This is a genomic window from Saezia sanguinis, assembly GCF_963921665.1.
Classification (GTDB): Bacteria; Pseudomonadota; Gammaproteobacteria; order Burkholderiales; family Burkholderiaceae_C; genus Saezia; species Saezia sanguinis.
Genome location: NZ_CAWUGC010000006.1, coordinates 1 through 115,343, shown reverse-complemented (window position 1 = coordinate 115,343; position 115,343 = coordinate 1). Strand labels below are relative to the sequence as shown.

Below are 115,343 nucleotides of genomic sequence, written 5' to 3'. Positions count from 1 at the left end.
TGGCCGGTTTGTCCAATGCGCGATCAACAGCGGAACCAAAGCCATTGTGATCGAAGCATTTGGCCGGGGCAATGTGCCGCCTGCGGTATTTTCGGTGATCAAAGCGGCCGTCAAGGACAATATCCTGGTTGTTATCACAACCCGGTGCGAACAAGGTGGCGTCAGGCCGATCTATGGAGATGGTGGAGGCAAAGACCTGGAGCGCATCGGCGTGGTGTTTGCCGGGGATATGCCGGCAATCAAGGTGCGTATTCTGTTGTCCGTCATCCTGATGATCACACAAAACAAGGATGAAATTTCCAAAGCCATTCATGAAGCACTGGACTCAGAATCATTGATGTCCACCCTTCACATGGAATGAATACACTGCCCCCTCTATGCCCTCTTACACCCCCTGGCCAGGCTGAGTATCACGCTCTTCCCTGGCCAACGGGTGTGTGTCTTCTATAATAACGGCACTTTAACCTTTCGCAGTGCTTTGCCGTATAACCCATATGGCATGTGCACTGCCCATGCATAAAGGCACTCTTTTATGCATGACTCTGACAAAGACAACATATGAGCCAATCTCTGATCGCTGCCCTGCAAAATCCTGCACTGTACCCCCATCCTGTTGAATCATTTCAGGTTCTTGAAACCCATATCTCCTGGGTCATTCTGACAGGGCCTTTTGCCTACAAGATCAAAAAACCGGTCAATTTTGGCTTTGTCAACTTCACCGAACTCGAAGGCCGCAAACATTTCTGCGAGCTTGAACTGCAACTCAATCAGCGGCTGACGCACGATCTTTACCTGCAAGTGCTGCCCATTACAGGCACATCGGATGCCCCGCAGCTCAACGGGACAGGCCCTGCCATTGAATATGCACTGCAAATGAACCAGTTCTCACAGGAACAGTTGCTGGTGAATCTGCTGGAACAAGGCGAGTTGAAGCCCGAATATATTGATTCGACGGCACGGCAGATTGCAGACTTTCACCTGCAAACCCCGGCAGTTCCGGTAACCCTGCCCTATGGCACACCGGAACACGTGATGGCACCGGTACAGCAGAATTTTGATCAGATCCGGCCCATGCTGAGTGACGACAAAGACCTGCAACAACTGGCCGCATTGGAGCGCTGGGCACAAGACAGCTACCAGCAGCTTGAACCTGTGCTTTCAGCCCGTAAAGCCAACGGCTTTATCCGGGAATGCCATGGCGATATTCACCTGGCCAATATGGCGCTTTTCCATGATCAGGTTGTCATTTTTGACTGCATTGAATTCAATGAAGACTTCCGCCTGACAGATGTTGCCGCCGATGTCGCATTTCTCGCCATGGATTTGCAAGCGCGCGGCCTGCATGCCTTATGCAACCGTTTTATCAACCTGTATCTGGAACGCACAGGAGACTACCAGATACTGGCTGTGTTGCCTTTTTATATGGCATACCGGGCCATGGTTCGCGCCAAAGTCAGCCTGTTTGGCATGACACCGCAAACAACGCCGGAACAGCGCGCCGCCATATTTCAACAATACCGCAATTACGCAACGCTGGCCCAGCAGCACAGCGTCACCCCAAAACGTTTTCTGAGCATTATGCATGGCATCTCCGGCAGCGGAAAAAGCCATACAGCCATGCAACTGGCAGAAGCAACAGGAGCCATCAGGTTGCGCTCAGACATCGAACGCAAACGCCTGTATGCCCGAAGTGATGATACGGTAGCCGCTTTCAATCACGGTATTTATGATCCGCGGACCAATGCAGCCACGTACGAGCGCTTGCACCAACTGGCCGCAGACATACTGCAAACGGGTTTCCCCGTCATCATTGATGCCACCTACCTGAAGCAGACCCAACGGCAAGCGGCGCAGCAAACAGCACTGGCGGCTGATGTGCCATTTCACATCATTGACTGCCAGGCGCCTGACGATGTATTGCAGGCCCGTTTGCAGCAACGGCAGGAGACATCCGCCGAACCGTCTGATGCCAACTGGGAAATTGCCCAGGCGCAACAGGCAAACCAGGAGCCTTTGAGTGCTGAAGAACTGAAGCAGGCCATACCTGTCCAAGCCAACGGCTATGAGGAAAATATCCGGCGCCTGCTAAAAGCGTTTGCCTGACTGCACCTCTTTAAAGCCCCTTAAAAATCATACACTGTTCCGGCCTTCCGAAATTCTGCTCAGCAGACATTCGGAAGGCTTTTTGATACCCGACTTTTCTTCATGACTAATACAGTCAACAACACTTATGTCTTATATAAGACTGTAAACTATCTCCACAATAACTGAACACCCACCGGGTAAGGCTTGTTCAGGATGGTTTAAGAGAAAAGAACGCCAGAACGACTGCTGAAGGAGACAACCGCACGCCCCATGAATTCGCCATGTGGATCAACTGCACAGCGGTGAATTTCATGGGGGACAGGCGGCCTGCAATAACAAGCCTGTTCCTGCTGTGTGCAACGGTTAATATCCCACGTCTTTTCTTGAAGGAACATTTGCCATGTTGCAAGCCTATCGCCAACACGCCGCCGAACGCGCCGCTTTGGGAATTCCGCCGCTACCGTTATCTGCCAAGCAAACCGCTGATCTGATCGAATTGCTGAAAAATCCCCCTGCCGGAGAAGAAAATTTTCTGCTTGACCTGATCACCAACCGCGTTCCTGCCGGCGTGGACGATGCCGCCAAAGTCAAAGCATCGTATCTGGCCGCAGTGGCTTTGGGCAAAGAAAAATCTCCTCTGATCAACCGCGCCAAAGCCACGGAACTGCTGGGAACCATGCTGGGCGGCTACAACATTTCGCCATTGATCGAGTTGCTGGACGACGCAGAAGTCGGCACCATTGCCGCAGATGGTCTGAAAAAGACCTTATTGATGTTTGACGCCTTCCACGATGTGCAGGAAAAAACCGAAAAAGGCAATGCCAACGCCAAAGCCGTGCTGCAAAGCTGGGCCGATGCCGAATGGTTCACCAGCCGGCCGGAAGTCCCCCAGAGCCTGACCATCACCGTATTCAAGGTTGCAGGCGAAACCAATACCGACGATCTGTCACCGGCACCGGATGCCACAACCCGTCCGGATATTCCGATGCACGCACTGGCAATGCTGAAAAATGCCCGACCCGGCGCACCATTCCAGCCCGAAGAAGACGGCAAACGCGGCCCGATCCAGTTCATTGCCGACCTGAAGAAACAGAACCACCTTGTGGCCTATGTGGGCGATGTGGTGGGCACAGGCTCCAGCCGTAAATCAGCCACCAACTCGGTACTGTGGTGGACCGGTGAAGACATTCCATTCATTCCCAACAAGCGCTTTGGTGGCGTTTGCCTGGGTGGCAAAATTGCGCCCATTTTCTATAACACCATGGAAGATGCCGGGGCACTGCCTATTGAGCTGGATGTTTCCCAGATGAACATGGGGGACGCGATTGAATTGCGCCCCTATGAAGGCAAAGCGCTCAAAGACGGCAAGGTCATCGCTGAATTCAAAGTCAAATCCGATGTGCTGTTTGACGAAGTACGCGCCGGTGGTCGTATTCCGCTGATCATCGGCCGCGGCCTGACCGCCAAAGCGCGTGAAGCGCTGAAACTGCCGCCCTCCACCCTGTTCCGCCTGCCTGAGCAGCCTCAGGACAGCGGCAAGGGGTATTCGCTGGCACAAAAAATGGTCGGACGTGCCTGCGGCCTGCCTGAAGGCAAAGGCATTCGCCCCGGAACCTACTGCGAACCGCGCATGACCAGCGTAGGCTCACAGGACACCACCGGCCCGATGACGCGCGACGAGCTCAAAGACCTGGCTTGCCTGGGCTTTTCTGCCGATCTGGTCATGCAATCGTTCTGCCACACAGCGGCCTATCCCAAACCGGTCGATGTGAAAATGCACCACGAGCTGCCCGATTTCATCAGCACCCGCGGCGGCGTTGCATTGCGCCCGGGCGATGGTGTGATTCACTCCTGGCTTAACCGCATGCTGCTGCCCGATACCGTCGGTACCGGCGGCGACTCGCATACCCGCTTCCCGATTGGCATCTCATTCCCGGCCGGCTCCGGTCTGGTCGCATTTGCTGCTGCCACCGGTGTCATGCCGCTGGACATGCCCGAGTCGGTGCTGGTGCGTTTCAAAGGCAAAATGCAGCCTGGCATCACGCTGCGTGACCTGGTCAACGCCATTCCGCTGCAAGCGATTAAAAATGGCCAGTTGACGGTTGCCAAACAAGGCAAGAAAAACATCTTCTCTGGCCGCATTCTGGAAATTGAAGGCCTGCCGGATCTGAAGGTGGAGCAGGCATTCGAACTCTCTGATGCGTCGGCCGAACGCTCTGCAGCAGGCTGCACGGTGCACCTGAGCAAAGAACCCATCATCGAATATCTGCAAAGCAACATCACGCTGCTGAAATGGATGATTGCCAACGGCTACCAGGATGCACGCACCCTGCAACGCCGCATCAAGAAAATGGAACAGTGGCTGGATAACCCACAGTTGTTGCAGCCTGATGCAGATGCTGAATACGCCGCCGTGATTGAAATTGACCTCGACAAAATCAGCGAACCGATTGTGGCCTGCCCGAATGACCCGGATGATGTGAAAACCCTGTCCGACGTTGCCGGCACCAAGATAGATGAAGTGTTCATCGGCTCCTGCATGACCAACATTGGCCACTTCCGTGCCGCATCCAAACTGCTCGAAGGTAAGCGCGATATTCCGGTGAAACTGTGGGTTGCTCCCCCAACCAAAATGGATGCCAAGCAACTGACCGAAGAAGGCCATTACGGCGTATTCGGCACTGCAGGTGCACGCACCGAAATGCCGGGCTGCTCGTTGTGCATGGGCAATCAGGCACAGGTGCGCGAAGGCGCTACCGTCATGTCTACCAGCACCCGCAACTTCCCGAACCGGCTGGGCAAAAATACCAATGTATACCTTGGCTCGGCAGAACTGGCAGCCATCTGCTCACGGCTGGGCAAAATCCCCAGCAAGGAAGAGTACATGGCCGACATGGGCGTGCTGACCGCCAACAGTGACAAGATTTACCGTTACATGAATTTTGACACCATGGCCGAGTACGAAAAAGCAGCGGAAACAGTCACTGCCTGAACCTGCTTTTCTCACCTGCAGCCATAAGCTGCACATCAGCTCTCAAACGCCCTCTGAACACGAGGGCGTTTTCACATCTTTCCTGACCTATGACAATACAGATTGCATGAACTGATCGTCACAACCTATCTTTATTTTAGAATGAGGCACTGATCGTTATATAATCAAAACATTATGTCTTGAGGAAGGTTTTCCCATGAAACGTCTCGATTTGCTGGACGAAACCGACCGTCAACTTATTTCGCTGTTGCAGGTCAATGCACGTGAATCCATTGCTGAGCTGGCGCGTAAACTCGGCGTCGCCCGCACCACCATCATTGCCCGCATTGAACGCCTGGAAAAAAACGAAACCATCACCGGCTACACCGTCAAACTCGGGCAGAATGTGCTGTCCTCGGAGCTGAATGCCTATGTCGGCATCACCGTGCAGCCCAAATCCAACCAGGCCGTCGTTGTGGAGCTGGAACGCATTCCGGAAATTCAACTGCTGTGCGCTGTCAGCGGCGAGTTTGATTACGTTGCATGGGTCAAAGCCATCAATCCGGAACAGCTTGACCATCTGCTCAACCAGATCGGCAATATTGATGGCGTCATGAAAACCACCACTTCAATTGTGCTGGCACGCAAAATCGACCGCAGCGCAAGCTGATTCACAATCAGGCGTGCTTCACCCGCGCTAAAAACGTTTGCGTGGCTTCCTGCTGCGGATTGTCAATTACCTGTGAAGGTGTGCCAGTCTCTACCACCACGCCATCACGCATGAAAACCACCTGGTCCGCCACCGCTTTGGCAAAAGCGATTTCATGCGTCACCAAAATCATGGTCATGCCATCTCTGGCCAGCCCTTCAATCACGGAGAGCACTTCGCCCACCAGTTCAGGGTCCAGTGCAGAAGTGGCTTCGTCAAACAACATCACATCAGGGCGCATGGCCAGCGCCCGGGCAATCGCCACGCGCTGTTTCTGCCCGCCGGAGAGCTCATCCGGGTGTGCATGTGCTTTATCCGCCAGCCCGACACGCTCCAGCAGTTGCATTGCCAGTTCCTGCGCATCGGCTTTAGCCCGCCTGAGCACTGTCACCGGCCCTTCCATTACATTTTTTAATGCCGTCATATGCGGAAACAGATTGAAATGCTGGAAAACCATCCCTGTCTGAGCCCGGAACTGCGCCAAAGCCTTATCCCCCAGCCGATGCCCTTGCAACTGGTCAAAATCGAAACGCTGCGCTCCGACCTGGATCACACCGCCATCCGGTTCGGTCAGCAGATTAATGCAACGCAGCATCGTTGATTTGCCGGAGCCGGAAGGACCAATCAGTGCCACAACTTCGCCTTTGGAGATATCCATATTGATATCGCGCAGAACCTCCAGCGGCCCAAAACTTTTACGCAAATTGCGAATAGAGATCATGCAGTTACCGTTTTTCATGATTTTTGACCGCGCATTTCCAAACGTTCGGCCCAACAGGTCACAGGAAACAGAATCAGAAAATAAATGATGGCAATTACCGTGTAAACTTCCAGCGGCCGGTACATTTCATGCAGAATCACCTCGCCCCGGTACAACAGATCGGGAACCGCCAGCACAGAAAACAGCGATGTATTTTTTAGCTGCATGATCGACTGGTTCACCAGCGGCGGCACCATGCGCTTAATCGCCTGCGGCAGCACAATGCGCCACATGACCTGCCATTTGCGCATGCCCAGTGCCTGCCCGGCCTCTTTCTGCCCTGCATCAATGGAGATGATCCCGCCACGCACAATCTCGGCATAAAATGCACCGCCATAAAGCGTCAGTGTGATAAAAGCCGCCAGCCCGGCCGAGGGCGTAATATTAAAAATAATCGGTACGGCGTAATAAATCCAGATCAGCTGCACCAGCACGGGCGTGCAACGAAATGGTTCAATGACACAACGGCATAAAATAGAAATCAGCTTATGAGGCGAAGCACGGCCCAGTCCGAAAATAACCCCGAAGATAAACCCCGAGATTGTGACTAAAACAGTATAAAGAATGGTAACACCGGCACCGCTGAGCAGCAGATTGCGATATTCCCAGATCGATTGAAAATTCCATTCATACATATGGATACCTGAACGACATCAATTTCTCATGATGCGGGACGAGATACAAACAACAACGGTTGCACACTTCTGACATGTCCTCAAACCACAGGAGAATTCCTGCATAGCCCGTTATTCAACGCCAAAATCGTGTAACGTGCAAAGCATAGCACTGTACATATAGAATGGTTTGCCAGTTGGGAATATGGCACCAATATGAACAACACATCATACAAAGTGCAGTATAAAATCAAGCTACACTTCAGCATATGCGATGTGTCACAGAAAAAAGCTGACTTGATCATCAAGCGCTGAACCGGTCTGAACACCATCATCGCATCCAAATTGATTGATTGCTTTGTATTTGCAACTGTTTTCAGGAGATTTTCATGGCTCATCGTCGTCAATTTTTAGCCACTCTGACTGCAGGTGGCTTAACCGCAGCACTGCCGTCTTTTGTATTCGCTCAGGGCGGAACTGAAAGCGCGTGGGACCGGATTCAGCGCACCAAAACCCTGCGCATTGGCGCCATTCCAGGCGCAGCGCCCTACTATCACAAAGACCTGAATTCAGGAGAGTGGCAAGGTTTCATGATTGACTTTGCCAAAAACCTTGCAGACAAACTCAAAGTCAGCCTGGACGTCAACGAAACCACCTGGGGTAATTTTGTGATGGAACTGCAATCCAACAGAATTGATATCTTCATGGGCGTCAACCCCTCGCCAGAGCGCGCCAAAGCCATCGATATCACCAATCCGCTGTTTAACAACGCATTTGTGCTGGTTGCCCGTAAAGGGTTCGAGCCTAAAACGTGGGAAGAAATCAACCAGCCCGAATGCAAGATCGCGGTGGATATTGGCTCCTCACACGACCAGTTCATCAGCAAAATGTGTCCCAATGCAACGCTGATTCGTCTCAAGAGTGCCACTGAAGCAACCATGGCAGTCCAGTCAGGCCGGGCCGATGCGCAGGTACTTGCCATTGTGCTGGCACTACGCATTTACAGCAAGAACCCCAACATCGGCAAAATCATTTTGCCGCAGCCTATTCAGACAACCACAACCAACATTGGCTTGCGCAAAGAAGAAGACAAACGCATGCTGGAATATGTTAACAACTGGATTGAAGAAATACGTGCCAGCGGCTTTGTACAAAAAACCGTACTGGCCAATCTGGAAAAATTCTCCGGTGTAACACCTGACCAACTACCGGCAGAAATCAGTTTCTAACAATTTCACAAAAAAACGATAGTGACCAAACACTATCGTTTTTTTATCTGTGCCAGACTGTTTTACCTCAAAACGCAGCACTTCAAAAAATAATTTATCAAAGGCAATGCCCACTTTCAAGTTGGAACCGTGAGCCATTTTTCTGCCTATCTTTAACAATTGCTCCATGTACCAATAATCCGACGATATTTATTCCAAATTGTCGGCGCCGGACAAATGTACAGGATGATGCTCTGACTCGGGATGAATCTGTTTTTTTGCAGGAACACATCCCCAATGTTTTGGAGTAATTCTCAAGTATAATCAAGCGCATAGCTGACACAGTCAAATACCCGTTTTGTTTTTCAGAAGCAAAACGGTTTTATATTACCCTGAGATCTGAAGCACCATCCAGGTTACTTAAAATTTATGAAGGTATTGTTTATGATAAAAACGCCTTTGGTGCGAATTGCATCTCTTGTGATTTTGGGATATGGAGGAATATCTTTCCAGGCGCATGCGCAAACAACACACCCTCCTTTTCTCGTATATTCAGGAACAAACTATCTGACAGGCGGGGACACGATTCCTTATGTGAATAGCGGTGTCTTTGGGTACGCCATTTATGCCAGCGGGTCTGGCACCAGCATCATTGTCACGGGCGGAGGCGGTATTCGCGCGGAAAGCACCAATTTAACCCAAACAGGTGTTGTTTATGCCGATCAGCAAGCCCGTATCGACCTGGGCACTGGCAGTTATATTCAAGGAGAAGGCTATAACGCCGCCGCGGGCTGGACCGGGGCCACCGGCATCTCAGCAAATAATGGCTATATAACGGCCCGCGATCTGACAATCAATGTTAAATCAGATAATCCTTACGGCGCATACGCCAATAACAATGGCGTGGTTGAATTGACCGGGCAGACCGATCTGACCGTCTACAATGCCAACAGTGCCAGTTTGAATGGTTATGGGCTTGTAAGCTCCATTGGTACTCTGACAGCAGAGAACGTCAGCCTGGTCATGGATGGAACAGGCGGCCTGTACAATGCAACGGCTTTAGGTATTTCCGCTTATGGAAACAGCGCCAGCGCCACGCAGACCAAAACCACCGTCAGCGGCCATCTGGATGTTGATATCACAGGCGGAAACATCGCCTATGTAGCATATGCCACCGGCACGAACAGTTCAGGCCAAGCGGCTCTGGTCACGATCAACTCTTTAACCGGCAGCCTGCAAGCAGCGTCAGGAGCATATGCACTTTATGCCAACAACTCCGGAAAAGTGCAGACCACGGGCGATATTGACCTGACCGTTACCGGCAATGGCTGGACGCTTGGGGTAGCTGCCATTTCCGCAGGGCAAGTGACGCTGTCCAACCCTGGGGTATCCAAATGGAACATTACCAGTAACGCCGCAATAGCCGGGGGAATTTACGCTTCGGGTGCCGGGTCGTCTGTCACCATGGGTGGGCAATCCGAATGGGATATCAGCGCCTTGAGCAGCAGCAGTGCGGTTTACGGTATCTATTCAGGCGCGGCAACCACGGTGAACCTCACAGGGCAATCCACATGGCAGCTCTCCAGTCCCAATAGCACCACAATAGCCCTGTATGCCAGCGGCGGGGGCTCCATCACCCAGACCGATAGTATAACGATCAATGCGACAGGCAATGAGGTTTACGGCATCGCATCTTTGGGTACTGGCTCCAGTATCCAAGCAGAGAATCTTCAGTTGACCGTAACAGGAACAACGCCTACTTCTAGTGCAGTTTATGCGTCAGGCAATACTGCCGCAGCACCGGGTCAGATCACGCTGACAGACAGCGTCATTCAAAGCAACACGCGCAGCATTGCCGTTGAAGACGGGCACCTGAACCTGAACCTGACACGAACACAGTTCAACGTCAATAACGGCACCGCTTTCGATGTTTCTGCCACTTCTGCAGGGGCAACTGCTTTGGTACTGAATGCCGATGCTTCCCAATTCACAGGCGCAGCGATCACAGATTCACTAAGCCAGTTTGATTTATCATTAAACAACAACAGCTATTGGGATATAACCGCATCCTCCAATCTCACCACGCTGTTAAATGATCACAGTACCGTCGCTTTCTCTTCACCTGCTGTGGGTGGTTATAAGACACTTGAGGTTTCAGGCAACTACACCGGCAACGCTGCCAACATGGTGTTCAATACCCAACTGGGGGGCGATACCTCCCCGACTGACCTGCTGCACATTGGCGCCAATGCAACCGGAACGACCTATCTGTCAATCAATAACGCCGGCGGGCTGGGGGCACAGACAAGCAAAGGTATTTTGCTTGTTCAGGTGGATGGAACCAGTGATGCAAATGCATTTACGCTTGCTTCGCCGGTACTGGCCGGCGCTTATGAATACATCCTGAACCGCGGCAGCGGCGCAGACGCACAGAACTGGTACCTGCAAAGCTTTGTATACACACTTCCGCCAGATCCGGACTCAGGCGGTTCAGACTCTGGCAATACAGACTCCGGCAAAATCTGGCTGATTAATCCCAATATGGGTGCGTACCATGCAAACCAGTATATAGCTGCAACCATGTTCAACCAGAATATTCTGGACAGGCGCAACACGGTACGCTCATCAGATCAAACCATGTGGATACGCGCCAACCACAGCGATGCCAGTACAGACCTGCTTAATGCAAGACAAAGTGCAGACATCAGCACCAGTCTGGTACAGATTGGCGCAGACCTTATCGACAAGGACAGCATTGTTGCCGGCATCTATACCGGCTATGGCAGCAGCAACGCAGACATTAAGTCCAACCAGACAGGCACCACGGCTACCGGTAAAGTCCAGGGCTACCAGGTGGGTGCTTATCTGAGCTGGTTGCCCGAAGAAAACAAAGGCCCCTACGCTGACGTATGGGCATACTACGGGTGGTATCACAATAAACTTGGCGGCGCTGCGCAACTGAGCGAAACCAAATACAACAGCACAGGCTATTCCTTGTCTGCCGAGTTTGGTTATGGCATTGAACTCAAAACCGATCACGACAAGAGCTGGATACTTGAGCCGCACGCACAAGTCATCTACAGCCATGTAGACACCGATAGTTTTTATGACAGCCACAGCACCCGGTATAGCAGCACTAACGTCAACGGCTGGCAAAGCAGACTCGGTGCACGCCTGTATGGGGTTTATACAGATGGCAAAAACCATGTTACGCCATTTGTTGAGCTGAACTGGCTGTATAACAGCATGCAGAACAAAGGGACGCTTAACTATGTCTCACTTTATTCAGACATTGCAAAAAACGTCGGGGAAATCAAATTGGGAGTTCAGGGTAAACTGACCGAATCATTGAGCCTATGGGGACATATGGGCTTGCAGAGAGGCGCTCAGGATTACCGCAGATATGATATACAGCTTGGTCTGGGATGGCAGTGGTAAATGCATATCTTATAAATAATGCCCATGCAACTGCATTTTTAATGCGGCTTTCATTTGGCGGGGAAGTCGGTGGGCAGAAAATGGTACCCTGAAAAGGATATGCAAAAGAGATAACTGGCGGAGCGGACGGGGCTCGAACCCGCGACCCTCGGCGTGACAGGCCGATACTCTAACCAACTGAGCTACCGCTCCAGTTACCCTGTATGCCATGCTGCATCAGCAGCCTTGCCACCATCATATGGTGGCGTCCCCACGGGGAGTCGAACCCCGGTTATCGCCGTGAAAGGGCGGTGTCCTAGGCCTCTAGACGATGGGGACATCGCAGAGAATTTGGAATTCTAATAAATTTTCAGTAAAAAAGCAAGTGCTGGGTTAAAGAGAATATGCTGTTTTCTTTAAAGTCAGCAGACATATTTCGCCAGGGAAAAGCCCCTGTTACCCCATGTGCAAACCGCCATTGATGGAAAAGTCTGCGCCGTTGGCGTATCCGGCCTCATCTGATGCCAGCCAGGCCACAATGGAGGCAATTTCCTGCGGCCGCCCCAACCTTTTGGCAGGTACCGCAGAAAGTATTTTATCCATGGAGTCATGGCGAATGGTCTGTACCAGTGCCGTGCCGATATAACCCGGGCTGACCGTGTTGACCGTCACGCCTTTATCAGCCACTTCCTGTGCCAGCGCCATGGTGAAGCCATGAATACCGGCTTTGGCAGTGGAATAATTGGTTTGGCCAATCTGGCCTTTCTGCCCATTGACAGAACTGATATTGATGATGCGGCCAAACCCCTGTTCGATCATACCATCGATCACCTGCTTTGTAACATGGAACAGGCTGTTCAGATTGGTGGAGAGTACGGCATACCAGTCTTCTTTGCTCATGTCGCGAAAAAAACCGTCACGGGTAATGCCTGCATTGTTGACGAGTATGCTGACCAGACCATGTTCGGCCTTGACCTTTTCAAAAGCCCGCACCGTGGAGTTCCAGTCAGCCACATCACCTACAGAAGCATGGAACTGATAGCCCAGCGTTTTTTGCTCATCCAGCCATTTCTGGTAGTCACGGCTGGGCCCGCAGCCTGCAACAACCTTGAAGTCAGCCTCGTACAGACGCTGACAGATTGCTGTCCCCAGGCTACCCATTCCAGCAGTGACATAAGCAACACGTTGATCCATATCTGTCCACATGCTCTTTTCTACGCAGCAATAGGAATTTAGACCTTTTCAAAGGCCATGCCAATTCCCATGCCACCACCAATACACAGTGCGGCCACACCTTTCTTGGCATTGCGGCGCATCATTTCGTGCAGCAGTGTCACCACAATACGGGTACCAGAAGCACCAATCGGGTGGCCCAGCGCAATTGCGCCGCCATTCACGTTGACGTTGTCATTTTTATCCAAACCCAGTTCTTTCAGCACTGCACACGATTGCGCGGCAAATGCTTCATTCACTTCATACAGGTCAACATCTTCCTGTTTCCAGCCTGCGCGTTTCAGTGTCTTTTGGATTGCGCCTACTGGCCCCATACCCATGATAGCCGGGTCCAGCCCCACGCTGCCATAGCTGACAATGCGTGCAATAGGCTTCACACCCAGTTCTTTGGCCTTCTCTGCCGACATCAGTACCACTGCGGCGGCACCGTCATTGATACCGGAAGCGTTACCGGCTGTCACCGTGCCGTTTTCTTTCACAAACGCCGGGCGCAGCTTGCCCAGTGCTTCCAGATTGGTTTTGCGGTTGATGAATTCATCCGCTTCAAACACAATCGGATCGCCTTTGCGCTGTGGAATCACAACAGGCACAATTTCATCTTTGAATTTGCCTGCATCCTGCGCGGCAATGGCTTTTTGCTGCGATGCAATGGAAAACTGATCCTGCGTTTCGCGTGTAATGTCATATTTCTGTGCCACTTTTTCTGCGGTCACACCCATGTGGTAATGCTCATAGGCATCGGTCAAGCCGTCTGTCAGCATGGTGTCCTGCAGTTTCCAGTCGCCCATGCGCTGGCCATCGCGGGAGCCGGGCAGAATGTGAGCAGAACGGCTCATGTTTTCCTGACCACCGGCAACCACCACATCCACATCACCATCACGAATCGCCTGTACAGCCAAGACAAGCGACTTCAGGCCGGAACCGCACACCTTGTTGATGGTGGTGGCTGGCACGGTATTGGGCAACCCTGCTTTCAGCGTTGCCTGGCGTGCCGGGTCCTGCCCCAGCCCGGCTGTCAGCACATGGCCCATAATGACTTCATCCACTTTATCGGCAGAGACATTCGCACGTGCCAGTGCCTCTTTGATGACCAGAGCGCCCAAATCCATGGCAGTCGTTGTGGCCAGGCTGCCTCCGAACTTGCCGATCGGAGTACGGACAGACGAAACAATAACGACTTCTTTCATAAAATTATCTCCTTGAGTAAATGAGTCAATGGCCTAAGCCGCAAGCCTCTTGCATTAAAAACAATTCCTGCTCCCGCTGAATGGATGCGGTAAGCTGTTGAAACTGCAGATCTAACTGTTTTTCTCTATGCCATTCTACCCTCTTTTTGCATTGCAAAAAAATATTTTGCACCCACATGCAAACCATTCGGGGTTCAGAGCGAAATACCCCTACGGGCACCCTGATTTTTAACGTTTCACCGGCATTCATGCATCCAGCCAGATGCATGCCGCCATGCGCCCGCTTCCACCCAGGCGCGATTGATCTCTACGGTAGGAGAAGAACAGATTTTCCTGCGTAACCGTACATCTGCCATCGGTATAAACCTGATTGACGCCTGCACGTTCCAATGCCAGCCGACCCAGCAACGGCAGATTGGCATACCACTTGCCTGATGCCTCCCCAGGCCGAAAGGCAGTTGCATTGTCGGGATGTCTCTGTATAAAAGCATCCCTGACATCATCTCCTACCTCAAACGCATCCGGCCCGATGCACGGCCCCAACCAGGCCACCACCTGATCCGGTTTTTGCTTGGTTGTTTGCAATAATTTTTGCAGTGCAACATCAATCACACCACTGGCCAGCCCGCGCCAACCGGCATGTGCTGCAGCAACGCCCCCAGGAACAGCCAGCAACACAGGCATGCAGTCGGCAGCACGTACCACGCAGGCCATGCCCGGCGTGGTGCAAAAGCTGGCATCTGCCTGCAACACCTGCCCTGCTTTTAACTGCTGGCGGATCGTTTCATCATCCAGATCAAGCGTATGTGTGCCATGCACCTGAAACATCCATGCGGATGCAACACTTTGCCCATATGCAGACAGCGTCTGCCGCAGACGGCCCAGATTTTCCTGCACGGCAAGCGGATCATCACCAGTGGCCATTCCCAGGTTCAAACTGGCGTAAGGCCCCTGGCTCACGCCGCCTGCACGGGTCGTCATCAGTGCACGAACCCCGGCAGGAGGCTGCCAGTCAGGAATAATCAACGCCTGCTCATCGATACGCATGTTCATGTGGTCTTCTCAAACAAGATGCTTCCATTCAAACGCAGGCAAATTCATTTGCCTGACGTTATAGCACTGTTACGACGCTCAGATAATCTTCACAGCCAATTCCGGCAGCCCGTCCACGTGCGCCACCAGCGCATCACCCTGCACAACGGCACCTACCCCGGCAGGTGTTCCAGTGAAAATCAGGTCGCCAGGCTGCAAAGTCCAGGCACGGGAAATCGCTGCAATGATCTCTGGTATATTCCAGATCAGTTGCTCGATAGAGCCCTGCTGGCGGCGCTGGCCGTTCACGTCCAGCCAGATGGCCGCCTGGTCAATGTCAAACACCTGGGCTGCAGGCAATATCTCACCAATGGGGGCAGACTCTTCAAACCCTTTACCAATGTCCCACGGACGCCCCTGTTTTTTCGCCTCGCCCTGAAGGTCGCGGCGCGTCATATCCAGCCCGACAGCATAGCCCCAGACATAAGCCATGGCATCCTCTACCGCAATATCTTTGCCCGCCATGCCAATGGCAATTACCAACTCCACTTCGTGGTGCAGGTTGGAGGTCAGCCCAGGATAATGCATATCCACTGTCTGGCCGCTTTTCGCTGGCAGCAACGTATCAGCAGGTTTTAAAAAGAAAAATGGCGCCTCACGCCCGCTGTGTCCCATTTCCTGGGCATGTTCTACATAATTACGGCCAACACAATAGATGCGGTGCACCGGAAACAAATGGGACTGTCCTGCAACAGGAACGGCTGCAACAGCCGGAGGATCAATGATAAAACTCACACCAAACTCCTTGCCAAGATAAAGATGATATCGTACCAATCATGCCATCTGAAGAGGGCATCGTGCATGCTGATACCCTGCTGGAATGTACATTTTCCCGGATATCGTTAAACTGTTGCTATGTCTATTGTTCCCACCATCAAATTTTGTCGCGAATGCGGCCATACCATTCATTTTGTGATACCGCCGGGCGACTCGCGCCTTCGTGCCGTGTGCCCGGCCTGTAGTGCCATTCAATACCAGAATCCGATCAATGTGGTGGGCACCATCCCCATTTGGAATGACCAGGTATTGCTGTGCCGCCGCAACATTGAGCCCCGCTATGGTTTGTGGACACTGCCCGCCGGTTTTCTCGAACTCGGCGAAACCACTTCTGAAGGGGCTGCGCGCGAAACGGTGGAAGAAGCCGGCGCCACCTTCAATATGGGCGCACTTTTTGCCGTCATGAATGTGGTTTTTGCCGGTCAGGTGCATCTTTTTTACCTGGCTCAACTGACTTCAGACCGCTTTGCACCAGGCCCCGAAAGTATCGAGGCCCGGTTGTTTTCTGAAAATGATATTCCCTGGGAGCATCTTGCATTCAGAACCATAGAAACCGCGCTCAGGCTTTACTTTCAGGACATGCAGCAACACACGCTGGGAAGCACGGTGCACACCGCCGATTTGATCAAATAGGCGGTGTATCACAGTTTCATTGTTCCTGAGCGGTTTTCACTTCGTCCTCAGCTTGCCAGATGCGGTATTTCACCTGCACCCCTTCAGGCACATACACCACAATCGGCAATTTGCTGTTATAGCGCTGCAGGCCCTGCGGCTGCATGGTGACAAAGGCTTCTCTCTTCTGCTGATCCAGACATGCCATCAACGTACCGGCGGGCCCTTTGAGCTCGTCCAGCACATAGTAGTCATAACCCCAGCCCTGCAAAGTCTCAGTGCGTAACTGCCCACCAAAAAAATACCGGTTGCAATCCACCTCAATCGTCTTGCCGATCAGCAGTTCAACCTTAGCGTCATTTTCATCGGGCAGTGCCGGCAGAAAAATAACCTGCCGTGTAAAGCCTTTTTCTGCCTCAGGATAAGGCGCAATCTCTTTGAGCGGCTGTGTTGCCATAGCGCCCTGCATCATCACAAAAGAACCCAGTGTCAATGCCAGTAAGTTTTTCATTTTATTCATCGAAACAGATCCCTTTCATTTCAGTCAATGGATATAAGAGTCCTGCCAACCGTAATGGTTCCCTCATGCAAGGTAGCCACCTTGATTTCAGCAGAAGGTACTGCTGCCGCAACCATATCGGAGTGCCGAACAGCAGACCCCGCATCACAGTGTACTATTGAAAATAACCCTGTTTGTTGCAAGTACACTGTTCTGACAGGAGATCCAATGGCCATGTGTTTCTCATGCTGATGCTGCCGCTAAACCACCGTGCATCTATGCATAGAACACCATAGAGCTTTTTCATAAACTGAACTGGTTGCCATCATATTTGTATGAAGTCCACGCAAAAAAAAGTTTCCGGTGCTGACCTGCCAACCCGCTGGCATGGCGTTGTCTTTGAATGCAAAGCCTGGGGTCTGCGTATGCAACGCGCTGTGCAGAATGTATATCACCGCATTCCGCGGCATGCCCCCGGACAGCACTTGCCAAACGGCAGGCTGTTGTCCGAATCAAGCTCCCCCTTATGGTCAGGGGAGGAAACTGCGCGCATGCTGGTTGCTGGCAAAATTCATAACCTGCGCCAGGCTGCACGGCATCTGGACGGCCTGGTCATACCGGCCGGGAAAATTTTCAGCTTCTGGAAACAGATCGGGCGGGCAACACACCAGCGCGGTTATGCTCAGGGGCGTGAACTGCGCGAAGGCTGCATCATTCCCACCGTTGGCGGCGGGCTGTGCCAGTTGTCCAACGGCATTTACGATGCCGCCCTGCAGGCTGGGCTTGAAGTTGTAGAGCGACATCGCCATTCGCAGGTCATTGCCGGATCGCTGGCTGAGCAGGACCGCGATGCCACCGTGTTCTGGAATTACCGCGACCTGCGCATACGCGCCAGCCACCCCTGGCTGCTCCAGGTCAAGATGGATGGGCGGCACCTGTCGGTGCGCATTCTGGCGGATAGGCATCAGGACAAACACATTCCTCTGGTGGCGGTGCAGCCTCAAAAACACCGTGCGCCCGATGCCATGGGCGACTGCACACAATGTGGCCGCACCGATTGCTACCTGCATGTAGGAGACATTCCGTTGCATACACATAAAACCTGGCTGGTCACCGAAGAGGAATGGCCTGAATTTACGCAATGGCGTCAGCAACAGGCTGGCAAGCAGGACAAACTGCTTTCCACTGTTGCCCAGGCAGATGCCGCCCCACCTCTGGGTACACGCATTGCCAATTTCAACTCGCGCCTGATGCGGCGCTTTCATATCTGGCGCGGCCACCCGTTGCCGGTAGCGCACAACAGCCGGTTCAGCCACATTGCGCGCAATCTGATGCGTCAACTGGATGCATCAGACACTCATCTGGTCATACCCCAATCCCTGCTGCCGTGGTTGTGGATGGCCGGAGAGCTGCGCGGGCGTGAATACGATGTGCTGATGACCGCGCTGCCCATCCCCGACATCCAGCGCAGGCTGGATGAAGCGGTACAGCTTTACCCGCAAACCACCACGTTAAGCGACTTTCGCGCTGATCAGCTCCTGATGCAGGCGGAGCAGGAAGCGCTTGCCGCTGCCAGCCACTGGGTCACACCCCATGCCGAAATACTGAAGCTGGCCGGTGCCAAAGGCATCGCCCTGCCCTGGCTGGTACCTGAATTAAAGCCCACGGCCTCTGAACAATCCGCCCCGCCCGACACCGGGCAAAAACCTAAAGTCATGCTGGCAGCCTCATCACTGGCGCGTAAAGGTGTTTACGAACTGCGCGAAGCACTGCGTACGCTGGACATGCCTGTGCAGTTGCTACTGCCGCCAGGTGCAGCAGAAACGCCAGATCTGTGGGATGGCTTCAATGTACAGCGCACAGCATCCATGCTCGAAGGCATCCGGCAGGCCGATGTGGTGGTACTGCCCGCCTGGGTGGAACATATGCCGCGCGGGCTGCTGCAGGCCATTGCATTGGGCAAGCCGGTGCTGGCCACATCGGCTTGCGGCCTGACCGCCGATCTGGCATGGACGCCTATTACGCCCGGCGATGTGGAAGGCTTAAATCAAGCGCTGACTAATGCACTCAAACCATAAGCTGGTCAAGTTGGTGGTAAAAACATTTCCTGCAAGTCACTTAGGAAATCAAATCCTTTGGCACTCGGCCTGATCTGCAGGCCATCGTTTTCCAGCAACCCCTGTTGTACAGCACGCTCCAACCGGTCAGCAACCGCCTGCACCGGCAATCCGGTGCGTTGCGTCAACAGCCGCAAGGCAACGCCTTCTTTCAAACGCAATGCATTGAGCATGAACTCAAAAGCCAGCTCGTCAGGTGCGACAACATGCTCCTGCGCCAGTGCCTGACCCTGCAATGCTTTTTGCATATACAGCATCGGATCGCGGTGTTTCACCTGCCGCACAATGCGGTCTGGAAAACTGATCTTGCCATGTGCCCCGGCACCTATGCCGATATAGTCCCCGAATTCCCAGTAGTTGCGGTTATGCGTGCATTGATGCCCGGTTTTGGCGTAGGCTGATATTTCATAACGCTGCATGCCAGCACGGCCGGTACGCTCGGTAATCAGATCCAGCATTTCGGCTGCCAGATCATCATCCGGAACCTGTGGCGGATACTTGGCAAAATAAGTGTTAGGCTCCATCGTCAGATGGTAAATGCTGATATGCGGCGGCTGATAACCCAGCGCTGTATCCAGGTCAGCGCTTAACTCATCCAGACTTTGTTCCGGTAATGCATACATCAGGTCCAGATTGAATGTGGCAAAGTGTTTCTGCACCTCTTCAATTGCAGCGCACGCCTGAGCCGCATTGTGAACACGCCCCAGCGCTTTCAGTTTTTGATCATTGAAACTCTGCACCCCCAGCGAAAGGCGCGTCACTCCCGCCTGGCTGAAGGCCTGAAAACGATCCGCTTCAAACGTACCCGGATTGGCTTCCAGCGTGATTTCACAGCCCGGAACCAGCGGCAATAAGGCCCGTAGCTGCGATAACAGCTCGTTCACACCATCAGGGGTCAGCAGGCTGGGAGTACCCCCGCCGATAAACACGCTCTGCACCGAGCGCCCCCAGACCAACGGCAGCACGGTCTGCAAATCACTTAACAAGGCATTGAGATACTTTGTTTGCGGTATACCATCGGCAGGCAATGCATGCGAATTGAAGTCACAATACGGGCACTTGCGAAGGCACCAGGGAAAATGCACATACAGTGAAAGCGGCGGCAGTTCGGTCAATGCAATGGACTGCCGTCCCTGAAAAAAAATCGGCGCTTCAGGCATGGGAGAGACTGTCTGCCCAGTAAGATTTCATCAGCGCCAGCATCTGCTGCATGGCCTGGGCCCGGTGGCTGTGCAGGTTTTTCTCGTGGGCATCCAGTTCAGCTACAGTTTTCCCCAGTGCGGGAATGAACATCAGCGGGTCATAACCAAAACCGCCATTGCCACGCAGTTCATGCAGGATTTCACCATTCCAGCGGCCGGTGGCAATCAGCGGCTCCGGGTCGTTGGCATGACGTACCGCCACCAGTGCACAGACAAACCGCGCCTGTCGGTCTGCCTGCCCCTGCATGCGTTGCAGCAGCAGTTCATTATTGGCCGCATCGCTTTTCGGTCCGCCAGGCTGTTGCGCATAACGCGCCGACTGTACACCGGGCGCACCGCCCAGCGCCTGCACGCAAATGCCGGAATCATCGGCAATGGCCGGTTTGCCGCCCAGTCTGGCGGCATGGCGTGCTTTTGTCAGTGCATTCTCCACGAAGGTGTCAAAAGGTTCCTCGGCCTCAGGTATTTTAAGATCGCCCTGCTTGAGCAAATGAAACCCCAAGGGGGATAACAATGCGTTCAGCTCCTTGAGTTTGTTCTGATTGTTGGATGCCAGGATCAGTTCCACCGTGAATGCCCCTATTCGAAATCACAAAATCAAATCGCCAGCGCCACGCGCTGCAGCTCTGTCAGCTCGTTAATGCCCTTGGTCGCCAACGCCAGCATGGTATCCAGTTGCGCACGGCTGAAAGGCTCACCTTCTGCTGTGCCCTGTATTTCCACCATGCCTCCCTTGCCGGTCATCACCACATTCATGTCGGTATCGCAGGCAGAATCCTCTGTATATTCAAGGTCCAGCAGTGCGGTGCCATGCACCATGCCCACTGAAATGGCCGCTACCGAATCCAAGATGGGAGAGTGCTGAATTTTCCCCTGCTCCAGCAACCAGTTGACTGCATCGTAAGCAGCAACCCAGGCCCCTGTGATGCTGGCAGTACGTGTGCCGCCATCGGCCTGCAATACATCGCAATCCAATGTAATGGTGCGCGGCCCCAGCGCTTTTAAATCAAATACGGCACGCAATGAACGACCGATCAGACGTTGAATTTCCTGCGTGCGCCCGCTCTGTTTGCCTTTGGTCGCCTCTCTTTGCCCGCGCGTATGCGTGGCACGTGGCAGCATGCCGTATTCGGCGGTCACCCAGCCTTCGCCACTGTCTTTTTTATGCGGAGGCACCCTTTCTTCCACCGATGCAGTGCACAGCACCTGGGTGTTGCCCATTTCGATCAAAACAGATCCTTCTGCATAACAAGTGAAATGGCGGTTGATGCGCACCTCACGAAGAGAATCCCACGGGCGCTCCTGAAAACGCTGAAAAGTCATTATTTTCCCCTGATTAAAAATGCTGCCACATTGGCGGTACCCGCACCTGATACGGGTCTAAAACACTTCAAACCGCCCGCATCAACTATTCGGAACGATTTGTCCGCTGCAATGCCTCATTGATTTCGTTGATCGACTGGTCTATCTCATCGTCAAACTGAAACTTATTGGCAAAAGGTGAAGAAGACGGTTCGTTTTCCACAGGCTCAGCAACCTGTTCCTGCGAAACCTCTGGTTGCATTTCGTGGGGCTGCCATTCCACACCAATCACCGTCACGTTGTCGCTGGATTTTCCGGCTTTATCCAAAGCCATGGCAACCAAAACGGAAACCGCCTTGGCGATATCGTATTTCATGCTCAGCACATCGCGGATATCTTCATCATCCACAGAGCCCCACAAACCATCTGAGCACTGCAAAATGCGGTCTCCCTGCACCAGATCAAATGGGCCGGAAACCTCAATCATGGGCAATGTGGCACTGCCCAGGCAGGCGTACAGCATGCTGCGGTTAACGGCAGCCAGCGTGCCATCCATCTTAAATGGCTGGCGCCCGCTTTTGATATAAGAATGGTCGGTTGTACAGATCAGAATTTTCCCCTGCCTGACCAGATACAAACGGGAGTCTCCGCAGTGGGCCCACCAAATCTTGTTTTTTTGCAGCACGCAGGCAACTGCCGTGGTGCGGGGTACATCCATCAACCCCTGCTCGGTACCATAACGAATGATTCGATGGTGCGCGGTACGCAGTGCGGTAGAAAGAAACAGCGCCGGATCATGAATAACAGGTTTCGCATCCCGGTGGAACAGTTCAATGGTTTCCCGCACGGCAATTTCAGCCGCCATTTCCCCATCCGGATGCCCGCCCATGCCGTCCGCCAGGATAAACAGGGCGCTTTCCTCGGTTTGCGTGTAGCCAGAGCGGTCTTCGTTTTTAGCACGTCCGCCACGCTGACTCAGTTCTGAAACAGAAAATCTCATGGTCATGCGATAAACCGCTTACTTTACTCCAGCATAATTAAGTTCCCGCTGGAAACTGAACACACTCTGTGGCCTGGAAAGCGGGTCCAGCAACATGGCCCAGTTCACCAGTTCCAGCAGATGATCCGAATAAATGCCCTTAAGTTTGGTCAGCATCATCGGAATCCGGTCTTTTTCAGTCCGTTTGGTTGCCTCATCCGGTGGGATACCCAGCATACAGGCAAAAATACAACTGCCAATGGCGTACAGGTCAGTCCAGGGGCCTAAATTGCCATCACGGCGATACATTTCAGGTGCAGCAAAACCAGGGGTATACATCGGGCGGATGAATTTTTCCTCATCGGCAATCACCTCTCTGGCAGCACCAAAGTCGATCAGAACCGCTTTATCCGTATCGGTAATGAAGATATTGGCCGGCTTGATGTCCAGGTGCAGCATCTTATGCTGGTGCACCACACGCAGCCCGTGCAATACCTCGTCAAACAGCGAAACAATGGTGGCCTCACCCAGCACACCCTGTTTTTTACGCATTTTTTTAGCAGTAATGATGAAATCCTGCAGGTTGGCCCCTTCCAGGTAGTTCATCACCATGTAAACAGTATCGTTTTCCAGGAAAAAATTCAGCACACTGACCACGCTGGGGTGTTCAATCTGTGCCAGTGTCCGCCCCTCTTCAAAAAAACTTTTCAGCCCCAGACGGTACAGCTTGGTTTTTTCCGGCAGAATCCGCGGCGAGCGTTCACCCTCCAGACGCTCAGCCAGTGAAGCAGGCATGTATTCTTTGATGGCTACAGGCGTGCCGTCCTTATCGATGGCGTGATAAACAATCCCAAAACCGCCACTGGCAATTCTGCGCAGTATCTGATAACCATGTAAGGCCGTACCGGGAGGTAATGCAGCAGGCTTATTCTTTGTCATAATGGCAATATTATTTTTTACATTCTAAAACAATCATGCCCATTTACAGCATGACAGGTTATGCAACATCCTGTTCAAAATCCAACCCCGCAGAAAATGCTGCGGCACCCAATGCGCCCGTTATTCATATAGAAATCCGCTCAGTTAACAGCCGTTTTCTCGATTTCAATTTTCGTTTGCCAGATGAGTTGCGAGCCTGTGAACCAACGTTGCGCACGTTGATTTCCAGCAAACTCAAGCGCGGTAAGGTCGAAACGCGTATTTCCTTGGAAAACACTTCCGACCAAATCACAGGGCAAATTCCTGTATCCACACTGCAAAACCTGGCACGGCTTAGCGATATTGTACGCAATTGGCTGCCAGATGTGAGATCCCTGAGTGTGACTGATGTTTTACGTCTGGCACAACATCCCGCTCCGTTGGAAAATATGCAGGAGCAAATCCTGCAACTGGCGCAGAAATCGCTTGATCAGTTGATGCATGCGCGTGAGCGCGAAGGCAAAAAACTCGGACAAAGCCTCAGTGAGCGTGTGGTCAAACTGCGCGCCCTGGCCGCACAAGCAGGGCCGCTGATTCCACAACTGGTGGAACAGCAGCGCCAGCGTTTTCTGGAACGCTGGCAGCAGATCATGCAGCAGGCCGACCCGCAGTCTAAAACACTCTCTGCCGACAGCGTGCAGGAGCGCGCCCTGACTGAGGCCACCGCATTCGCGTTGCGCATTGACGTGGCCGAAGAGTTGACCCGGCTGGCCAGCCATCTGGATGAAATTGACCGATTGCTGGCTAAAGGCGGAGAAATCGGCAAACGGCTGGATTTTCTCATCCAGGAGTTGCACCGCGAGGCCAACACCCTGGGTTCCAAATCAGCCACGATTGAACTGACGCAGATTTCGGTTGAAATGAAAGTGCTGATCGAGCAGATGCGCGAACAGGTGCAAAATATCGAATAAACCTGGTTTCATCCCATTTTGCCGATCTGCGGCATTTATACAACATTCAGTCTGCATAGCCGAGCCTTCACCCCGCTGTCACCATGCGTTTACAGACGGGGATCGACCGGCTCGCTCTCCAGCGCCAGTACACCGAATACGCATTCATGCACCCGGTAATGGGGCTCATTGGAAACAAAACGGTGCAATGCCTCGTAGCCCAATACAAACTCACGCAGTGCCAAGGCACGCTTGAGCCCCAGCCCGCGCTTACGCAAGCGTTCCAGATTTTCCGGCTCTGAATAAGTCGGGCCATAAATAATGCGCAGGTATTCTCGCCCGCGACATTTGATGGCAGGCTGCATCAGGCCTTTTTCACCTTTGACGATGCCCGCCACCGGCTTGATAACCATGCCTTCACCCCGGCCCTCCCCGGTGAGTGCTTCCCACCAGGAGGTTGCCTCCTGCTCGCTTGCAGGGTCTGAAAGGTCGACAAAACGCCGGCCGGTCGGTTTGAAAAGCTGCAAGTCCGCGGCACAAAGCTGATCGAGCATGTCCAGATGCCAGCGATGGTCGGCATCCATTCCCACCCTGCCCTCATAAGCCAGAATCTGAAACGGTGCCAGGCGCAGGTCATCCACACTGTTCACCTCCCAGCAGTAATTTCGATATTCATCGATATAACGCTGAATCATATCTTTGCGTTGCAAAACCTCCTGCGGCAAAGCGCCCATTTGCACGCCACGCCCGGCGGCCATTTCCATCCATTGAGATACTGCCCCCAGATTCGCCAATGCCGATGCCCCTGTAGGCGCATATTGCTGCCGCAGCAGCTCCCCCGACTTGGCCGACCAGGGCAGAATCTCCATATCCAGAACAATCCAGTCGGTTTGCAGACTCTGCCACAGCCCGCTGGCCTGCATGGCGTTATCCGCTTTCTCCAAAACTTGCCGAGTCAGATCAGCGTCATTGAAAAAAGCCCGGCCAGTGCGGGTATAAACAGCTCCACGGCCACCCGCCTCTATCCCAAACCGCCTGCGCACAGCCTCCTCGTCGCGGCACAAAACCATCACCGCACGCGAACCCATGTGTTTTTCCTCACACACCAGCTCCGTCACACCTGCATGGCGGTAGTAATCAAAAGCCTCGGTCGGGTATTCCAGATAATGCGCCAGCGCCGAGGTGGCCGGTGGCGACATGGTCGGCGGCAGATAAACCAGCCAGCGCGGGTCCATGGCAAAGCGGCTCATGACCTCCAGTGCCGCACGCGCCTGCGCTTCACGGATAGTGATGCTGTTACCCAGGCGCGGCTGAATATGCCGCTTGCCCAGTACATCATCAATATCCAGCACATAGCTCCCGCGCAGCGTATCGGCCTGCGTCTGGGGCTCTTCCAGCGGGCGCACCGGTTCATAATACACCTGCAACGCGGGCACGCTGACAATTTCACGCTCGGGATAGCGCAGCGCCGTCAAATGTCCGCCAAATACACAACCGGTATCGACACAAAGGGTACGGTTGATCCATTCGGCACGCGGAGAAGGCGTATGCCCGTAAACTACCATTGCATCGCCACGGTAGTCATTGGCCCAGTCATAACGCACCGGCAGCCCGTATTCGTCATCCTCGCCGGTGGTCTCGCCATACAAGGCAAAGGAGCGGACTTCGCCTGATGCACGGCCCTGCATTTCTGCCTTCATCCCGGCGTGCGCCACTACCAGCCGTCCATCATCCAGAACATAGTGGCTGACCAGGCTTTCCAGAAAATCGGCGACTTCCGTATGGAATTCTGCAGGGTATGCCGCCAGTTGCTGCATCGTTTCTTCCAGGCCATGTGTGAGCTTGACCTGTTTGCCCCACAGTTTGCGCATCAGCTTGACATCATGGTTGCCCGGCACACACAGCGCTGTGCCATTGCGCACCATGTGCATCACGAGCTTGAGCACGGCAGGCGAATCGGGGCCGCGATCCACCAGGTCCCCCACAAACACCGCTTTGCGCCCTGCGGGCGGCTGTACCTGCAAAAGGTCTGCATCACCTGTTACCTGATAACCCAGCTTTTCCAGCAGTGCAAGCAATTCAGCATAGCAGCCATGCACATCACCAATGATGTCAAACGGCCCATGTTCTTCACGCTTGTCATTCCACAGCTTTTGCCGCTCAATGACCGCCGCGTTGACTTCCTCCTCGGTTTTCAGATGGGCAATGTGCCGGAAACCCTCACGCACCAGCCCGCGCATCGAACGGTGCAGGCTTTTCATATGCTGGCGAATGACATGTGGCCCGAAAGCGCGATCCGGGCGGCTGGCGTTGCGCTCATGGCAAAGCTGCTCCGGCAGGTCAAATACAATGGCCGAAGGCCGTACATGATACTGCCGCGCCAGCGCAACCAGTTGCCTGCGATCCTCCGGGCGTACATTGGTCGCATCCACCACCACCAATTTGCCTGCGGCAAGCCGCTTAGCAGCAATATAGTACAGCACATCAAAAGCATCTTTACTGCAATGCTGGTTGTTTTCATCGTCACTGACCAGCCCCCGGCAATAATCAGAAGAAATCACTTCGGTGGGCAGAAAATGCTGGCGGGCAAAAGTGGATTTACCCGACCCCGACGGGCCGATCAGCGCCAGCAATGTCAATTCCGGTATCTGTATTGTTTTCATCGGCGGAAGACTCCCATCTGTGTGGGTGCCCCTACTTCAGGGTCAAACTGCCCGATCGGCACAAACTCCACACTATAACCATAACGTTCACACACGTCATTGGCCCAACGCTCAAACTCTGAGCGTGTCCATTCAAAACGGTGGTCCTTATGCCTTAACGCATCATCGGCAAGCCCCTCAAAACGCGCGTTGTACTCCACATTGGGCGTGGTCACAATCACCATCGGAGGCTGCGCATACTCAAACAAAGCCCGTTCAAACGCCGGTATGCGTTCTGCATCCATGTGCTCAATTACCTCAATCGCACATGCGGCATCAAAACCCTGCAACCGCGCATCACGGTAAGTCAGGCTGCCCTGCGCCAGTTCAATGCGTTTGCGCTTCATGGGCGGCAGGCGGTCGAGCTTGAGCCTGCTGAATGCACGCTCCAGTACTATGTTTGACACATCAATCCCCAGCAGTTTTTCAAACTGGCGTTTTCCCAGCAAATGGCGCAGCAGGCGCCCTTCGCCACAACCCAGGTCAACCACCGAATGCACATTGGCTGCCACCAGCGTATCCACCACGGTGTTCATGCGCTGTGCATTCAGGCTCAATGGTTTTTCCAGCGCCTGTTCTCCGTTCACTGTTGCAGCATCATTCTGCGGCACCGCCTCCTGCCCTCCAGTTTCCTGCCCCTCTGCTGTCACATCAACATCGTCTGCCTCTTCTTCAAGGGCCTGCTCATCGGCCAGCAAAACATCCGGCGAATCTTCCAGCAGTTTTTCCAGCGCCATATGCACCAGCGAACGCTGGCGCTTGAGATAGCGGTTCATGATCCATTCGCGTTGCGGATGGTCCAGCAGCCAGTCTCTGCCCTTTTCGATCAGCTTTTGCACCTCATCTTCGCCAATGTAATAGTGTTTGCTGCCATCAATTGCCGGCAGCAGCACATACAGGTGCATCAGCAGATCTGACAGCCTGATCGTTGCCGACAGTTTCAAATCAAAATAGCTGCTTTCGCCCCATTGCGGAAACTGTGCATCCAGCACAATCGGCGTTACATCAACCTGATACCCCAGCGGCTCAAAACACTCCCTGAGCTTTTCTTCACCCGCCTGGCAACGAATCACCGGCAGATGTGCCTGCAATGGTATCGCTGTCAATGCAAGCTCGGGCCGTTCACGACTGCGCCCCGACAGGGCACTGGAAAATACCCGGGCCATGGCAACCGACAGAAAAGACGATGCTGTATATGGCCGGTCATTGACATACTGTGCCAGCACGCCGTCACCTTCGCCACGTCCGCGCACCAGCCCGACCGGATCAATATCGGCATACAGGACAACCGAGCAGCATTCATCATCCGCCTGTGGATAAAACACATGTGCTTTTCCAAAGGGAATGGAAAAGGTTTGCAAACGCTCGGGATTCTTCCCAAGCAGATACCCCATGTCCGTTGCCGGCCTGTGTGTGGTTGTAATATTCAAAAGCATTTTTGCCTCTTCTTTACTTCTTTATTTTGCTATCTTTGATCACTACCGCTGATTTTGCATGACAATTGCGCAAATGAACCGGCTGCCAACACAGCGCAATCAGGTATACGCCTACTGCACGCTCATGATGCATGGCAATGCTTCAACACATACGGTTCAAGCAGAATAACGAAGTGATCGGTTTGGCCAACGGATGGCAAGGCATGCAAGGGGATATGCATCTAACCCGTGATGGTATAGAACCCCATGCCAAAATGTAACGCCCATACATAGACAGCATCACCGCTGTTTACAAGGTGACTGTATTGTATATGCATGCACACAGGCGGCACAAGAACAGTACATGCATGTGTGACAAAAAGGCACACAAATAAGACCACATGAAAAAATATGGCCTGCATCACGGCAGGCCATATCAGCAGATTTATAACTAAATATCAGTTATTGCGTGAAAGCTGTTCCAGAATGCCGGGGTTTTCCAGCGTGCTGGTATCCTGCGCCAGTGTTTCACCACGGGCAAGGCCACGCAGCAAACGGCGCATGATTTTGCCGCTGCGTGTCTTGGGCAGGTTTTCACCAAAGCGGATATCCTTGGGCTTGGCGATCGGCCCAATTTCCTTGCCTACCCAGTTGCGCAGTTCCTGCGCCAGTTTCTGCGCAGCATCGCCTGTGGGAATCTCTCCCTTGAGCACCACAAATGCCACAATGGCTTCACCGGTGACATCATCAGGACGGCCAACCACTGCGGCTTCGGCCACGATGTCAGAACGTGCAACCAGTGCCGATTCAATTTCCATGGTACCCAGACGGTGGCCACTCACATTGAGCACATCATCAATACGGCCGGTAATGCGGAAGTAGCCATTGTCCTTATTGCGCACCGCACCATCACCTGCCAGGTAGATCTTGCCACCCAGCTCTGACGGGAAGTAGGAACGCTTGAACCGTTCCGGGTCACCCCAGATGGTGCGGATCATGCTTGGCCATGGACGGCGAATCACCAGCAGCCCGCCTTCGCCATTGGGCATTTCGTCTCCGATTTCATCGACAATAACCGCGTCAATACCCGGCAGCGGCAAGGTGCACGAGCCTGGCACCAAAGGCGTCACACCCGGCAGCGGCGTAATCAGATGCCCGCCACTTTCGGTTTGCCAGAAAGTATCCATGATCGGACAACGTTTGCCGCCAACCTGCTCATAGAACCACATCCAGGCTTCCGGATTGATCGGCTCACCCACACTGCCTAAAATACGCAGCGAACTCATATCAAAGTTTTTCGGATGCAGTTTTTGATCGGCATCAGAAGATTTGATCAATGAACGGATCGCCGTTGGCGCTGTATAGAAAATAGAAACCTTGTGGCGCTCAATCATCTGCCAGAAACGGCTCGCGTCCGGATAGGTTGGAATGCCTTCAAACACCACCTGCGTCGCACCTGCGCAAAGCGGCCCATAGTTCACGTAGCTGTGCCCGGTAATCCAGCCGATATCGGCAGTACACCAGTAAACGTCTTCATCTTTAAGATCAAATGTCCACAGCATGGTGACCTTGGCCCACAGCAGATAACCCGCCGTAGAATGCTGCACGCCTTTAGGCTTGCCGGTAGACCCCGATGTATACAGCACAAACAACGGATGCTCGGCTTCTACAGGAACCGGTTTACTTTCTTTGGCGTGGCCTTTCAGGAAATCGTGCAACCAGACATCACGGCCTTCTTTCATCACCGTTTTGTCATCTGTTCGCTGATGCACAATCACCTGTTTGACACTGTCGCACCCGCCCATATCCAGCGCATCATCCACAATGGATTTCAGCGGCAATGATTTGCCGCCACGGCGCTGGAAGTTGGTAGTCATAACCGCCACCGCACCGGCATCCTGAATACGCTCATGCAGACTGCGTGCGGAAAAACCGCCAAACACGACCGAGTGCGTTGCCCCGATGCGGGCACAGGCCTGCATGGCCACAATGCCTTCCACCGTCATCGGCATGTAGATAATGACCCGGTCACCCTTTTGAATGCCGCTGGCCGACAGAGCATTGGCCAGTTGGCAAACTTTTTCGTACAGGTCTCGATAAGTCAGTTTGGTAACTTCGCCATCATCATTTTCAAAAATAATTGCAACTTTTTTTTCAGTTGGCGTACCCAGATGGCGGTCCAGGCAGTTGGCCGATGCATTCAGCATGCCATCATCGAACCATTTATAAAACGGGGCCTGACTTTCATCCAGAACCCTGGTGAAAGGTTTGTCCCAGTTCAAATGCTCTTTGGCCAGTTTAGCCCAGAATTCATCCGGATTCTCATTGGCTTGTTTACAAAGTTCCTGATAGGCAGGCATGCCGCTGATGCGCGCCTGAGCTACAACCTCTTTTGATGGATTAAAAATGCGATCTTCTACCAATGTAGACTCGATGCTGTTATTCATATCGTTCTGTCTCCTTATCAATGAGAAATATCCGGTGCCTTTTTTATTCAGAGGATAACATATCGATTGTATACTCTCCTACACACGGTTTCATCGCTGAAAACTGAGGATATTCCCTAATAAGTTGATTCCTGTCAAAACCTCTGCCCTGATCAATCACCCGGTCGTAAAAGCTTGCATCACCAGTACCCTGGCTGTTTTATGCACCACACAAACCGATAGAATTCAAAGCGGTATCGCGCATCAGGGCATCATCTTGAACGCGTTTCAAAATGCTTTTATCACAAAAGCTTATTAGGGTTTGCCTTATATGCCTCGATATCTGCATTCGATGATTAGGCCGCGTTTATTTTTGCCGCAGCTTCATGATCGATTGAATATGCTGCGAAGGCATGCATCTTCCGATAATGTTATGATTAAAAGGCAGGCATACATTGCTACGCCATAAAACCCTGTCTGCACAGACTTTTGTAAAACCGGTAATTTTCTGCCGGTATTCAAGCATTGCCACTGCACCAGCAATTAATCGGCAATACATCCGCCACGACTTTTTTGATAGGGATCACATCATCACCCATGCTTGATCAATTACGTACTTTATTCTCTACAGAAAACACACTGCCTGTCATCATCCTCAACGTCGGTGTTCTGTTTATCGTTGCACTGCTGGCCTATTATGTCTTTCGCCAGATACTGGGTTACGCTGCAAAACGCCTGACCCGCAGTACAACCGCCTTCATCAGTACGCTGGCAGATCCGGAAGTCATCAAAAAAATCGCAAAAATCCTGCCTTGGATCATCATCCAGGTCGGCATCACCCTGATCCCCAACCTGGCAGAATCGTTTGTTCAGATCGTACGTAACATTGCCACGGCCATGACGCTGTTATATGGCATGCTGACCATTTCCGTCTATCTGGAAGCTATTACGACTTACTTCACTCATAAAGAAGACATGCGCCTGCGCTCTATCAAGAGCTATGTGCAATTGGCCCAGTTGGCTATATTCATATTGGGTGCCATCTGCATCATTGCGGTACTGATCAACCGCTCGCCGGTGATCCTGCTCTCCGGTTTGGGTGCCATGTCCGCCATCACCATGCTGGTGTTCAAAGACACCATTCTTTCTTTTGTTGCCGGCGTACAGTTATCCTCCAACGACACATTGCGGGTAGGCGACTGGATTGAAATGCCGCAGGTAGGCGCAGATGGTGATGTAATCGACATTGCGCTGCAGGTCGTTAAGGTGCAGAACTGGGACAAAACCGTCACCTCCATTCCGACCTGGCGCTTTATGCAGGAAAGCTTCAAAAACTGGCGCGGTATGCAGGAGTCAGGCGGACGGCGTATCAAGCGCTCGTTATATATTGACATCAGCAGCGTCGGTTTTGTCGCGCCAACGCAGTTCGATCACCTGTGCCACCTGCGTGTTCTGAAAGGTTACCTGGCCGATAAACAGGTCGAAATTGATACCTATAACTCCAACCTGGGGGAAGATGCCCAGATGCAGGCAAACCGCCGCCGCCTGACCAACCTGGGCACCTTCCGTGCCTACGCGCTGGCCTATCTGAAATCACACCCACGCATCAATCAGACCATGACCTGCATGGTGCGGCAACTGGCGCCACAGGCCGAAGGTATTCCAATGGAGATCTATTGTTTTACCAATACCACTGCCTGGGCCGAATATGAAGGCATACAGGGGGATATTTTTGACCACCTGTTTTCCGTATTGTCCGAGTTTGGCCTGCGAGCCTACCAACAGCCATCGGGGCATGACCTGTCGCTGCTGGCTGGCACGATGTCGCCCGTAGCGCATGAAACAACAACCACTACAGGATAGCCATAAAACACACAGGCGGCTACCGTCCGCGGCCACTATGCAGGCCATACGGTGCAGCTGCTTTACACCCTGACCAAACCGCTATTGCCAACTTGCGCTATGATTTCCCCCATCATCATATGCTGCAGGCATAGAAGCAAGGAGTTTTAAGATGCGCCGCCATGTTTCCATTGTATTGGCCTTATCTGTGCTGTGGGCTAGCACTGCGTTGGCACAGACAACGCCCGCCACAGCAAGCACAGAACAGCCATCTGCACCCGAAAACTCTCTGCAACAACAGGCTGACGCGTTCATCAGGCTTTACAACCAATTGTGCGTCCAGCATATTGTGCAGCTTGATACACTGCGCCAGCAACTGCAAAACCAGCCGCCGCTGGAGCCTTACAAGGCCGAGTATTTTCTGCAGGGCATACCAGGAAAAGCGTGGCCGATATCGGGCATGGGCGGCACCTACGTCATTGCCATACCCGACGAGGTTGACATTTGCTCTGTTTATGCGCTGCGCGCAGACACCACGCGGATAGAAACCCAGTTTCAAGCCATTGCCACAGATGCACCTGCCGACATGCAGTCATCTGTATACAAGGATGACTACCGTATTGTAGAGAGCAATGTCATTCACCACCAAAGCTACACATGGACTTTGCCTGAGGCACCGCGCCAGATCCTGCTGATCCTGTCCACATCAAGCAATCCGCCAGAAGCGGTGCCGCAAAGCATGGCATCGATCACCATTACCGGCAAATAAGCCATGAGCATTCGCATTCTGGGCATTGACCCCGGCCTGCAACGCACAGGCTTTGGGGTGCTGGACGCACAGGGCAGCAAACTGAGTTATGTTGCCAGCGGCACCGTCAGCACCACCCATGTGGAGCTGGGCAACCTGCCCGGGCGCATCAAAGTTCTGTACGAGGGAATTCAGGAAATTGTGCAGCGCTATCAGCCGCAGGTCAGCGCCATTGAAATCGTATTTGTCAATGTCAACCCGCAATCCACCCTGATGCTCGGGCAGGCCCGGGGCGCGCTGCTTTCCGCGCTGGTTGCGTGCAACCTGCCCGTTGCAGAATACACCGCTTTGCAGTTAAAAAAAGCCGTCGTCGGGCATGGCAAGGCACGCAAGGAACAGGTGCAGGAAATGGTCATGCGTTTGCTGAATCTGCCTGGCCGCCCTTCCAAAGACGCGGCAGATGCCCTGGCACTTGCCATCTGCCATGCCCATGCCGGAGGCTCTATGAGCAAGCTGGCGCAAACCGCCAAACTTAACCGCCGCACCTTCGCCCAATATGCCAAAGGGCGTACCTATTAAAGATACGCCCTGTGATCCGATGCGTTATTTCAGAGAAAAGTCATGCGCCTGTTATGCGTGTATCAGGCTGGAAAACCTTTGGATATCAATATTGCCGCCGCTGATAATGACGCCAATGCGCAGGCCTTTGAGCTGATCTTTCATCTTGCGCACTGCTGCCAGCCCCAGACACCCTGTAGGCTCCACAATGAGTTTCATGCGCTCGGCAAAAAACCGCATGCAGTCCACCAGTTCATCGTCTGTTGCCGTGAAAATATCATTCACATCACGCTTGATGATGTTGTAGGTGTACTGGCCCAGATGCTGGGTCTGTGCGCCATCGGCAATGGTTTTGGGCGTGTCGATGTGCACAATGGAGCCGGATCTGAACGACTGCTGGCCATCATTGCCTGCCTCAGGCTCCACACCAAACACCTGGATATTCGGTGCCAATGCCCGCGCTGCCAGCGCTGTGCCGCTGAGCAGGCCACCACCGCCTAAAGGCGTGATGATCACATCCAGCGGGCCGACTTTTTCCAGCAGTTCCTTGGCTGCCGTACCCTGCCCGGCAATGACATCCGGGTGATCATAAGGCGGAATTACTACCGCCCCTTTTTCGTCTGCCAGTTTGCGGGTAATTTCTTCACGATCCTGTGTGTAACGGTCATACGTAATCACTGTGGCGCCATACCCGCGGGTGGCTTCCATCTTGGAGTGCGGCGCGTCTTCGGGCATCACAATGGTTGTCTCAATGCCAAGCAGCCGGCCAGCCAGTGCAACTGCCTGCGCATGATTGCCCGATGAAAATGCCACCACACCGGCGCGGCGCTGTTCATCGCTCAGGTTGGACAGTGCGTTGAACGCGCCACGAAATTTAAACGCCCCCATGCGCTGCAGGTTTTCACATTTGAAAAAAATCTGCGCATTGACATCACGATTAGCCGTACTGGAGCTCAGTACAGGGGTACGATGTGCATGCCCCCTTAAACGTTTGGCAGCAAGCACTACATCGTCATATGTTGGCAAATTCAGCATGTCGTCATTCCTTTTTTATACTGATCAATAATTCTGTCAAAACGGGCATAATGCTGTAGCATACCCCGTTTATAAAAAAGCGGTCAAGCCGCAGCCCAAGGTCCACAGCCGGTTATTGTAAAACAATATCATACTGCTCCTGCGTCAGAATGCTTTCTGCCTGCAGCGAAATACGTTTTCCGATGTATTCACACAGCCCGGCAAGATGCTGGCTTTCCTCATCCAGAAAAGTTTCAATGACCTTGGGTGAAGCAATTACACGGAATTCCTTGGGATTGAACTGGCGCGACTCACGCAGAATTTCACGCAGGATTTCATAACACACGGTCCGGGCGGTCTTGACCTCACCGCGCCGCTGGCAGGTTGGACAGGCCTCGCACAGCATATGCGATAAAGATTCGCGGGTGCGCTTGCGTGTCATCTCGACCAGCCCGAGCGCTGAAAAATCGCTCACAGTGGTTTTGACACGGTCATGCGCAAGCTGCTTGCGCAGTTCTTCAAGCACCTGCATCCGGTGCTCTTCGTTGATCATGTCAATGAAATCAATGATGATGATTCCACCCAGGTTGCGCAAACGCAACTGGCGGGCAATGGCCCCGGCAGCCTCCAGGTTGGTTTTAAAAATGGTTTCATCAAAGTTTCTGGCCCCGACATAGCCGCCGGTATTCACGTCAATGCTTGTCAGCGCCTCAGTCTGGTCAATGATCAGATAACCACCGGATTTCAGTTCAAAACGGCGTTGCATGGCTTTGAGCAATGCATCTTCAATTGAAAAATAATCAAAAATCGGGCGATCTCCCTGAAACAGCTCTAGTTTTCCGGTTGCGGCGGGCATGTAGCGCTCGCCAAATTCGCGCAGTTGCGCATACCGGGAGCGGGAATCAATGCGGATGGCACGGGTATTTTCCGTGACCAGATCACGCAGAACCCGCCGCAGCAGATTCAGGTCTTCATACAGTAACGAGCCTGCAGGCGAGGTTTTCGCCTTTTCCACAATAACCGCCCAAATACGCCGCAGATAGGTTACATCATCCAGCAACTCATCATCGGTTGCATCTTCGGCATTGGTACGCAGAATAAACCCGTTGCCTTCACCCGGATACGCCTGCACAATCTGCGTCAGTCGGTCACGCAACTGCTCGCGCAGATCAGCAGACTCAATACGGGTTGAAACCCCGATATGCTGGTCCTGCGGCAACAACACCAGCATTCGCCCGGCAATGCTGATCTGCGTTGAAAGCCGCGCACCCTTGGTACCAATCGGGTCTTTCACCACCTGTACCAGCAGCGATTGGCCCTGGAAAATCTGCTTTTCAATCGGCGTCAGCACTTCCTGCGATGCATCCGCCCCCACATGCGGGCGCCAGACATCGGCCACGTGCAAAAATGCGGCCTTTTCCAGCCCGATATCGACAAAAGCGGACTGCATGCCCGGAAGTACGCGGGACACTTTGCCCAGATAGATATTGCCCACCAGGCCGCGCTCGAGCTCGCGCTCAATATGCAGTTCCTGTGCTTCGCCATTTTCGACGACAGCGACACGGGTTTCCTGAGGGCTGGTGTTGATTAAAATTTCCTGCATCGTGATTGTTTTAGCTGTGTTTGACACCTGCTGCACCCAGCAGTTGTGCCGTTTCGTATAAAGGTAAGCCCATAATTCCGGAATAAGAGCCTTCAATATGGCTGACAAAAGCCGCCATGCGGCCCTGTATGGCGTATGCCCCGGCTTTACCCATGGATTCGCCGCTGCGGACATAACGCTCGATTTCTTGTGCAGACATGGCCGCCAGCCTCACATGGGACGTGCTTAAACGCTGCCACACTTTGTTTTCTTGTCCCGGAATAGCTACGGCGACAGCCGTCAGCACCTGATGCACGCCGTTTTGAAGCTCGGAAAGAATTCGGCAGGCATCCGCTTCATTTTCAGGCTTGCCATAAATGGTAGCGCCCAGCGCGACCGTGGTATCTGCACACAAAACCGGCGCTGCCGGTAATCCGTGCCGTTTGTGCCGCTGAACCGCTGCCTGTAATTTGGCCCGCGTGACCCGCTGCACATAAACTGCGGGGGCTTCCAGGGGCTCAATGGCTTCCAGGCTTTCAGCGTCTTCCTGGGCGTCCGGCAGCAGCATTTCATAGAGCACGCCAATCTGCCCCAGTAACTCACGGCGTCTGGGACTTTGAGAGGCCAGATAAATAAAATCAAATGTTGCCAAGGAGGTTGAAGTTGTCAAAGCAGATGTCATGATTGTGGATAATCAGCGGGCGCTTTATCATAGCGGATCATGCTGACCAGCGCACAAATCCCACCGCCAATGGTATACCTACTCGCGGTGATAAGGATGCCCGGCCAGAATAGACCATGCACGGTAAAGCTGTTCGGCCAGTAGCACCCTCACCATGGCGTGTGGCAAAGTCAGATCGGACAGGCGCCATAACGCCTGGGCCTGCTTCTTCAACCCGGCATCCAGCCCATCCGGACCGCCAATCAGCAGCACGGCTTCGTGCCCCTGCCGGTCAATGCTTTGCAGTGACTGTGCCAGTTGCACCGTCGTCTGGCGTACGCCGTGCTCATCCAGCGCAATCACATAAGGATGCCGGGCTCCTGTGCTGATAGCCGCCTCAATGCGCGCCCGTTCCGCAGCCATTAATACGGGCGCGGTTTTCCCCGATGTACGCGGCTCGGTCTTCACGGTTTTGATCTCAACTTTCCAGTCTGCCGGAAAGCGCTTGAAATAGTCATCTGATGCTGCCTGAGCCCAGTCAGGCATTTTCTGCCCCACGGCAACCACCAGAATTTTCATGTCAGCAACCCATGCGATGTTTGATCAACCTGACCGGTTAATCCGCTTTTTTCCGCACGGTTTTCTTCACTGCTGTTTTCTGAGCAGTAGTCCGAGAAGCACCCGTGCGGGCAGATGTTTTTGCCGCAGGCTTTTTCGCCGTAGTTTTGGCAACTTTCACCGTTTTCGCCGGAGCGGTTTTGGATGCCGATGTTTTTTTAACTGGTGCTTTTTTAGCTGGTGCTTTTTTGACCGCACCGCTCTTCACCGCCGTAGCACCTGTTTTTGCACCCGATGCCACTGTTTTGCGGGGAGCCGTCTTGGCTGGTGCGGCTTTTTTGTCCGAAACCAGCTTCACACGTACCGGCTTTTCACCCCAGATTTCTTCCAGCCGGTAGTAGGAACGGATGGTCGGCTGCATGATGTGCACCACGGCATCGCCGCAGTCCACAATGATCCATTCGCCATTTTCTTCGCCTTCGCTGCGCGGGACCGGATAGCCAGCCTCTTTGACCATTTCGCGAACACTGCTGGCAAGCGCTTTGGTTTGCCGGTTGGTATTGGCCGAGGCGATGATGACACGCTCAAACAAAGGGCTTAGATGCTCGGTATTGAATACCACAATATCCTGGGCTTTGATGTTTTCCAGTCCGTCAACAATAGCGCGTTGCAATTTGCGAATATCCATGCAGAATTTTTTCCCTCACTGATAAAGATGATGTTGCTCAATATAACCGATCACCGGTGCCGGTACCATGCCTGCAAGCCGCTCAGCCGCCTGCTGTGAGCCGCCTGCCGCCTGATGTGCCAGTTCTCTGATGACAGAGGATGATACATCCGACTCGGCAAATGGCACATGTACCCATTTTGCCTGGCCCATGACATCGGCATCAGCCTGTAATGGTATTCCGGCACGTCCAATCACTGCCAGTGTACAGCGGCTGGCAATCTCTTGCCAGCGCTTCCAGGTATGAAACAGGGCAAACTGGTCGGCCCCCATCACCACATACCATTGCGCATCAGAGCTGGCCTGTTGCAGTTGCTCCAGCGTATCTACCGTATAACTGGGGCCGGTACGGTCTATTTCGCTGGTGCTGATCACCCATTTCTGTACCAGGGCTTCAGGCTCATCCTGAAATGCCAGCCTGAGCATGGCCACACGATGCTGTGCCGTCGTCAGCACATGGTTTTTATGCCAGGCATCTCCGGTGGGCACCCAAAGCAACTGCTCCAGATGCAACGCTTGCGTTACGCAGCGGGCCAGTTTCAGGTGCGTCAGATGCACCGGGTCAAATGCACCACCGTACATGGCGACCCGCCGGTTGGCCGCAGGCTGGGTGCTGTTCATACCCAGTCGCGCACAGGTAAAAAGTCGGTATACAGCCGCGCTTCGGCCGTCCCTGCGGCAGGCTGATACTGGTAAGCCCAACTGGCAACGGGCGGCATCGACATCAGGATGGATTCCGTGCGCCCGCCTGATTGCAGGCCAAAGTGCGTTCCCCGGTCCCAGATCAGGTTGAACTCGACATAACGTCCACGGCGGTGCGCTTGAAATGCCCGCTCTGCCTCACCATAAGCCATGCTTCTGCGCCGCTCGACAATTGGCAGATAGGCTTGCAAAAATGCATCGCCCACCGCTTTGGTCATCAGCCAGCTCTGCTCAAAACCCAGTTCATTAAAGTCGTCAAAAAAAACACCGCCAATGCCACGCGCCTCGTTGCGGTGTTTGAGGAAAAAGTACTCATCACACCAGCGTTTAAAACGCGGGTATTTATCGTCGCCAAAAGGCTGCAACGCCTGCTGGTTAACGCGGTGAAAATGCACGGCATCTTCTTCAAAGCCGTAGTAAGGCGTCAAATCCATGCCGCCGCCAAACCATACCACCGGGTCGCGGTTCGCCGGCAAAGCACACATCATGCGCACATTCATATGCACCGTAGGTACATAAGGGTTACGCGGATGCAATACCATCGACACCCCCATGGCCTCGTACGCTGCGCCTGCCAGTTCCGGCCGCTGTGCCGTAGCAGAAGGCGGTAATGTCTGCCCTTGCACATGGCTGAAATTACAGCCACCACGTTCAAACAGGCCGCCATTTTCTATCAGCCGGGTAATGCCGCCACCCTGCAGCTTTTCGCCGGGCGCACGCTGCCATTCGTCAATCAGGAAAGGCTCGCCATCTGCCTGCTCCAGCGCATTGACAATGCGCAACTGCAAAGACAACAGCCACGCCTTGATCTCATGCGTTGGCACCGCTTGCATGCCCGGTTCAGCTGTCATGCCGCTTGACTCCCTTGTTGCCGATGTCATGCCGATACTGCATGCCGTCAAAACGGATATGGGCAACCGCTTCATAAGCGCGCTGCTGCGCCTGTTTCAATGATGTGCCCAGCGCTGTGACACACAGCACCCTGCCGCCATTGGTCAGTAACGCACCATCCTTCAACTGCGTGCCGGCGTGAAACACCACCACATCATCAGAAGCCTGCAGCGGCAGGCCGGTAATCACATCGCCTTTGCGCGGTGATTCAGGATAGCCTTGTGAGGCCAGTATCACAGTCAATGCAAAACGGTGATCCCACTCCAGTTCGGTTTCCTCTTTCAGCTTGCCCTGTGCGGCGTTGAACAACACAGGTACCAGGTCCGACTTCAGGCGCATCATGATCGGCTGCGTTTCCGGGTCCCCCATGCGGGAGTTAAACTCCACCACACGCGGCTGTCCGTTTTCATCAATCATCAGGCCCACATACAGAAAACCGCAGAACGGCCGCCCTTCTGCAGCCATGCCTTTTAATGTAGGGCGGACAATCTGCTGAATTACCTTGGCATGGATATCCGGCGTTACCAGCGGTGCCGGGGTATATGCCCCCATACCACCCGTGTTGGGGCCGGTATCACCATCGTTCAGGCGCTTATGGTCTTGGGCTGTGGCCAGCGTCAAAAACTCATAGCCGTCGCTGATGACAAAAAAACTGGCCTCTTCGCCTGCCATGAATTCTTCAATGACAATGCGCGAGCCGGAAGCACCAAACTTATTGTCCAGCAGCATGCTGTCAATGGCTGCATGCGCTTCATCCAGAGTCGCCGCAACCACCACGCCTTTGCCCGCAGCCAGTCCATCGGCCTTGATCACAATCGGTACGCCCTGCTGCTCAACATAAGCATGGGCTGCTGCCGCATCGGTAAAAGTTTCATAAGCCGCTGTTGGAATGCGGTGGCGCTTCATGAAAGCTTTGGAAAAGTCTTTCGACCACTCAAGCTGCGCGGCTTCTTTGGTGGGGCCAAAAACCAGCAGCCCACGGCTTTGAAACAAGTTCACCACCCCTTCGGCCAGCGCCGCATCAGGCCCAACGACTGTCAATTCAATCTGCTGCGCTACGCAGAAATCTGCCAGCTCGGCAAAATCGGTGATCGGTACATTTTCCAGTTCAGGTGAAGCCAGTGCGGTACCGCCATTGCCTGTAGCCACAAACACGCGTTGCACCAATGGCGACTGTGCCAGCTTCCAAGCCAATGCGTGCTCACGCCCGCCTGATCCAATCACTAATATTTTCATAGTTATCCATTATTGAGTTGATTCGCGCCTGATGAATTGGGGGAAAATTCAGGCAAAGTCCGCATTGTGATATACCTCTTGCACATCGTCCAGGTCTTCCAGCGCATCAATGAGTTTTTGCATTTTTGCCGCATCATCGCCACTGAGTTCCACACTGTTTTCAGGGCGCAATATCACTTCTGCCGCATCAGGCAAAACGCCGGCACCGGCCAAAGCGTCTCTGACCGCTTCAAAATCTGTCGGCGCACACAAAACCTCAATGGCCCCATCGTCTCCGGAGATGACATCTTCTGCACCGGCTTCCAGAGCGATTTCCATGATACGGTCTTCATCGGCACCCGGAGCAAACAAAAACTGTCCGCAATGCTTGAACTGGAATGCCACAGACCCGGTCGCCCCGAGGTTACCCCCTGATTTTGACAGCAAATGTCTCACTTCAGCAACAGTACGCACACGGTTATCGGTCATGCAGTCAATGATCAGCGCTGCGCCGCCAATGCCATAACCCTCATAACGGATTTCTTCATATTGCACGCCATCAAGGTTGCCGGTTGCTTTGTCGATATTGCGCTTGATCGTATCAATCGGCATATTCGCGTCTTTGGCCTTATCTACCGCCAGACGCAGACGCGGGTTGGCATTCATGTCCCCCCCGCCGGTGCGCGCAGCCACGATGATCTCGCGGATCAGTTTGCTCCAGATTTTGCCGCGCTTTTCATCCTGGCGACCCTTGCGATGTTGTATATTTGCCCACTTGCTGTGTCCAGCCATGGTATTCTCTCTTATGCTAATGCAGTAATAAAAATGACAGCCTCATATTTTAACCATCTGAACCACAATGACCCAAGCACTTCAAATTGCCCGTAATGCTACTCACGTTTGCGAACTGCTGCCCGCACTGGCGAATCGGCACGGCCTGATCAGTGGTGCCACCGGTACCGGTAAAACGGTGACCCTGCAAGCCATGGCAGAACAATTTTCGCGTATCGGCGTGCCTGTTTTTGCCACTGATATCAAAGGCGACCTGACCGGAATCTCACAGACAGGCCAGATCAGTAGCAAATTAGCAACAACATTGGCCGAACGCGGTATCACACCGGTAGAACCATTCAGCTGCCCGACAACCCTGTGGGATGTATTTGGCGAACAAGGGCACCCGGTACGCGCCACCGTCTCGGATATGGGGCCACTGCTGCTCTCCCGTATGCTGGACCTCAACGATACCCAATCCGGCGTACTGACACTGGTTTTCAAAATTGCCGACGATAACAACCTGCTGCTGCTTGATATGAAAGACCTGCGCACCATGGTTCAATACGTTGGAGATAACGCCAAACAGTTTACAACCCAGTATGGCAATATCAGCACAGCGAGTATCGGCACGATTCAGCGCGCATTGCTGCAACTGGAAGAGCAAGGGGGCGACCATTTTTTTGGTGAGCCCATGCTTAATATAGACGACCTGATGCAGACCATTGATGGCAAAGGCGTTATCAATATCCTCGCTGCAGACAAACTCATGAATTCACCCCGGGTTTATTCCGCATTTTTACTGTGGCTGCTCTCAAGCCTGTTTGAACACTTGCCCGAGGTTGGTGATCCGGAAAAACCCAAAATGGTGTTCTTTTTTGATGAGGCGCACCTTCTGTTCAAAGATGCCTCCAAAGTGCTGCTGGAGCGCATTGAACTGGTCGTGCGGCTGATCCGTTCCAAAGGCGTCGGTGTTTATTTTGCAACCCAGAACCCACTGGATATTCCGCAAACCGTGCTCGCGCAGCTCAGCAACCGTGTACAGCACGCACTACGCGCTTTCAGCGAGCGAGACCACAAGGCTGTCAAGGCTATTGCCCAGACCATGCCCACTAACCCTGATCTCAACATTGCCACTGCCATCACTGAACTGGCTACCGGTGAAGCGCTGATCAGCTTTCTGGGTGCCAAAGGCCAGCCGATTCCGACACAGCGTGCCTTTGTCATTCCGCCAGGCTCCCAGATCGGCCCGGTCACAGCAGAACAACGGCAGGCACTGATACAGCATTCAATTGTTGCTGGCGTTTATGAAAAAACATTAGACCGCGAATCGGCTTATGAGGTATTGCAGCAACGCACGAACAACGGTGATAATATAGGACAGACAAAGCCGTCCGAATCTAAACAAACGGCTGATCAAGGAAGCGGTAGTCTTTTGAAAGATCTGATTTTTGGGTCAACGGGCCCACGTGGCGGACATCGTGACGGTATGCTGCAAACCGCGGCCAAATCGGCTGCTCGCAGTATTGGCAGCAATACCGGACGCAAGATTTTACGAGGAATTTTAGGCGGACTGCTGGGTGGGAAAAAGTAATGAATTTATCCTATCCCCCCTGCGATTACTGGAAAATGTATAAAATATGTCGATATCAATGGATAATCGGCCTATAGGGGGGCTTCAACTTAGCTTTGAATTATATTCAGCGGCATCTCTGTTGAAGATAATGCCTGTTCATAATATACTGCATACACTGCAAGTCAAAATGGATCATACCTAGCCATGGGACAATTAATATTTGATAACGGACACCACCGAGTTCTGATGTTTTCCGATTTGGTCAGCGAAACTGACCATGATGCCGAAGCCGTTCAAGCTAACCAGTTTTTGATCATCAACGGCGACTCTGGCATCATTTTGGATCCGGGTGGCGTCATGACCTACAACGAGCTCTATCTGGAGATGAGCCATTACTTCGCTCCGAAAAAGCTCTCGGCTATTTTTGCCTCGCACCAGGACCCGGATATTGTGGCCTCGCTGTCGCGTTGGCTCAGTAACTCTGAAACCAAGCTGATCATTTCCCAGTTGTGGGCACGTTTTGTTCCGCACTTCTGCCCGGCCGGGAAAACCGCAGGACGTATTGTTCCGTTAGGTGATGAAGGTGCCTGGATCAACATTGATGGCGTTGAGTACGGATTTATTCCGGCGCACTTCCTGCACAGCGAAGGAAACTTCCAGCTTTATGACCCCATCAGCAAGATTCTGTTCAGCGGTGACTTGGGCGTTTCACTGGTAGCAACCAAAGACGCTGCCAAGCCTGTGACGAACTTCAAAGATCATGTCAAGTACATGGAAGGCTTCCATCGTCGCTACATGCTGTCCAACAAGGCCTGCCGCCTGTGGGCCAACATGGTCCGCAAGCTTGATATCAAGGCAATTGTGCCGCAGCACGGTTCTCCCATGCTGGACCCGGTGGTGGCGCAGGATTGTATTGACTGGGTTGAAAACCTGCAGTGCGGTATCGACCTGATTGACCAGAGCCTGTACACCATTCCGACGATTCATGATACGTTGGAACACATGAAAACAGTTTGATGGCTGAAATATATAAAATGGCTGCCGACTCGTAATACAGTAACAGTTGTTTTATAGAATAAAAGGGTAAGTTCTGATGTACTTACCCTTTTATTTTGTGAAGTTCAAAGGCACAGCATTGTTTTAAACACAGCCTATCGGAATGTATGTCCGATACACCCGCCTTGATCAGCACAGAACCATATCTTCTGTTTTATTATTTTCTCCCTTGGGGCTTGAATTCAGCCTGAATACCCCCATTTACGGTGAGTACTTTTATTTGAATAGGTAATGAAAATATGACTAAACACCCGCCAGAAGAAAAACAAAGCATGGATGAGGTCCAGAATTCCGAAGGTACCCAACCTCAGGATGAAGCATTATTACCAGACTCAACTCCGGAAGAACTGCTTGCACAGTTGCAGCAGCAATATTCTGATCTGGAGCATAAACATGCTGAAGTGGCTGACGCCTACCTGAGAGCCAAAGCCGAAACAGAAAATACCCGCAGAAGAGCGGTAGAAGACGAGTCCAAGGCACGCAAATTTGCCATTGAAAGCTTTGCGGAAAATCTGCTGCCGGTCAGAGACAGCCTGGAAGCGGCACTGAACACCCCGAACCAGACTTATGAAAGCCTGAAAGAAGGCGTTGAAACCACGCTCAAGCAGTTGACTGCCGCTTTTGAGCGCAACAAGATCATTGAAGTTGCTCCTGTTGTGGGAGATAAATTCGACCCAAATGTGCACCAGGCCATTTCCGTCGTACCCGCCGAGCAGGAGCCCAACACCATTGTCGAAACCCTGCAAAAAGGCTACACCATTGCAGAGCGCACACTGCGACCGGCCATGGTTATCGTTGCGGCGAAAAAATAAGTTCAGAAAACATGTTCAATGCAATTGCGTCCCTTGAAATATCGTAAAAAGCCCACAGTTGCATTGCAGTTAATTATTTAATATCAGGAGCAGAATAACATGGGAAAAATCATTGGTATTGACTTGGGGACCACCAACTCGTGCGTTGCCATCATGGAAGGCACTACCCCGAAAGTCATTGAAAACTCAGAAGGTGCACGTACAACGCCTTCCGTCATTGCCTATCAGGACGATGGCGAAATTCTGGTCGGGGCCTCTGCCAAGCGCCAAGCGGTGACCAACCCGAAAAACACGGTATATGCCGTCAAACGCCTGATTGGCCGTAAATTTACCGATGCAGAGGTACAAAAAGACCTGAACCTGATGCCCTACTCCATTGTTGCTGCCGACAATGGCGACGCCTGGGTTGAGATCAGCGGTAAAAAACTGGCACCGCAGCAAATCAGCGCTGAAATCCTGCGTAAAATGAAAAAAACGGCTGAGGATTACCTGGGTGAAACCGTTACCGAAGCGGTGATCACGGTTCCGGCTTACTTTAACGATGCCCAGCGCCAGGCCACTAAAGATGCCGGCCGTATTGCCGGGCTGGAAGTCAAACGCATTATCAACGAGCCTACGGCAGCAGCGCTGGCGTTCGGTATGGACAAACAGACCAAGGGCGACCGCAAGATTGCGGTATACGACCTGGGTGGTGGTACTTTTGATATTTCCATCATTGAAATTGCGGATGTGGACGGTGAAAAGCAGTTTGAAGTGCTCTCCACCAACGGTGATACATTCCTGGGTGGTGAAGACTTTGACCAGCGTATCATTGATTATCTGGTCAGCGAATTCAAGAAAGAACAGGCCATTGACCTGAGCCAGGATATTCTGGCATTGCAGCGGCTGAAAGAAGCGGCTGAAAAAGCCAAGATTGAGCTTTCTTCAACCCAACAGACTGAAATCAACCTGCCTTACATCACAGCCACGGCAACCGGCCCCAAGCACATGAACATCAAGCTCACCCGTGCCAAACTGGAAGCGCTGGTGGAAGACCTGATTGAGCGCAGCATTGTGCCCTGCCGTACCGCGATCAAAGATGCGGGCGTCAAGATTTCCGACATCAACGACGTCATCCTGGTCGGCGGTATGACCCGTATGCCTAAAGTGCAGGATAAAGTCAAAGAATATTTCGGCAAAGACCCGCGTAAAGACGTCAACCCGGATGAAGCGGTTGCCGTGGGCGCAGCTATTCAGGGCTCTGTGCTGGCGGGTGACCGCACCGATGTGCTGCTGCTGGACGTGACCCCGCTGTCTTTGGGTATTGAAACCCTGGGCGGTGTCATGACCAAAATGATCCAGAAAAATACCACCATCCCAACCAAACACTCGCAGACTTACAGCACGGCAGAAGACAATCAGCCTGCTGTGACCATCAAGGTGTATCAGGGTGAGCGGGAGATGGCCGCAGGTAACAAGCTGCTGGGTGAATTCAACCTGGAAGGCATTGCACCGGCTCCCCGTGGCCTGCCGCAGATTGAAGTGACTTTCGATATTGACGCCAATGGTATTTTGAACGTCAGCGCCAAAGACAAAGCCACCGGCAAAGAAAACAAGATCACCATCAGAGCCAACTCCGGCCTGTCCGAAGATGAAATTCAGAAAATGGTCAAAGACGCTGAACTGAATGCCGCTGAAGACAAGAAAAAACTGGAGCTGGTACAGGCCCGTAACCAGGGCGAAGCGACGATGCACCAGATTCGCAAGAGTCTGACCGAGTACGGTGACAAGCTGGACGCAGCCGAAAAAGAAAAAATTGAAGCTGCCATCAAGACACTGGAAGGTGTACTCGAAGGCGAAGATAAAGACGCTATCGAAGCCAGAACCCAGGAGTTGATGACTGCCAGCCAGAAGCTGGGCGAAAAGATGTATGCTGACGCTCAGGCTGCTGCCGGTGCGGCAGGCCAGGCCGGTGCTGCTGGCGATGGCGCCCAGCAACAGCAGGCCAAGGCGGATGACAACGTGGTGGATGCCGACTTTACCGAAGTCAAGGATGGCGACAAGAAGTAATTGCAGACATCATTTCATGCGAAATGACTGACTCTCCTCCCTCCCCCGTGAGTGCTGTTGCAAAGCTCACGGGGTCTTTACATGAATCTTTGTTAGTTTGACACCATGGCCAAGCGTGATTATTACGAAATATTGGGCGTATCCAAGACAGCTTCTGAAGAGGAAATTAAAAAATCCTATCGCAAGCTGGCGATGAAGTTTCACCCTGACCGCAATCCTGACAACAAAGAAGCGGAAGAGAAATTCAAGGAAGTCAACGAGGCCTATGCCGTCTTGTCTGACGCCCAAAAACGCTCTGCTTATGACCAGTTCGGACACGCAGGTGCCAATGGCCAGGGCGGTTTCGGTGGTGCAGACGGTTTTTCCGGCTTTGGCGGTTTTGCCGATGCATTCGGAGATATCTTTGGCGACATTTTCGGACAGCGTTCACGCGGTGGCGCCAGCAATGTTTACCGTGGAAACGACCTCTCTTATGCAGTCGACCTGACACTTGAAGAGGCCGCCCACGGCAAAGAAATGAAAATCCGGGTGCCATCCTGGCATACCTGCGACACCTGCCACGGCAGCGGCGCCAAAGCGGGCACCAGCCCGAAAGAATGCCCAACCTGCCACGGCCAGGGGGCTGTGCGCATGAGTCAGGGATTTTTCAGTGTGCAACAGACCTGCCCGCACTGTCACGGCACCGGGAAAGTCATTTCCGACCCCTGCCCTGACTGCCATGGGCAAGGCCGCAACAAAACCACCAAAACACTGGAAATCAAAATTCCGCAGGGGATTGATGACGGTATGCGTATCCGTTCCGCAGGCAACGGTGAACCTGGCCTCAATGGCGGTCCGGCAGGCGACCTGTACATTGAAGTCCGTGTGAAACGGCATGAAATTTTTGAACGTGATGGCGACGACCTGCACTGCAAAATTCCAGTGACAATGACCACTGCTGCGCTGGGTGGCGAAATTGAAGTGCCCACGCTCAATGGCTCGGCGCGCATTGATATTCCGGCCGGTACACAGACCAACAAAATTTTCAGGCTCAGAAGCAAAGGCATCAAAGGCGTGCATGCCAGTTACCCTGGCGATCTGTACTGCCACATTGAAGTGGAAGTTCCGGTGCGGCTCACCGAGAGCCAGCGCAAGCTGCTGCAACAGCTCGATGAAAGCCTGCAGGCTGGCGGAGACAAGCACTCGCCCCAGGCCAAGTCGTGGACGGACAAGGTCAAAGACTTTTTCCAGAAGCTCAAGGTGTAATAAAATAGCCACCACATGATTAAAGGAGCCTGTGTGCTCCTTTTTCACATGGACTGATCAACCTGCACGAAACACTTCTCCCCATTCACATGCCCATGACAACCTCTTCTGATGCCAGTATGGCAAATACAGCACACGACCCGGCAGATGCTTCGGAAAACCAGTCCCCCGCCGCCTCTGAAGCTGCGTATCCACGCCGTATCCGCTCTTTTGTGCTGCGTGCCGGCCGCACCACCGAGGGACAGGCACGTGCATTCCGTGAACTCAGCGATAAATACATCGTTCCTTACCAAGGTTCTGCCGTAAATTGGAGCGAACTCTTTGGCCGCAAAGCGCCTGAAGTGCTTGAAATCGGTTTTGGCATGGGTGAGGCCACTGCGCATATTGCGGCTGTTAAACCGGATGTGAATTTCATTGCCTGTGAAGTACATCCACCCGGCGTCGGCAAACTGATGCTCAGGCTGGAAGCGCAGCAAATTGCCAATGTACGCATCGTACAGCATGACGCGGTCGAAGTGCTGGAGCAGATGATTGCGCCGGCAAGCCTGGCAGGCGTGCACATTTTTTTCCCAGACCCCTGGCATAAAAAACGCCACAACAAACGCCGTCTGATCCAGGCGCCGTTAGTCAAATTGCTGGCTTCGCGCCTGCAGGCTGGCGGCTACATTCATTGCGCCACCGACTGGCAGCCTTATGCCGAGCAGATACTGGAAGTGCTCAGCAGCGAGCCCGACCTGCGCAACACCAGCGAAACAGGCTATGCGCCCAAGCCTGATTATCGGCCGCTGACCAAGTTTGAAAACCGCGGACTCAAACTCGGGCATGGTGTGTGGGATATCGTATTTGCCAAAGTGTGACCTCAAACACGGACCTCTTACGAAATAGCTGGCGCAGCAAAATGCCCCGCCATTCAAGCGCAACTGATGGTCTATTCATGCCACCGGCGTATATTCAATGCTGGCTTTTTGATTTGTCTGCTCAATTTTAAAAATCACCGGCCGTAAACCATCGTTGCAACTGCAAATGGCGACACCCGGCTTGCGTATCCAGTCGCCATAATAAAAAAGACTGCTGTCCTGCCCTACGCCATGCGCCAGTGCAAACACATACTGGTATATGGCCTTCCATGCCTCATTACAAAAACCTTCCGGGCAGGCATAGTCCGCATAAAATTCCTGCCCTTTCTTCAGCATCGGACAGGGCCCAATTCCTTCTGCCCCGTATTCGTTAGCCAGTTCTTCATCAAATGTTTTTTTTAATACGGTGATTTTGCATTTGTTCATCGTGGTTACCTTTTCAGATTTTCCATTATGATTCTGGCCGCAGCGCACGCCTGACCAGGGTTTCAAAAACATCCAGGTGTTTTTGAAAATCAAATTCGGTGTCATCGGCTGTTCGGGCAATCAGGCCATCTATCAATGCATAAAGCCATATCGAAACGGCATCAAAATCGAGCGTATTGTCGATTTCACCGGCCTGCCCCGCCTTTTCCAATAGCTCAACAAACACCTTGCGCATGGCTTTATCGCTGGCAACAAAAGCTTTGCGTATGGAATCATCACGCGCAACCACCGCGAGAATTTCCATCCACAACCGGTGATCGATCGGAAACCCGACATCCCGAATGCAGTCTGCCATCAGAGCAATGATGCTCGAGAGAAACGATGAAGATGATTGAGAAGCCTGCCTGGCTTTATCTGCACCTTGCCCATGTTCATCCTGAATCATGGTTTTGAACAGTTCTTCCTTGCTTTCAAAATGCACATACAGGTTTCCCTTGCTGACACCCGCATGGGCCGCAATATCGGAAACAGAGCAACCTGAATAGCCTTTTTCTGCAAAACAGGCAGCGGCCGCATTTAGCAGGCTGGCTCTTGTTTGCATCTTTTGTTGTTCACGTTTTGCCATACAAATAAAATAATGACTGACCGATTGGTCATTATTTTATAAAAATACTGAAAATTGTCAATCAACAAGTTCAACCGGCAAAAAGATTTAAAACATATTTTCTGCCCTGTCAGGGCAGAACAAGCGTATGACGCAGGTCATATACATTCGCTTTAAAGCGGAGCAATCACGCCGCAGGCCAGCAGCACAAATACCAGCGCCCCCAGTGCCAGCCGGTACCAGACAAACGGCATATAGCTGTAATGCGAAACCAGCCGGATAAAAGCGACAATCACACCATACCCAACTACAAACGCAACCACCGTTGCCAGCGCGGTCGCGCTGCCACTCACCGGCCCTGCCTCGCCCCAACTGGCATACAACTGGTAAAAACCGGAAGCCAGTACCGCTGGAATAGCCAGCAGGAATGAATAACGCGCTGCCGCCTCACGCGTAAACCCCATCAACAGCCCCGCCGTGATGGTGCCGCCTGAGCGCGATACCCCGGGCATCAGTGCCAGCGCCTGTGCCAAGCCGTACAGAATGCCCTGCGTCCAGCCCAGTTCCTTCAGCGGGCGTTTTTTACTGCCAATGCGGTCAGCAATACCCAGCAAAATGGCAAACACAATCAGCATGGTTGCCGTGATGTAAAGGTTACGCAGGTAGGTTTCAATGGCATGCCTGAACAGCAGGCCCAGTACGCAGATAGGAATAGAGCCGATGATGACCAGCCAAGACACGCGCACATCGGAATCCTGAAATGAACGCCTGCCCGCAAGCGACGCACACCAAGCCATCAACAAGCGCCAGATGTCATGGCGAAAATACACCAGAACCGCCAGCTCGGTGCCTATTTGCGTAATGGCGGTAAACGCGGCTCCCGGGTCTGTGGCAGAAGGCAGAAAAGTACCGAGAATTCGCAAATGCGCACTGGATGAGATCGGCAAAAATTCGGTCAGCCCCTGTACCAGTCCTAAAATAAGTGCTTCCCACCAACTGATCACTGCCACTCCCTGCTTGTGCTTTGCGGTTTGAGCGCCCATTCTGCCACGCACAATACCGTGCTGCAAAAGCACTGCCCAAGCAACCCTGCAAGCAGATCATGTGTCATTTTTCTGTCATTGGAATGTGCGTACCTTCCATCTGCACGACCAGATGCAACAAATCCTACACGAGACAAATTCCAGAACTAGACAGCCAGCGAATGCAGATGATCAGCGCCCTGTGCAGCATACCATTCCATGTATTGGGCCTGCCCGCCATAAGTTGCAACGCTGGCATGCAGCCCCGGACTCATTTGCACCGGGACAAATCCGTATTTTTGCCAGTAAGATGCTGAATTTTGAATTGCCACCAGGCAGGCATATGGCAAATGGGTTGTCGCCAGCGCCTTTTGAAAGGCGTTGAACAGGTGCTTGCCCACACCACTGCCCCGATATGCGGGAGATACTGCCAGATCATGCAGGTAAAGGCAGTCTGGCTGCGCTGGCAATTTGCAGGCCGGTGCATCGAGTTCAGGCGGCTGCTGGCGCTGCCAGGGAATGGAAAGCATATAGCCGGCAACGCCGCGCGCGGGGTCATCAGCCACGAAACAGGTTTGAGGGCTTGCCTCCAGCTTGGCCTGTATCGACACTTTGGACTCAGGCACTATCTCCTGATAGCATTGTGCCTGTATCGTCAGAATCCCCTCCAGGTCTGACGCTTGCATGTTCCTGATATGAATAGCTTCCATACCGGCATTTTATCAATCGGCCTTTCTTGATGAGGCACACCTCTTTTGAACCCCGCCCACCTGTGCCGGAAATAAGCAGCTTTCAGATCACAGCATAAAATATGCTTACTCAAACAGATCGGGCTGGAACACATCATGCCGGGAAGGTATTTGTGCGGTTTTCCGTACCCATACAGGGGGGTGGAAACGGGTGGTATCCAGCCCGGCACTGGTCAGGTTCATGCCATGTTGCCGCAATGCCTTGTAAAAACGCTGCCGGATCAGATCAGCCCAGATACCTTCAGCATGCATCCTCACGCCAAATCGGCTGTCGTTGGTTTTTCCACCCCGCAAATCGCGGATACGGGCCATGATGCGCTGCGCACGTTCAGGATAATGCTGCTGCAACCAGCTTTCAAATAAAGGTTTCAACTCCCACGACAGCCGCAGGATGGTGTAAAAAGCGCTGGTCGCCCCTGCCTGTGCAGCAGCCTGAATGACTTGTTCCATATCGTCGTTTAAAAATGGAATCTGCGGCGCAATGCTGACACTGACCGGCACCCTCGCCTGTGCCAGAGCAGCCACGGTTTGCAAACGTCTTTGCGGTGTCGGTGCACGTGGCTCCAGAATACGCGCCAGATGCCTGTCCAGTGTGGTGATGGTCACGCACACTTCTGCCAATTTGGCCTTTGCCATCGGTGCAATCAGATCCAGATCCCGCTCAACCGCACTGCCTCTGGTAATCAGAAAAAAGGGATGCTGCGTTTCGTGCAGAACCTCAATGATCTGCCTTGTGAGCTTGAGCTTTCTTTCTATCGGCTGGTAACAGTCCGTCATTGACCCAAGCGCGATCGGTTGGACATTCTCCGCATATTTGGGGCGTGCCAGCTCCTTGCGGAAAAGCTCGGCAATATTGCTCCTGGCAATGATCTGTGTCTCAAAATCAAGCCCCGGCGAAAGATCCAGATACGCATGGTATGGCCTGGCATAACAGTAAATGCAGCCATGCTCACAACCGCGATAGGGGTTGATGGAGCGGTCAAAAGGTATGTCAGGTGAGTCGTTATAAAAAATAGCGCTTTTGGACTGCTCGTAACGAACTGTCGTGACAGGCGGCGCAAGCTGTTCATCTTCCTGCTCAGCATCCTGCCAGCCGTCGTCGTACACCTCTCGCTCATCTTTGCTGAAACGATGCGCAATATGCAGGTTCGCCCCGCGCCCTTTGAACTGGTACACAGGGTGCAGGGGAACAGCCAGGCTATCATCGCCGCAGGCATTTTGCGTTGCAGGCTTGGATTTGTCCTGCTTGTATCCCGAAGAATGGGCCATGGTTTCAGTCAATTAAAATACTGTATATTTATACAGTATACCATGTTTAATCCCATCTGAATCATCGCAACGGACCGGTATGCTGATCACAGCAGCTCAATGGCATGCTGCGCCCTCTGGTAAACGATTTGATTTATAGTGCAAAGTCGTTTAAAAATCTCTCTCTGTGACGTTGAAAATATCTACCCTGAACCCCTGGTTGCGCCGTGCTTTGCAGGTAAGCATCTATGAGGCCTTTGCCATTGCAGCAATCACCATTGGTGCGCTGATTCTGACTGATGAAACTGTTTTCAGCTCAGCAGCCTATGCCGCATCCACCTCAGTGGTTGCGATCACCTGGAATTACATCTACAACACCCTGTTTGAATACTGGGAGGCACGGCAAACTGTCAAGGGCCGCAGTGTGCAGCGACGCATTGCACATGCCATTGGCTTTGAGCTGGGGCTGGTTGCCACACTGGTACCATTGATGGCCTGGTGGTTTCACATATCACTGACAGCGGCGTTCATAGCCGAAATCGGACTGATGATTTTCTTTATGGTTTATACGTTTATTTTCAACTGGGGATTTGACCGGGTTGTAGGGCTCCCCCGTTCTGCCCAGCCTGTTACATCGCTATAGCTGCCCGGCCCGGCAAAAACAGTCAAACAAGCGGTGGTTTATACATAGTGGCTAATGAGAAAAATGAGTGATAAGGGGAACATATGCACAAAAAACTCTTAATCCTGTTTGGTTTCCTTTTACTCTGCAGTTCTTTGAGCAATGCTTTTATTCCTTATCACAGATCCACATCTGCACCCACCCCCATCGACATCAGCAGCCTGCAGGCCGCTTTTCCAGACCGGGTAACCGCTGTCTGGCGCCTGAGCAGATTCAACAGCACAAATACGACGCTCATCAGGTATCGCCTTAATCAGAAACTGGACCGGGAAGACACAACCCCCAGATTAAGCGCGGACCAGGCTATTGCTGTCATTCAGGAAATTGGCCTGAATATGAATAACTGGGAACTGGCAGGTATCCCAGATGGGCGCTATACCCGGGAATCAATTAAGCGCTACAGTATGCAGGCATTTGAACAAAACGCCTATCGTGCAATTGCGGACATTGGATAAAATGGAACAGGGAACTGACAACAACGTCCGTTTGTGGTGCATACCGACTAATCAATAAGCTCGCATGATGCTTGGGCCATAACTTGCTTCAGTCCAGCCCTGCCAGCGTACGGATATGTGCTTCCACACTGCGCCCCAGCGCGGAAAGGTCGTAACCGCCCTCTAGGCAGGAAACAATCTTGCCCCCGGCATGTCTGTCGGCCACCTGCATCAACTGGCTTGTTATCCAGGCGTAATCATTTTCCACCAAACCGATTTGCCCCATGTCATCTTCGCGGTGGGCGTCAAAGCCGGCTGAAATAAAGATCATCTGGGGTTCAAACCGATCCAGCGCCGGCAGCCACTTTTCCTGCACAATATCACGGATAGCCTCCCCTTTGGTGTAGTGCTCTACCGGTATATTGATCATGTTATCGGCTTTGGGCGGCACACCCATATGCGGGAAAAAAGGATGCTGAAAGAAACTGACCATAAGTGCCCGCTCATCACCAGCCAGAATATCCTCGGTTCCATTGCCATGGTGCACGTCAAAATCCACCACTGCTACACGCTGCAGCCCCAGCACATCCAATGCAAAAAGAGCCGCCAGAGCCACATTGCAGACAAAACAAAAACCATGCGCCCGGGCACGCTCGGCATGGTGTCCTGGCGGACGCACCGCACAAAACGCATTGTTCAGTTCCCCGGAAAAGACCGCCTCGGTCGCAGCTATCGACATGCCGGCTGAACGCCTGATGGCTTGTAAGGTATACTGGTTAATGGTGGTATCCGGGTCAACATACCGGTAACTCGGCCCGCCTGCAGCGTACTCTTCGAGCAATAGCTCATGTTCACTTTTTAACCATGCAAGATAAGCAGCAGAATGCGCCATCATCAAAGCATTATCGCTTGCCAGATCGGCACTGCGGCGCTCCAGAAAGTCCGCCAGTCCGCTGGCGATCAGTCTGTCTTCAATGGCATCCAGACGCTCCGGGCATTCTGGATGTCCCGATCCCATCTCGTGTCTCCAACAATCAGGGTGGGAGAAATATCCTGTTGTCATATTTAATTTTCTTTTAAATGCGCATTATTTATTATATTAATAATAATACTTTTTTATACTAAGCGAATTGCTTTATCACAAATATATCATGAGCACAGACATTCCCAATAAATTAAAAACGCTGTTACAACAACTCAATACCATTATTATCGGAAAACAACAGCAAGTTGCCAATAGTGTTGTGTGCCTGCTTGCCGGCGGACATTTGTTGATTGAAGATGTGCCGGGTGTGGGTAAAACAACCCTGGCACAGGCCTTGGCGCACAGTTTCGGGCTGCATTTTTCGCGCGTTCAGTTTACTTCGGATCTGATGCCTTCTGACCTGACCGGCGTTTCCATTTACGACCGCACCAATGAATCCTTCGTGTTCCACCCCGGTCCGGTCTTTTCACAGGTGTTGCTGGCTGATGAAATCAACCGGGCCAGCCCCAAAACACAAAGCGCCCTGTTGGAAGCGATGGAAGAGCGGCAGGTCAGTATTGAAGGACAGACACGGCCACTGCCCAGTCCGTTCTTTGTGATTGCCACCCAGAACCCGCAAGAACAGGTTGGCACCTATCCGCTGCCAGAGTCCCAGTTAGACCGCTTTCTGATGAAAATCTCTCTGGGTTACCCCAGCCGCGCGGCCGAAATTGACCTGTTGACAGGAACAGACCGCCGTAAACTGATCCACCAGTTGCCTGCCGCATTAAACACAGAAGAATTGCTGATAGTGCAGCGGTTCATTGATAAGGTTGAGGTAGCGCCTCCTTTGCTGGAATACCTGCTGGATCTGACCGAAGCCACCCGTTCCGGGCAATGGTTCGTGCAAGGATTAAGCCCGCGCGCGGTGCTGGCCATATTGCGGGCAGCCAGAACCAAAGCCATGCTGGCAGGACGCAGTTATGTAGTGCCCGAAGACGTGCAGAATATTTTCCCCTGCTGTGCCTCGCATCGCCTGCTGCCGATTGCCGGTGCCTCACGCGGCTCCATAGAGCAGATACAGGCCATGATGCAGTCTATTCCGATCAGGTAAGGCGCCTTGCCCTTCTCTCTTTGCTAACTGGGAATTCATGCAACACGTTCATTATGCCGCATAGACCACGCCAAGCAACACCCAGCCATCATCTGCGCCTGCGTAACATTTATGTGCTGCCAACCCGCGCAGGTTTCATGCTGCTGGCCACTTTATTGCTGCTGCTGGTCACCAGCATCAACTTTCAGTTGAACCTGGGGTATGCACTGACTTTTTTAATTACCGGCGCAGCGGCGGCCAGCGTATTTACGGCTTACCGCACCCTGCGCAACCTGTCTTTGGGCATGCGCGGCATCACCCCGACCTTTGCCGGGCAGAATCTGCAGTTCACAGTCGTCATCGACAACCCGGACAAACGGGCGCACTACGGTATCGGGCTGGCCATAGATGTTTATGGACTGCGCTATGAAAAAAACGAATGGACATGGACCGACATTCCTGCCAACGAAACAGCGACCATCACACTTTCTGTCATGGCAAATGAGCGGGGCTGGCTGGGCGTTCCCCAGCTTGTTATCCTGACCCGTTTTCCAATGGGTGTTTTCCGCACCTGGAGTGTATGGCAGCCTGCCGCCGCTGGTCTTGTATACCCGGCTGCTGAAATCAAAGCGCCCGTATTGCCAACCAACCAGTTGCATGAACAGTCTCCCGGACAAAATACCGCCCAAAAATGGGTAGGCGACGAATACGATGGCACCCGGCCCTATCAGCCAGGTGATCCGCTCAAGCGCATTGTGTGGAAGAAAGTGCTGGCCAGCGGCGAACTGGTCAGCCGGCAAACCGCCTCTTTTGAAAGCAATGAATTGTGGCTGAGTCTGCAGTCCACCCGGCTGAGCATGCTGGAAGCACAGCTTTCCCGCCTGACCACATGGGTACTGCAGGCGCATGGGCTGGGCATCGCTTATGGGCTGCAACTGGGCAACCTGCGCATTCCACCGGCAACCGGGGAAGCGCATCAATTGCGCTGTTTGCGCGAACTGGCACTTTACCAGCGCCCGCAAACACAGCCCAACATGCCTAATGAGGGGTAGGACCATGGCAAAGACACCCTCTTCATTTTCATTCAAAGCCATCAGTGCCGCCAAAATGCCACGCGAGCAGCGTGATACGCTGTTCATTCTGGGCACCTTGTTGTTTATTTTGCTGCCGCACTTTTTTTACCTGCCGATCTGGGCCTCTGTACTCACCTGCCTGACCCTGCTTTGGCGCGCCTGGCTGACCAGAGGCACTGCCAAGTTACCAGGGCTGTTGATCAAAATCTCCTTGCTGGTATTTTTTGTCGGCGCCACGCTGATCAGTTATAAAACCATTGCCGGCCCACAGGCAGGCGGTACGCTGCTGGTCATGCTGGTTTCACTGAAGACACTGGAACTCAGAGCCCGGCGCGATGCCCTGATTATTTTTTATCTGGGCTTTTTCCTGATCATGATGAGTTTCTTCGAGTCTCAGAATATCCTGATTGCCCTATGCATGCTGATCTCGCTGACTGCATTAATGGCTGCACTGATCAACGCCCATATGCCAGCCGGGTATCCGCCGCTCAAAGACGCTATCCGCATTGCATTGCGCCTGATGCTTTGGGGTACGCCTTTCATGGTCATTCTGTTTTTGACATTTCCGCGCCTGGACCCGCTATGGGCGTTACCAGACCCCAATGTGGCGAAAACAGGTGTTTCAGATGAACTGTCCATCAACGGCATTTCCGAACTGGTGCAAAATCAGGCCATTGCTTTTCGCGTCAAGTTTGAGGGTAACGCGCCTGCCCAAAAAGATCTTTATTTTCGTGGCCCTGTGCTCTCTCTTTTTGACGGGCGTGTCTGGCGTGCACGTGGCATACCGATACACAACATGCTGTCGGCTGAAGAAAAAGAAGCCTATTTCACCTTTTCCGGCCCGGCAGTTCACTATGAGATTACACAGGAAACCACCAACCAGAACTGGCTTTTCACGCTGGATCTGACGCCCCCGCAAGGTGCACCTACACTCAACAGCAACCGGGCCCAAATAGGATACGGCGGCCAATGGGCTGTGGGCAGAATCATCTCGGACCGCATTCGCTACAATGCAACGGCTTACTTCAACTACCAATTAGGCAGTAACACACCACCCAATGCCCTGTATATAGAAACATTTCTGCCTTCGCAAAGTAACCCCAGAACACAGGCCTGGGCCAAGCAACTGATGCAGGACCCGTCCTTCGCGGCCCTTGATCCACGCGGCAAAGCGCAATGGCTGCTGAACTACATTCGCCAGGAAAACTTTCACTATACCTTGCAACCGCCAGCCGGCTACACAGCGGCAACCGCAGCAGACCAGCTCTGGTTTGACTACCGCGCCGGTTTTTGTGAGCACTATGCATCGGCATTTGTGGTGTTGATGCGTGCGCTGAACATTCCAGCCCGCATCGTGACAGGCTACCAGGGAGCCGAGCCCAATTTCATCGACGATTACTGGATTGTCCGCCAGAGCAACGCCCATGCCTGGACCGAAATATGGCAGCCAGGAGAAGGCTGGATCCGTATTGATCCCACATCAGCCATTGCACCGTACCGCATCAACAATGGCAGTCTGTTTTTGACCGATGAAAACGCAGGCAACCGGTCGTTTGCCAATCTGCCGTTCATTGACAAATTGCTGATGCGCTGGGATGCACTGGAAAACTACTGGAACCAATGGGTGCTGGCCTATTCGGTCGATGCGGGCATTGACCTGCTGTCGCGGCTGGGCATTAAAAACGCCTCCTGGGGTACCCTGGTGAAAATACTATTAGGCATAACCGGCGCTGTTCTGCTGGTGCTGCTGCTGATCATCAGGTGGAAGAACCGCACTCAAGACCACTGGCTGAAAGCTTATGCTGTGCTGCGGCAAAAGCTGCAAAAGGCCGGCTTTCCGTCTGATGCAACAACCGCCCCTAGAACCCTGGCAAAACAACTGGCTGGCTCTGCCGCACAGCAACCCAAATTGCAGCAGGCACAACATCTGCTGCTGCGGTTGGAAAAACTGCGTTATGCCCCTTCTGCTTCTCAACACCATTCTCTCAAAGAGGTCATACGGGAAGTTCATCGATTCCATATTTCATGACACAATAAGACATCTTTATATATACCGCTTCAACAGACACCATCATCCTTATGACAGCTTCTTTTCCCCGTTCTCTTGCCCGCATGATCGTTTGTACTACTGCCAGCATCAGTTGCATGGTGTTGCTGGCCGGTTGTGAAAATACGGCCCCTGTCACATCATCTGAAGAACTGGCACAAAACCATACCCCTGCACCTGCTGAGCAAAACACGGCCGATGAAATTCTGGAAGCAGCGCACATCAACATCACCCCGCCCCAGCCTGACCCGTGCGAAACGCTGGGCGACCTGATTCGCGAGACCAAGCCCGAAACAGCACTGACCACACCAGGCAACTACAAAGACCGAGCCGATGTCAAAGCCTTTGCACAACAGGTTTCCGCTTGCCACAACCTGGATCTGGCATGGGTGCTAGATACCCTGGGGCAGGCACAATACCAGGCCTCCACGGCCAAGTTCATCATGCCGCAGCCTTCCGGCACACGCAACTGGCAGAATTTCAAAGGGCGTTTTATCCAAGCAAACCGGATTCAGGCCGGTGTTAAATTCTGGCGCCAGAACCACGAATGGCTGGAACGCGCCGAAGCCTCCTATGGCGTACCGGCAGACATTGTGATGGGTATTCTGGGCGTGGAAACCGTATTCGGGCAGTTTACCGGCAACCACCGCATTATCGACGCGCTGGCCACACTGGCATTTGACTTTCCACAGGGCCGCAGCGACCGTACCGATTACTTTGCCAGCGAACTTGCATACTACCTTGTATTCACTGCTCGTGAAAACGTACCTCCGTTAAGCGTACGCGGCTCCTACGCCGGTGCCATGGGCATGCCGCAGTTCATGCCTTCCAGCCTGCTCAATTACGGCGTCGACTTTGATGGTGACGGCAAAATTGACCTGCACAACAGCGCCCCCGACATCATCGGCAGTGTCGCCAACTACCTGGCCGCACACGGCTGGCAAAGAGGCTTGCCGCCAACCCTGCCCATATTGTTCCAGGGGGCTTCCCAAGAAAGCCTTGAAGCACTGCTGAAGCCCGACATCGTGCCCACCTTTACCATTCAAGAGCTCGAGCGGCATGGTGTGCTCGTCGATGCCAGCGCTAACGAAAATATGGATATGACCCATACCAAACTGGCCTTCATTGCGCTGGAAAACGGCACCGATCTGCCACCGGATTACATCGCAGGAACACAGAACTTTTTTGTCATCACCCGCTACAACCGCTCCAGCTTTTACGCCATGGTGGTTGTGGAAATGGGCAATGCCATTGCCAAGGCATACGCTGGCAACATGCCGTCCAAAGTTGCTGTACCCCATTAAACCTCCTCTGTTGTCAGCGTATACGTGAAGCAAACATGAGGTAAAAATGGCAGAAGGTGCATGGCCCGGCGTTACAGACGCGTATCGAGGTAAATGGAAAAAAATATTCAATGCAGCAACTCCTGCACAAGGCATTCACCTGCACAGTGCCTGCCCCGTCTGCGGCCTGAAAAAACTCTACAGATATTATGCCCTGGAGAGACTGGAACCACGCATGATTGAAGGTGTCATGTTCAAAGGCAGAGGAAGTTTGTGGCAATGGTGTTCAGCATGCCATTCTTTTGAACACTATTCGGCGTATGTGCCATTGTGGTGGTCTTTTGAGCTGCCCCAACTCGACCATGCCAAATTGACGGCCATCCCCGATATGATAGACAATGCCATTAAAAACAGATAATCCATAGGGTCCAATGCAACATACCATTTCCAGTATGAACCTGCGCGAAGCAGCGCTTCACGCCTTGTGCATATGCGCCCCGGCAGAAAAAAGCAACGCGGTCATTTCATACTACACACAAACAGCTTTCCAGCAAATCCCATCCGGCGCAGAACTGTCAATTATCCCCTCGGCCAGCGCCCCCATGCCCGGCAGGCCTGACCTGCCCAGGCTCCTGCCACCCAAAGATGTACCCAGACGCAGCCCGAACACGCTACAGGGCCGCGCTGCGCTGATTCACGCACTGACGCACATTGAATTCAACGCCATCAATCTGGCGCTGGATGCGGTATGGCGTTTCCCCAATATGCCCGAACCATATTACCGCGACTGGTGGCAGGTCGCCTATGAAGAGGTACTGCACTTTAACCTGATGCGCGAACACCTGGAACAGCTCGGTTATCACTATGGCGACTTTGACGCACATGGTGGCCTGTGGAACATGGTCGAAAAAACCAGTACTGATTTATGTGCCCGCATGGCGCTGATTCCACGCACCATGGAAGCCCGCGGGCTGGATGTCACCCCCGGCATTCAGGAAAAACTGCGTCAGGTAGGCGACCATGATGCCGTGGCAATTCTGGACATCATCATCCGCGATGAAATCGGCCACGTAACCTTTGGCAACCGCTGGTACCACTGGCTGTGCGAGCAACAGGGGGTTGACCCGCAAACACATTACGCCAGCCTGCTGGAGCAGTACCATGCACCGCGCATCAAACCGCCACTCAATGAAGCCGCGCGCCACAAGGCCGGTTTTACTGCACAGGAACTGGCGGCATTAAATACTCCTTCCTAACTACATTCACCTGCAAAGCCGCATGAAATGGAAGAACTGCGAAAAAAATACCTTGAAGTCGAACACCGGTTATCACTGCTTTGTGCCGAAAAAGACCTTCTTCTGAACGAGCTGATCCGTGTATATACGGAAACGTTTAACATGCCTGCCCCGGACTTTGATCATGAAATGATTGACAGCATCAGGCTATGGCTGACCGCAGAAGGCTCTTACCAGACGTGCGACCAGTTGGAAGCCATGGCTGCCAAAACAGATGACCCAGCGCTTAAAAAAGACCTGCTGGAGCAGTCACAGGCGATTGAAAACAAATGCGCTGCCTATTGCATGCCCAGAAATAGATACCAACAGATAAAACAGCAGCAAAATAAACAACACAAAAAAACCAGAAAATAATTTGCGCCTGACCGATTGAAAAACAGGCGAACCGAAGTTCGCCTGTTCATGTTGGCTAGGCTGCCAGCCGCATGGCAACAGCGTCAGGTGCCTGTGCATAGCGTTCAAACTGCATATTGAAACTGCCCCGCCCTGAAGTGAGCGCACGCAAGGTTCCAATATAGCCGAACATTTCCTGCAAAGGCACGCTGGCTTCAACCACGCAGAACTGGCCCTGCACATCCTGCGCATGGATGATGCCACGCCGCCGGCTCAGATCACCAATGCTGTCGCCCAGCGCAGCCGCAGGTGTATGTACCTGCACCCGCATCAACGGTTCCAGCACCACAGGGCCCGCCTTACGCACAGCTGCCTGAAAAGCCGCTACCGCAGCCTGTTCAAACGCCATAACGGACGAATCCTGCTCATGGTAACTGCCATCAAGCAGCGTGACTCTGATATCCACACAGGGGAAATGCCCCAGCACACCGGCCTGCGCCGCACGGCGTACACCGGCCTGCACCCCAGGTATGTATTCACGCGGCACAGCACCACCGACAATTTTGCTTTCGAACTGAATGCCCTGTCCTTCAGGCAAAGGCTCCAGTCGCAGCACCACTTCGGCATACTGCCCAGGACCACCACTCTGCTTTTTATGCAGGTAACGCTCTTCCACGGTCTTTGTGATCGTTTCCCGGTAAGCCACCTGCGGCCTGCCGGTATTTACTTCCACATTAAACCGCTGGCGCAGATCCTCCAGCCGCACGTCCAGTTGCAGCTCACCCATGCCGGACAGAATGATCTGCCCGCTGTCGCTATCCTGCCGCACATGCAGACTGGGGTCTTCACGCACCAGCGCCTGCAATGCCAGCCCCAGACGTTGCTGGTCTGCCTGCTTTTTCGGTTCAATCGCAATGTCGATCACCGGGTCCGCGGCCACAATCTGTTCCAACACCACCGGGTGCGCCGGGTCTGACAGCGTATGCCCGGTCACAGCATCCTTGATGCCCATCACCGCCACAATATCACCGGCCTGTGCCAGCTTGACCTCATTCCTCTGGTCTGCATGCATTTCATACAGGCGCGAAATGCGCTCCCGTTTACCCGTTGTCGCATTCAGCACCATATCACCCGCGTGCAACTGCCCACGGTAAACGCGCAAGAACGAAAGCTGCCCATGCTGATCGGCAATTACCTTGAACAGCAACGCCACCAGCGGTGCATCCGGGTCAGAGTCGACCGGGTTTTGCACCTCAGCGGGCGCAGGCAGATAATCCACCACAGCATCCAGCAACGGCTCTATACCATAACTGCGATAGGCTGATGCCGCCAGTACCGGCACAAACGCACCGGCAATGGTGCCACGGCGGATACAGGCACGCAGTTCCTCAACCGAGGGCTCGGCACCATCCAGCCAGCGCGCCAATAAGGCATCATCCTGCTCAACCGCCAGTTCAACCATTTTGCTGCGCCACTGTTGTGCAGTATCTGCCATTTCAACCGGAATATCGGCCACCTGATATGCTTCGCCCGATGACGACGCCCAGTACAGCGCACGCTGCTGCAACAGGTCGACCACACCGTGGAATTCGCCTTCTGAGCCGATTGGCAGATACAGCACCAAAGGCACCACATCCAGCCGCTCACGGATCATCTCCACCACACGGGCAAAATCGGCCCCGGTGCGGTCCAGCTTGTTTACCAGCGCAATACGCGGCACATGGTACTGATCGGCCAGGCGCCAGTTGGTTTCGGTTTGCGGCTCCACACCCGCAACACCGTCAAAAACAACAACAGCGCCATCAAGCACGCGCAGCGAACGCTTGACCTCAATATTGAAATCAATGTGGCCCGGTGTGTCGATGATATTGATCGGATGCTCACGCCAGAACACGGTGGTTGCCGCGCTGTTGATCGTGATACCGCGCTTGCGTTCCTGCTCGTCATAGTCCAGCGTGGTATCGCCCGCATGCGTATTGCCCATGCGGTAGTTTTTGCCGGTGTAATACAGAATGCGCTCTGCCGTGGTGGTTTTGCCTGCATCCACGTGCGCGATGATGCCAATGTTACGAATTCGGTTTCTCATGGTTTTACCCCTTGGTTATCACACGTCTGCCAGGCACTACCGTATTTACGTGCCGCTGGCATGGTGTTGAATCTGAAAGTCTGTCGGTTGACCTTCAGAATCACCAAAGGTCAACCACTAACCTGCTGACTGGCTCAAAAGCCCTCCTAAAGCGCTTTTGCCATCATGAACAGAGCCGAAGCACAGGCGCAAGCTATCCTGACCCCGGCCGGCCCGAATGGATTCGATCTGTTTGTCATAGCGGAACATGACTCACTGGCTCCTGAAAATGTGATGAATAAAAACAAAAAACCCGGCAGACTCAAAGCCAACCGGGTTCCACAAAAATTTGCTGAGCTTCAGAAGGCCTTCAATACCGCCTTCCGTACCACTGATACGTCAGGCTACTGAATCAAAATTGCGTGCACACCGGCAGGCAGCACAAAACACACAGCAGATGCTGTGTTTTGCGCAGAAACCATCAGTGTGTTAGCAAAATTCAGTTTCATGACTTTCTGATATGGTGATGAATCAATGGTTTTCAATAGATCCATTGGAACGCCCCGCACATCAACCCGCTGTACAACTTAATCAACCGGCTGACCTACTTCAAACGAGCGCCCCAATGTCAGTTACATATTTTACTGCCATGGCCTTATATGCAGCAAGGCAGGCCGTACCGCTGCAAAGAACCCCTGTACGCTCCACTGGCCCCAAACAATTTGTACAACACCTCTGAAAAAATATCTAATTTATTGAATTTAAATGGAAATTAAAAATTCACAACAAACTGTTCCCCCTAACCCGACTCTCTCGCCCGACCCCCAAACACTGTACCGAAAGAGCAACAGCACATTCAACACAAGGTCGAATCGGCACGCGTACAAAACCTCATACAAACCCCGGCGTATCAGGCATGGCCTGACCTGTGATCTGATATTGATATAACCTTATATATTGCTGTAAAGCTATTCTTCAAAAAATTCAATATAAAAGGAAACCATGATGCAATTTCTACACACCATGCTGCGCGTGGGCAATATGCAGCGATCCATTGATTTTTATACCCAACTGTTGGGCATGACGCTGCTACGCACCGTCGACCGCCCTGACCAGCAATACAGCCTGGCGTACCTGGGATACGCTGGCGGTAACCCTGAACAGGCTGAGTTGGAGCTGACCTATAACTATGGAACCGACCATTACGACATGGGAACAGCCTACGGCCACATTGCCATTGGCGTTAACGACTGTTATGCGGCATGTGAAAAAATCCGTACCGGTGGTGGCCAGATATCCCGTGAACCTGGCCCGGTGAAAGGCGGAACCACGGTGATTGCCTTTATTGTTGACCCTGACGGCTATAAAATTGAACTGATACAAAACGGTACCATGCAGTAACATGACCATAAAGCTTATACCGCTGTTCTGAACTGCCGGAATCATTGTCAGGGGCATGGATTGGCACAACCAGTAGAATAAGCACACCTATCACGACGCACAAAGGGTATTGGCAACATGTCTGAACCACGTTCGACCACACATCATATCCATGAGGTATTCACACAGCGCTGGTCGCCCCGGTCATTTACCGGTGAGGCCATTGATGAAAAAACATTGATGAGTTTTTTTGAAGCGGCCCATTGGGCACCTTCGGCGCACAACAGCCAGCCCTGGCGGTTTATCTATGCCCTGAAAGGCAGCCTCGAATGGGAGCCCTTGTTTGCACCGATTTTCCCGCAAAACCAGATCTGGGCACAAAACGCATCCGCGCTGGTTCTGTTTGTTGCGCAAACACAATGGATTCCTCCACTGATGGACCATGAGGTGCCTCTGCCATATCATGCGCTGGATGTGGGCGCAGCAGCCATGTGCTTTTCCTTGCAGGCAACAATGTCGGGCTGGGATACGCATCCAATTGCCGGCTTTGACAAAGAATCCGCGCATAACCTGCTGGGCATTCCGGATCTGTTTGCGCCGTTGCTGCTGATGGCTGTTGGCCGCCGCAATCCGGACATATCCGCTTTACCCAAAGAGTTGCAGGAGCGTGAAAAACCCAGCTCACGCATCGCGCTCAATGAACTGGTGAGCAAAGGCCTGTTCCAGCTTTAACCCGTATTGGCTGGCTCAGCCGGTGGTGTGCATTCAACAGCAATCGGCTATGCCAGAATTCATTTTCAATATTCCGTCACTTCGCCATTACCGGCAATCAGCACAGTACGGATGGGCGTTTCAGGATAAACCTGTGCCAGCGCCTGCCTGTATAGCGCCAGTTGTTCACGGTAAGCGTCAGCATGATGCGCTTCAGGATTCCAGGACGATTTGTAATCGACAATCCACCACTGCCCATCCAGCATCACCAGCCGGTCAATGCGCACAATTTCTCCCTGGTAACTCAGCTCAACCTCGTTCTCGGCCAGCTCAATCGCATCCGCATCAAAAAAACGCCTGCTTTGCGCATGGGTCAGAATCGCCTGGGCGCTGCGCGCCGCTTTAGCGGCTTGCCCAAAATCCAGTCCATGTTCCCGTGCTGCTGCCTGCACATGCATATCTTGCGTGCTGCCCCACTCCAGCAGGCGATGCACCACCCGGCCAAAGCGCTGCGCAGTTGAGGTCTGTTCAGCGGAATTGCCTGCTCCCAGTTGGGCCGCACGAGAAATACCGGGCAGCCCTGTTTCTGCGCGCACCAGTTCCATCCATTCGGCAGCCTGCGCCGGTTGCTCCATGATCTGCGGGCTATACGCTGGCTGCTCCAGTTGTTCAAAAACACCCTGCGCAGTTATTTGAGAAGACGAAACGTCAGCAGCCAGCGCCAGCTCAGGAATACGCTGCAACTGATTTAGCCTGCACCACCAGCTCTGCTCATCCCTGCCGGTTTTGACCGCAGAAAACACCAGGCGTTCCTGAGCCCGCGTCATCGCCACATACAGGGCATTGAGCTCTTCACGCGCATTGGCGGCAGCTTCGCTTTGCGCCAGCAGCGCCACATCAGCCGGCAGTTTTTTGGCACTGGTGAAAAATACAAACCGGCGCGGGTGGCTTTCCTGCGCGGGCCAGTCCATTAGCACAGAAAATCCGTCCGCCCTGGATTTGGCCGGATCGGTATCCAGCACAATCACGCCACGTGCTTCCAACCCCTTAGCACCGTGAATAGTGAGCAGTTCCACCGCATCACCACCGCCCGGATATTCGCTTTTGATCGGGCGTTTGCGCAATGCCCGCACAAAGTTATAAGGCGTTGCATAACGCCCGCCATCCAGCGTTAAAGCCTGTTGCAGCAAAGAGCGCAGATTGGTCAGCACCTCGTCACGCATCGCCACCGGAACCGCCTGTGCATAACGTGCCAGCAGGGCAGCCTGGTTGTAAATGGCATCCAACAAATCATGCGGCGGCAGTTCGCGCGCCAATTTTTCCCATTGTTGAAGCAGCCCGGCTGCCCGTTGCAGAGCAGCAGGAAATTCATCCTCCTCGCCTGCTGCCTGCAGCAGCACATCCCACCAGCTGACGGGCGTTTTTTCCGCTGCGGCACATCCGGCATCATCAGGCACCGGCATGCGTGCCTGCCTGACCCGCTGTGCCAGCAGCATCAGATCATCGTCGTTCACATCAAAAATTGGACTGCGCAGCACCTGCGCCAGTGACAGGTCATGCATGTGCGAAGCCAGCACATCCAGCAGGGCAGTCACATCCTGAATTTCCTGCGTTTGCCCCAACAACACATCATCAGCAAAACGCCAGGGAATACGCCGGTGGTTCAGTTCCACCAGCAGTTCGCGCAAACGGTCTTTTTTGCGTGACAGCACTTTGATATCAGATGCCCGCCAGCCGTCCTGCACTATCCACTGGCTGATCAGGTCGGCCACCTGGCGTACCTCCTGCTTACGCAGTTTTTCCTCTTCCACATAACGCGGCTCGGTCAGCGAATCGCGCCATTGCATACGCTGTTGCGCCGATTGCTTCTGCCCGGTAGCCTGCTCCACCGGCGGCAAAATACCTACCAGCCCCGGCTGTGAAGAAGCTGTGGTATGCGCCCGGAAGTCCGCATATTCCCCTACCGTCTGTGCCAGCGTAAACAGCTCATTCACACGCTCAATCACTCCACACGCATTGCGGCGCGTATGATCGCACGCCAGCCGGTCAGCCCCCCACATCTGTTGCAGAAAATCGCACGCAGCCATAAACACTGCCGGGTCGGCCCGGCGAAAGCGGTAAATGGACTGCTTGGGGTCTCCCACAATGAACACGCTCAGCCGTCCGCCACCGCCAATACCACCATAGGCAGAAAACCAGCTGCGCAGCGCCTGCCACTGCAAAGGGTTGGTATCCTGAAACTCGTCGATCAGCACCTGGCTGATGCTGGCGTCCAGCCGCTGCGCCACCCAGCCATAGGTTTCGGTATCGCCCAACAGGCGCAGTGCCACACGCTCCAGATCGACCATGTCCACCTTGCCCTGCTCGCGTTTGACCTGCGCATAACACGCGAGCAACGCACGCGTTAAGCGCATCATGCGCTGCTGGTACACATAAGCGTCATGCTGGATAAGTGCTTCCAGTAAGGGCTGCAACTCCTGTTCGGCCAGTTGGGCTGCTTCAAATTTTTGCAGGCGGTTATTCAGGCGAAATTCGGTTTTAACAAACAGCGCTTCGCGCAGCATGTTCAGACGCTGCTTGGCATTGTCTGCGGTCAATGCCTGTTCTATGGCACTGGCTGCATTCTGCGGTGTTTTATTCTTCTCCTGCCTCAGCACTTTGGCATAACCCAGCCAGCGCTGAACAAATGCAGCATGCATCGCCTGGCTGCCTGGGTCGGGCGCATCAGCAACTGAATCGGCCACTTTTCCATGTGCATCAGCCAACGCAAATTCAATACGGCGTTCCCAGGCCTTCCGCAAGGCTTCCTGCGTGTTAAAGCTGCCCTGCTCCTGAAGCAGGTTTTCCAGGTCTTCCCGCAGTTCACTGTTGTGCAGACACTTTTGCAGCAGCGCGTACCAGGCCGGGGCAAACAGCTCGCTGTCATCTTCAACCAGCTCATAGCTGGCCGGCAAGCCCAGTTCATTCAGTACCCCCATAGGGGCAGCGCCCAGCAACTGTGCAAACCACCCATGGAAAGTGCGTATCTCCACACTGCGCGGGTTGGCAATGAGCCTGGCGTAAAGCCCGCGCAGTTCGGGCACCAGCGGTTTGGCCTGATCCGCCGCAATGCCCCGGTTTACCAATTCCTGTACCAGCACGACATCATCTGCCTCGTGCGCAAATGCATGCAACCATTCCTGCAGGCGGGCACGCATTTCACCGGCGGCTTTTTTGGTGTAGGTAATTGCCAGTATCGCTTCAGGCTTGACCCCTGCCAGCAAGGCCCGCAGGATGCGGGATACCAGCATCCAGGTTTTTCCGGCACCGGCACAGGCCTCTACCGAAACACTGCGTGCCGGATCACAGGCAATGGCATAAAAATGTTCTGCGCTGACTGGCGCACCATTGGCCGTATACGCAGGAGCATGAGATCGTACAGATGGGTTTGGCACAGAATCAGTCATGCAGTTCCCCTGTCTGTACTGCGCCATTGACCGCCACCGGATCGGCAGCACTTAAGGCAGGCTGGGCGTCAGTTTCCCAGTATTTTTTCCGGCACAACCCGATAGCCGAACAGTAGGCACACGCCTGCGCCTGGCCGATCGGATCCGCAGGAAAACCATCTTCCAGCCTCTGCAAGTCATTCACAATGCCCTGGCGCAGCGCCTGTTTGTCCTGTGCCAGATCCTTGACTGAAAATGCTTCGACATTACCTTCCCGCTCATCCAGCGACAGGTAAAATGCCGACGCGGCATCTGCCTGGGAAACTTCGCCCACAGCGTTCCCGCCTTTGACCATCTGCCCTTCCATCAGCAGGGCATAAAAAGGCAGTTGCACATCTTCAAACGGTTCATTGACACGCTGCCTGGTTTTGGAGCGCCGTTCTGTCTTGTAATCAATCACCACAGGCGCGCCCCGCTTTTTGTCCAGACGGTCGATACGCCCCTGCAAAGTGATTTGGTCAGTCAGTTGGCTACGCATCGCCAGCTCTGCCTGCTCAAACTGTCCCCCTTCACTTTCGTACCCGTGCAGCCAGCTCAGATACGCTACGGAAATGTCCGGCCAGCGCGCACGCCAGAGAATCAGCGCCGCCTGATCATAGTTTTCAGAAAGCTGCTGCGCACATGCATTGAGCAACTCGGTATCACCTGCCATTGTGCAAGGGAAATTCTGCTGTGCCCTCTGTTCGTGAAACTGTTTAAGCACGGCATGCAGCCAGTTACCATAATCACGCTGATCCAGTTCGCTGTCCAGTTCGTCAGGTTCGCGCAGTTGCATCATGTACAAAGCATAAAAACGGTAAGGGCAGTTGCGCAGGGCCTGATAGGCTGATGCGCTCAACATGTCCACCTGCAAACGTTTGGCAGGCCGTGGGGCAGGAACCGGTGTAGACTGCGCTTCCAGCAAACGCATTGTCCGCTGATCCGGCTGTTGGTCGGAAAGCTGCATCCCGCCTTCTGCTTCAGCATTCAAAAGCCTTTGTACCAGCGTGGCAGGCCTCAGCGGCTGAGAGCCCTCCATGGAACGCCAGATCAGACTGACACGGGGCAGCCTTAACGCCTGCACCCACTGTGCCTGCAAACGTTGCCACCAGCGCTGGCGGCTGGCCAGCCCCAGGGCGATGCGGTCAGATTCACGCCAGAATCCTGGCAGGCTGGGGGCTGCCGTCAAACGTGTTTCATCACAGCCCGGAATGACAATGGCGGCAAAAGGACGCAACATGACACGGGCCAATGGCGTGATCACCACCTGCGGCTGCTCGGGAGCAGGCGGAATAAACGTCACTGTTTCCAGTGCATGCGCCACCCAGCGGACAAAATCAGCATAATTCATTGATACGGCTTGTGCCTGCCGGGCAAAATCAGACAGAACATGTTCCGCATCAGCCTCTGACTGTGCAGACAACTCGTGGCAGTGCAGTATCTGCAACGCCTCAATCCCTGCCGCATCGCGCAGTAAAAACGCTTTGGCGCCGCATTGCTCCAGCACCTGGTCAAATACCTGCAAATGTGCCCATAAACTGCGCTGCCCTGTGCCCCGCAGGGTTGTCACCAGGTCATTGATGCGCCGCAGTACCTGTTGTGCAGCCAGTGGCCAGCCGGGCCGCGCTTCGTAAGGCCACTTGGGAACTTCCTGTTTGCGGATACAGGCCTCCAGCATATCCAGCCCGCAGGTGAATTCATGGTTTGGCGGCAACGCTTTAAACGCATCCAGCAGTGTATCAGCCGGGGCATCCCACAAGCCACTGCGAACCAGGCTCATCACCAGTGCGGCAGAACGCGTGGTGGAAAGTGTCCAACCGGTTTCATCGGCCAGTGCAACACCCTGCCGCGACAACAGGGCCCGCACACGGCGGGCGATTGGCCGGTCTTGCGAGCATAAGGCTACAGGCATGACACCGGCATTGAGCAGGTTGACCACTTCTGCCGCTGCGCGTTCAGCTTCATCTTCAGCATCACTGGCAATCTGCCACACCGGGGGATGCTCTTTGGCAATGACAGCCAGAGGATCGGTCTGCACTTCCATGCGTTTAAACATATCCGGCGTGGACTGCACGTGTGCCTGCTGCGACGAAAACAGATCGAGATTCAGCCACAACCGCTGTTGCTGCGGCCAGCGGGCATACAGGTTCTGCGTCAGCGCGTCCGGCCCGCCGGCCTGCACCACCACCAGCGCAGTGCGCTGCTGCGACAATGCCGATACGTTATCTGCCAGTGCGAACAATATGTCGGTAGCCCATACCTCGGTTGCGCTGGCCCATGCCACAGCCAGCGGCCCCAGCGCCGCTTCCACGCCCGCCACGCCAGGCTGCGGCTGCTCAGCCAGTTGCCCGGCCTGTTTCCAGTAAGCCACACGCTCCTGCGGTGCCAGTGTGCCAGCTGCCTGCATCAGGTCATTGGCCATGGTTACCAGCGGCTCCACCAGGGCATTGGCCAGATCAAGCGCCTGCCCCTGCTCCAGCCGGCGCAGCCAGCTTTGTGCCTGCAGATGGTCCAGCACCGGGTCTCCACAAGGTCCTGCGCCTGGGTGATGCACACCGCCCAGCCTTGCCGCCCAGGTCTGGGTCGTCTCTATGCGGGGAATCAAACCGTCCCCAAGTTCCTGCTGCCACGCTTTTCGCAGCGGAGATATCACCTGGACAAACGGCAATACCACGGTAATTTGTGTGGGTATTAGGCCGCCTCTTTTACCCCATTCGTTAATCTCGGCGGCAACCCTTCTCCACAGCGAAGAAGTGGCTCCGCTCTCTAAAGGCCAATCCCAGGCGCTTGTCAAGCCAGGGAGGGTATCATCATTTACTGAGTGGGTAGTCACGGCCATTGAAAAACAACTTTTCGCCTTTATGTCAGAATTCACATCCATGGGAATGTGCTGGTAATATTTCACACATTTCAGGGTTTTTCCTTATTATGATTATGATAATCAACTTGAACAAGGTTTCATTATGAGCACAGAACTCATCAAGCATGTTACCGACAGTAGTTTTGAAAACGATGTCCTCCAGTCCCCCACACCCGTTCTAATTGACTTCTGGGCCGAATGGTGCGGCCCATGCCGCATGATGGCCCCTATTCTCGATGAAATTGCCGAGGAGTGCCAAGGTAAGCTGGTTGTCGCCAAGGTCAATACCGACGAAAACCGCAATACCGCCGCCAAGTTCGGGATTCGTGGCATTCCAACACTGATGCTGTTTAAAAATGGCGACCTGCTGGCAACCAAAGTGGGTGCAGCAAGCAAGTCACAATTACTCAGCTTCATCGAACCCCATATTTCCTGATTCCTCAGGATTTGTTACACTTTTTTCTTGCAGACAGCTTTTTTCGTCGTATACTAGCTGCCTGAACAGTGAAAACAGCCTGTTTGTCTTTGGACCAGCAGGCTGTTGTACAAATACCCACCATTTTCACACGCACTTTGATCAGTGTGCCGACAAGTGGTACAGGTTAGCATATTCCTTGCTATAAATTTTCAACATATCCTTTAACCGCCAAGGGGCGGACTTCATGCATCTTTCTGAACTAAAAAAACTCCATGTTTCAGCGTTGCTCGAGATGGCCGAAGGCCTTGAGATTGATAACGCTGCCCGGTTGCGCAAACAGGAACTCATGTTTGCCATTATGAAAAAACGCGCCAAAGGCGGTGAACAGGTCTTTGGCGATGGTGTGCTTGAAGTCCTGCCGGACGGTTTCGGCTTTCTGCGTGCGCCGGAAGCCAGTTATATGGCTGCAACCGACGATATTTATATCAGCCCCAGCCAGATCCGCCGCTTCAACCTGCACACCGGCGATGCCATTGAAGGTGAAGTCCGCACCCCGAAAGATGGCGAACGCTATTTCGCGCTGGTCAAAGTGGACCGTGTCAACGGCCTCACGCCTGAGCAAAATAAGCACAAGATCATGTTCGAAAACCTCACCCCGCTGTTTCCGAATAAACAGCTGGTGCTGGAGCGTGATACCCGCAGTGAAGAAAACATCACCGGGCGCATCATCGACCTGATCTCCCCCATCGGTAAAGGCCAGCGTGCACTGATTGTGGCACCGCCGAAAAGCGGTAAAACCGTGCTGATGCAAAACATTGCCCACGCCATTACCGCCAACAACCCGGATGTTTACCTGATTGTGCTGCTGGTGGATGAACGGCCGGAAGAAGTGACAGAAATGCAACGCTCGGTTCAGGGCGAAGTGGTCAGCTCCACCTTTGACGAACCGGCCACCCGCCATGTCCATGTGGCAGAAATGGTTATCGAGCGCGCCAAACGCCTGGTTGAACTGAAAAAAGACGTGGTGATTCTGCTGGACTCCATCACCCGCCTGGCACGTGCTTATAACAATGTTGTGCCGTCATCCGGCAAGGTACTTACCGGCGGTGTCGATGCCAACGCACTGCAACGCCCGAAACGCTTTTTTGGTGCTGCACGCAATATTGAAGAAGGCGGTTCCCTGACAATCATTGCCACCGCGCTGATCGACACCGGCAGCCGGATGGATGAAGTGATTTTTGAAGAATTCAAAGGCACCGGCAACAGCGAAATCCAGTTGGATCGCCGCCTGTATGAAAAACGTGTGTTTCCGGCCATTGCCCTCAACAAGTCTGGCACACGGCGTGAAGAACTGCTGGTGCCCAACGACGTGCTGCAAAAAACCTGGATTCTGCGCAAACTGCTCTATCAGATGGACGAAATTGAAGCGATGGAGTTTATTCAGACCAAAATGCGCCAGACCAAAAACAACAACGAATTTTTTGAAATGATGCGCAAAGGCAGCTAAAGCGGCAAATTACAGCCTCTTGTCATCCAAGCACATTTTGTGCGATAATAGAGAATTATTCTGGAAAGTACTGCGCTTATTCAATGAAGCAGGCAGCGGCTCCCGTTGTTAAACATAGCTAGGAAAAATACCATGCGTGAAGGTATCCACCCCGATTATCGTGAAGTTGTATTTCTGGACCAATCTAACGGCTTCCAGTTTGTAACCCGTTCTTGCGCTCCGACCAAAGAAACCGTCAAACTTGACGATGGTCGCGAACTCCCCCTGTTCAAACTGGAAACATCCAGCGAATCGCACCCGTTCTACACCGGAACACAGAAGAGTGTGGACTCCATGGGTGGTCGCGTTGAGAAATTCCGCAACAAATTTGCCAAGGCAGGTTCTCTGTTGCGCAAATAATGGACGGCTGCGCCGCATTTTGAATTGCGGCCTGGCAACTGATCCATTTCAAAAAAGGGCTGCGACGGTTCACACCGCACTGCCCTTTTTTCATTGAACTTCATTGCCCCTGAGTAACGAAATTCACAACGATATCGTTACAATCACTGCATACCCTCACAACAGATTATTGATGTGAACCAACCCACCCCGGCCATAGTCACCCAACGCGAGGTCAAGCGCCTGCCGCGCCTGGCTCTGCTGCTGATGTGTGCCGCCTACATATTGCCCGGTTTATTTGGCCGGGACCCCTGGCGTCCCAGCGACTCCACCGCTTTCGGATACATGTATGCGCTGGCCGAAGGCCATACCTCATGGCTTGCCCCGGAGCTTTTAGGCAATTCGCCTGATGGTGGGCTGATTCCCTACTGGCTGGGGGCCGCCTTTATCAAACTGCTGCCGTTTCTGGATGCGCCCACCGCCGCGCGCATTCCATTTGCTTTGCTGCTGGCCGCAATTTTCCTGCTCACCTGGTACGCCTGCTATTACCTGGCACGCACCGAGCCGGCACAACCGATTGCCTTTGCTTTTGGTGGTGAAGCCAAGCCGAAAGATTACGCACGCGCTATTGCAGACGGCGCCTTGCTGGCACTGATGGCCACCATCGGCTTATTGCAGCCAGGGCATGAAACCACCCCGGAACTGGTACAGATGGGGTGCATTACATTTTTCTTTTTTGCACTCGCCGCAGCACCGTATAAAACAGTATCTACCTGGATATGCGCGGCCTGTTCATTGCCGGTACTTGCACTCAGTGGCGGCCCTGTCATGGCCGTGGTGCTGGGTATTGCCGCGGCGGTCATGTGCGCTAATTCCGAGTATGAAAAAGCCCGTCCGGCGGCAGCCTTTTTTATCCTCGGTGTTGTGTTATCTGTTGTATTGTCCTGGCTGACCAATACCTGGGGCGGCATCAGCATATACATCAATTCGCCATTGCGCCTGCTGTTATCGTTCATGGAAAATGCAGTGTGGTTCACCTGGCCGGTATGGCCTTTTCTGGGATGGACATTATGGCACTGGCGTTATCTGTGGCGCCGCAGACACATCTCCGGCCCGCTGGTCGTGGTGGTGGTTGCAGTTTTGGGCTGCCTGTTCAGCGATGGCGACAAAAACTACCTGCTTTATGCATTGCCCGCCATGGCTGTACTGGCTGCATTTGCCATGCCCACATTCAAGCGCAGCGTATCGGCGCTGATTGACTGGTTTGCGCTGATTCTTTTCACGCTGCTGATGCTGGTGGGTTGGTTTTACTGGTTTGCCATGTCAACCGGCTATCCGGCAACACCCTCAGCCAAAGTATTGCGTCTGGTACCCGGCTATACACCCGAATTCGCGCTGCTGCCCTTCATCATTGCGCTGCTGGCAACCATTGCCTGGCTATGGCTGGTACGCTGGCGTACCGGCAGGCATCCGCACGCTATCTGGAAAGGCATGGTGCTCTCAGCTGGCGGCGTGACACTGTGCTGGCTGATGCTGATGACCCTGGGGCTGAATGTGATGGACTACGCACGCAGCTTCAGGCCCTGGACTGCCCGAATTGAGCAGGTGGTTACTGCCAGCGGCACTGTACCTGAATGCCTGTCCACACAGAATCTTTCTGTCATGCAGATTGCCACCTGGTCATGGCAGCCTGGCATACCGTTGCGTGCAGAAACGGCCAACTGCCCTTATCTGATTGTCAATGCACCATCCAATGCGTTTATTCCCTTTGTTGATAAACAGCGTTGGGAGCTAGACGACAATGGCATTGTCATCCGCCCAAGTGACCGTACCCTGCAAGACCGGGTTCTGATTTACCGCCTGCACCCGGATGCATATCATGACGCTGCTCAGCCTGCTGATAACGCCATTGGTATTGCGCATGAATGATTTTTTTAAGATCGGGCGTCATGCATTTTCTGTATTAGCTGGTCAGTGGGCGGCTGTCGGCTATGGCATAGTCGACAACGCCATTGCCGGCCACATAGACAAAACCGCGTTATCAGCCCTTTCACTGGGCATTGCCATCTACATGAGCGTGTTCATCGGCCTGATGGGCATTGTTCAGGCCATTTTGCCCATTGCCGGCCAGCTCTATGGTGCCAAGCGCTATACAGAAATTGGCTACCAATGCCGGCAGACGTTTTACCTGGCCATTGGGGTCAGCATTATCGGCATTCTGTGCCTGATGTTTCCCGGCCCCCTGCTGCAACTGGCTGACGCCCCGCCCGAAAAAGAAGCGCTGGTACGCGATTACCTGCACATGCTGGCGCTGGGGTTTGTGCCTGCAGTGCTGTTCCGGATTTATGCCTCTTTGAGCCAGGCCATATCGCGCCCGCTGTTTGTTACTGTGCTGCAGATCATCGGGCTCGTTATCAAAATCCCGCTGACCTGGCTGCTGGCCGTGCAATGGGAGATGGGCATTGCCGGCTGCGGCGTGAGTACAACGATGCTGAACACGCTGTTCTTCATCATTGCTGTCGTCATGCTGATCAAGCACCCGGTATACCGACCATTTCATATTATCCAGCGGCTGGAGCCACCGGCTGCCAAAGACCAGGTCGCCTTATTAAAGCTGGGCATTCCGATGGGGCTGAGCTACTTTATTGAAGTGACCGGCACCACGTTCATGGCCATATTTATTGCACGCTTTCATTCCGATGCCTATGCCAGCGGGCACCAGATCGTGGGCAGCATTGCCGGTGCCGTCTACATGATTCCACTGTCCATCAGCATTGCCAGCAGCGCCATTGTTGCCCAGTACCTGGGAGCCTGTAATTACATTGCTGCCAGATCTGCCGGTTATAAAGGCATTACCATGGCAATCATCTGCGCCATTGCAGCAGGCCTGCTGGTCTACTTCTGCCAGCAACCCATTATCGGCATTTATACGATCGATCCCGATGTGATTGCTGTGGCCTCTTCACTGATCATCTTTATTGCCCTGTATCAGTTGGCAGACGCAACCCAGATCACTGCCGCATTCATCCTGCGGGCTTACAAGATTGCGATTCTGCCCACCATTTTGTATGCTGTGGCGCTGTGGGGTGTCGGGCTGGGTGGGGGCTATACGATTGCATTCAACCTCACCGGGCACTCACCTGAATTTCTGCAAGGCCCGGCCGGCTTCTGGTTTGGCAACGCCGTCAGTCTGGCTGCCATTGCCATCGCACTGGTCATGCTGTTCAACCATATCTCAAAAAAACTGATTGCAGAAGAAAAGCATCTGGCTTCAGAAGCCATACCTGCTTAGGCCATAAACGCCTTGTCTTCACTATAGCGCTTACGCTGAAGTATCAGGAACCTGGCAGCTTTCCAGCATAATGGTCAGCGATGAAATGTCATGAAACCCCTGTACCTGCGCAGCCTCACAAATCGCATCATGCAGTTTGGCATCATTTAAAAACTCAACACGAGAGCCACACGGACTGATCAGCATGTCGGCTTTCTCTGATGTTTTCTGTGGTTTAAGCCGGTACAGCATGGCACCTCCTTCAGAGCGTACCCGCAACACAACACCATGCTGTTCCAGATGATTGAGCGTACGGTAAACCGTCGCCAGAGAGAAAGTCATGCTTCCGACCGTCTGTGCACGCTGAATCACACAACAGAAAATCTGTTTTGCATCCAGACATTTCGGTGCGACCTGCTCCAGTATATGCAACACCACCAGCCGAACCGCTGTCGGACGAAGCCCGGCCTGTGCCAGCCTGGCGTGCGCCGATTCCAGCTCATCCATCTGTGCTGTCAGATCTTTTTTACTCATACAGCCCTCCGATAAAAGCTTTTACTCCACTTCTCTGGGCGCATTTTTAACGCCATGCTTCCAGTAGTTGGAAGCGCGTATCCGCGATTTATCTACACCACGAACCGTCACAAAATGCTGGTGTACTGCCTTTATCACAGCACTCTCTGCCGCAGCCCAGATGAATCCTTCGCCCTCAGGTAATGCCGTATCAGACAAGGCGTCCACAAAAGCCTTCACCTCATCCTGCTGGTCACGCCGGTACAGCCATGTAGCAGACAGTTGCGCCTTGGTGTTTAACGGTAGTTGTGCTGACGGGTCATCCACCTCAATGAATGTATATACCCGCGCCTGTACCGGCAGCTCTTCCAGCCTGCGGGCGATGGCCGGATACGCGGTTTCATCCCCGATCAGAAAGTGCCAGTCAAAATGGCTGGGAATCACCATGGAACCGCGTGGCCCGCCCATACCCAGATAATGCCCGGGTTGTGCCTGCTGCGCCCACGTAATGGCAGCACCACCATTATGAACGGCAAAGTCCAGCACCAATTCACGTTTGAGCGGGTCATACCGACGTGGCGTGTAGTCCCGCACCGTCGGGCGTGCCTGCCCTTCAGGAAAGATCAGGCCATTCTCTCCCACTTCAGGCAACACCAGCCGCTCACTCCCTGGCTCTGGAAAAAAAAGTTTGACGTGATCATCAAAAGAAGCCGATTGAAAGTCATGCAGGTCATCGCTTTGCAAAGTGATTCTGACAAAATTCGGTAATTCGCGAGACACTTCTTTCACTCGCAGCAGACGCATTTTTAAAGGGAAACGGACCCGTTCAATGGCAAAATCACGCACTTCAGACATGTGTACATTCCTTGTAGTTGTGGTTCACAAAAATGCTGATCCCAATGTCATGGTTATTTTTAACCGGCATGGTTCCAATCAGACACGAATAAAATATATCGTAAGATATATTTAAAGATACTTTAAACTATCTTACGATATAAAGTCAAGCATTTAGATTGAAATAATGGTGCCCAGGTTCACACCTTGCAACCATGCAAAGCCCATAGATTGCAAAAACAGATACCTGTGAACAAATCCACGGAGCAAGCCGGTCACCTCTCAAAGTGACCATACGGCACCTGCGCTGGCCTGTTCAGATGAAATCCGGCAGGTTCAGTGGGAATTCGCCAGCCCTGTCACATAGTCCCCAATGGCCAAGGATGCCGTCAGCCCGGGAGACTCAATGCCGAACAACTGTACGATGCCGCGCACACCATGCTGACCTGGGCCGGTAATGACAAAATCCTTTTCAGGTTCCCCTGCGGCCTGGATTTTAGGGCGGATGCCTGCATACGCAGGCTGTAAGGCACCATCGGGCAAAGCGGGCCAGTAAGAACGGATAGCCGCATAAAAACGGTCGGCCCGTTTCGGGTCTACTGTGTAATCAATCTCATCAATCCATTCGATGTCAGGACCAAACTTGGCCTGATGTCCCAGATCAATGGTCAGATGCACGCCCAGCCCCCCGACCTCAGGGGTAGGATAAATCAAACGGCTGAAAGGCGATTTGCCCGAAATTGAATAGTAGCAGCCCCGCGCATAATACAGTGCCGGAATCTGTTCCTTGGGAAAGCCCGCCGTATGCTCGGCCAGCGTCTGCGCACCCAGCGCCGCACAGTTCACCAGCAGCCCTGTTTTCAGCGGATCCGCCCCTTTGGCATGAACGATCACACCGTCGGAAACCACTTCCGCCCGCTCCACCTGCGTGTTGAACACCACCATGCCTCCGGCATTCTCCAGATCACCTTGCAGGCTCAGCATCAGGCCATGCGTATCGACAATGCCCGTTGTCGGGCTCCACAGCGCACCGGTACAGAACAGATTGGGTTCCATTTCACACGCACGGGCTTGATCCAGAAGCTCCAGTTGCACACCGTTCTGACTGGCTGTAGCCTGTATGGTTTTCAACTTCTGCAACTGCTCTTGCGTGGTTGCCACAATCAGCTTGCCGCAGTTTTCATGAGGCACATCGCGCTCCTGGCAATAAGCGTACAAACGCTCACGCCCCTGCACACATAAAGTAGCTTTCAAAGACCCGGGGCGATAATAAATACCCGCATGGATCACCTCGCTGTTACGCGAGCTCACACCCATGCCAATGGCAGGCTCAGCCTCCAGCACCATCACCTCACGTCCGGAAAGCGCCAACGCACGCGCACAGGCCAGTCCGACAACACCTGCGCCGACCACAACTGTATCAATGTAATCCATGATTTTATGATTAGAAAAGGGGAAGAATTGGAACCAATGATCTTAGCAGAAGAAAACGGCTTTTTCACAAAAATGGAATTACCTGCAAGCACCATTTTCGCCCACGTCTCATCATTTTGGAAAGACATCAATGTTCCATAACAACCACCCCCAGATACGGTTTGCCATTTCCTTCTTGAACAGTTCAGGTTGCACAGCTTGCAGTGTGCTTTATCATATGCCGCATGATGATGCATAAAACGGCATACAAATCCCGTTTATAATCTGAACGAGAAACCAATGAAAACAAAAATCCATTGCCCCATAACAATATGACACCACAGCAAGAACAACTGGTGAACCTCGGTGCTGTATTCACAGCCGCTTTACAGGCCGATCAGGTCGCACGCACAGGCCAGGCCGATGAGGCCGTTCTGGGCTGCCTGATCCAGAGTCTGCTGGTCATTGATCCCCCTAACTCACTGGCCATATACAGCGGGCAGGATCATGAACTGATGCCTGGCTACCGGCTGCTGGCCGCTTTGCTGCAAGGCGACCGCGATCTGCAGCCCGAACCGGTGCGCTATGCCATCACGCTGCTGGCACTGGAACGCAAGCTCATTGCCCGAAAAGACCTGATGCAGACCATCAGTGAACGCCTGCAACTGATCCGTACCAAAGTTGAACACTTTGGCATTCTGAACGAAAACGTGATTGCAGCCTGCGGACAGCTTTATGAAGACACCGTCAGCCAGTGTGGTAAGCGCATCATGATCCATGGCGATCCGCACATTTTGCAGCGACAGGGAACACCTGAAAAATTACGTGCGCTGCTGCTGGCAGGCATACGGGCTGCCATGCAATGGCAACAGGTAGGCGGCAAACGCTGGCACTTTCTCTTTCAGCGTAAAAGAATGCTCGAAACGGTACTGCAACGGCTCAAACGCCCTTTTTAACAGGTTATCGGCATTCGTTATCATGCATGCGGTAGGTAACCAGAGCATGTCCACACAGAGCCGAAAAATGCACTTTATCCTGAATATCTCGGTAAAAAGAAGCCCGGCATGATGAAAAGTAAAGATCTTGTCATCCAATCAGAAATTGAGAACTTATTACAAAGCCGCTCTTCCGGGCAGAATTTAAAATCTTATTTTGAAAACCTGCCTGATCACAAGGTCAGGAGAGCAATTGTCATCTTATCACGCATATACCCTGACAAAAACACAGTTTCAGATGATGATCTCGAATTTATCATCTGCATGCTTTCAAAGGAAAGGTATCTGGAACAGGATAGTTTTTTTAACTTTATCCATTCGCTGAATCTCATTGAGTTCACCGAAACACAAAAAGATACACTGATTCCTGTTATCCAAAAACACTTTGAAACATTATGTGAAAACTGCACGTTTGAGCTGGATAATCTTTTGGTCAACATATTCAAACTGCCTGATTTGTTTGAATATATGAAAACACTGGCAGAAGAAGGCAGCACCGCCGTGCTTCAGCACATTGCAGATATTTTGCGGTATGAACATTTCTCTGACGACAAGGTATCAGCTGAAGCCTTAGAAATACTGGAACAAAAAATATCGCGCAAACTGTAACCTGCAACCGCTGAAGGCATCTGGTCAGAATATGTCAAAATACCCCCGCGGCACAGACAATGCACCGACCTCATTGAGACAACATACGCCCTCGTATTCACATAACGAGCAATACTGGGCACTGGCTTGATTGCTGCGGCCTATTCGTTGAACAACACCATGATCTGCCTGCATAAAGCCTCAGGCAGGCCGTCTTCATAGCCCGATGGATCTTTCAGTTGAACCACCACTTCTCCGACCTTTTGGGATAACTCTGCAGGTATAGCCCGCTTGGCAGGAATATCTGCATAGTCATGCATATTGACCATGTCGTTATCATGCGGGTCGTACCAGATACGCGGTGGCTGATAAAAACCATTCAAAATACGCTCTTCCAGTGTTCTCACTGTCTGGTAATCATCTTTCTCACCCTGCGGCACTTCTTCCAGCGAAGCGTATTGCGCTAAAAACCCCGCCCCCATATTCCAGAACAACATCCGGGCTGTGGCTTCATCCAGCTGAGGGTTATCGATCAGCCATTGCAGACCCAGCGCGTTATAGTCAAAATCAGACTTGGCTGCGTACAGATGCCACTGTTCGGGCGTTGCCTGCTCCAGATAAGGGAAGATCAGCGCCCATGTTTTTTCTTCTGCATCTTTTTCTCTTACCACCTGTTATTGTCCCTTTCATACAGTAAAAGAACTTTGCTATTGTTATCTAAAAGCAGCAAAACAGCAAAATCGCATCGCACTAAAATTGACTCCTTTAACAGGCCATCAGAAACGAGTATGACTTTTCTTTACGCTCATCCTATTGAAGACCATGTCCGCCAGCGCATCCAGACCGAATTGAGCCGGATTGAAGAGCAGCATCAGGTGCATATCGTTTACGCCTGCGAATCCGGCAGCCGGGGCTGGGGTTTTGCCTCTCCCGACAGCGACTATGACGTGCGATTCATTTACGTGCACCGTCTGCCCTGGTATCTGAGTATCGAAACACAACGTGATGTGATTGAACTTCCCATAGATGATGAGCTTGATATCAGTGGATGGGAACTGCGTAAAACACTCCAGCTTTTCCGCAGGTCAAACCCCACTTTATTCGAGTGGCTGGGCTCGCCGATCATTTACCGGGAAGATGTCAGCATAACAACACACCTGCGCCAATTGGCCGCAGGGTTTTACCATGGGCTTAAAGGCCGCTGGCACTATCTGGGAATGGCCAAAAACAATTTCCGCGGCTACCTGAAAGGAGACCAGGTCCGGCTGAAAAAATACCTCTATGTATTGCGCCCGATTCTGGCGGTGTTATGGATTGATGCCGGCCGGGGCATTCCGCCCATGCGTTTTGCCGACCTGGCCGACGCCACCATGACAGACCCTGAGCTCAAAAAAGAGATCAACGCCCTGCTCAAAGTCAAAATGAGCAGCGGTGAAAGCCAGTACGGTGCTCCGTTCCCCAACATACAGGCATTCATTGAAGAGTTCTTTGCCCGGCAAGAAATACCTGAAGGTTACCGCCAAATTACCTCACCGGAAAACGATGCCGCCTTGAATCAACTGCTTTACCAGGCCGTCATGCAGTTCACGCCCGACTGATTTGCGGAAGCCGAGCACAAGCAGCAAAAGCAATACATGCTTATGCGCACAGCCGCATGCATGAATCCTTGTCAGGCTTGGCGAAGTGGTTGCCTAAAATGGTTTCAACATCAATATGATCGCTGAACGATGTCAGCGTATCTGCCCGGGCGCATACCTTTTTGAATTTTCTTTCCCATTTTTCACTCAGCGCCAGATCAACCTCCAGCCCGGTGTAACCATCCAAGTGCCCCTGAGCATAGCCTTCGGCGAGAAACTTGCATGCACTGTCATGGCCATTTTCAGCCGCATCGATAATCAGCAGCAAAGCCAGCGTGCGATCGGCAGCAATGCCCTCTCCCGCCCAGAGCATCGTTGCCAGATTCCATTTGGCTTCCGTATGTCCCTGTTTACAGGCCTGTGCATAGTAATAAACGGCGGCCCGATGGTATTCCTTTCCACCTGTCGCAAACAATGCACCCAATCTGTTCTGCGCCTCGGCATCGCCCGAGTCTGCCTGTTTCAATAAAGCAATCAAGTCTTGTTTATCCATGCCTTGTAGCCTCAAAAATTGAACCGTTGTCCACCAGACATCATGGACTTAAGATGCAACCCCTGTGTTCAGTTCACTTATTCTAGCAGAGGCTTGGAAAAGACCGTATTTTCCCCGCAAGGCCTCTTTGCCCTGTATGACCGGCAGAAGATAAAAGCATATCCTGAAATAGGTTCCGGCTCATCATAAAACATGCCCTATTCCCAGCGATCAATCAGGTGAGAACTCTATTTTGCACCACGCGGACTGAATGTGCGCGGGAAGTAAACCGGCGCCTCACGGTGCTGCAGCCGATAACCCATGGGGGCACGAGGGGCATCGCTTTGCACCGTGCCCACTTCCTGCAAAAACTCGGCTGCCAGCATGCGGGTTCTGAAGCCGCTTTTATCCACCGGCCGTCCCAGGACAACCTCATACATGTGCTGAAGCTGTGGCAGGGTAAACGGCTCAGGCAGCAGAAAAGCCGGCAACGATGTGTACTCCACCTTGCTGCGCAGCCGCTCCAGCGTGGCCTGAAACAGTTCATGGTGATCAAAGGCCAGCTTCATGGTTGTGCACTTCTCAGCAGCAAACCATTGCGCATCACTGACATTGGTGTGTGCTGCGGCCTGAACCTCCTGCCAGGGAACCAGCGCAAAATACACATGCGTGGCCGACCAGCCGCGCGGATCGCGCCCGGCCCCGCCCCAACTGCCCACCTGCTCCAGATACGGTGCCTGTACGCCTGTTTTTTCATGCAGCTTGCGTAAAGCACAGTCCAGCAACGTGGCATCCTGCGCCACATTCACAAACCCGCCCGGCAATGCCCAGCATCCGGGAAAGGGTTCCTGGTCAGCACTGCCGCGCTGCACCAGCAGCACCTGCAGTTGGTCTTCCTTCACGGTAAAAATCACCACGTCCACAGTGCTCAGCGGGCGCTGCGTTGGTAAATGGACACCTGTTTGCTTTTTCATGACCGTTTCAATTTCTGTTCCAGCGCAACCATTCTGATGGCCAGGCCTTATTGTTGTGCATTTTCCAATATTTTTTGAAAAACTTGACATTATTTTATTAAGTTGTATTATACAACCCATATAAGTTGCACAATGCAACTTTAGGAGAACAACATGTTTGGAATTCAATATATCAAATCACAACCTACCGTATACCTCATGCAGTTCAACCGCGGCAAAGTCGTCCGGCAAGGCGCAGGCCAGTCATTTTTCTATTACGCCCCCGCCTCGACACTGGTTGCCGTACCGGTCAGCAGCCAGGACAGCCCCTTCATGCTGAACATGTCCACCGCTGACTTTCAGGAAGTCACCGTGCAGGGCCAGGTCACCTACCGCATCACAAAGCCTGAGCACATTGCCAAAATGATGGATTTTTCTTTAACGTCAAATGGCAAGCGTTATGTATCGGAAGACCCTGCCCGGTTAGGTGACCGCATCGTTATGCAGACAGAGGTCATCATCCAGCGCACGGTACAGAGCATGACCTTAAAAGAGGCGTTATGTGCTGCCGCCCAGATTGCCCAGATCACAGCGCAAAGCCTGCAACAACAGTCCGAAATTGAAGCATTAGGGCTTGAGATTCTCGGCGTTTCCATTGTTGCCATTAAGCCCACGCCTGACATTGCCCGCGCACTGGAAGCCCAGGCCCGTGAAGCACACCTTCAAGCGGCGGACGAGGCCATTTATTCACGCCGGATGTCTGCTGTGGAAAACGAGCGTGCCATCCGGCAGAATGAGCTGGATACCGAAATTGCCGTCGAAGAAAAGAAAAGCGAAATCCAGGCTGCGCAGATGGCCATGAAAGCGGCCCGTATGCGTAAAGACAACGAACTGCGCAATGAACAGATGAGTTCTGACATTGATCTGGAAGAAAAACGCAAGGCGTTTGTACAGTCGCAGGTGGAAAACACCCGTGCCAACGCCGAAGCAGAAGCTTATAAGGTGGAAGCACTGATGCAGGCACTGGACAAAGCCGATCCGCGCGTGGTGCAGGCGCTTGCCGCCATCGGTATGCAGCCCGGCCAGCTCATTGCGCAAGCATTTGGCGGAATTGCCGAAAAAGCCGAACGCATCGGACAACTCAACGTCTCACCCGATTTGCTCAATACACTGATGCGCAGCCCATCTGCGCCCTCTGGCAAAAAGCAATGACAACGCTTAATTGAAAGGAACGGCAGGATGAAAAGCCATAACCACATCGCATTGAGCACTGACTTCTGGGAAAAATTTCATGGCCCCTTGCAAAACATCCTGAAACAGGAACTGGAAGCAGGCAACCAGATCGCCAAGATCTACGAAGGAGACTATCCACGTGAAGGCAGCGTCATGGTTTTTCTGATCTGGCCTTTTAAAACGCCCATACCCCAAACCCTCAACGGCATTGAATACCGCGATATCAACGATCCACATTACTGGAAAGCCGAATATGCCGATGAGTCCAACAACCTGTACCTGTGCTGTTGACTTCTGCAAATAAAAAAGGAGCACCACGATGAGCAATGTAACCGAACGCAAAGTGGTCTTGATCACCCGCCAGACCCGGCTGGAAGAACTGATACAGCGCTATCACACGCTGGCGCAGGCCAGGTTTTACATCGAACATCTGGGTGCCGATTTTTCAGACTACCTGCGTGAGAATGAAGCCTATGCGCAAAGCCTGCGTCAGGTGGTGGAAGTGTTGCAGACCTGGGGCCGCTACCAGATCGTTGAGCGCCATCTGGTACCCAACTACTGTTTTGCTGAAGACGACATTGTCGTCACGCTGGGCCAGGATGGGCTGGTAGCCAACACGCTGAAGTACCTGCACGGGCAACCTGTCATCGGCATCAACCCTGAGCCCAAACGCTGGGATGGTATTTTGCTGCCATTTACCGCACCAGACTTTCAGCACATTCTCAACGACACCGCACGCAAGCGCAGAAAAACCAAGGCCATCACCATGGCGCAGGCCACCCTGTCCAACGGGCAGGTGCTACGTGCCGTGAACGATCTGTTCATCGGCCCGCAGAACCACACCTCGGCGTTGTACGACATCACGCTTGGAGAACAGCACGAATTTCAGTCTTCATCGGGCATCATTGTTTCAACCGGCCTGGGCTCCACCGCCTGGATCAAAAGCATCGTCACCGGCTCGATGATGGTGGCACAAGCATCGCTGCCTTCATTCACCTGGAAATACAAACCGCTGGCATGGAATTCAGAACAACTGCTGTTTGCGGTGCGTGAACCTTTTCCCAGCCATGCCACACAAACCGAGCTGGTGTTTGGCAAAGTCAGCAAACAGGAGCCTTTGAAACTGCGCTCACGCATGGCAGACAACGGAGTGATTTTCTCTGATGGCATGTACCGCGATTATGTGGAGTTCAACGCCGGCATGGAAGCGCAGATTTCCATTGCAGCAGAACAGGGGCAACTGGTTATTTAAGAGCGCCCGGCACAATAAAAAACCGGCCGTATCAAACTGCCGGTTTTCTTTATGCCATGCAACATCAGGGCTTGAGGTAATCAGGCTGGTTTTCCGGTGCGGCTGCCTTAAACTCCGGCAGGCTGCTGCAATGCTCATACACTTTGCGGCACAGCGGATAAGCGCTCAGGTCACAATTCATGCGGGCAGCGTTGGCCCATTGCGGAATCAGGCAGCAATCAGCCAGAGTCGCCGTATTGCCAACACAGAATTTGTCTGCCCCTGCATTGGCAAGCAACTGCTCCACGGCTTGCAGACCTTCTGCAATCCAGTGCGCATACCAGTCCTGCTTCTGCTCGGCGCTGACCTGCAGCTCATTGCTCAGGTACTTGAGAATGCGCATGTTGTTCACCGGGTGGATATCGCAGGCAATGGCATAGGCAATCTCCAGAACCTGCACGCGCTGCTTAAGCTGCTGCGGAATCAGCCGGGGCTCGGGGTATTTCTGGTCCAGATAATCGATGATCACCAGCGACTGCCCGACCGGCCCTTCAGGCACACCGTCCAATGCCGGAACCAGTGCAATCGGATTCAGTTCCCGATACCCTGGCGCATTCTGCTCGCCAAGGCGGATATTCACTCCCTGCAGGTCGTATTTGATTTTTTTAAGCTCCAGCGCAATACGCACGCGGTAAGAGGCAGAGCTGTTAAAAAAGCTGTAAAGCTTCATCGTCTTCCTTTTCAGAACAGTTGATCATGACAAAAGCCCCGTGTTCCTGTAAACACGCAATGCGGTCATCAAGGTGCTGACTGCCCAAAAACAACCTTGATCCCGCATTTCTATTTTTTTATATTTTCTCTTTTATCTGAATGCATGCGTCAAATTAACGCGGCACCAGACAGTTCTCTTCTTTCCAGCCATACAGCCAGTCAATCGCTTTGTAGAAAAAGTCCTGTGACTTGTTTTTCCAAAGCAGGTTACGCACATCACGCTCAATGCCATCCGCATGGTACAAGCGCCCCATTTCGCGGGTGGAAAGCACAATACGTGCCGTACGCGGAATGCGTACCGACTCATACAGTTTGAACGCGGCCCGGATATCACCCTCGCACTTGCGAATCGCAGACCCCAGGGTGACCGCATCTTCCAGCGCCATACAGGCCCCCTGTGCCATGTATTGTGCTACCGGATGCGCCGCATCTCCCAGCAGAGTCACCGTATCACGGCCCCATGCCGCAACCGGGTTTTTATCGGCTGTCGCCCAGCGCCGCCATGAGGTGGGCTTTTGCAGCATCTGCGCGGGGCGCGGATGAATGCCCTGGAAGTAGGACAACACTTCCTCTTTGCTGCCATCGGTCACCCCCCATTCCTCTTCTTTACGGCTATGGAAAGTAACCACCAGGTTGTACTGGGAGCCGCCACGCAAAGGATAGTGCACCAGATGGCATTGGGGACCCGCCCACAGCACCGGCGCATTGATACGCAGGTCTTCAGGCATGTTGTCACGCTCAATCACCGCACGGTAAACCACATGGCCGGTTACACGCGGGCCATCCCCCACAGTGTATTTGCGCACCACAGACTTGCCGCCATCCGCACCAATCAGCATATCGGCTTCATAAACATTACCGTTGGTATCTGTCACCCGCACGCCTTTTTCGTCAGCATGCACCTGATCTACCTTGGTCGAAATTTTGTACTGAATCAACGGGTGTACTTCAGCAGCTTCCCACACGCTGGAATGGATATCGACCCGGTGAATCACCGCGTAAGGGCCGCCAAAACATTCACGGAATTCCTTGCCGGTATCCACACGCACCACCTGCTCACCATTGACGGCATCCATCATTGTGATATGGTCGGTAAAGACAGCACGTGAACGCGCCACCTCACCCACACCCAGGCTGTCCAGTGCCGAGAATGCGTTCGGGCCCAACTGAATACCGGCACCAATTTCACCGATTTCGTGCGCCTGCTCCAACAGCAACACTTCAATATCGCACTGCGCCAATGACAATGCTGCTGCCGCACCGCCAATGCCACCGCCCACCACAATTGCTTTTTTTCTGTTACTCATGTTGTCTACCTCTCTTTTAATTGAATACCACCACCATGGGGTTGCGCCGCTCATCTGCGAGAGCGGCTGCATACACACTTATCAGACGACTTTCACATGCAGAGGCGTCAGCCCCTGCACATCACCTTCCATCAGGTCGCCCTTGACCACCGGCCCGACACCTTCGGGCGTGCCGGTATAGATCAGGTCACCAGCTTCGAGCCGGAAGTATTTGGACAGATAGCTGATGGTTTCAGCCACCGACCAGATCAGGCAGTTGACATTGCTGCGCTGCTTGTCTGCACCATTGACCTTCAGCCATAGCGCTGCATTGTGAATATCTGTGACCTGGTCAGCCGGATGCAACGGTGCAATCGGTGCAGACAGGTCAAACGCCTTGCCAATCTCCCAGGGGCGGCCCATCTTGCGCATTTCCATCTGCAGATCACGCCGTGTCATGTCCAGGCCCGTTGCGTAACCAAACACATGGCTCAACGCATCAGCTTCAGTGATATCGCTGCCGCCTTTGCCGATTGCCACCACCAGTTCAATTTCATAGTGGTAGTTGTCCGTCTGTGCCGGATATGGCAAAGACAGCGTTTCACCCGCCTTGACAGGCACAACCGCGCCTGCCGGTTTACAGAAAAAGAACGGCGGCTCACGGTCAGGGTCAAATCCCATTTCGCGCGCATGCGCTGCATAGTTACGCCCTACACAATAAACCCGCCGCACCGGAAACTGTTTGTCGCTGCCAACAACGGGAACGCCCACCGGGGCTTCTGGGGAGAAAAGAAACTGAGTCACAACAAGACTTCCTTATCTGTTTTATTGAACAAAATCATGCGCGTGATTCACGCAACAGGCCAAGCGCTTCCTGTACCGGACGGTCTGAAAAGCTGAACAGCACCACATCTTCGCTAGTTTCAAAGCTGACCGGCTCCCATGAAGGCACCACAAACACGTCTTTTTTGGTGAAGTCAAACGTCTTGTCGCCAATATGCACTTTGCCGTTGCCTTCCACCACGTGATAAACCGTACCATCGGTGCTCCTGGCTTTTTTGCCATTGAAGCCCTTGGGCAGCAGTTGCAGGAAAGTGGCGATGGTCGGCATGGTATCCCTGCCGTTGGCCGGATTCACATAACGCAGCTTGAAGCCTTCGTACTCGTCCATCGGGCCATTCTTACGCAGTTGCTCCAGCGCTTCGCGGCTGCGGTCATAACGGTAGTTGAAAATCGGCGAAGAATTGCCGGACTGATAACGCACCGGCAGCATGTTGGCGGCATAACGCGCTTCAAAATCGCCTTCCGGACGTGTCACCGGCTGCTGTTCATCGGGATAGGTTTCGGCAAATGCCGCGCCGAAGTTGTTCACCATCGGCAGATCCAGTGCATCCAGCCACACCACAGGCTCATTGCCCACATGACCGTGGTCATGCCAACGCCATTGCGGTGTCAGAATCAGGTCGCCTTCATGCATCATGGTGCGCTCACCATCTACCGCCGTAAACCCGCCGGAGCCTTCCACAATGAAGCGCATGGCCGACTGCGTATGGCGATGGCTCGGTGCCACTTCACCCGGCAGAATCAACTGCAGGCCGGCATACAGCGTAGGCGTAATGACAAACGAGCCCCGCATTTCAGGATTTTCCAGCACCAGCACACGGCGAATGGCTTCACGCGCGCCAATCAGTTCACCGCTGCGCATCAGGTGCGGTCTGATCTGTGCGTATTTCCACAGATGCGCGGTGTATTTGATTTCGGGCTTGGTCGTAACCAGCGAGTGAATAGACTCCCACAGTGGAACCATATCGATCTTGCTGATCTCTCCATAAAATTCCTGCCGTTGCTGGATGACCGGATCGGTAATATTGTTCATCGTGCTATCTCCTATGGATGTTAAGGCAGTTTTTTAATAACATACTGCCACTTATACAGCTTCCTAGGAAGCTGCTGTTCTGATTTGAAAACCTGGTTGTGATAACGCCCTGCGCTTTTTCGTCTGTGCAAACATAAACAGAATACCAAGACAGATGGCGGTAATCAGTGCCGGAACGGCCAGCAACATGAAGATGGTTGAAAAATCAAACCCCCATGAAATCATAGTGCCACCAGCCAGGGCACCAAAAATGGCGCCACAACGGCCCGATGCATTTGACCAGCTGACGCCTGTGGCCCGGCACTCCGTAGGGTACAGAATAGCCGATAATGCATTGAACCCCACCTGAGAACCACTTACACCAACCCCCGCGCCAAATATCACCAGCACCAGCAACAGCGTTGAAGCGGTAGTGATGCCAATCAGCGCGATAAAAACGGCCCCGGCAACATAGCTGATCACAAGCACGCGATACGGATTGACTTTATCCATCAGGTAACCCAGATACACGGCCCCGACAGTACCGCCAATTTGGAATGAGGCCGTCACCCACGACGCATGCGAGAGATCGACACCGATACCCTGCAATAACGTCGGCAGCCAGCTTGAAAGCATGTAAATAATGAGAAAACTCATGAAAAAAGCACACCACAGCACCAGCGTCATGAACACCCGGCCATTCTGAAACAAGGCCGTCACAGCACCCTTGCCCGTTTTGCGCTCTTCAAGGTAAAAACGCACATTCTGGGCATAAACCTGCCCGGTGATTTTCTGCAGCACAGAGCCAATCAGATGCGGCGCATGCTGGCGCAAAATCCGGTAACGCGGTGACTCTGCCAGAAAATACAGCAATGCGCCAGACAGCAGCAGCGGCAATACACCGCCAATGACCAAAATGCCATGCCAATTGATATGTTGCAGCAACTGTGCAGTCAGAATACCGCCCAAGGCAGAACCTAAGGTAAAACCACAAAACATCAGCGTCACCAGCGCGGAGCGGCGGCGCATCGGCAAAAACTCTGAAGTCAGTGTGATGGCCGTGGGCATGGCGCCCCCAAGCCCCACACCAGTCAGAAACCGCAGCACGGTCAAAACGGTCATGTCAGGAGAAAACGCAGAGAAAAGGCTCATCAGACCAAAGAAAAACGTGCTGAAAACCAATACCTTCTTGCGCCCGATCCGGTCCGCCAGCGGACCAAAAACCAGCGCACCCAGCGTCAGCCCGAGCAGGCCTGCAATGAATAAGGGTGTCAACGCCGGCTTGCTCAGCCCCCAGTCACTGATAATGGCCGGTGCAATGAAACCAATCGCGGCAGTATCCAACCCGTCTGTTGCCACAATCAGGAAGCAACAGATCAGTATCTTCCACTGAAACGGCGATATGGGTGCGGCATCGATCGCTTTTTGTATATTGATTGCATCAGACTGGTTGCTTGTCATGATGTTGTCTCCATTTCATCTGAGCCCTGCCTTCTGGCTGAACTCATTTTTCTTTTTTAGGCCTCAATGACTCTAAGGCTGAATGTATTGTGCATCTCCCAGGGTTGAAAATAAAATGGTATTTCTAACATAGCCATAACTTTTTGGTTATATCAAACAGATTACGCATTGACAACACCTCTGCCCTGCCTGCATCCCGGCACATGCAGAGCCGGATGCCCCATGGAATAGCACATCAGTCCCACGGGTCAGGCTCATTGCATCCTCAGGCGCCTTCCATTTGAAATTTGATCGGTGTCACCACAACCTGCGCTTTTTTGCGCTGGGCAATCACAAACAGAAGCATCAGGCACACGGCGGTAATCAACGCCGGGATTCCCAGAAGCAGGAAAATCGTTTTGAAGTCGAGCCCCCATGAAATCATGGTACCGCCAGCCAGTGCACCAAAAATAGCACCACAGCGTCCCCAGGCGTTTGACCAACTGACGCCTGTTGCACGGCACTCGGTTGGATAAAGCGTTGCGAGCAATGCATTAAATCCGACCTGCGCACCGCTGACCCCCACGCCGGCACCAAAAATTGCCAGTACCAGCAGCACCATCGACGAACTGGAGACACCAATCGCTGCAATCAGCAGGCCGCCAACGGCATAGCTCGCAATCAGCACCTTGTAGGGGCTCTTTTTATCCATCATGAAGCCAAGGAACAGCGCACCCAGAGTGCCCCCGATCTGGAAAGAAGCCGTTACCCAGGAAGCATGCGAGAGGTCAATGCCGATTCCTTCCAGCAGCGTGGGCAGCCAGCTCGACAGCATATAAATCACCAGCAGGCTCATGAAAAAGGCGCACCACAGCACCAGTGTGACCAGCAGCAGTCCTTTTTGAAACAGCGCAGAAATAGCGCTTTTACCGGTTTTCGATTCTTCCAGAAAAAACCGGGTCTGGTCGGCATACGCCACACCGGTTACTTTGCGCATCAATGCAGCAATCTTATCGGCCGGGTGCTGCCGCAGAATGCGGTAACGGGGCGACTCTTCCAACACCACCAGTAACACCACCACCAGAGCCAAAGGCAGCACGCCACCCAGTACCAGAATGCCCTGCCAGTGAATATACGGCAGCAACTGGGCGGTCAGAATCCCCCCCAGTGCCGAACCCAGCGTAAAGCCGCAAAACATCAGCGTCACCAAAGCGGAGCGGCGGCGCACCGGTAAAAATTCAGACGTCAACGTGATTGCGGTCGGCATCGCTCCGCCCAGGCCCAGACCGGTCAGGAAACGCAGCAGGGTCAACACAGTCATGTCGGGAGAAAATGCCGACAGCAGGCTCATCAGGCCAAAGAAAAACGTGCTGAAAATCAGTATTTTTTTACGCCCCAGGCGGTCGGCCAGCGGGCCAAACAGCAGCGCCCCCACTGTCAGGCCAAACAGTCCGGCCATGAACAGTGGTGTGAGCGCCGGGCGGCTTAAGCCCCATTCCGCCATGATAGCCGGGGCAATAAAGCCGATAGCGGCGGTATCAAGGCCATCGGTGGCCACAATCAGAAAGCAGCAGATCAGCACTTTCCACTGCAAAGAAGTCACTTTGGCGTCGTCAATGGCTTGTTGCACATTCACGGCATGCGGTTGAGAAGATTGCATGGTGTTGTCTCCGTATGGGGGAGGCAGATACATGGCCTGCCGTTTTTTTGATGTGTAATGGCAAGTCTGCGCTTGCTGGGTTTTACGTATTGTGTAGGTTGTTGTATTGAAAATATAATGATATTTTCAGCACGGCCATAACATTCAGGTTATATCAATAATGGACTGGACACAAAAACTCAAATTCCATCACCTGCAAATACTTGTCACACTGGCTGACCAGTGCAACCTGACCCGGGTTGCCGAGCTGATGAACATTACCCAGCCTGCGCTTTCCAAATGGCTGACCGGGCTGGAAGAAGAGGTCGGCATTCCTTTATTCGAGCGGCACAGCAAAGGCATACGGCCAACGCCCGGGGGGCTGCTGGTCATCAAACACGCCCGGCGTATTCTGAATGATCTGGAGCGCTCGCGGGAAGACATCGAACTGTTTAAAGGCGGGGTACAGGGCAGCCTGATGGTGGGCAGCTCACCGGTCGCCACCGATATTGTGGCACAGGCCATGCTCAATCTGATGCAGGACCACCCGAAGATTCATCTGCGCATTTTTGAAAGTGTGATGACGCCGCTGCTGGAACACCTGCTGTTAGGGCAGATTGACGTGGTGGTCGGGCGCATTGGCGGCAACGCACTGGCACTGCCGCTGAATTACCGCGTGCTGTACAGTGAACCGATCTGTTTTGTTGCACGTTGCGGCCACCCGTTGGCGGCCGAAAAAGAGGTCAGTTGGCGCCAACTGGCACAATGGATATGGATTGTCTGGCCTACGGGCACACCAATACGCGTCAGCATTGACAATGCGCTGGTAGCCAACGGCATGATGATGCCGCCTGACCACATCGAATCGGGCTCCATGAGTGTGTCCCTGCGCATGCTGCAGGCCAGTGATATGGTCGGCATCCTTTCACAGCGCCTGGCACAAAGTTATGCCGCAGAAAAGCAACTCACCATTCTGAACCTGCCGCATATCGCCCAACAGGGCAGCGTGGGTGTATTCTGGCGCCAGAATGAACAACCCTCTGATGTTCTACAGGCATTTCTGGACCATCTGATTTCTCTCTCTCAGCAAAGCGACAAATGAGTTGGCGCATGCCACGCTTATGCTCCCCTTATAACTCAGAGCATAGTTGTTTGAATCGAAACAGGACAGGCAAAGCACTGCTGTTGCAACAAAGAATAACGCCAGAAAAAATCTTTTAAGCCAACAGAAGCATCATGAAAACAGCCTGCCATTTTGATTAAAAATGACAGGCTGCATTGAGCGCACTCAATTGATCTGGCTTTTACTTGCAGATGACATTCAGCATGGCAACGTCAGCAGGAATTTCTGCTTTCTTGAACTCGTTGTATCCGGCCTGCTCACCCAACAATTTACCTTGAGCCAGCGGAGCCTCATAAAACGCATAACGGTCACTGCGTCCGCTTTGCTGGGCACAGTCTACGGTGATATTGATTGCCAGCGACCCGGCAGCCTGACCTTCATATGTGATACTGCCGCCCTGCACAGCAATCATGGCACTGCGCCAGTTGGCCTGCCCTTCGACAGGCTGGACGCTGTTTTTATCAACATAAAAATCAAAGCCTCCTTCGTTATGATAGGCCTGCCAGTCAGGTCCTTGCGGTTGGCCGGTGGTACTGCATGCAGATAAGACCAGCGCAGCCAGCCCCATGGATAAAGCAAGTTTTTTCATATTTTGGTCTCCCGGAAAATATATCAGGTGGAACCCCCACCTGCCTGAGGTTTGGGAATCGAACAGCCCATTATACAAACTGGGCCGATGCCAGCAACAGCATGTACGCTATTCAGAGCCCGGCTCTCATGCAAAAGTTGCATATTGCTGTTTTGTGCATTGTAAATCAAGCATGCCATTGGCAAAAGCCAGGCCATTTAAAAACAAAACCGGCGCCATGGCTTACACCGGTTGGCGCCAGAATTTTTCTGTCACAAACAACTGGCAGGCTACAGCGCCTGTTCGTTGGCTTCTCCGGTACGGATACGGATGGCCTGCTCAACCGGCAGCACAAAAATTTTACCGTCACCAATTTTGCCTGTCTGTGCCACATTCATGATGGCGTCCACACAGCGCTCCACATCGGCGTCAGCCACCACCACTTCAATTTTCAGTTTAGGTAAAAAATCCACCACATATTCCGCACCACGGTACAGCTCGGTATGCCCTTTCTGGCGGCCATAGCCCTTGACTTCGGTTACCGTCAAACCGCCAACGCCCGCTTCGGTCAATGCCTCGCGCACGTCCTCGATCTTGAATGGTTTAATGATTGCCATAATCAGCTTCAATGCAATATCTCCTCTATTTTCAGGCACGGAACTTGGAGGTAATAGGATAACGCCAATCGCGACCAAATGCACGATGGGTCAACCGAATCCCGACTGGAGCCTGGCGCCGCTTGTATTCGTTAAACTTGATCAAACGCGTGACCTTATCCACGTCAGAGCGCTCAAACCCTGCTGCCACAATGTCTTCAATGCCCTGGTCTTCCTCAACATAACGCTCGATGATCTGATCAAGCACATCGTAAGGTGGCAGGCTGTCCTGGTCGGTCTGGTCCGGCCGCAACTCGGCGCTTGGCGCGCGCGTGATGATGCGCTCGGGAATCGGCTCCTTGCCATGCCCGTAGGGATCGTTTTCATTGCGCCAGCGGGCCAGCCGGTAAACGCGCGTTTTCACCAGATCCTTGATCACGGCAAAGCCACCTGCCATATCGCCATACAGCGTGCAATAGCCGGTGGCCAGTTCACTTTTATTGCCGGTGGTCAACACCAGTGCGCCGGTTTTATTGGAAATGGCCATCAACAGCGTACCGCGTACCCGTGCCTGAATATTTTCTTCCGTCGTATCTTCGCCGGCAGGTTCCGGCATCCCCTGAAATACCGGGGCCAGTGCCGAGCGAAAAGCATTGAACGTATCCAGAATAGAAACTTCGTCATAGCGCACATTCAGCCGCTGCGCCATGTCGCGTGCATCCAGCAAGGAAATATCGGCGGTATAGGGCGAAGGCATCATCACGGTGCTGACATGTTCAGCACCCAGCGCATCCACGGCAATGGCCAGCACCAGTGCCGAATCAATACCGCCAGACAGTCCCAGCACTGCATTACGGAAACCGTTTTTGACAAAATAATCTTTCAGCCCCAGCACCAGCGCACGCCACAGCGATTCATCTTCACTCAGCAGCGGGTGGATTTGTCCTTGCAACACACCGCCCTGCCCGGCATCCACCAGCATCAGCTCAGGCTCCAGTTGTGTTGCACGTGCAGCCAGCTCTCCGCCTGCATTCACGGCAAACGAGCCGCCATCAAAAACCAGTTCATCCTGCCCGCCAAACAGGTTGGCATAAATAATGGATGCGCCTGTTTTTCTTGCCAGATCAGCCAGGCGCTGCTCACGCTCTGCCTGTTTACTGGCATGATAAGGTGATGCATTAGGCACCAGCAGCACCTCTGCACCCGCCTTGCACGCCTGCAAAGCCGCGTCATCAAACCAGATATCCTCACAGATCAGCACCCCATAACGCACGCCCTGCACTTCAAACACCACCGGATTGTTACCGGGCACAAAATAACGACGCTCATCAAACACCTGGTAATTGGGCAGCATGTGTTTGGCATACGTTGCCAGCACCTGCCCGGCATGAATCACCGAGGCTGCATTATGACGGTACTGCACCGCAAATGACCGGGTACGCTCGCCTGAACCGACAGGATGCCCCAGCACCAGATAAAAATCCGGCAACGCTGCCAGTTCCTGCGCAATACGCACCAGAGCCGCATCGCAGGCCTGCATGAAGGCCGGGCGCAGCAGCAAATCTTCCGGGATATAACCGCATATGGCCAGTTCCGGCGTTACCAGTATGCGTGCCCCGGCTGCATAAGCATCCCTGGCAGACTGAACAATCTGGCGGATATTCCCTTCAAAGTCACCCACAACCGGGTTGCACTGGGCTACAGCTATTTTCATGGATCAGGCTGGCTTTAAACAAAAAATGACAAGGTTCGATTATGTCACGCCTGCACAGTACCTGTGGCATGTGCAGTTTTCTTTTTATCCAGCAGAACTATGCAGCCGGATTATTCATGCTGCAAAACAGCAAACACAGTTATTAGGGCGCGTTAACACACTTTCAGTACAAAACAGGCCAAGAAAGCGTATAATATATAAGTTAACCTGGCTGGCAAGTTTGTGTTTTGACCATACCTGCCTGAACCAGCGCTTCAAGCCCCATTGCTGCCGGAATGGGGCAGGCGACCAGCGAAGAAACTTTCCCCCTATTGCATAATTCTCTTCGCTTACCCAAGATGCTCGTGACGCCAATCACATCCATCTGCAAGAAGTACAACAGACATCAGCGCTTTGCAAACGTTGCTACTGTGTGCAAATGAACACATGCTGTCAAACGCAGCGTGCCGTGACATGGCAGTGTCCGCTCCTGGCGCGATACCGCAAAATCGCGCGAGTGTGCTGAATCTGCCTTTTGTATGCTTTTCAGTTGACCAAAAAAACTGATGCCACAAGAGGACAGAACAGTCTGAATAACGCCGATGTGCTAACCGCACATCAACAAGGACAAGGAATTTTTATGGCAAAAGAAGAACTCATTGAAATGCAGGGCATTGTCGACGAAGTGCTGCCGGACTCCCGTTACCGCGTGACGCTGGAAAACGGCCATGCACTGGTGGCATACACCTCAGGCAAAATGCGCAAGAACCACATCCGCATTTTGGCTGGTGATCATGTGGCACTTGAACTCTCCCCTTACGACCTGGAAAAAGGCCGCATCACCTTCCGTTACCTGGACCGTTCGGGCTCTGCCCCATCATCGAATCCGCAATACGCGCGCAGACGCTGATCTAAGCACAACATACTGTGCCTATAAAAAAAGAGGATGATATTCATCCTCTTTTTTATGTCCGTGCCGCATCAGAACCGGCTGGCCCGCCTTTGCAGCAACTTCAATTGCAGGTGACCTGCTCTACCACAAAATCGTCATTCACCAGCACATTGACGCGTTCTGCGTTGAATTCCAGCGTCACCGCCTGGTTCGGCTGCAAAATCCGTACATAGCGGGCACCTGTTTTCTGGCGCAACTGCTCCAGCAGGTCGGTGGAAGCCACCTTTCCAATCGCAAACTGAATATGCTCAGCCTCGCAGGATGCCTGCGGCCCTTGCGGCGATGGCAACAGCACCACGGGTTCTTCACCGTTTTGCTGCGCCGCCGCAGGCGGCTGAGGGCTGGCAGGCGCTGATGAAGAAGGTCCATCCATCAGCACGCACCCACTCAATACCAGAGCCGCAGCAATCAGTGTTAACGGTTTCAACATGGTGTACACCTTTCTCCATCAAAACATCACATCGCCATGCCCGTGTGCCTTGGCATCGGGGTCAGGCATGGCCTATTGCATCCTTGGCAATAGCGACAAAACCTGCTTATTTTTTAGCAGCCTGTACCGCCTGGTTAATGGCCTTCTTGGCAGCATCAGCACCTTCCCAGCCAGTCACTTTCACCCATTTGCCAGGTTCCAGATCTTTGTAGTGCTCAAAGAAATGTTTTACCTGCTGCAACAGCAGTTCACTCATGTCTTCCAGTTTCTGGATATGCTTGAAATGCGGCAGAATTTTTTCTGTGGGCAATGCAATCAGCTTGGTATCTACGCCGGCTTCGTCTTCCATGTTCAGCAGGCCAATCACGCGGCACGGCACCACCACCCCTGGAGGCAGTGGGAACGGTGTATACACCAGCACGTCCAGCGGGTCACCATCATCGCCCAGCGTTTGCGGAATATAGCCATAATTCAGCGGATAGCTCATCGAGGTACCCATGAAACGGTCAACAAACAGCGCACCGGTTTTTTTATCAACTTCATACTTCACCGGATCTGAATTGGCCGAAATTTCAATCACCACATTAAACGCTTCCGGCGCCTTATCGCCGGTGGGCACATCTTTCAAACTCATTGGTTGACTCCTTTTATAAAATGAATCTATTGTACGTTCTGAACAAAACCCGTTGACTTCAAAGCAGGTTTTAACAAACAACGGCTATCGACAGCCATCATGCACCGGCAATTTTCATGCGCTCAATCAGCACCGATCCGGCCGTTTTAGAGCCATAGGTGTAAGCATCAGCACCAATAGCCACAATGCTTTGGAACATTTCCTTCAGATTGCCGGCAATGGTAATTTCCTGCACCGGGTAGGCAATCTTGCCATTTTCAACCCAGTAACCGGCCGCGCCACGCGAGTAATCTCCCGTCACATAATTGATGCCCTGCCCGATCAGCTCGGTCACAAACAGGCCGCGGTGTAGCTTGCGCAACATGGCGTTCAGATCATCCTGTGCATTGGTCAGGCTGCTGGCAAAACGCAGATTGTGCGAACCACCGGCATTGCCGGTTGTCTGCATGCCCAGCTTGCGTGCGGAATACGTTCCCAGAAAATAACCATGCAGCACGCCCTGATCAACCACCCGTCTGGCACGCGTTGCCACACCTTCGCTGTCAAAAGGCGAACTCCCCCGGCCTTTGGGGATATAAGGATTTTCATCAATGAAAACATGCGGAGCAAACACCTGCTGCCCCAAAGTGTCCAGCAGAAAACTGGTACGCCGGTACAGCGCCCCGCCGCTGACCGCCTGCACAAACGATCCCAGCAGGCCAGCAGCCAGCGGCGACTCAAACAGCACCGGGCATTCACAGGTCGGAATCTGGCGCGCATTCAACCGTGCCAGCGCCCGCTCGGCTGCATAGCGGCCAATGGTTTCCGGCGCAGCCAGTTCAGTGGCATCGCGCATTGAGCTGTACCAGTAGTCGCGCTGCATCTGACTACCTTTGCCGGCGATCGGCGCCACAGAAATAGAATGGCGGCTGGCGGCATAGCCACCGCGAAAACCACGCGTATTGGCCATCCAGAAATGCGACTGCTGCGCCGAAACGCTGGCACCTTCTGAATTGGTAATGCGCTTGGACGTGGCAAAAGCCGCTGTTTCGGCGCTGATGGCAAGCGCAGCCGCGTCATCGGTGCCAATGGACCATGGATAGTACAGATCCAGATCAGGCACATCGTGCGCCAGTTCATGTGCGTCAGGCAGCCCGGCGAACGGGTCTGCGGCGGTAAAACGGGCAATATCGTAAGCAGCTTCAACTGTGCTGCGCAGCGCGGCCATGGAGAAATCAGAGGTACTGGCACTGCCGCTGCTTTGTCCGACATAGACCGATATCCCCAGCGACTTGTCGCGGTTTCGCTCTACGTTTTCCACATCCCCGCAGCGTACGGATACACTTAAGCCCACGCCCTCAGAAGCTTCAGCCACGGCATCGCTGGCACCCAGCTTTCGGGCATAATCAAGCGCTTGCTGTGTCACCTCGGCAAATTGTTCGGGACGATAGGCAAATAAATCAGAATGTGTTTTATCTTTCATAACGGGAGCTATCATACTGGTTTGCGCGTTTTCATAGGGATGTCCCCTTTATACCATCGGGCATAGACCCTTACTTGAAGCATGACACCATGACAGAAGCAGAAGATTTTGACGCATCAGAGGATTTGCCTCCCAGCAAAAGTGAGCTTAAACGCCAGATGCATGAGTTGCAGGACCTGGGCGCGGCCATTGTCACACTGTCCAAAGAGCGCATCAAAGCACTGGACCTGCCGGAAAAACTGCTGGATGCGTTAAAACAGTGGCAAACCATCAGCGCTCACGGAGGACGCCGCAGACAACTGCAATACATTGGCAAACTGATGCGCTCGGTCGACCCGGAGCCGATCCGCCGCGCGCTGGATGAGCAACACCGTGGCTCAGCCGAACAAACGCTGCAACTGCACCGGCTGGAAACACTGCGTCAGACGCTGCTGGATGAGGGCGACAATGGACAGCAGGCGCTGACCGACTGGACGCGCCAGCATCCGCAAGCCGACATACAACAACTGCGCAGCCTGATCCGCGCGGCCCGCAAAGACGCGGCAGCCTCACCGGAACAGCGTTCCGGGCGTGCTTACAGAGAGCTCTTCCAGTTTCTCAAGGAACATGAACAATGACGTCCGCTTTCCCTGAAAATCTGGAGTCCGTCAAAATCGGGCTGCTTTCCGTCAGCGACCGTGCCTCCAGTGGCGTTTATGAAGACAAAGGGCTGCCCGCGCTGCGCGAATGGCTGGGCAAAGCCATTCGCAACCCGATCCATTACGCCGAAAAACTCATTGCCGATGAGCAGGCAACCATCAGCTCGGCATTGATCTCCCTGGCAGATACAGAGCAGTGTCATCTGATATTCACCACCGGCGGCACCGGCCCCGCGCTACGCGATGTCACGCCCGAAGCCACGCTGGCTGTGGCCGACAGAGTGATGCCGGGGTTTGGAGAGCAAATGCGCCAGATCAGCCTGAACTTTGTCCCCACCGCGATCCTGTCGCGCCAGGTTGCAGTCGTCCGCAAACAGACGCTGATCGTCAACCTGCCGGGCCAGCCCAAATCGATTGCCGAGACATTGGGCGGCCTGTCGGCCAGCCAGACCAGTGCCGCAGTTCACGGCATATTTGCAGCCATTCCCTATTGCATCGACCTGATCGGTGGGCCTTACATTGTGACCGATGACAGCTTCTGCGCGGCATTCCGGCCCAAATCGGCCCGACGCCACTGACATATCTTCACACCCTACACTTACCATTTCATCAAGGAGATCAACCGTGCCTCAAGTGATTGTTGAATATTCAAACAACCTCGTCAGCCACAAAGCATTTGAACCTGCAAAGCTGGTCAAGGCCATCAATCAGGTTCTGCTGGAAAGCAAGGTATTTCAGGAAAACGACATTAAAACCCTGGCGCATGGCAACGACGTGTTTGCTGTAGGCGGCCCCCACGCCAACGACAAGGCAGAACAGGCCTTCATATTCTGCAAAGTGTATATTCTTGCGGGGCGCTCCGCCGAAATCAAACAGCAGCTCAAACAAGCCACCATGCAGGTCCTCAGAGAACAGGTGAAGCCTGTTGCCGGACTTGAAATTCAGGCTTCTGCTGACATCAACGACATGGAACGTGATCTGTTCATGAAAGAGACTTTTTAAGCCGCCTTTCTTCATCATTTCTCATGACAACAGGGCCTGCACATCAGGCCCTGTTTTATCTGATGCACAGGCCGTATTTCAAACATCAAAACAGCCCTCAGCATAGTCTTCTATCAGATATAAAACAACACATTCAATCACTTACGTATGGCTTAATTGAAACGCCTCTTCCCACCAAACGGTCAAGCCATTTGCGTTACATCAGACAGTTTCGAAATACCCTCCAGCCCTCCCAAAAAGTGAATCCACCTGTGCCAGAATTTCCTCTGTCACATCACACTTTTTATCAGGGAGCATACTATGCCGGTCTCAAACAATGCGGCTAAGGGCCTGATCACGGTCCTGGTCGGAGTCGTCCTGTGGTGCCTGCCGTGGTTCATCACCTTACCGGAAGCCATTACGCCACAAGCATGGCACCTGTTTTCACTCACCGTTGCCATTATCGTGGGGTTCATTCTCAGCCCCATGCCAATTGGCGCTATCGCGTTTATCGGTATCAGCATCATTGCGCTGACCAATACACTGACTGTTAAAGACGTTGTCGCCGGGTTTGGCGATGCCACCATGTGGCTGATTGTTTCGGCCTTTATCTTTTCGCGCGCATTCCTGAAAACAGGGCTGGGCCAGCGTATTGCCTACCTATTCCTGCGTGCACTGGGTACCAGTACACTCAAGGTTGGCTACGCGCTGGTGCTCAGTGACCTCGTGCTGGCACCTCTGACACCTTCCAGCGGTGCTCGTGCAGGCGCCATCATGTACCCGATCGTACGGGGTGTCAGTACCGCTCTGGGCTCTGAACCTGACAACAACCCGCGCCGTGCAGGTGCCTACCTGATCCAGTGCGTTTACCAATGTGAAGCCATTCTGTGTGCCACATTCATGACCGCCATGGCCGGTAACGCCGCCATTGTCAGAATTGCCAATGATGCCGGTATCAACATCACATGGGGTGGCTGGCTGCTGGCCTCATGCGTTCCGGCAGCACTGTGCCTGCTGTTATACCCCTGGCTGGTGTACAAGCTGTTTCCACCTGAAATCAAAAAGACACCTGAAGCCAAAGCCCTGGCAGTTCAAAAACTGCAGGAAATGGGCCCGATGAGCAAGCATGAAATCATTCTGGCATGCACGTTCGCTGTGGCATTGTTCCTGTGGTGTACATCGGACTTTTCATTCAACAAATTCAACGCAACCGCTGTCGCCATGTCTGCGGTTTCGTTCCTGCTGCTGACAAAAGTCATTGAATGGAAAGACATGCTCAATGAAACCGGCGCCTGGGATACCCTGATCTGGATGGGCGCGCTGATCGCACTGGCCGGGCAGCTCTCCAAGCTCGGCTTCATCGGCTGGTTTGCCGCGTCTGCCAGCGGCTGGATCTCTGCCATTGGTGTGGCAGGCTTTGCCGCACTGGTCGTGCTGATCATTCTGTACATGTACTCGCACTACGGATTTGCCAGCATGACCGCGCACATCGCAGCCATGTATGCCGCATTCCTGGGCGTTGCGATTGCCGCCGGAGCCCCACCGATGGTCTCCGCACTGGCACTGGGCTTTGTTGCCAACCTGTGTTTGCCGATCACCCATTACAGCGGTACGGCCAGCCCGATTTTTTATGGCGCCGGGTTTGTGCCTTTAGGGCCATGGTGGAAGATGGGATTCATTTTCTCCATCATCAGTCTGGTGATCTGGCTGGGCGTGGGCTCGGCATGGTGGAAAGTGATCGGCCTGTGGTAAAGCGCTAGCCTTTTGCATTTCCCAAACAAAAATGCCTGGAGAAATCCAGGCATTTTCACTGCATGCGTCAGACAGATTAAGCTTCTTTGGCAGGAATACGAATTTTCTGGCCCGGGAAAATCTTGTCCGGATCCTGAATCACTTCCTTGTTGGCAGCAAAAATTTTCGGATAATCATTGGCATTGCCATAAAACTGCTTGGCAATTTTGGAGAGGGTATCGCCCTTTTGAATGATGTAATAGTCCACTTTGGGCTCGGCAGCAGCCTGGGCAGCAGAAGCAATGATCAGCTTCTTGGCTTCCACTTCCTGCACGCCCTCAACATTGCCTGCAATCAGGACTGCTTTTTGAAAAGCAACAAAGTCAGGGCAGTCGCCTGCCAGGCTGCACTTCTGGCCCTGCACGGTGACCGTCAGGTTTTTAATCCCTAAATGGGCGGCATCCAATTCTTTTTGGATTTTGGCGGCAGCTTCTTCAGGTTTGGCATCGGAGCCAAACAGTTTTTTCCCGATATTGGATGCAAAATCAAATAACCCCATGGCATTCTCCTTTTCGATTAAATAGACTTGCTGAAAGCCAGACGGGTCATGTTAGCACACTCGTTATCGCCTTAAATCGGTGAAAAACCATGAGAGGCACGTTTTTATAGACAAAAAGTCACTTAACCTGCATTTATTTTTTTGCGACCGCCCCTCACAGGCTCTGGATTTATATCTCAAAAACCCGGGTATGTCTCAAAATATTGAACGCAATAATGGCCAATGCGCTGCAAATCCCTACCAGCATCACCCAAGGCCCAACACCTTTGGAACGGATGCTGTAGCCAAATAAGAGCAATGCACAACTGAGAACCAGCAACAACAGCGAAATATAATCGTGTTCATTTGTAAATGACATAGTTGCACACTTAACATTTCTGAAGGCAACATGCTGTAAAGAACCACTGCCTCCTTCTGTGTGGTAACAACCGGCCATACCGGCTTCTTTTACAGCGACTCTTTCAGGCAACCGGTCCGGCCCTTTATTCTTTGCTGAACCTCAACCTGATCACCTTCATTTCAGTTTATATCTGAACCCGCAGGTTGACAAGAAAACAACCCTATATTTATTTCATTTGAAACAATTATTTATAAAAATATAGGAATTTGTGGTATGAATGTTGATGTGCATCACAAATCCGGGTTTGTGCGTTTATACTTAGGACCCATTATCTTTTGCAGCGCAAAGCATCAGGTTGAAAATGCGGCTGGCAGGGGATAACCAATGCCTTTAGGCATATTTCTGCTGCAGATGCTTTAATGCACCTGACACTTTTTGCTTGACCCACAACCAGGAGATCTTCAGAGATGAAAATGATGACCCAGCGCCTCTCTCGTGTTGTAACTCTGATGATTGGCAGCGTCGGCCTGACGTGTGCCATGCTGGCAACAGCCCCCGCACAAGCCGAGGAAGAAAAAGTCCTCAACATTTACAACTGGTCAGATTACATTGCCCCGGACACCATCGCCAACTTTGAACGCGAAACCGGCATCAGAGTCCGCTATGACACGTTTGACAGCAACGAAACGCTGCACACCAAGCTGGTTGCTGGCCGTACCGGCTATGACATCGTGGTGCCAGGCTCCCATTTTGCCAAGCTTCAGATTGAAGCCGGCCTGTTTTTGCCTCTGGACCCTGCAAAAATTCCGAATCTGAGAAACCTGGACCCTGCCATTCAGGCACAGCTTGCCACCGTTGACCCGGGCAACAAGCACCTGGTTGACTGGATGTGGGGTTATACCACCGTAGGGATCAACGTCGACCAGGTCAAAGCCGCCCTGGGTGACATGCCCATGCCGGAAAATGCCTGGGATCTGGTATTCAAGCCCGAATATTCCGGCAAACTGCGCAGTTGTGGCATTGCCATGCTGGATACGGCTTCAGAAATCATCCCCATTGCGTTGCGTTATGTTGGCAAAGACCCCTACAGCGCCAACGCGGCAGATTATGAAGCCGCAGCAACCATGCTGCGCACCATTCGCCCCAACGTTTCACGCTTCGTTGGTTCGGGCTCTGACTACATTGACCAGTTGGCCACCGGCTCGCTGTGCGTGGTGGTCGGCTGGTCTGGCGACATGATGATCTCTGCGCACAAATCCCAACAGTCCAGCAAGCCGCAGAATATTGAAGTCCTGCTGCCTGCCATGGGCGGATTGCTGTTCTTTGACACCATGGCCATCCCCAAAGATGCGCCACATCCGGAAAATGCGATGAAATGGATCAACTATATCCTTGATCCCAAGGTGCAGGCATCTTTAACCAATTCAGTGTTTTACGCCAACCCCACATCCAAGGTGTCGCTGCCGCATGTCAACCCGGAAATCGCAGCCAATAAAGCCGTTTTCCCGAGCGATGAAGCCATCGCCAACATGATTCCACCCAATGCAATGAGTCAGGCAACCCGCCGTCTGGTGACACGCACGTTCACCAACTTCAAAGCAAACCGGTAATCATTACCAATACGCATTAAAATATCGAGTTACCTATTGTGAGGGACGTACTTTCAGGCTCAGCCTGAATACGTCCCTTCATCTCTCTTTTAACAGGTTATGACGCCGCAAACTGTGTTGTCTTGACGGAGTGTGTATTCAATGAATCCTTTTCACCTTGCAGATAGCCAGAAAACAGACCCGGCGCCTATAACCGCCCCGTATTCTTGCCAACTTTCTCACGCAGGTATTGCCCAATGAGTGAAAAAACCGTTACGGCCAGCGATGAAGCGTTTCTCAGAATTGACGCCATCGTTAAAACTTACGATGACTTTACCGCCGTCGACCGTGTCAGCCTGGATGTTGCCCGGGGAGAAATTTTTGCCCTCCTGGGCCCATCAGGCTGCGGTAAAAGTACACTGCTGCGCATGCTTGCCGGGTTTGAAACCCCGACCTCAGGGCGCATTCTGCTCAACGGCAAAGACCTGACCGATGAACCGCCCTACCGGCGCCCGGTTAACATGATGTTTCAGTCCTACGCGCTGTTTCCGCATCTGAGCGTTTGGGACAATATTGCTTTTGGCCTGAAACGTGACAAGCTCCCCAAGGCCCAGGTCAATGAACGTGTGGACGACATGCTGCGCCTGACCCAGCTCACCAAATACGCCAAACGCAAACCGCATCAGCTCTCCGGCGGCCAACAGCAACGCGTTGCACTGGCCCGCTCTCTGGCCAAACGGCCTCAACTGCTGCTGCTGGATGAGCCACTGGGCGCACTGGATAAAAAACTGCGTGAAGCCACACAGATTGAGCTGGTCAACATCATTGAGCAGGTCGGCGTGACCTGCGTCATGGTCACACACGACCAGGAAGAAGCCATGACCATGGCCTCCCGCATTGCCGTCATGAGCGAAGGCAGCTTCCTGCAGGTTGGCACACCGGCTGACATTTATGAAACCCCGACAACCCGCTTTGTTGCCAACTTCGTGGGCAGCGTCAACATGATGCCCGGCACCATTCTGGAAGATAAAGCCGACCATGTGACCATTGAATGCGCCGACTGTATACAGTACGTCGGGCATGGTGTCACAGGCTACGAAGGCATGGAAGTCACCGTAGCGATCCGGCCGGAAAAAATTGACCTGAGCTTTGAGCAGCCAGAGGGACAAGGCAATATGGTGCAGGGCGAAGTGGCGGAGCTTTCCTACTTTGGCAGCTTCACCATGTACCATATCCGCCTGGGCAGCGGCACCATGATCAAAGTGCACATTGAAAACGACGAACGGGGCCATGCCAATGCGCCCACCTGGGGTGACAAAGTCTGGGCATACTGGCCCGATACCTCCCAGGTTGTGCTCACACAATAACGCAAAGCAAGGTTAAAGGCATAGACATGACAACCCGTGCTATTCGTTTGATGCAGCGCCAGTGGAAAAAACTCCGGCGTGGCCGCACCGCCGTTATCGGTATCCCCTACACCTGGTTACTGATATTTTTCCTGTTGCCATTTCTCATTGTGCTGGCAATGAGCTTTCGCGTGGTCATGCCTGACGGCATCACGCTCTCCAACTTGTTTAATCTGAGTGACGGAGAAACCGCAAATTTCACACTGAAATTAAGCAACTACTGGCGCCTGTTCACCGAGCGGTATTACTGGGAAACCTACGTCTATTCCGTCATCTATGCCGCTGTGACCACCGCCATTTGCCTGTTCATCGGATACCCGTTCGCCTACTTTATGGCACGGGCGCCCAAAACCATTCAGCCCCTTTTGCTTATGGCGGTGATGGTTCCGTTCTGGACCAGCTTTCTGCTGCGTGTTTACGCCTGGAAAGGACTGCTGGACGCCAACTCCGGCTGGGTCGGCATGCTGATCCACTCGCTCGGGCTTGACAACCTGCTCGTCCACATGGGCCTGATCAGCAACCCCGGACAGTACCTGTACACGTCCCTGTCTTTGTTGCTGGGGATGACCTACACCTACCTGCCCTTCATGATTTTGCCGCTGTATGGCACCCTCTCCAAAATGGACCATCGGCTGCTGGAAGCCGCACAGGATCTGGGCGCCACACCCTGGCAGACATTCTGGAAAATTACTGTTCCGCTCTCCGTCACCGGGGTTGTCGCCGGATCGATGCTGGTATTCATCCCATGCATTGGTGAATACGTCATTCCCAAACTGCTTGGCGACCCCAGCATACTGACTGTGGGACAAACGCTGTATGACGAATTCTCCAGCAATAACGACTGGCCAATGGCCTCTTCGCTGGCTGTGGTCATGATCATGATCATCATTGTACCCATGGCGCTCTTCAACAACGCCATGGCGAAGGAGGAAAAGCGATGAAATCCTCTGCTACTGGCCGCTGGACTTCGCGTATCTGGCTATTCGCAGGGCTGCTGTTCTTGTACCTGCCGATCATTTCGCTGATTCTATACAGCTTCAGCGAATCCTCCATCATCAACGACTGGACACGGTTCAGCCTGAAATGGTACCGCGCCCTGTTCAACGACGAGCGCATCGGCGCCAGCCTGTGGGTATCACTCAAGGTAGCCGCCATGTCGGCCACCGGCTCTGTACTGGTAGGCACCTTGGCAGCCTATACCATTTTGCGCTACAAAAAGTTTTTAGGCCGCCGGCTTTTTCTGGGCATGGTCAATGCTCCGCTGGTCATGCCCGATGTGATCGTCGGTTTATCATTGCTGCTGCTGGTTGTCACCATGCAGAACCTGTTTTCTTTGGAAGGCAGCCGCAACATCTACACCATCTGGGTCGGGCATATGCTGGTCGGCACTGCTTACGCTACAGTGGTCATCATGGCACGCCTGCGTGAAATCAACCTTCAGTATGAAGAAGCGGCCCTTGATCTGGGCGCACGCCCGTTTCAGGTATTCCATCTGATTACACTGCCCATGATAGGCCAGTCGCTGGCCGCAGCCTGGCTGCTGACCTTTACCTTGTCGCTGGATGATGTCGTGATCGCCTCCTTCCTCTCCGGCCCGTCTGCAACCACCCTGCCGGTAGAAATATTCTCCCGGGCCCAGCGCGGGCTTGATCCAACTGTGAATGCACTGTCAACCGTTATCATCATTGTGGTCAGCGTTGCCGTCATCGCGGCCAGCTACCTCATCGCCCGCAGAGAAAAACGGGTATGGAAAGAAACATTCGGACGGTAGGACATTCAAAAAACCGACCGTAGTTATAATGATCCATAGAACTCAGCTATCGAACGTGTTATCCGGTCATGCTTTGCAAGGATAACACTTCGAACTTTTGATCAGGTTAGACATCTATAGATAAGTTAAGCTTTTCATGAGGATCAGCCGCGATGAACAAAAAAACATCTCCATCACTGCCAACTGCAGATACGGAAAACATGCACGACAGCTCGGAACCTGCCCAGTCTCAACCAGCATCCAAACCAGATCCAACTGCGCGCTGGAGCGAACGCGTCAAACAAATGACCAGTGGGTATGTACACCACCCGGCCAACGGTACTGCTACCGAAGCACAACATGCCCAGCGCTGCCCGCTCAGAGACATGGATATCCAGACCGTTGCTGACTGTGCTGAAAAATACATTGTTAAGCGCCCGCTGACATCCATGGTCATTGCGGCAACTGCCGGTGCTGTTGTCACCGCATTGTTTGCCGCCTTGATTGGCAGCAGCAAACGCAGACATTAAATCAGAGCCCGGTGGGCCATTGGTTCATTGCTTTAGGCTGCACGGCACAATAAATACAAGCGCCATAGTGGTTTGCACATATGGTGCTTGTACAGTTGCAATGCCTGCTCTATAATTTCTGACACTGCACACCGTGGGGGAGTAGCTCAGCTGGGAGAGCGCTGCGTTCGCAATGCAGAGGTCGGGAGTTCGATCCTCCTCTTCTCCACCAATCACCATTCCCAAAAGTGCTCATAGAATCTGCAGCACATTGTTTTTAAAACAAAAAGCGGTATTACCCTTCAGCACTACCCCCTTTGGGGGCACCTTGGTAGCCAAAAGTTTGTTCTGAATCTGGCTGTTGCTGTTCAATTCCTGCCTCAGATGCAAAACAGATCTGTTCACCCCCATTCAATGGATACCGCCCACTATGCTTTTGCTTTGACTGCGCCACATTTTCTCCCGGCATAATTCGTGAATGAACGCTTCAAAGCCTGATCGAACAAGCGGTAAAGGCCCGGTCACATAACTCTGCTTGTCCCCTAGAAAATAAATGATCACTCACTCAGGAGTTATCATGAAAAAGATCAAAACATTCATTGAGAACCATGACATTGCAGACAAACTCATTGTTGTACTTGGGCTCATCGGAATAGCCGCTGTGTATGGTTTGGCAGCTTTGGGGGATTAAGTTATGAAGACTCTTTTTGCTCAAAATTGTTATCGACCAGTTGCTCAAGGCTTTGAAAATAGCTTTGCTTTTGTTCCTTACCCTCGAGCTCTTCAATTTTGGAAGCAGCCCGATACAGTTTGGCGTAAATGAGCTGAAAAACAGGTTCTACTTTTTCAATCCGGTACAGCAATGGATCAGCGTTTTTTTCTTTTTTCAACAATGATGCTGTAATGATTGCTGCGGCCTGGACCAGGGGTTCTTTGAGTTTCATACGTTTCCTTCTTTATTGTTTATCAACGTACCCAAAATCATAACCACGTCATATGTCACTTTTATGACAAAAGTAGAAAATGAAATAAAGTTGAAACAATACGCGGATTAGGCCATGTTAAAAAACGGATCGGGTTAAGGGAAACTGTTTAATTGGCATGGCCTATATGGCAGAGGGAAGAATGGGCTGTCATACAACGTCACAACAAACCAGCAGCTACATCAGTCCCCAAAGGCCATAAAATCCGCGCGCCCCGTTAATAAAATACGGACACATACAGAATGTATAGGCAAAAACAAATAACCTTTTGCCTATACTCGAAAAAATCAAATATAAACAAAAGGTTATGTGGTCGGGGTGATACGATTCGAACGTACGACCCACTGCTCCCAAAGCAGACCTTGAATCGCTTAACCATGCGGGTTTGAATCAAATTTTATCTAACCATTTTGATTTTAGCCAGCACGGTTTTATGCGGGTTTCAAGAGGGGCGTTAGATGATTTTAACGATTTCTGAGCATATCAAAAACCGAAGAATTGACCACGCCCATATCTTGAATACAGGCCCGCAGCCATAATATGCAGTGTCTATGAGCAGTAAAAAAGACAACCCCACTTCGATTGATCCCGCCTCGCTGACTTTACCGATGGCGGAATCATCCGTGCAGGCTGGGTTTCCTTCACCTGCTGATGACTTTCACGTCAAACGGATTGACCTCACCGAGGAACTGATCAAACACCCCCAGGCCACTTTCCTGTTGCGGGTATCCGGGGACTCCATGAGGGATGCCGGCATTGATGACGGCGACACTCTGATTGTGGACCGGGCAATTAAACCAGCCCACGGCCAGATCGTTGTCGCTGTGATTGACGGCGATTTCACTGTGAAGTATCTCTATAAAAAGCCCGGCAAAGTCCGGCTTCGCCCTGCTAACCCCACCTACCCCGAAATCACCTTCAAGGAAGGCCAGACTGTTGAAATCTGGGGGGTCGTGACCTCGTGCATCAAGCGCTTCCAGGTTTAGCTGAAAATTTCATCAGTTTGTACTATACTGTATAAATAAACAGTATTTACCTGAGCAGTTGAGGTATGTTTGCACTTCTGGATGGGAACAATTTTTACGCCTCATGCGAACGCGTATTCCGGCCAAGTTTGCAGGGCCGTCCTATCGTCGTACTCTCCAACAATGATGGCTGCGTCATTGCCCGCTCTGAAGAAGCCAAAGCCATTG

General features: G+C 53.0%; 106 protein-coding genes, 3 tRNA genes and 1 pseudogene (1 of these 110 running past the window's edge). 54 read left to right on the top strand and 56 right to left on the bottom strand.

Annotated elements, in window-relative coordinates:
- The 4 genes from AACY98_RS05095 to AACY98_RS05080 all read left to right on the top strand — a co-directional run.
- On the top strand, positions 1-361 hold the final stretch of the coding sequence (locus AACY98_RS05095) for an asparaginase (RefSeq protein ID WP_339802381.1). The gene continues 653 nt to the left of window position 1, outside the view; only the last 361 of its 1,014 coding nucleotides appear in the window; its start codon lies off the left edge, out of view; its stop codon occupies positions 359-361.
- Between the two features lie 197 nt (positions 362-558).
- Positions 559-2,103, top strand: coding sequence for an AAA family ATPase (locus AACY98_RS05090; RefSeq protein ID WP_339802379.1), 1,545 nt, complete (start codon positions 559-561; stop codon positions 2,101-2,103).
- A gap of 382 nt (positions 2,104-2,485) precedes the next feature.
- Positions 2,486-5,077 carry a bifunctional aconitate hydratase 2/2-methylisocitrate dehydratase gene (locus tag AACY98_RS05085; protein ID WP_339802377.1) on the top strand — a complete coding sequence of 864 codons (2,592 nt, stop codon included), beginning with the start codon at positions 2,486-2,488 and terminating at the stop codon, positions 5,075-5,077.
- 196 nt (positions 5,078-5,273) lie between these two features.
- Complete coding sequence (locus tag AACY98_RS05080; protein WP_339802375.1) at positions 5,274-5,726, top strand: Lrp/AsnC family transcriptional regulator; 453 nt, start codon at positions 5,274-5,276, stop codon at positions 5,724-5,726.
- A gap of 7 nt (positions 5,727-5,733) precedes the next feature.
- On the opposite strand, the gene AACY98_RS05075 is transcribed toward AACY98_RS05080, so the two are convergent.
- Positions 5,734-6,504, bottom strand: a complete 771-nt coding sequence (locus AACY98_RS05075) for an amino acid ABC transporter ATP-binding protein (protein WP_339802372.1) — start codon at positions 6,502-6,504, stop codon at positions 5,734-5,736.
- Positions 6,501-7,160, bottom strand: a complete 660-nt coding sequence (locus tag AACY98_RS05070) for an amino acid ABC transporter permease (RefSeq protein ID WP_339802370.1) — start codon at positions 7,158-7,160, stop codon at positions 6,501-6,503. The genes AACY98_RS05075 and AACY98_RS05070 overlap by 4 nt, the downstream gene beginning before the upstream one ends.
- Before the next feature lie 368 nt (positions 7,161-7,528).
- Here AACY98_RS05070 and AACY98_RS05065 point away from each other — a divergent pair, with 368 nt between their 5' ends.
- Positions 7,529-8,368: a transporter substrate-binding domain-containing protein gene (locus tag AACY98_RS05065; RefSeq protein WP_126978065.1), complete on the top strand. Its 840-nt coding sequence runs from the start codon at positions 7,529-7,531 to the stop codon at positions 8,366-8,368.
- On the opposite strand, the gene AACY98_RS05060 is transcribed toward AACY98_RS05065, so the two are convergent.
- Positions 8,345-8,536: a hypothetical protein gene (locus AACY98_RS05060; RefSeq protein ID WP_339802367.1), complete on the bottom strand. Its 192-nt coding sequence runs from the start codon at positions 8,534-8,536 to the stop codon at positions 8,345-8,347. The genes AACY98_RS05065 and AACY98_RS05060 overlap by 24 nt on opposite strands.
- A gap of 255 nt (positions 8,537-8,791) precedes the next feature.
- On the opposite strand from AACY98_RS05060, the gene AACY98_RS05055 reads away from it, so the two are divergent.
- Entirely contained in the window at positions 8,792-11,785 is a 2,994-nt protein-coding gene (locus AACY98_RS05055; protein ID WP_339802364.1) for an autotransporter outer membrane beta-barrel domain-containing protein, read from the top strand.
- A gap of 115 nt (positions 11,786-11,900) precedes the next feature.
- Here AACY98_RS05055 and AACY98_RS05050 read toward each other — a convergent pair.
- The 6 genes from AACY98_RS05050 to AACY98_RS05025 form a co-directional block, all read right to left on the bottom strand.
- Positions 11,901-11,977, bottom strand: a tRNA-Asp gene (locus AACY98_RS05050).
- A 50-nt stretch (positions 11,978-12,027) separates the two neighbouring features.
- Positions 12,028-12,103: transfer RNA gene (locus AACY98_RS05045), tRNA-Glu, on the bottom strand.
- A gap of 117 nt (positions 12,104-12,220) precedes the next feature.
- Positions 12,221-12,958, bottom strand: a complete 738-nt coding sequence (phbB, locus tag AACY98_RS05040; protein WP_126978073.1) for an acetoacetyl-CoA reductase — start codon at positions 12,956-12,958, stop codon at positions 12,221-12,223.
- A gap of 38 nt (positions 12,959-12,996) precedes the next feature.
- Positions 12,997-14,184 carry an acetyl-CoA C-acetyltransferase gene (locus AACY98_RS05035; protein ID WP_126978075.1) on the bottom strand — a complete coding sequence of 396 codons (1,188 nt, stop codon included), beginning with the start codon at positions 14,182-14,184 and terminating at the stop codon, positions 12,997-12,999.
- A gap of 246 nt (positions 14,185-14,430) precedes the next feature.
- Positions 14,431-15,237, bottom strand: a complete 807-nt coding sequence (gene pgeF / locus AACY98_RS05030; protein WP_339802361.1) for a peptidoglycan editing factor PgeF — start codon at positions 15,235-15,237, stop codon at positions 14,431-14,433.
- A gap of 78 nt (positions 15,238-15,315) precedes the next feature.
- Positions 15,316-16,011: a fumarylacetoacetate hydrolase family protein gene (locus tag AACY98_RS05025; protein ID WP_339802358.1), complete on the bottom strand. Its 696-nt coding sequence runs from the start codon at positions 16,009-16,011 to the stop codon at positions 15,316-15,318.
- Positions 16,012-16,131: 120 nt separating this feature from the next.
- On the opposite strand from AACY98_RS05025, the gene AACY98_RS05020 reads away from it, so the two are divergent.
- Positions 16,132-16,686, top strand: coding sequence for an NUDIX hydrolase (locus tag AACY98_RS05020; protein ID WP_339802356.1), 555 nt, complete (start codon positions 16,132-16,134; stop codon positions 16,684-16,686).
- Positions 16,687-16,702: 16 nt separating this feature from the next.
- Here the strand turns inward: AACY98_RS05020 and eco are convergent, their stop codons facing one another.
- Positions 16,703-17,185, bottom strand: coding sequence for a serine protease inhibitor ecotin (eco, locus tag AACY98_RS05015; protein ID WP_204250805.1), 483 nt, complete (start codon positions 17,183-17,185; stop codon positions 16,703-16,705).
- 314 nt (positions 17,186-17,499) lie between these two features.
- Between eco and AACY98_RS05010 the strand changes: the two genes are divergently transcribed.
- A complete protein-coding gene (locus AACY98_RS05010; protein ID WP_339802347.1) occupies positions 17,500-19,242 on the top strand; it encodes a VanW family protein in 1,743 nt (580 codons plus the stop codon).
- Between the two features lie 5 nt (positions 19,243-19,247).
- On the opposite strand, the gene hemW is transcribed toward AACY98_RS05010, so the two are convergent.
- The 5 genes from hemW to AACY98_RS04985 form a co-directional block, all read right to left on the bottom strand.
- Positions 19,248-20,441 (bottom strand): radical SAM family heme chaperone HemW, encoded by a 1,194-nt coding sequence (gene hemW, locus AACY98_RS05005; protein WP_339802345.1) that lies wholly within the window; start codon positions 20,439-20,441, stop codon positions 19,248-19,250.
- Positions 20,434-21,051: an RdgB/HAM1 family non-canonical purine NTP pyrophosphatase gene (gene rdgB / locus AACY98_RS05000; RefSeq protein WP_339802342.1), complete on the bottom strand. Its 618-nt coding sequence runs from the start codon at positions 21,049-21,051 to the stop codon at positions 20,434-20,436. Before rdgB ends, hemW begins: the two co-directional genes overlap by 8 nt.
- 29 nt (positions 21,052-21,080) lie before the next feature.
- Positions 21,081-21,806 (bottom strand): ribonuclease PH, encoded by a 726-nt coding sequence (rph, locus tag AACY98_RS04995; RefSeq protein WP_339802340.1) that lies wholly within the window; start codon positions 21,804-21,806, stop codon positions 21,081-21,083.
- Positions 21,807-21,891: 85 nt separating this feature from the next.
- Complete coding sequence (locus AACY98_RS04990; RefSeq protein WP_338056639.1) at positions 21,892-22,791, bottom strand: PP2C family protein-serine/threonine phosphatase; 900 nt, start codon at positions 22,789-22,791, stop codon at positions 21,892-21,894.
- Between the two features lie 12 nt (positions 22,792-22,803).
- Positions 22,804-23,703, bottom strand: coding sequence for a serine/threonine protein kinase (locus AACY98_RS04985; protein WP_126978091.1), 900 nt, complete (start codon positions 23,701-23,703; stop codon positions 22,804-22,806).
- A 50-nt stretch (positions 23,704-23,753) separates the two neighbouring features.
- Here AACY98_RS04985 and AACY98_RS04980 point away from each other — a divergent pair, with 50 nt between their 5' ends.
- Positions 23,754-24,653: a YicC/YloC family endoribonuclease gene (locus tag AACY98_RS04980; protein ID WP_338056640.1), complete on the top strand. Its 900-nt coding sequence runs from the start codon at positions 23,754-23,756 to the stop codon at positions 24,651-24,653.
- 89 nt (positions 24,654-24,742) lie between these two features.
- On the opposite strand, the gene AACY98_RS04975 is transcribed toward AACY98_RS04980, so the two are convergent.
- From AACY98_RS04975 to acs, 3 genes are all read right to left on the bottom strand, one after another.
- On the bottom strand, positions 24,743-27,295 hold the full coding sequence (locus AACY98_RS04975; protein ID WP_339802335.1) for a polynucleotide kinase-phosphatase: 2,553 nt from the start codon (positions 27,293-27,295) through the stop codon (positions 24,743-24,745).
- The gene (locus tag AACY98_RS04970; protein WP_339802333.1) at positions 27,292-28,770 is read right to left on the bottom strand and encodes a 3' terminal RNA ribose 2'-O-methyltransferase Hen1; all 1,479 of its coding nucleotides are present in this window, start codon (positions 28,768-28,770) and stop codon (positions 27,292-27,294) included. The genes AACY98_RS04975 and AACY98_RS04970 overlap by 4 nt, the downstream gene beginning before the upstream one ends.
- Positions 28,771-29,207: 437 nt before the next feature.
- On the bottom strand, positions 29,208-31,196 hold the full coding sequence (gene acs / locus AACY98_RS04965) for an acetate--CoA ligase (RefSeq protein WP_339802330.1): 1,989 nt from the start codon (positions 31,194-31,196) through the stop codon (positions 29,208-29,210).
- A gap of 576 nt (positions 31,197-31,772) precedes the next feature.
- Between acs and AACY98_RS04960 the strand changes: the two genes are divergently transcribed.
- From AACY98_RS04960 to ruvC, 3 genes are all read left to right on the top strand, one after another.
- The gene (locus AACY98_RS04960) at positions 31,773-33,038 is read left to right on the top strand and encodes a mechanosensitive ion channel family protein (protein ID WP_339802327.1); all 1,266 of its coding nucleotides are present in this window, start codon (positions 31,773-31,775) and stop codon (positions 33,036-33,038) included.
- 151 nt (positions 33,039-33,189) lie between these two features.
- Entirely contained in the window at positions 33,190-33,786 is a 597-nt protein-coding gene (locus tag AACY98_RS04955; RefSeq protein WP_339802325.1) for an NMCC_0638 family (lipo)protein, read from the top strand.
- A gap of 9 nt (positions 33,787-33,795) precedes the next feature.
- On the top strand, positions 33,796-34,344 hold the full coding sequence (gene ruvC, locus AACY98_RS04950) for a crossover junction endodeoxyribonuclease RuvC (protein WP_126978556.1): 549 nt from the start codon (positions 33,796-33,798) through the stop codon (positions 34,342-34,344).
- Positions 34,345-34,395: 51 nt separating this feature from the next.
- Here the strand turns inward: ruvC and AACY98_RS04945 are convergent, their stop codons facing one another.
- The 9 genes from AACY98_RS04945 to AACY98_RS04905 all read right to left on the bottom strand — a co-directional run bounded on the left by AACY98_RS04945 (position 34,396) and on the right by AACY98_RS04905 (position 42,465).
- Entirely contained in the window at positions 34,396-35,358 is a 963-nt protein-coding gene (locus AACY98_RS04945) for a threo-3-hydroxy-L-aspartate ammonia-lyase (protein ID WP_126978105.1), read from the bottom strand.
- 112 nt (positions 35,359-35,470) lie between these two features.
- Positions 35,471-36,940 carry a ribonuclease G gene (gene rng / locus AACY98_RS04940; RefSeq protein ID WP_126978107.1) on the bottom strand — a complete coding sequence of 490 codons (1,470 nt, stop codon included), beginning with the start codon at positions 36,938-36,940 and terminating at the stop codon, positions 35,471-35,473.
- A gap of 10 nt (positions 36,941-36,950) precedes the next feature.
- Complete coding sequence (locus tag AACY98_RS04935) at positions 36,951-37,571, bottom strand: Maf family protein (RefSeq protein ID WP_339802321.1); 621 nt, start codon at positions 37,569-37,571, stop codon at positions 36,951-36,953.
- Between the two features lie 108 nt (positions 37,572-37,679).
- Positions 37,680-38,159: a 23S rRNA (pseudouridine(1915)-N(3))-methyltransferase RlmH gene (gene rlmH, locus AACY98_RS04930; RefSeq protein ID WP_339802318.1), complete on the bottom strand. Its 480-nt coding sequence runs from the start codon at positions 38,157-38,159 to the stop codon at positions 37,680-37,682.
- A 37-nt stretch (positions 38,160-38,196) separates the two neighbouring features.
- Positions 38,197-38,826 (bottom strand): ribosome silencing factor, encoded by a 630-nt coding sequence (rsfS, locus tag AACY98_RS04925; protein ID WP_339802315.1) that lies wholly within the window; start codon positions 38,824-38,826, stop codon positions 38,197-38,199.
- Between the two features lie 15 nt (positions 38,827-38,841).
- Positions 38,842-39,486: a nicotinate (nicotinamide) nucleotide adenylyltransferase gene (gene nadD, locus AACY98_RS04920; protein WP_339802313.1), complete on the bottom strand. Its 645-nt coding sequence runs from the start codon at positions 39,484-39,486 to the stop codon at positions 38,842-38,844.
- Positions 39,483-40,418, bottom strand: a complete 936-nt coding sequence (hemF, locus tag AACY98_RS04915; RefSeq protein ID WP_339802310.1) for an oxygen-dependent coproporphyrinogen oxidase — start codon at positions 40,416-40,418, stop codon at positions 39,483-39,485. Before hemF ends, nadD begins: the two co-directional genes overlap by 4 nt.
- Entirely contained in the window at positions 40,408-41,694 is a 1,287-nt protein-coding gene (purD, locus tag AACY98_RS04910; protein ID WP_339802307.1) for a phosphoribosylamine--glycine ligase, read from the bottom strand. Before purD ends, hemF begins: the two co-directional genes overlap by 11 nt.
- A 48-nt stretch (positions 41,695-41,742) precedes the next feature.
- Entirely contained in the window at positions 41,743-42,465 is a 723-nt protein-coding gene (locus AACY98_RS04905) for a YebC/PmpR family DNA-binding transcriptional regulator (RefSeq protein ID WP_339802304.1), read from the bottom strand.
- Positions 42,466-42,532: 67 nt separating this feature from the next.
- On the opposite strand from AACY98_RS04905, the gene AACY98_RS04900 reads away from it, so the two are divergent.
- The 6 genes from AACY98_RS04900 (at position 42,533) to trmB (ending at position 50,039) form a co-directional block, all read left to right on the top strand.
- The gene (locus AACY98_RS04900; protein ID WP_339802300.1) at positions 42,533-44,038 is read left to right on the top strand and encodes a helicase HerA-like domain-containing protein; all 1,506 of its coding nucleotides are present in this window, start codon (positions 42,533-42,535) and stop codon (positions 44,036-44,038) included.
- Positions 44,039-44,224: 186 nt separating this feature from the next.
- Positions 44,225-45,037 (top strand): MBL fold metallo-hydrolase, encoded by an 813-nt coding sequence (locus AACY98_RS04895; RefSeq protein WP_126978123.1) that lies wholly within the window; start codon positions 44,225-44,227, stop codon positions 45,035-45,037.
- A 278-nt stretch (positions 45,038-45,315) separates the two neighbouring features.
- Complete coding sequence (gene grpE / locus AACY98_RS04890; RefSeq protein ID WP_126978124.1) at positions 45,316-45,888, top strand: nucleotide exchange factor GrpE; 573 nt, start codon at positions 45,316-45,318, stop codon at positions 45,886-45,888.
- Positions 45,889-45,987: 99 nt separating this feature from the next.
- Positions 45,988-47,937, top strand: a complete 1,950-nt coding sequence (gene dnaK / locus AACY98_RS04885; RefSeq protein WP_339802294.1) for a molecular chaperone DnaK — start codon at positions 45,988-45,990, stop codon at positions 47,935-47,937.
- A 105-nt stretch (positions 47,938-48,042) separates the two neighbouring features.
- The gene (gene dnaJ / locus AACY98_RS04880; RefSeq protein ID WP_126978126.1) at positions 48,043-49,182 is read left to right on the top strand and encodes a molecular chaperone DnaJ; all 1,140 of its coding nucleotides are present in this window, start codon (positions 48,043-48,045) and stop codon (positions 49,180-49,182) included.
- A gap of 95 nt (positions 49,183-49,277) precedes the next feature.
- Complete coding sequence (trmB, locus tag AACY98_RS04875; RefSeq protein WP_423817522.1) at positions 49,278-50,039, top strand: tRNA (guanosine(46)-N7)-methyltransferase TrmB; 762 nt, start codon at positions 49,278-49,280, stop codon at positions 50,037-50,039.
- Between the two features lie 75 nt (positions 50,040-50,114).
- Here trmB and AACY98_RS04870 read toward each other — a convergent pair whose 3' ends face one another.
- The 5 genes from AACY98_RS04870 to AACY98_RS04850 all read right to left on the bottom strand — a co-directional run bounded on the left by AACY98_RS04870 (position 50,115) and on the right by AACY98_RS04850 (position 54,109).
- The gene (locus AACY98_RS04870) at positions 50,115-50,465 is read right to left on the bottom strand and encodes a TIGR04076 family protein (protein WP_339802290.1); all 351 of its coding nucleotides are present in this window, start codon (positions 50,463-50,465) and stop codon (positions 50,115-50,117) included.
- A 25-nt stretch (positions 50,466-50,490) separates the two neighbouring features.
- Positions 50,491-51,066, bottom strand: a complete 576-nt coding sequence (locus AACY98_RS04865; RefSeq protein ID WP_339802287.1) for a TetR/AcrR family transcriptional regulator — start codon at positions 51,064-51,066, stop codon at positions 50,491-50,493.
- A 176-nt stretch (positions 51,067-51,242) separates the two neighbouring features.
- Positions 51,243-52,112 carry an undecaprenyl-diphosphate phosphatase gene (locus AACY98_RS04860; RefSeq protein WP_339802285.1) on the bottom strand — a complete coding sequence of 290 codons (870 nt, stop codon included), beginning with the start codon at positions 52,110-52,112 and terminating at the stop codon, positions 51,243-51,245.
- 146 nt (positions 52,113-52,258) lie between these two features.
- Positions 52,259-52,777 carry a GNAT family N-acetyltransferase gene (locus AACY98_RS04855; protein WP_339802282.1) on the bottom strand — a complete coding sequence of 173 codons (519 nt, stop codon included), beginning with the start codon at positions 52,775-52,777 and terminating at the stop codon, positions 52,259-52,261.
- A 129-nt stretch (positions 52,778-52,906) separates the two neighbouring features.
- A complete protein-coding gene (locus AACY98_RS04850) occupies positions 52,907-54,109 on the bottom strand; it encodes a PA0069 family radical SAM protein (protein ID WP_339802278.1) in 1,203 nt (400 codons plus the stop codon).
- 166 nt (positions 54,110-54,275) lie between these two features.
- On the opposite strand from AACY98_RS04850, the gene AACY98_RS04845 reads away from it, so the two are divergent.
- Entirely contained in the window at positions 54,276-54,731 is a 456-nt protein-coding gene (locus AACY98_RS04845) for a PACE efflux transporter (RefSeq protein ID WP_239441990.1), read from the top strand.
- A 582-nt stretch (positions 54,732-55,313) separates the two neighbouring features.
- Here AACY98_RS04845 and AACY98_RS04840 read toward each other — a convergent pair.
- Entirely contained in the window at positions 55,314-56,222 is a 909-nt protein-coding gene (locus AACY98_RS04840; RefSeq protein ID WP_239441992.1) for a histone deacetylase family protein, read from the bottom strand.
- Between the two features lie 133 nt (positions 56,223-56,355).
- On the opposite strand from AACY98_RS04840, the gene AACY98_RS04835 reads away from it, so the two are divergent.
- From AACY98_RS04835 to AACY98_RS04805, 7 genes are read left to right on the top strand one after another with little or no spacing between them, the layout of a single operon-like run.
- Positions 56,356-57,282: an AAA family ATPase gene (locus AACY98_RS04835; protein ID WP_339802270.1), complete on the top strand. Its 927-nt coding sequence runs from the start codon at positions 56,356-56,358 to the stop codon at positions 57,280-57,282.
- A gap of 53 nt (positions 57,283-57,335) precedes the next feature.
- Complete coding sequence (locus tag AACY98_RS04830) at positions 57,336-58,313, top strand: DUF58 domain-containing protein (RefSeq protein WP_339802267.1); 978 nt, start codon at positions 57,336-57,338, stop codon at positions 58,311-58,313.
- Between the two features lie 4 nt (positions 58,314-58,317).
- A complete protein-coding gene (locus AACY98_RS04825; protein WP_339802265.1) occupies positions 58,318-60,363 on the top strand; it encodes a DUF3488 and transglutaminase-like domain-containing protein in 2,046 nt (681 codons plus the stop codon).
- A 50-nt stretch (positions 60,364-60,413) separates the two neighbouring features.
- The gene (gene mltB / locus AACY98_RS04820) at positions 60,414-61,685 is read left to right on the top strand and encodes a lytic murein transglycosylase B (RefSeq protein ID WP_339802262.1); all 1,272 of its coding nucleotides are present in this window, start codon (positions 60,414-60,416) and stop codon (positions 61,683-61,685) included.
- A 46-nt stretch (positions 61,686-61,731) separates the two neighbouring features.
- A complete protein-coding gene (locus tag AACY98_RS04815) occupies positions 61,732-62,082 on the top strand; it encodes a hypothetical protein (protein WP_339802259.1) in 351 nt (116 codons plus the stop codon).
- 13 nt (positions 62,083-62,095) lie between these two features.
- Entirely contained in the window at positions 62,096-62,920 is an 825-nt protein-coding gene (locus AACY98_RS04810) for a ferritin-like domain-containing protein (RefSeq protein WP_423817521.1), read from the top strand.
- Between the two features lie 27 nt (positions 62,921-62,947).
- Positions 62,948-63,313, top strand: a complete 366-nt coding sequence (locus tag AACY98_RS04805) for a hypothetical protein (RefSeq protein ID WP_339802256.1) — start codon at positions 62,948-62,950, stop codon at positions 63,311-63,313.
- 55 nt (positions 63,314-63,368) lie between these two features.
- On the opposite strand, the gene fusA is transcribed toward AACY98_RS04805, so the two are convergent.
- Positions 63,369-65,378 carry an elongation factor G gene (gene fusA, locus AACY98_RS04800; RefSeq protein WP_339802253.1) on the bottom strand — a complete coding sequence of 670 codons (2,010 nt, stop codon included), beginning with the start codon at positions 65,376-65,378 and terminating at the stop codon, positions 63,369-63,371.
- 165 nt (positions 65,379-65,543) lie between these two features.
- On the opposite strand from fusA, the gene AACY98_RS04795 reads away from it, so the two are divergent.
- The 3 genes from AACY98_RS04795 (at position 65,544) to AACY98_RS04785 (ending at position 67,469) form a co-directional block, all read left to right on the top strand.
- Positions 65,544-65,768 (top strand): hypothetical protein, encoded by a 225-nt coding sequence (locus tag AACY98_RS04795; RefSeq protein WP_126978150.1) that lies wholly within the window; start codon positions 65,544-65,546, stop codon positions 65,766-65,768.
- Positions 65,769-66,362: 594 nt separating this feature from the next.
- The gene (gene gloA, locus AACY98_RS04790; RefSeq protein ID WP_339802397.1) at positions 66,363-66,758 is read left to right on the top strand and encodes a lactoylglutathione lyase; all 396 of its coding nucleotides are present in this window, start codon (positions 66,363-66,365) and stop codon (positions 66,756-66,758) included.
- Positions 66,759-66,875: 117 nt separating this feature from the next.
- Complete coding sequence (locus AACY98_RS04785) at positions 66,876-67,469, top strand: nitroreductase family protein (protein ID WP_339802249.1); 594 nt, start codon at positions 66,876-66,878, stop codon at positions 67,467-67,469.
- A 65-nt stretch (positions 67,470-67,534) separates the two neighbouring features.
- On the opposite strand, the gene AACY98_RS04780 is transcribed toward AACY98_RS04785, so the two are convergent.
- Both AACY98_RS04780 and AACY98_RS04775 read right to left on the bottom strand, forming a co-directional pair.
- Positions 67,535-70,894 (bottom strand): UvrD-helicase domain-containing protein, encoded by a 3,360-nt coding sequence (locus AACY98_RS04780; RefSeq protein ID WP_339802247.1) that lies wholly within the window; start codon positions 70,892-70,894, stop codon positions 67,535-67,537.
- Positions 70,887-73,706 carry a PD-(D/E)XK nuclease family protein gene (locus AACY98_RS04775; RefSeq protein WP_339802244.1) on the bottom strand — a complete coding sequence of 940 codons (2,820 nt, stop codon included), beginning with the start codon at positions 73,704-73,706 and terminating at the stop codon, positions 70,887-70,889. The genes AACY98_RS04780 and AACY98_RS04775 overlap by 8 nt, the downstream gene beginning before the upstream one ends.
- A gap of 169 nt (positions 73,707-73,875) precedes the next feature.
- Between AACY98_RS04775 and trxA the strand changes: the two genes are divergently transcribed.
- The 5 genes from trxA to AACY98_RS04750 all read left to right on the top strand — a co-directional run bounded on the left by trxA (position 73,876) and on the right by AACY98_RS04750 (position 79,367).
- Positions 73,876-74,208 (top strand): thioredoxin TrxA, encoded by a 333-nt coding sequence (trxA, locus tag AACY98_RS04770; RefSeq protein ID WP_126978158.1) that lies wholly within the window; start codon positions 73,876-73,878, stop codon positions 74,206-74,208.
- A gap of 226 nt (positions 74,209-74,434) precedes the next feature.
- Positions 74,435-75,697 carry a transcription termination factor Rho gene (rho, locus tag AACY98_RS04765; protein WP_126978160.1) on the top strand — a complete coding sequence of 421 codons (1,263 nt, stop codon included), beginning with the start codon at positions 74,435-74,437 and terminating at the stop codon, positions 75,695-75,697.
- Positions 75,698-75,829: 132 nt separating this feature from the next.
- The gene (locus AACY98_RS04760) at positions 75,830-76,096 is read left to right on the top strand and encodes a type B 50S ribosomal protein L31 (protein ID WP_126978162.1); all 267 of its coding nucleotides are present in this window, start codon (positions 75,830-75,832) and stop codon (positions 76,094-76,096) included.
- Between the two features lie 174 nt (positions 76,097-76,270).
- A complete protein-coding gene (locus AACY98_RS04755; protein WP_339802235.1) occupies positions 76,271-78,004 on the top strand; it encodes a hypothetical protein in 1,734 nt (577 codons plus the stop codon).
- Entirely contained in the window at positions 77,955-79,367 is a 1,413-nt protein-coding gene (locus tag AACY98_RS04750; protein WP_339802233.1) for an MATE family efflux transporter, read from the top strand. Before AACY98_RS04755 ends, AACY98_RS04750 begins: the two co-directional genes overlap by 50 nt.
- Positions 79,368-79,397: 30 nt before the next feature.
- Here the strand turns inward: AACY98_RS04750 and AACY98_RS04745 are convergent, their stop codons facing one another.
- The 3 genes from AACY98_RS04745 to AACY98_RS04735 all read right to left on the bottom strand — a co-directional run bounded on the left by AACY98_RS04745 (position 79,398) and on the right by AACY98_RS04735 (position 82,127).
- Positions 79,398-79,880 (bottom strand): Fur family transcriptional regulator, encoded by a 483-nt coding sequence (locus AACY98_RS04745; RefSeq protein ID WP_339802230.1) that lies wholly within the window; start codon positions 79,878-79,880, stop codon positions 79,398-79,400.
- A gap of 21 nt (positions 79,881-79,901) precedes the next feature.
- A complete protein-coding gene (locus AACY98_RS04740) occupies positions 79,902-80,714 on the bottom strand; it encodes a siderophore-interacting protein (RefSeq protein ID WP_339802228.1) in 813 nt (270 codons plus the stop codon).
- A gap of 315 nt (positions 80,715-81,029) precedes the next feature.
- Complete coding sequence (locus AACY98_RS04735; RefSeq protein WP_339802225.1) at positions 81,030-82,127, bottom strand: NAD(P)/FAD-dependent oxidoreductase; 1,098 nt, start codon at positions 82,125-82,127, stop codon at positions 81,030-81,032.
- Positions 82,128-82,438: 311 nt separating this feature from the next.
- On the opposite strand from AACY98_RS04735, the gene hflD reads away from it, so the two are divergent.
- Complete coding sequence (gene hflD, locus AACY98_RS04730) at positions 82,439-83,062, top strand: high frequency lysogenization protein HflD (RefSeq protein ID WP_339802222.1); 624 nt, start codon at positions 82,439-82,441, stop codon at positions 83,060-83,062.
- Positions 83,063-83,170: 108 nt separating this feature from the next.
- Positions 83,171-83,710 carry a hypothetical protein gene (locus tag AACY98_RS04725; RefSeq protein WP_126978175.1) on the top strand — a complete coding sequence of 180 codons (540 nt, stop codon included), beginning with the start codon at positions 83,171-83,173 and terminating at the stop codon, positions 83,708-83,710.
- A 140-nt stretch (positions 83,711-83,850) separates the two neighbouring features.
- Here the strand turns inward: AACY98_RS04725 and AACY98_RS04720 are convergent, their stop codons facing one another.
- Positions 83,851-84,360, bottom strand: a complete 510-nt coding sequence (locus AACY98_RS04720; RefSeq protein ID WP_126978177.1) for a DUF4274 domain-containing protein — start codon at positions 84,358-84,360, stop codon at positions 83,851-83,853.
- A gap of 117 nt (positions 84,361-84,477) precedes the next feature.
- On the opposite strand from AACY98_RS04720, the gene AACY98_RS04715 reads away from it, so the two are divergent.
- Complete coding sequence (locus AACY98_RS04715; RefSeq protein ID WP_339802216.1) at positions 84,478-85,287, top strand: nucleotidyltransferase domain-containing protein; 810 nt, start codon at positions 84,478-84,480, stop codon at positions 85,285-85,287.
- Positions 85,288-85,327: 40 nt separating this feature from the next.
- Here AACY98_RS04715 and AACY98_RS04710 read toward each other — a convergent pair whose 3' ends face one another.
- Together AACY98_RS04710 and AACY98_RS04705 are read right to left on the bottom strand one after the other, a co-directional pair.
- Complete coding sequence (locus AACY98_RS04710) at positions 85,328-85,819, bottom strand: tetratricopeptide repeat protein (RefSeq protein ID WP_126978181.1); 492 nt, start codon at positions 85,817-85,819, stop codon at positions 85,328-85,330.
- A 227-nt stretch (positions 85,820-86,046) separates the two neighbouring features.
- Positions 86,047-86,772: an NUDIX hydrolase gene (locus tag AACY98_RS04705; protein ID WP_339802212.1), complete on the bottom strand. Its 726-nt coding sequence runs from the start codon at positions 86,770-86,772 to the stop codon at positions 86,047-86,049.
- A gap of 153 nt (positions 86,773-86,925) precedes the next feature.
- On the opposite strand from AACY98_RS04705, the gene AACY98_RS04700 reads away from it, so the two are divergent.
- Genes AACY98_RS04700 through AACY98_RS04690 form a run of 3 tightly spaced genes read left to right on the top strand, consistent with a single transcriptional unit; the run spans position 86,926 to position 89,236 of the window.
- Entirely contained in the window at positions 86,926-87,963 is a 1,038-nt protein-coding gene (locus AACY98_RS04700; RefSeq protein ID WP_339802209.1) for an SPFH domain-containing protein, read from the top strand.
- Between the two features lie 27 nt (positions 87,964-87,990).
- Entirely contained in the window at positions 87,991-88,275 is a 285-nt protein-coding gene (locus AACY98_RS04695; protein ID WP_339802206.1) for a hypothetical protein, read from the top strand.
- Positions 88,276-88,303: 28 nt separating this feature from the next.
- Complete coding sequence (locus AACY98_RS04690; RefSeq protein ID WP_339802203.1) at positions 88,304-89,236, top strand: sugar kinase; 933 nt, start codon at positions 88,304-88,306, stop codon at positions 89,234-89,236.
- 64 nt (positions 89,237-89,300) lie between these two features.
- On the opposite strand, the gene maiA is transcribed toward AACY98_RS04690, so the two are convergent.
- The 6 genes from maiA to AACY98_RS04660 form a co-directional block, all read right to left on the bottom strand.
- Positions 89,301-89,945, bottom strand: coding sequence for a maleylacetoacetate isomerase (maiA, locus tag AACY98_RS04685; protein WP_339802201.1), 645 nt, complete (start codon positions 89,943-89,945; stop codon positions 89,301-89,303).
- 154 nt (positions 89,946-90,099) lie between these two features.
- Positions 90,100-91,293, bottom strand: a complete 1,194-nt coding sequence (locus AACY98_RS04680; protein ID WP_126978193.1) for a 3-hydroxybenzoate 6-monooxygenase — start codon at positions 91,291-91,293, stop codon at positions 90,100-90,102.
- An 81-nt stretch (positions 91,294-91,374) separates the two neighbouring features.
- A complete protein-coding gene (locus AACY98_RS04675) occupies positions 91,375-92,076 on the bottom strand; it encodes a fumarylacetoacetate hydrolase family protein (protein ID WP_339802196.1) in 702 nt (233 codons plus the stop codon).
- Between the two features lie 34 nt (positions 92,077-92,110).
- Positions 92,111-93,148 (bottom strand): gentisate 1,2-dioxygenase, encoded by a 1,038-nt coding sequence (gtdA, locus tag AACY98_RS04670; RefSeq protein WP_339802193.1) that lies wholly within the window; start codon positions 93,146-93,148, stop codon positions 92,111-92,113.
- Positions 93,149-93,211: 63 nt separating this feature from the next.
- Positions 93,212-94,588, bottom strand: coding sequence for an MFS transporter (locus tag AACY98_RS04665; RefSeq protein ID WP_339802190.1), 1,377 nt, complete (start codon positions 94,586-94,588; stop codon positions 93,212-93,214).
- Between the two features lie 265 nt (positions 94,589-94,853).
- Positions 94,854-96,227, bottom strand: a complete 1,374-nt coding sequence (locus tag AACY98_RS04660) for an MFS transporter (RefSeq protein WP_339802187.1) — start codon at positions 96,225-96,227, stop codon at positions 94,854-94,856.
- Positions 96,228-96,387: 160 nt separating this feature from the next.
- Here AACY98_RS04660 and AACY98_RS04655 point away from each other — a divergent pair, with 160 nt between their 5' ends.
- Positions 96,388-97,308, top strand: a complete 921-nt coding sequence (locus AACY98_RS04655) for a LysR substrate-binding domain-containing protein (protein WP_204250807.1) — start codon at positions 96,388-96,390, stop codon at positions 97,306-97,308.
- Between the two features lie 202 nt (positions 97,309-97,510).
- Here AACY98_RS04655 and AACY98_RS04650 read toward each other — a convergent pair whose 3' ends face one another.
- The 3 genes from AACY98_RS04650 to AACY98_RS04640 all read right to left on the bottom strand — a co-directional run bounded on the left by AACY98_RS04650 (position 97,511) and on the right by AACY98_RS04640 (position 100,207).
- Positions 97,511-97,918, bottom strand: coding sequence for a surface-adhesin E family protein (locus AACY98_RS04650; protein ID WP_339802181.1), 408 nt, complete (start codon positions 97,916-97,918; stop codon positions 97,511-97,513).
- Positions 97,919-98,187: 269 nt separating this feature from the next.
- The gene (locus AACY98_RS04645; protein ID WP_126978207.1) at positions 98,188-98,526 is read right to left on the bottom strand and encodes a P-II family nitrogen regulator; all 339 of its coding nucleotides are present in this window, start codon (positions 98,524-98,526) and stop codon (positions 98,188-98,190) included.
- Between the two features lie 19 nt (positions 98,527-98,545).
- Positions 98,546-100,207: an NAD+ synthase gene (locus tag AACY98_RS04640; RefSeq protein ID WP_339802176.1), complete on the bottom strand. Its 1,662-nt coding sequence runs from the start codon at positions 100,205-100,207 to the stop codon at positions 98,546-98,548.
- Between the two features lie 619 nt (positions 100,208-100,826).
- On the opposite strand from AACY98_RS04640, the gene infA reads away from it, so the two are divergent.
- On the top strand, positions 100,827-101,096 hold the full coding sequence (gene infA, locus AACY98_RS04635; RefSeq protein ID WP_126978211.1) for a translation initiation factor IF-1: 270 nt from the start codon (positions 100,827-100,829) through the stop codon (positions 101,094-101,096).
- 103 nt (positions 101,097-101,199) lie between these two features.
- On the opposite strand, the gene AACY98_RS04630 is transcribed toward infA, so the two are convergent.
- The 3 genes from AACY98_RS04630 to pmbA form a co-directional block, all read right to left on the bottom strand.
- Entirely contained in the window at positions 101,200-101,568 is a 369-nt protein-coding gene (locus AACY98_RS04630) for an I78 family peptidase inhibitor (RefSeq protein ID WP_339802173.1), read from the bottom strand.
- Between the two features lie 106 nt (positions 101,569-101,674).
- Positions 101,675-102,202, bottom strand: a complete 528-nt coding sequence (gene ppa / locus AACY98_RS04625; RefSeq protein ID WP_126978215.1) for an inorganic diphosphatase — start codon at positions 102,200-102,202, stop codon at positions 101,675-101,677.
- Between the two features lie 97 nt (positions 102,203-102,299).
- Entirely contained in the window at positions 102,300-103,664 is a 1,365-nt protein-coding gene (gene pmbA / locus AACY98_RS04620) for a metalloprotease PmbA (protein ID WP_339802169.1), read from the bottom strand.
- 89 nt (positions 103,665-103,753) lie between these two features.
- Here pmbA and yjgA point away from each other — a divergent pair, with 89 nt between their 5' ends.
- The 4 genes from yjgA to AACY98_RS04600 all read left to right on the top strand — a co-directional run bounded on the left by yjgA (position 103,754) and on the right by AACY98_RS04600 (position 107,035).
- Positions 103,754-104,281 carry a ribosome biogenesis factor YjgA gene (gene yjgA / locus AACY98_RS04615; RefSeq protein ID WP_339802167.1) on the top strand — a complete coding sequence of 176 codons (528 nt, stop codon included), beginning with the start codon at positions 103,754-103,756 and terminating at the stop codon, positions 104,279-104,281.
- Positions 104,278-104,880, top strand: coding sequence for a molybdopterin adenylyltransferase (gene mog, locus AACY98_RS04610; RefSeq protein ID WP_339802164.1), 603 nt, complete (start codon positions 104,278-104,280; stop codon positions 104,878-104,880). The genes yjgA and mog overlap by 4 nt, the downstream gene beginning before the upstream one ends.
- Before the next feature lie 46 nt (positions 104,881-104,926).
- Positions 104,927-105,304: a 5-carboxymethyl-2-hydroxymuconate Delta-isomerase gene (locus tag AACY98_RS04605; protein WP_339802161.1), complete on the top strand. Its 378-nt coding sequence runs from the start codon at positions 104,927-104,929 to the stop codon at positions 105,302-105,304.
- Positions 105,305-105,604: 300 nt separating this feature from the next.
- Positions 105,605-107,035, top strand: a complete 1,431-nt coding sequence (locus tag AACY98_RS04600) for a DASS family sodium-coupled anion symporter (protein WP_339802159.1) — start codon at positions 105,605-105,607, stop codon at positions 107,033-107,035.
- A 76-nt stretch (positions 107,036-107,111) separates the two neighbouring features.
- On the opposite strand, the gene lysM is transcribed toward AACY98_RS04600, so the two are convergent.
- Positions 107,112-107,573, bottom strand: coding sequence for a peptidoglycan-binding protein LysM (lysM, locus tag AACY98_RS04595; RefSeq protein WP_126978227.1), 462 nt, complete (start codon positions 107,571-107,573; stop codon positions 107,112-107,114).
- An 807-nt stretch (positions 107,574-108,380) separates the two neighbouring features.
- Between lysM and AACY98_RS04590 the strand changes: the two genes are divergently transcribed.
- The 6 genes from AACY98_RS04590 (at position 108,381) to AACY98_RS04565 (ending at position 113,399) form a co-directional block, all read left to right on the top strand.
- The gene (locus tag AACY98_RS04590; RefSeq protein ID WP_126978231.1) at positions 108,381-109,523 is read left to right on the top strand and encodes an extracellular solute-binding protein; all 1,143 of its coding nucleotides are present in this window, start codon (positions 108,381-108,383) and stop codon (positions 109,521-109,523) included.
- A gap of 236 nt (positions 109,524-109,759) precedes the next feature.
- Positions 109,760-110,869: an ABC transporter ATP-binding protein gene (locus AACY98_RS04585; RefSeq protein WP_126978233.1), complete on the top strand. Its 1,110-nt coding sequence runs from the start codon at positions 109,760-109,762 to the stop codon at positions 110,867-110,869.
- 26 nt (positions 110,870-110,895) lie between these two features.
- Positions 110,896-111,849, top strand: a complete 954-nt coding sequence (locus AACY98_RS04580; protein ID WP_339802154.1) for an ABC transporter permease — start codon at positions 110,896-110,898, stop codon at positions 111,847-111,849.
- Positions 111,846-112,679 (top strand): ABC transporter permease, encoded by an 834-nt coding sequence (locus tag AACY98_RS04575; protein ID WP_126978237.1) that lies wholly within the window; start codon positions 111,846-111,848, stop codon positions 112,677-112,679. The genes AACY98_RS04580 and AACY98_RS04575 overlap by 4 nt, the downstream gene beginning before the upstream one ends.
- 152 nt (positions 112,680-112,831) lie before the next feature.
- Positions 112,832-113,188 carry a hypothetical protein gene (locus AACY98_RS04570; RefSeq protein WP_126978239.1) on the top strand — a complete coding sequence of 119 codons (357 nt, stop codon included), beginning with the start codon at positions 112,832-112,834 and terminating at the stop codon, positions 113,186-113,188.
- 135 nt (positions 113,189-113,323) lie between these two features.
- Positions 113,324-113,399: transfer RNA gene (locus AACY98_RS04565), tRNA-Ala, on the top strand.
- 460 nt (positions 113,400-113,859) lie between these two features.
- Here AACY98_RS04565 and AACY98_RS04560 read toward each other — a convergent pair.
- The gene (locus AACY98_RS04560; RefSeq protein ID WP_126978241.1) at positions 113,860-114,111 is read right to left on the bottom strand and encodes a hypothetical protein; all 252 of its coding nucleotides are present in this window, start codon (positions 114,109-114,111) and stop codon (positions 113,860-113,862) included.
- A 590-nt stretch (positions 114,112-114,701) separates the two neighbouring features.
- Here AACY98_RS04560 and AACY98_RS04555 point away from each other — a divergent pair.
- Both AACY98_RS04555 and AACY98_RS04550 read left to right on the top strand, forming a co-directional pair.
- The gene (locus tag AACY98_RS04555; protein ID WP_339802146.1) at positions 114,702-115,136 is read left to right on the top strand and encodes a LexA family protein; all 435 of its coding nucleotides are present in this window, start codon (positions 114,702-114,704) and stop codon (positions 115,134-115,136) included.
- 65 nt (positions 115,137-115,201) lie between these two features.
- Positions 115,202-115,343: pseudogene (locus AACY98_RS04550) on the top strand (Y-family DNA polymerase); the annotation flags it as partial.

What these genes read in the sequence shown, in the direction of transcription:
- AACY98_RS04825 (WP_339802265.1), top strand. Translation starts at nt 58,318, where the DNA reads ATGGCAAAGACACCCTCTTCATTTTCATTCAAAGCCATCAGTGCCGCC.
- acs (WP_339802330.1), bottom strand. Translation starts at nt 31,196, where the DNA reads ATGAATAACAGCATCGAGTCTACATTGGTAGAAGATCGCATTTTTAAT.
- AACY98_RS05090 (WP_339802379.1), top strand. Translation starts at nt 559, where the DNA reads ATGAGCCAATCTCTGATCGCTGCCCTGCAAAATCCTGCACTGTACCCC.
- AACY98_RS05060 (WP_339802367.1), bottom strand. Translation starts at nt 8,536, where the DNA reads ATGGAGCAATTGTTAAAGATAGGCAGAAAAATGGCTCACGGTTCCAAC.
- AACY98_RS04980 (WP_338056640.1), top strand. Translation starts at nt 23,754, where the DNA reads ATGACAGGTTATGCAACATCCTGTTCAAAATCCAACCCCGCAGAAAAT.
- AACY98_RS04985 (WP_126978091.1), bottom strand. Translation starts at nt 23,703, where the DNA reads ATGACAAAGAATAAGCCTGCTGCATTACCTCCCGGTACGGCCTTACAT.
- eco (WP_204250805.1), bottom strand. Translation starts at nt 17,185, where the DNA reads ATGAATAAAATGAAAAACTTACTGGCATTGACACTGGGTTCTTTTGTG.
- trxA (WP_126978158.1), top strand. Translation starts at nt 73,876, where the DNA reads ATGAGCACAGAACTCATCAAGCATGTTACCGACAGTAGTTTTGAAAAC.
- AACY98_RS04555 (WP_339802146.1), top strand. Translation starts at nt 114,702, where the DNA reads ATGAGCAGTAAAAAAGACAACCCCACTTCGATTGATCCCGCCTCGCTG.
- yjgA (WP_339802167.1), top strand. Translation starts at nt 103,754, where the DNA reads ATGACAGAAGCAGAAGATTTTGACGCATCAGAGGATTTGCCTCCCAGC.
- pmbA (WP_339802169.1), bottom strand. Translation starts at nt 103,664, where the DNA reads ATGAAAGATAAAACACATTCTGATTTATTTGCCTATCGTCCCGAACAA.
- rlmH (WP_339802318.1), bottom strand. Translation starts at nt 38,159, where the DNA reads ATGAAAATTCTGGTGGTTGCCGTGGGGCAGAAAATGCCTGACTGGGCT.
- pgeF (WP_339802361.1), bottom strand. Translation starts at nt 15,237, where the DNA reads ATGAACATGCGTATCGATGAGCAGGCGTTGATTATTCCTGACTGGCAG.
- AACY98_RS05070 (WP_339802370.1), bottom strand. Translation starts at nt 7,160, where the DNA reads ATGTATGAATGGAATTTTCAATCGATCTGGGAATATCGCAATCTGCTG.
- AACY98_RS04560 (WP_126978241.1), bottom strand. Translation starts at nt 114,111, where the DNA reads ATGAAACTCAAAGAACCCCTGGTCCAGGCCGCAGCAATCATTACAGCA.
- AACY98_RS04585 (WP_126978233.1), top strand. Translation starts at nt 109,760, where the DNA reads ATGAGTGAAAAAACCGTTACGGCCAGCGATGAAGCGTTTCTCAGAATT.
- AACY98_RS04990 (WP_338056639.1), bottom strand. Translation starts at nt 22,791, where the DNA reads ATGACCATGAGATTTTCTGTTTCAGAACTGAGTCAGCGTGGCGGACGT.
- grpE (WP_126978124.1), top strand. Translation starts at nt 45,316, where the DNA reads ATGACTAAACACCCGCCAGAAGAAAAACAAAGCATGGATGAGGTCCAG.
- AACY98_RS04700 (WP_339802209.1), top strand. Translation starts at nt 86,926, where the DNA reads ATGTTTGGAATTCAATATATCAAATCACAACCTACCGTATACCTCATG.
- AACY98_RS05020 (WP_339802356.1), top strand. Translation starts at nt 16,132, where the DNA reads ATGTCTATTGTTCCCACCATCAAATTTTGTCGCGAATGCGGCCATACC.
- AACY98_RS04695 (WP_339802206.1), top strand. Translation starts at nt 87,991, where the DNA reads ATGAAAAGCCATAACCACATCGCATTGAGCACTGACTTCTGGGAAAAA.
- AACY98_RS04805 (WP_339802256.1), top strand. Translation starts at nt 62,948, where the DNA reads ATGGAAGAACTGCGAAAAAAATACCTTGAAGTCGAACACCGGTTATCA.
- hemW (WP_339802345.1), bottom strand. Translation starts at nt 20,441, where the DNA reads ATGCCTGAAGCGCCGATTTTTTTTCAGGGACGGCAGTCCATTGCATTG.
- AACY98_RS05035 (WP_126978075.1), bottom strand. Translation starts at nt 14,184, where the DNA reads ATGAAAGAAGTCGTTATTGTTTCGTCTGTCCGTACTCCGATCGGCAAG.
- AACY98_RS04905 (WP_339802304.1), bottom strand. Translation starts at nt 42,465, where the DNA reads ATGGCTGGACACAGCAAGTGGGCAAATATACAACATCGCAAGGGTCGC.
- AACY98_RS05085 (WP_339802377.1), top strand. Translation starts at nt 2,486, where the DNA reads ATGTTGCAAGCCTATCGCCAACACGCCGCCGAACGCGCCGCTTTGGGA.
- AACY98_RS04830 (WP_339802267.1), top strand. Translation starts at nt 57,336, where the DNA reads ATGCCGCATAGACCACGCCAAGCAACACCCAGCCATCATCTGCGCCTG.
- AACY98_RS04960 (WP_339802327.1), top strand. Translation starts at nt 31,773, where the DNA reads ATGCTTGATCAATTACGTACTTTATTCTCTACAGAAAACACACTGCCT.
- AACY98_RS04740 (WP_339802228.1), bottom strand. Translation starts at nt 80,714, where the DNA reads ATGTCTGAAGTGCGTGATTTTGCCATTGAACGGGTCCGTTTCCCTTTA.
- AACY98_RS04795 (WP_126978150.1), top strand. Translation starts at nt 65,544, where the DNA reads ATGAACAGAGCCGAAGCACAGGCGCAAGCTATCCTGACCCCGGCCGGC.
- AACY98_RS04735 (WP_339802225.1), bottom strand. Translation starts at nt 82,127, where the DNA reads ATGGATTACATTGATACAGTTGTGGTCGGCGCAGGTGTTGTCGGACTG.
- AACY98_RS04810 (WP_423817521.1), top strand. Translation starts at nt 62,096, where the DNA reads ATGCAACATACCATTTCCAGTATGAACCTGCGCGAAGCAGCGCTTCAC.
- AACY98_RS04630 (WP_339802173.1), bottom strand. Translation starts at nt 101,568, where the DNA reads ATGTTGAAACCGTTAACACTGATTGCTGCGGCTCTGGTATTGAGTGGG.
- dnaK (WP_339802294.1), top strand. Translation starts at nt 45,988, where the DNA reads ATGGGAAAAATCATTGGTATTGACTTGGGGACCACCAACTCGTGCGTT.
- AACY98_RS04680 (WP_126978193.1), bottom strand. Translation starts at nt 91,293, where the DNA reads ATGAGTAACAGAAAAAAAGCAATTGTGGTGGGCGGTGGCATTGGCGGT.
- AACY98_RS04945 (WP_126978105.1), bottom strand. Translation starts at nt 35,358, where the DNA reads ATGCTGAATTTGCCAACATATGACGATGTAGTGCTTGCTGCCAAACGT.
- AACY98_RS04725 (WP_126978175.1), top strand. Translation starts at nt 83,171, where the DNA reads ATGATGAAAAGTAAAGATCTTGTCATCCAATCAGAAATTGAGAACTTA.
- AACY98_RS04870 (WP_339802290.1), bottom strand. Translation starts at nt 50,465, where the DNA reads ATGAACAAATGCAAAATCACCGTATTAAAAAAAACATTTGATGAAGAA.
- AACY98_RS05010 (WP_339802347.1), top strand. Translation starts at nt 17,500, where the DNA reads ATGAAGTCCACGCAAAAAAAAGTTTCCGGTGCTGACCTGCCAACCCGC.
- phbB (WP_126978073.1), bottom strand. Translation starts at nt 12,958, where the DNA reads ATGGATCAACGTGTTGCTTATGTCACTGCTGGAATGGGTAGCCTGGGG.
- AACY98_RS04860 (WP_339802285.1), bottom strand. Translation starts at nt 52,112, where the DNA reads ATGGGCGCTCAAACCGCAAAGCACAAGCAGGGAGTGGCAGTGATCAGT.
- mltB (WP_339802262.1), top strand. Translation starts at nt 60,414, where the DNA reads ATGACAGCTTCTTTTCCCCGTTCTCTTGCCCGCATGATCGTTTGTACT.
- maiA (WP_339802201.1), bottom strand. Translation starts at nt 89,945, where the DNA reads ATGAAGCTTTACAGCTTTTTTAACAGCTCTGCCTCTTACCGCGTGCGT.
- AACY98_RS04705 (WP_339802212.1), bottom strand. Translation starts at nt 86,772, where the DNA reads ATGAAAAAGCAAACAGGTGTCCATTTACCAACGCAGCGCCCGCTGAGC.
- AACY98_RS04955 (WP_339802325.1), top strand. Translation starts at nt 33,190, where the DNA reads ATGCGCCGCCATGTTTCCATTGTATTGGCCTTATCTGTGCTGTGGGCT.
- AACY98_RS04850 (WP_339802278.1), bottom strand. Translation starts at nt 54,109, where the DNA reads ATGGCCCATTCTTCGGGATACAAGCAGGACAAATCCAAGCCTGCAACG.
- AACY98_RS04715 (WP_339802216.1), top strand. Translation starts at nt 84,478, where the DNA reads ATGACTTTTCTTTACGCTCATCCTATTGAAGACCATGTCCGCCAGCGC.
- AACY98_RS04975 (WP_339802335.1), bottom strand. Translation starts at nt 27,295, where the DNA reads ATGAAAACAATACAGATACCGGAATTGACATTGCTGGCGCTGATCGGC.
- AACY98_RS04580 (WP_339802154.1), top strand. Translation starts at nt 110,896, where the DNA reads ATGACAACCCGTGCTATTCGTTTGATGCAGCGCCAGTGGAAAAAACTC.
- AACY98_RS05065 (WP_126978065.1), top strand. Translation starts at nt 7,529, where the DNA reads ATGGCTCATCGTCGTCAATTTTTAGCCACTCTGACTGCAGGTGGCTTA.
- AACY98_RS04785 (WP_339802249.1), top strand. Translation starts at nt 66,876, where the DNA reads ATGTCTGAACCACGTTCGACCACACATCATATCCATGAGGTATTCACA.
- AACY98_RS04660 (WP_339802187.1), bottom strand. Translation starts at nt 96,227, where the DNA reads ATGCAATCTTCTCAACCGCATGCCGTGAATGTGCAACAAGCCATTGAC.
- rph (WP_339802340.1), bottom strand. Translation starts at nt 21,806, where the DNA reads ATGACTTTTCAGCGTTTTCAGGAGCGCCCGTGGGATTCTCTTCGTGAG.
- gloA (WP_339802397.1), top strand. Translation starts at nt 66,363, where the DNA reads ATGCAATTTCTACACACCATGCTGCGCGTGGGCAATATGCAGCGATCC.
- AACY98_RS05055 (WP_339802364.1), top strand. Translation starts at nt 8,792, where the DNA reads ATGATAAAAACGCCTTTGGTGCGAATTGCATCTCTTGTGATTTTGGGA.
- AACY98_RS05080 (WP_339802375.1), top strand. Translation starts at nt 5,274, where the DNA reads ATGAAACGTCTCGATTTGCTGGACGAAACCGACCGTCAACTTATTTCG.
- hemF (WP_339802310.1), bottom strand. Translation starts at nt 40,418, where the DNA reads ATGACAGCTGAACCGGGCATGCAAGCGGTGCCAACGCATGAGATCAAG.
- AACY98_RS04665 (WP_339802190.1), bottom strand. Translation starts at nt 94,588, where the DNA reads ATGACAAGCAACCAGTCTGATGCAATCAATATACAAAAAGCGATCGAT.
- infA (WP_126978211.1), top strand. Translation starts at nt 100,827, where the DNA reads ATGGCAAAAGAAGAACTCATTGAAATGCAGGGCATTGTCGACGAAGTG.
- rsfS (WP_339802315.1), bottom strand. Translation starts at nt 38,826, where the DNA reads ATGGATATTCGCAAATTGCAACGCGCTATTGTTGACGGACTGGAAAAC.
- AACY98_RS04815 (WP_339802259.1), top strand. Translation starts at nt 61,732, where the DNA reads ATGGCAGAAGGTGCATGGCCCGGCGTTACAGACGCGTATCGAGGTAAA.
- AACY98_RS04855 (WP_339802282.1), bottom strand. Translation starts at nt 52,777, where the DNA reads ATGCAAGCGTCAGACCTGGAGGGGATTCTGACGATACAGGCACAATGC.
- AACY98_RS04570 (WP_126978239.1), top strand. Translation starts at nt 112,832, where the DNA reads ATGAACAAAAAAACATCTCCATCACTGCCAACTGCAGATACGGAAAAC.
- AACY98_RS04865 (WP_339802287.1), bottom strand. Translation starts at nt 51,066, where the DNA reads ATGCAAACAAGAGCCAGCCTGCTAAATGCGGCCGCTGCCTGTTTTGCA.
- ppa (WP_126978215.1), bottom strand. Translation starts at nt 102,202, where the DNA reads ATGAGTTTGAAAGATGTGCCCACCGGCGATAAGGCGCCGGAAGCGTTT.
- AACY98_RS04970 (WP_339802333.1), bottom strand. Translation starts at nt 28,770, where the DNA reads ATGCTTTTGAATATTACAACCACACACAGGCCGGCAACGGACATGGGG.
- nadD (WP_339802313.1), bottom strand. Translation starts at nt 39,486, where the DNA reads ATGAACAGCACCCAGCCTGCGGCCAACCGGCGGGTCGCCATGTACGGT.
- dnaJ (WP_126978126.1), top strand. Translation starts at nt 48,043, where the DNA reads ATGGCCAAGCGTGATTATTACGAAATATTGGGCGTATCCAAGACAGCT.
- AACY98_RS04895 (WP_126978123.1), top strand. Translation starts at nt 44,225, where the DNA reads ATGGGACAATTAATATTTGATAACGGACACCACCGAGTTCTGATGTTT.
- AACY98_RS04690 (WP_339802203.1), top strand. Translation starts at nt 88,304, where the DNA reads ATGAGCAATGTAACCGAACGCAAAGTGGTCTTGATCACCCGCCAGACC.
- AACY98_RS04600 (WP_339802159.1), top strand. Translation starts at nt 105,605, where the DNA reads ATGCCGGTCTCAAACAATGCGGCTAAGGGCCTGATCACGGTCCTGGTC.
- purD (WP_339802307.1), bottom strand. Translation starts at nt 41,694, where the DNA reads ATGAAAATATTAGTGATTGGATCAGGCGGGCGTGAGCACGCATTGGCT.
- lysM (WP_126978227.1), bottom strand. Translation starts at nt 107,573, where the DNA reads ATGGGGTTATTTGATTTTGCATCCAATATCGGGAAAAAACTGTTTGGC.
- AACY98_RS04650 (WP_339802181.1), bottom strand. Translation starts at nt 97,918, where the DNA reads ATGAAAAAACTTGCTTTATCCATGGGGCTGGCTGCGCTGGTCTTATCT.
- rng (WP_126978107.1), bottom strand. Translation starts at nt 36,940, where the DNA reads ATGCAGGAAATTTTAATCAACACCAGCCCTCAGGAAACCCGTGTCGCT.
- AACY98_RS04655 (WP_204250807.1), top strand. Translation starts at nt 96,388, where the DNA reads ATGGACTGGACACAAAAACTCAAATTCCATCACCTGCAAATACTTGTC.
- gtdA (WP_339802193.1), bottom strand. Translation starts at nt 93,148, where the DNA reads ATGAACAATATTACCGATCCGGTCATCCAGCAACGGCAGGAATTTTAT.
- hflD (WP_339802222.1), top strand. Translation starts at nt 82,439, where the DNA reads ATGACACCACAGCAAGAACAACTGGTGAACCTCGGTGCTGTATTCACA.
- AACY98_RS04835 (WP_339802270.1), top strand. Translation starts at nt 56,356, where the DNA reads ATGAGCACAGACATTCCCAATAAATTAAAAACGCTGTTACAACAACTC.
- AACY98_RS04710 (WP_126978181.1), bottom strand. Translation starts at nt 85,819, where the DNA reads ATGGATAAACAAGACTTGATTGCTTTATTGAAACAGGCAGACTCGGGC.
- AACY98_RS04575 (WP_126978237.1), top strand. Translation starts at nt 111,846, where the DNA reads ATGAAATCCTCTGCTACTGGCCGCTGGACTTCGCGTATCTGGCTATTC.
- mog (WP_339802164.1), top strand. Translation starts at nt 104,278, where the DNA reads ATGACGTCCGCTTTCCCTGAAAATCTGGAGTCCGTCAAAATCGGGCTG.
- AACY98_RS04900 (WP_339802300.1), top strand. Translation starts at nt 42,533, where the DNA reads ATGACCCAAGCACTTCAAATTGCCCGTAATGCTACTCACGTTTGCGAA.
- AACY98_RS04640 (WP_339802176.1), bottom strand. Translation starts at nt 100,207, where the DNA reads ATGAAAATAGCTGTAGCCCAGTGCAACCCGGTTGTGGGTGACTTTGAA.
- AACY98_RS04840 (WP_239441992.1), bottom strand. Translation starts at nt 56,222, where the DNA reads ATGGGATCGGGACATCCAGAATGCCCGGAGCGTCTGGATGCCATTGAA.
- AACY98_RS04760 (WP_126978162.1), top strand. Translation starts at nt 75,830, where the DNA reads ATGCGTGAAGGTATCCACCCCGATTATCGTGAAGTTGTATTTCTGGAC.
- AACY98_RS04750 (WP_339802233.1), top strand. Translation starts at nt 77,955, where the DNA reads ATGACGCTGCTCAGCCTGCTGATAACGCCATTGGTATTGCGCATGAAT.
- fusA (WP_339802253.1), bottom strand. Translation starts at nt 65,378, where the DNA reads ATGAGAAACCGAATTCGTAACATTGGCATCATCGCGCACGTGGATGCA.
- AACY98_RS05075 (WP_339802372.1), bottom strand. Translation starts at nt 6,504, where the DNA reads ATGAAAAACGGTAACTGCATGATCTCTATTCGCAATTTGCGTAAAAGT.
- AACY98_RS04745 (WP_339802230.1), bottom strand. Translation starts at nt 79,880, where the DNA reads ATGAGTAAAAAAGATCTGACAGCACAGATGGATGAGCTGGAATCGGCG.
- AACY98_RS04780 (WP_339802247.1), bottom strand. Translation starts at nt 70,894, where the DNA reads ATGACTGATTCTGTGCCAAACCCATCTGTACGATCTCATGCTCCTGCG.
- AACY98_RS04590 (WP_126978231.1), top strand. Translation starts at nt 108,381, where the DNA reads ATGAAAATGATGACCCAGCGCCTCTCTCGTGTTGTAACTCTGATGATT.
- rho (WP_126978160.1), top strand. Translation starts at nt 74,435, where the DNA reads ATGCATCTTTCTGAACTAAAAAAACTCCATGTTTCAGCGTTGCTCGAG.
- trmB (WP_423817522.1), top strand. Translation starts at nt 49,278, where the DNA reads ATGACAACCTCTTCTGATGCCAGTATGGCAAATACAGCACACGACCCG.